At 64.9% G+C, this 114,876-nt stretch carries 100 protein-coding genes (2 of these 100 only partly in view); 57 read left to right on the top strand and 43 right to left on the bottom strand.

Annotated features, from left to right (window positions below):
• A protein-coding gene (locus FVD38_RS16160) for a TonB-dependent receptor (protein ID WP_229493715.1) crosses the window boundary here: on the bottom strand, positions 1-2,459 show its 5' portion. The gene continues 1,144 nt to the left of window position 1, outside the view; only the first 2,459 of its 3,603 coding nucleotides appear in the window; it begins with the start codon at positions 2,457-2,459; the stop codon falls past the left edge of the window.
• A 422-nt stretch (positions 2,460-2,881) separates the two neighbouring features.
• Between FVD38_RS16160 and FVD38_RS16155 the strand changes: the two genes are divergently transcribed.
• Positions 2,882-3,925, top strand: coding sequence for a retropepsin-like aspartic protease (locus tag FVD38_RS16155; protein ID WP_147935753.1), 1,044 nt, complete (start codon positions 2,882-2,884; stop codon positions 3,923-3,925).
• A gap of 18 nt (positions 3,926-3,943) precedes the next feature.
• Here FVD38_RS16155 and FVD38_RS16150 read toward each other — a convergent pair whose 3' ends face one another.
• On the bottom strand, positions 3,944-5,386 hold the full coding sequence (locus FVD38_RS16150) for a DHA2 family efflux MFS transporter permease subunit (protein WP_147935752.1): 1,443 nt from the start codon (positions 5,384-5,386) through the stop codon (positions 3,944-3,946).
• A 117-nt stretch (positions 5,387-5,503) separates the two neighbouring features.
• Positions 5,504-6,067: an acyloxyacyl hydrolase gene (locus FVD38_RS16145; protein WP_123069894.1), complete on the bottom strand. Its 564-nt coding sequence runs from the start codon at positions 6,065-6,067 to the stop codon at positions 5,504-5,506.
• Positions 6,068-6,258: 191 nt separating this feature from the next.
• Between FVD38_RS16145 and FVD38_RS16140 the strand changes: the two genes are divergently transcribed.
• Positions 6,259-6,915, top strand: a complete 657-nt coding sequence (locus FVD38_RS16140; protein WP_147935751.1) for a suppressor of fused domain protein — start codon at positions 6,259-6,261, stop codon at positions 6,913-6,915.
• On the opposite strand, the gene FVD38_RS16135 is transcribed toward FVD38_RS16140, so the two are convergent.
• Positions 6,912-8,102, bottom strand: a complete 1,191-nt coding sequence (locus tag FVD38_RS16135) for a M20 aminoacylase family protein (RefSeq protein ID WP_147935750.1) — start codon at positions 8,100-8,102, stop codon at positions 6,912-6,914. The two genes, FVD38_RS16140 and FVD38_RS16135, sit on opposite strands and share 4 nt — an antisense overlap.
• 174 nt (positions 8,103-8,276) lie before the next feature.
• On the opposite strand from FVD38_RS16135, the gene FVD38_RS16130 reads away from it, so the two are divergent.
• The 4 genes from FVD38_RS16130 to FVD38_RS16115 all read left to right on the top strand — a co-directional run bounded on the left by FVD38_RS16130 (position 8,277) and on the right by FVD38_RS16115 (position 15,102).
• On the top strand, positions 8,277-10,379 hold the full coding sequence (locus tag FVD38_RS16130) for a molybdopterin-containing oxidoreductase family protein (RefSeq protein ID WP_147935749.1): 2,103 nt from the start codon (positions 8,277-8,279) through the stop codon (positions 10,377-10,379).
• A 25-nt stretch (positions 10,380-10,404) separates the two neighbouring features.
• Positions 10,405-11,481 (top strand): aminopeptidase, encoded by a 1,077-nt coding sequence (locus tag FVD38_RS16125; RefSeq protein ID WP_147935765.1) that lies wholly within the window; start codon positions 10,405-10,407, stop codon positions 11,479-11,481.
• 161 nt (positions 11,482-11,642) lie between these two features.
• Positions 11,643-13,334 (top strand): long-chain-fatty-acid--CoA ligase, encoded by a 1,692-nt coding sequence (locus FVD38_RS16120; RefSeq protein WP_147935748.1) that lies wholly within the window; start codon positions 11,643-11,645, stop codon positions 13,332-13,334.
• Positions 13,335-13,419: 85 nt separating this feature from the next.
• Positions 13,420-15,102: a long-chain-fatty-acid--CoA ligase gene (locus FVD38_RS16115; RefSeq protein WP_147935747.1), complete on the top strand. Its 1,683-nt coding sequence runs from the start codon at positions 13,420-13,422 to the stop codon at positions 15,100-15,102.
• A gap of 155 nt (positions 15,103-15,257) precedes the next feature.
• Here the strand turns inward: FVD38_RS16115 and FVD38_RS16110 are convergent, their stop codons facing one another.
• A complete protein-coding gene (locus FVD38_RS16110; protein WP_147935746.1) occupies positions 15,258-15,713 on the bottom strand; it encodes an acyl-CoA thioesterase in 456 nt (151 codons plus the stop codon).
• Between the two features lie 62 nt (positions 15,714-15,775).
• Between FVD38_RS16110 and FVD38_RS16105 the strand changes: the two genes are divergently transcribed.
• Positions 15,776-17,653: an ABCB family ABC transporter ATP-binding protein/permease gene (locus FVD38_RS16105; RefSeq protein ID WP_147935745.1), complete on the top strand. Its 1,878-nt coding sequence runs from the start codon at positions 15,776-15,778 to the stop codon at positions 17,651-17,653.
• Here FVD38_RS16105 and FVD38_RS16100 read toward each other — a convergent pair.
• The 3 genes from FVD38_RS16100 to FVD38_RS16090 all read right to left on the bottom strand — a co-directional run bounded on the left by FVD38_RS16100 (position 17,647) and on the right by FVD38_RS16090 (position 21,419).
• Complete coding sequence (locus FVD38_RS16100; protein ID WP_147935744.1) at positions 17,647-18,732, bottom strand: type II asparaginase; 1,086 nt, start codon at positions 18,730-18,732, stop codon at positions 17,647-17,649. The genes FVD38_RS16105 and FVD38_RS16100 overlap by 7 nt on opposite strands.
• A 41-nt stretch (positions 18,733-18,773) precedes the next feature.
• Entirely contained in the window at positions 18,774-20,057 is a 1,284-nt protein-coding gene (locus FVD38_RS16095; RefSeq protein WP_147935743.1) for a metal-dependent hydrolase family protein, read from the bottom strand.
• 93 nt (positions 20,058-20,150) lie between these two features.
• Complete coding sequence (locus FVD38_RS16090; RefSeq protein WP_147935742.1) at positions 20,151-21,419, bottom strand: dicarboxylate/amino acid:cation symporter; 1,269 nt, start codon at positions 21,417-21,419, stop codon at positions 20,151-20,153.
• 275 nt (positions 21,420-21,694) lie between these two features.
• On the opposite strand from FVD38_RS16090, the gene pyrC reads away from it, so the two are divergent.
• Genes pyrC through FVD38_RS16070 form a run of 4 tightly spaced genes read left to right on the top strand, consistent with a single transcriptional unit; the run spans position 21,695 to position 24,915 of the window.
• The gene (gene pyrC, locus FVD38_RS16085; protein WP_147935741.1) at positions 21,695-22,744 is read left to right on the top strand and encodes a dihydroorotase; all 1,050 of its coding nucleotides are present in this window, start codon (positions 21,695-21,697) and stop codon (positions 22,742-22,744) included.
• An 8-nt stretch (positions 22,745-22,752) separates the two neighbouring features.
• A complete protein-coding gene (locus FVD38_RS16080) occupies positions 22,753-23,544 on the top strand; it encodes a DUF3025 domain-containing protein (RefSeq protein ID WP_147935740.1) in 792 nt (263 codons plus the stop codon).
• 14 nt (positions 23,545-23,558) lie between these two features.
• A complete protein-coding gene (locus FVD38_RS16075; RefSeq protein ID WP_147935739.1) occupies positions 23,559-24,548 on the top strand; it encodes a Gfo/Idh/MocA family protein in 990 nt (329 codons plus the stop codon).
• Between the two features lie 10 nt (positions 24,549-24,558).
• Positions 24,559-24,915 (top strand): glyoxalase superfamily protein, encoded by a 357-nt coding sequence (locus FVD38_RS16070; RefSeq protein WP_147935738.1) that lies wholly within the window; start codon positions 24,559-24,561, stop codon positions 24,913-24,915.
• A 12-nt stretch (positions 24,916-24,927) separates the two neighbouring features.
• Here FVD38_RS16070 and FVD38_RS16065 read toward each other — a convergent pair whose 3' ends face one another.
• Entirely contained in the window at positions 24,928-25,674 is a 747-nt protein-coding gene (locus FVD38_RS16065) for a hypothetical protein (protein ID WP_147935737.1), read from the bottom strand.
• Positions 25,675-25,854: 180 nt separating this feature from the next.
• Here FVD38_RS16065 and FVD38_RS16060 point away from each other — a divergent pair, with 180 nt between their 5' ends.
• Positions 25,855-26,598 carry an NYN domain-containing protein gene (locus tag FVD38_RS16060; protein ID WP_147935736.1) on the top strand — a complete coding sequence of 248 codons (744 nt, stop codon included), beginning with the start codon at positions 25,855-25,857 and terminating at the stop codon, positions 26,596-26,598.
• A 16-nt stretch (positions 26,599-26,614) separates the two neighbouring features.
• On the opposite strand, the gene FVD38_RS16055 is transcribed toward FVD38_RS16060, so the two are convergent.
• Together FVD38_RS16055 and recG are read right to left on the bottom strand one after the other, a co-directional pair.
• Positions 26,615-27,016, bottom strand: a complete 402-nt coding sequence (locus FVD38_RS16055) for a hypothetical protein (RefSeq protein ID WP_147935735.1) — start codon at positions 27,014-27,016, stop codon at positions 26,615-26,617.
• Between the two features lie 14 nt (positions 27,017-27,030).
• The gene (recG, locus tag FVD38_RS16050; protein WP_147935734.1) at positions 27,031-29,091 is read right to left on the bottom strand and encodes an ATP-dependent DNA helicase RecG; all 2,061 of its coding nucleotides are present in this window, start codon (positions 29,089-29,091) and stop codon (positions 27,031-27,033) included.
• Positions 29,092-29,196: 105 nt separating this feature from the next.
• Between recG and queA the strand changes: the two genes are divergently transcribed.
• The 5 genes from queA to secF all read left to right on the top strand — a co-directional run bounded on the left by queA (position 29,197) and on the right by secF (position 34,844).
• Complete coding sequence (gene queA / locus FVD38_RS16045) at positions 29,197-30,219, top strand: tRNA preQ1(34) S-adenosylmethionine ribosyltransferase-isomerase QueA (RefSeq protein ID WP_147935733.1); 1,023 nt, start codon at positions 29,197-29,199, stop codon at positions 30,217-30,219.
• A 9-nt stretch (positions 30,220-30,228) separates the two neighbouring features.
• Positions 30,229-31,368, top strand: a complete 1,140-nt coding sequence (tgt, locus tag FVD38_RS16040) for a tRNA guanosine(34) transglycosylase Tgt (RefSeq protein WP_147935732.1) — start codon at positions 30,229-30,231, stop codon at positions 31,366-31,368.
• A gap of 131 nt (positions 31,369-31,499) precedes the next feature.
• Positions 31,500-31,877, top strand: a complete 378-nt coding sequence (gene yajC, locus FVD38_RS16035; protein ID WP_183407461.1) for a preprotein translocase subunit YajC — start codon at positions 31,500-31,502, stop codon at positions 31,875-31,877.
• Between the two features lie 54 nt (positions 31,878-31,931).
• On the top strand, positions 31,932-33,806 hold the full coding sequence (gene secD, locus FVD38_RS16030; RefSeq protein ID WP_147935731.1) for a protein translocase subunit SecD: 1,875 nt from the start codon (positions 31,932-31,934) through the stop codon (positions 33,804-33,806).
• A 15-nt stretch (positions 33,807-33,821) separates the two neighbouring features.
• On the top strand, positions 33,822-34,844 hold the full coding sequence (secF, locus tag FVD38_RS16025) for a protein translocase subunit SecF (RefSeq protein WP_123070223.1): 1,023 nt from the start codon (positions 33,822-33,824) through the stop codon (positions 34,842-34,844).
• A gap of 231 nt (positions 34,845-35,075) precedes the next feature.
• Here secF and FVD38_RS16020 read toward each other — a convergent pair whose 3' ends face one another.
• Entirely contained in the window at positions 35,076-37,142 is a 2,067-nt protein-coding gene (locus FVD38_RS16020; protein ID WP_147935730.1) for a 2Fe-2S iron-sulfur cluster-binding protein, read from the bottom strand.
• Positions 37,143-37,171: 29 nt separating this feature from the next.
• Complete coding sequence (locus FVD38_RS16015) at positions 37,172-37,789, bottom strand: glutathione S-transferase family protein (RefSeq protein WP_147935729.1); 618 nt, start codon at positions 37,787-37,789, stop codon at positions 37,172-37,174.
• 362 nt (positions 37,790-38,151) lie between these two features.
• Here FVD38_RS16015 and FVD38_RS16010 point away from each other — a divergent pair, with 362 nt between their 5' ends.
• Positions 38,152-39,120 (top strand): IS1595 family transposase, encoded by a 969-nt coding sequence (locus FVD38_RS16010; protein ID WP_147935728.1) that lies wholly within the window; start codon positions 38,152-38,154, stop codon positions 39,118-39,120.
• 29 nt (positions 39,121-39,149) lie between these two features.
• Here FVD38_RS16010 and FVD38_RS16005 read toward each other — a convergent pair whose 3' ends face one another.
• The 5 genes from FVD38_RS16005 to FVD38_RS15985 all read right to left on the bottom strand — a co-directional run bounded on the left by FVD38_RS16005 (position 39,150) and on the right by FVD38_RS15985 (position 43,735).
• Positions 39,150-40,970, bottom strand: coding sequence for a glycoside hydrolase family 15 protein (locus FVD38_RS16005; RefSeq protein WP_147935727.1), 1,821 nt, complete (start codon positions 40,968-40,970; stop codon positions 39,150-39,152).
• Positions 40,963-41,760, bottom strand: a complete 798-nt coding sequence (locus FVD38_RS16000; protein ID WP_147935726.1) for an SDR family oxidoreductase — start codon at positions 41,758-41,760, stop codon at positions 40,963-40,965. The genes FVD38_RS16005 and FVD38_RS16000 overlap by 8 nt, the downstream gene beginning before the upstream one ends.
• A 268-nt stretch (positions 41,761-42,028) precedes the next feature.
• A complete protein-coding gene (locus FVD38_RS15995; RefSeq protein ID WP_147935725.1) occupies positions 42,029-42,862 on the bottom strand; it encodes an HDOD domain-containing protein in 834 nt (277 codons plus the stop codon).
• An 88-nt stretch (positions 42,863-42,950) separates the two neighbouring features.
• Entirely contained in the window at positions 42,951-43,232 is a 282-nt protein-coding gene (locus FVD38_RS15990) for a hypothetical protein (RefSeq protein WP_147935724.1), read from the bottom strand.
• Positions 43,229-43,735: a MarR family winged helix-turn-helix transcriptional regulator gene (locus tag FVD38_RS15985; protein ID WP_123067774.1), complete on the bottom strand. Its 507-nt coding sequence runs from the start codon at positions 43,733-43,735 to the stop codon at positions 43,229-43,231. Before FVD38_RS15985 ends, FVD38_RS15990 begins: the two co-directional genes overlap by 4 nt.
• A gap of 176 nt (positions 43,736-43,911) precedes the next feature.
• Between FVD38_RS15985 and FVD38_RS15980 the strand changes: the two genes are divergently transcribed.
• From FVD38_RS15980 to FVD38_RS15935, 10 genes are all read left to right on the top strand, one after another.
• Positions 43,912-44,850: a GlxA family transcriptional regulator gene (locus FVD38_RS15980; protein WP_147935723.1), complete on the top strand. Its 939-nt coding sequence runs from the start codon at positions 43,912-43,914 to the stop codon at positions 44,848-44,850.
• 287 nt (positions 44,851-45,137) lie between these two features.
• Positions 45,138-46,379, top strand: a complete 1,242-nt coding sequence (locus tag FVD38_RS15975) for an acetylornithine/succinyldiaminopimelate transaminase (RefSeq protein ID WP_147935722.1) — start codon at positions 45,138-45,140, stop codon at positions 46,377-46,379.
• Positions 46,380-46,469: 90 nt separating this feature from the next.
• A complete protein-coding gene (locus FVD38_RS15970; RefSeq protein ID WP_147935721.1) occupies positions 46,470-47,531 on the top strand; it encodes an arginine N-succinyltransferase in 1,062 nt (353 codons plus the stop codon).
• The gene (gene astA / locus FVD38_RS15965; protein WP_147935720.1) at positions 47,522-48,568 is read left to right on the top strand and encodes an arginine N-succinyltransferase; all 1,047 of its coding nucleotides are present in this window, start codon (positions 47,522-47,524) and stop codon (positions 48,566-48,568) included. The genes FVD38_RS15970 and astA overlap by 10 nt, the downstream gene beginning before the upstream one ends.
• Positions 48,561-50,045 carry a succinylglutamate-semialdehyde dehydrogenase gene (astD, locus tag FVD38_RS15960; RefSeq protein ID WP_147935719.1) on the top strand — a complete coding sequence of 495 codons (1,485 nt, stop codon included), beginning with the start codon at positions 48,561-48,563 and terminating at the stop codon, positions 50,043-50,045. The genes astA and astD overlap by 8 nt, the downstream gene beginning before the upstream one ends.
• Positions 50,046-50,047: 2 nt before the next feature.
• Complete coding sequence (gene astB, locus FVD38_RS15955) at positions 50,048-51,388, top strand: N-succinylarginine dihydrolase (protein ID WP_147935718.1); 1,341 nt, start codon at positions 50,048-50,050, stop codon at positions 51,386-51,388.
• Positions 51,389-51,489: 101 nt separating this feature from the next.
• Positions 51,490-56,181: an NAD-glutamate dehydrogenase domain-containing protein gene (locus FVD38_RS15950; RefSeq protein WP_147935717.1), complete on the top strand. Its 4,692-nt coding sequence runs from the start codon at positions 51,490-51,492 to the stop codon at positions 56,179-56,181.
• A gap of 3 nt (positions 56,182-56,184) precedes the next feature.
• Positions 56,185-57,171, top strand: coding sequence for a succinylglutamate desuccinylase (locus tag FVD38_RS15945; protein ID WP_147935716.1), 987 nt, complete (start codon positions 56,185-56,187; stop codon positions 57,169-57,171).
• Positions 57,172-57,261: 90 nt separating this feature from the next.
• Positions 57,262-58,353 carry an NADH:flavin oxidoreductase/NADH oxidase gene (locus tag FVD38_RS15940; RefSeq protein WP_147935715.1) on the top strand — a complete coding sequence of 364 codons (1,092 nt, stop codon included), beginning with the start codon at positions 57,262-57,264 and terminating at the stop codon, positions 58,351-58,353.
• A 123-nt stretch (positions 58,354-58,476) separates the two neighbouring features.
• Positions 58,477-59,337: a head GIN domain-containing protein gene (locus FVD38_RS15935; RefSeq protein ID WP_147935714.1), complete on the top strand. Its 861-nt coding sequence runs from the start codon at positions 58,477-58,479 to the stop codon at positions 59,335-59,337.
• On the opposite strand, the gene FVD38_RS15930 is transcribed toward FVD38_RS15935, so the two are convergent.
• Positions 59,334-60,524, bottom strand: coding sequence for a globin domain-containing protein (locus FVD38_RS15930; RefSeq protein WP_147935713.1), 1,191 nt, complete (start codon positions 60,522-60,524; stop codon positions 59,334-59,336). The two genes, FVD38_RS15935 and FVD38_RS15930, sit on opposite strands and share 4 nt — an antisense overlap.
• Positions 60,525-60,770: 246 nt before the next feature.
• Here FVD38_RS15930 and FVD38_RS15925 point away from each other — a divergent pair, with 246 nt between their 5' ends.
• Together FVD38_RS15925 and FVD38_RS15920 are read left to right on the top strand one after the other, a co-directional pair.
• A complete protein-coding gene (locus FVD38_RS15925; RefSeq protein ID WP_147935712.1) occupies positions 60,771-62,252 on the top strand; it encodes an APC family permease in 1,482 nt (493 codons plus the stop codon).
• A 1-nt stretch (position 62,253) separates the two neighbouring features.
• Entirely contained in the window at positions 62,254-62,892 is a 639-nt protein-coding gene (locus tag FVD38_RS15920) for a CatA-like O-acetyltransferase (protein ID WP_147935711.1), read from the top strand.
• 7 nt (positions 62,893-62,899) lie between these two features.
• Here the strand turns inward: FVD38_RS15920 and FVD38_RS15915 are convergent, their stop codons facing one another.
• The 6 genes from FVD38_RS15915 to FVD38_RS15890 all read right to left on the bottom strand — a co-directional run bounded on the left by FVD38_RS15915 (position 62,900) and on the right by FVD38_RS15890 (position 70,326).
• Entirely contained in the window at positions 62,900-64,201 is a 1,302-nt protein-coding gene (locus FVD38_RS15915; protein WP_147935710.1) for a tetratricopeptide repeat protein, read from the bottom strand.
• Between the two features lie 145 nt (positions 64,202-64,346).
• Positions 64,347-65,099 carry a LuxR family transcriptional regulator gene (locus FVD38_RS26675; protein WP_147935709.1) on the bottom strand — a complete coding sequence of 251 codons (753 nt, stop codon included), beginning with the start codon at positions 65,097-65,099 and terminating at the stop codon, positions 64,347-64,349.
• A gap of 58 nt (positions 65,100-65,157) precedes the next feature.
• Positions 65,158-66,252, bottom strand: coding sequence for an alpha/beta fold hydrolase (locus FVD38_RS15905; protein WP_147935708.1), 1,095 nt, complete (start codon positions 66,250-66,252; stop codon positions 65,158-65,160).
• 161 nt (positions 66,253-66,413) lie between these two features.
• On the bottom strand, positions 66,414-68,573 hold the full coding sequence (locus FVD38_RS15900) for a S46 family peptidase (protein WP_147935707.1): 2,160 nt from the start codon (positions 68,571-68,573) through the stop codon (positions 66,414-66,416).
• A 135-nt stretch (positions 68,574-68,708) separates the two neighbouring features.
• Positions 68,709-69,974, bottom strand: coding sequence for a cardiolipin synthase (gene cls / locus FVD38_RS15895; RefSeq protein ID WP_187271611.1), 1,266 nt, complete (start codon positions 69,972-69,974; stop codon positions 68,709-68,711).
• An 82-nt stretch (positions 69,975-70,056) separates the two neighbouring features.
• A complete protein-coding gene (locus tag FVD38_RS15890; protein ID WP_123067791.1) occupies positions 70,057-70,326 on the bottom strand; it encodes a GlsB/YeaQ/YmgE family stress response membrane protein in 270 nt (89 codons plus the stop codon).
• Between the two features lie 302 nt (positions 70,327-70,628).
• Here FVD38_RS15890 and FVD38_RS15885 point away from each other — a divergent pair, with 302 nt between their 5' ends.
• The gene (locus FVD38_RS15885) at positions 70,629-71,951 is read left to right on the top strand and encodes a hypothetical protein (RefSeq protein WP_123067792.1); all 1,323 of its coding nucleotides are present in this window, start codon (positions 70,629-70,631) and stop codon (positions 71,949-71,951) included.
• 75 nt (positions 71,952-72,026) lie between these two features.
• Here FVD38_RS15885 and FVD38_RS15880 read toward each other — a convergent pair whose 3' ends face one another.
• From FVD38_RS15880 to FVD38_RS15870, 3 genes are read right to left on the bottom strand one after another with little or no spacing between them, the layout of a single operon-like run.
• Complete coding sequence (locus tag FVD38_RS15880; RefSeq protein ID WP_147935706.1) at positions 72,027-72,596, bottom strand: YceI family protein; 570 nt, start codon at positions 72,594-72,596, stop codon at positions 72,027-72,029.
• A 35-nt stretch (positions 72,597-72,631) separates the two neighbouring features.
• On the bottom strand, positions 72,632-73,186 hold the full coding sequence (locus FVD38_RS15875; RefSeq protein ID WP_147935705.1) for a YceI family protein: 555 nt from the start codon (positions 73,184-73,186) through the stop codon (positions 72,632-72,634).
• Complete coding sequence (locus tag FVD38_RS15870; RefSeq protein ID WP_147935704.1) at positions 73,183-73,731, bottom strand: cytochrome b; 549 nt, start codon at positions 73,729-73,731, stop codon at positions 73,183-73,185. Before FVD38_RS15870 ends, FVD38_RS15875 begins: the two co-directional genes overlap by 4 nt.
• Before the next feature lie 186 nt (positions 73,732-73,917).
• Here FVD38_RS15870 and FVD38_RS15865 point away from each other — a divergent pair, with 186 nt between their 5' ends.
• Positions 73,918-75,837 (top strand): TOL_0244 family TonB-dependent receptor, encoded by a 1,920-nt coding sequence (locus FVD38_RS15865; protein WP_370660643.1) that lies wholly within the window; start codon positions 73,918-73,920, stop codon positions 75,835-75,837.
• A gap of 40 nt (positions 75,838-75,877) precedes the next feature.
• Here the strand turns inward: FVD38_RS15865 and purB are convergent, their stop codons facing one another.
• Positions 75,878-77,257 carry an adenylosuccinate lyase gene (gene purB, locus FVD38_RS15860; protein ID WP_147935702.1) on the bottom strand — a complete coding sequence of 460 codons (1,380 nt, stop codon included), beginning with the start codon at positions 77,255-77,257 and terminating at the stop codon, positions 75,878-75,880.
• A gap of 157 nt (positions 77,258-77,414) precedes the next feature.
• Between purB and FVD38_RS15855 the strand changes: the two genes are divergently transcribed.
• Positions 77,415-78,029: a glutathione S-transferase C-terminal domain-containing protein gene (locus FVD38_RS15855; RefSeq protein WP_147935701.1), complete on the top strand. Its 615-nt coding sequence runs from the start codon at positions 77,415-77,417 to the stop codon at positions 78,027-78,029.
• A 14-nt stretch (positions 78,030-78,043) separates the two neighbouring features.
• On the top strand, positions 78,044-78,970 hold the full coding sequence (locus FVD38_RS15850) for a PfkB family carbohydrate kinase (protein WP_229493713.1): 927 nt from the start codon (positions 78,044-78,046) through the stop codon (positions 78,968-78,970).
• Positions 78,971-79,068: 98 nt separating this feature from the next.
• Here FVD38_RS15850 and bfr read toward each other — a convergent pair whose 3' ends face one another.
• Positions 79,069-79,539 carry a bacterioferritin gene (gene bfr / locus FVD38_RS15845; protein ID WP_109346016.1) on the bottom strand — a complete coding sequence of 157 codons (471 nt, stop codon included), beginning with the start codon at positions 79,537-79,539 and terminating at the stop codon, positions 79,069-79,071.
• Between the two features lie 388 nt (positions 79,540-79,927).
• Between bfr and FVD38_RS15840 the strand changes: the two genes are divergently transcribed.
• Positions 79,928-80,725 (top strand): MipA/OmpV family protein, encoded by a 798-nt coding sequence (locus tag FVD38_RS15840; protein WP_147935699.1) that lies wholly within the window; start codon positions 79,928-79,930, stop codon positions 80,723-80,725.
• On the opposite strand, the gene FVD38_RS15835 is transcribed toward FVD38_RS15840, so the two are convergent.
• From FVD38_RS15835 to FVD38_RS15825, 3 genes are all read right to left on the bottom strand, one after another.
• On the bottom strand, positions 80,697-82,055 hold the full coding sequence (locus FVD38_RS15835) for an ATP-binding protein (RefSeq protein WP_147935698.1): 1,359 nt from the start codon (positions 82,053-82,055) through the stop codon (positions 80,697-80,699). The two genes, FVD38_RS15840 and FVD38_RS15835, sit on opposite strands and share 29 nt — an antisense overlap.
• Positions 82,052-82,717 (bottom strand): response regulator, encoded by a 666-nt coding sequence (locus FVD38_RS15830; protein ID WP_147935697.1) that lies wholly within the window; start codon positions 82,715-82,717, stop codon positions 82,052-82,054. Before FVD38_RS15830 ends, FVD38_RS15835 begins: the two co-directional genes overlap by 4 nt.
• Before the next feature lie 121 nt (positions 82,718-82,838).
• Complete coding sequence (locus FVD38_RS15825) at positions 82,839-83,048, bottom strand: (2Fe-2S)-binding protein (protein ID WP_123071745.1); 210 nt, start codon at positions 83,046-83,048, stop codon at positions 82,839-82,841.
• Positions 83,049-83,283: 235 nt separating this feature from the next.
• On the opposite strand from FVD38_RS15825, the gene FVD38_RS15820 reads away from it, so the two are divergent.
• From FVD38_RS15820 to FVD38_RS15795, 6 genes are all read left to right on the top strand, one after another.
• On the top strand, positions 83,284-83,538 hold the full coding sequence (locus FVD38_RS15820; protein WP_123071746.1) for a FeoA family protein: 255 nt from the start codon (positions 83,284-83,286) through the stop codon (positions 83,536-83,538).
• 4 nt (positions 83,539-83,542) lie between these two features.
• On the top strand, positions 83,543-85,423 hold the full coding sequence (gene feoB / locus FVD38_RS15815) for a ferrous iron transporter B (protein ID WP_147935696.1): 1,881 nt from the start codon (positions 83,543-83,545) through the stop codon (positions 85,421-85,423).
• Between the two features lie 3 nt (positions 85,424-85,426).
• Positions 85,427-85,678, top strand: a complete 252-nt coding sequence (locus tag FVD38_RS15810) for a hypothetical protein (protein WP_147935695.1) — start codon at positions 85,427-85,429, stop codon at positions 85,676-85,678.
• Between the two features lie 92 nt (positions 85,679-85,770).
• On the top strand, positions 85,771-86,445 hold the full coding sequence (locus tag FVD38_RS15805; RefSeq protein WP_147935694.1) for a glutathione S-transferase: 675 nt from the start codon (positions 85,771-85,773) through the stop codon (positions 86,443-86,445).
• A gap of 15 nt (positions 86,446-86,460) precedes the next feature.
• Positions 86,461-87,237, top strand: a complete 777-nt coding sequence (locus FVD38_RS15800; protein WP_147935693.1) for a 5'-3' exonuclease — start codon at positions 86,461-86,463, stop codon at positions 87,235-87,237.
• 15 nt (positions 87,238-87,252) lie between these two features.
• Positions 87,253-87,648, top strand: a complete 396-nt coding sequence (locus FVD38_RS15795; RefSeq protein WP_123071740.1) for a response regulator — start codon at positions 87,253-87,255, stop codon at positions 87,646-87,648.
• 6 nt (positions 87,649-87,654) lie between these two features.
• On the opposite strand, the gene FVD38_RS15790 is transcribed toward FVD38_RS15795, so the two are convergent.
• The gene (locus FVD38_RS15790; protein ID WP_308616910.1) at positions 87,655-88,383 is read right to left on the bottom strand and encodes a GAF domain-containing protein; all 729 of its coding nucleotides are present in this window, start codon (positions 88,381-88,383) and stop codon (positions 87,655-87,657) included.
• Between the two features lie 172 nt (positions 88,384-88,555).
• On the opposite strand from FVD38_RS15790, the gene FVD38_RS15785 reads away from it, so the two are divergent.
• Positions 88,556-90,334 carry a sensor domain-containing phosphodiesterase gene (locus FVD38_RS15785; RefSeq protein WP_147935692.1) on the top strand — a complete coding sequence of 593 codons (1,779 nt, stop codon included), beginning with the start codon at positions 88,556-88,558 and terminating at the stop codon, positions 90,332-90,334.
• 7 nt (positions 90,335-90,341) lie between these two features.
• On the opposite strand, the gene mnmA is transcribed toward FVD38_RS15785, so the two are convergent.
• Positions 90,342-91,454 (bottom strand): tRNA 2-thiouridine(34) synthase MnmA, encoded by a 1,113-nt coding sequence (gene mnmA, locus FVD38_RS15780; protein WP_147935691.1) that lies wholly within the window; start codon positions 91,452-91,454, stop codon positions 90,342-90,344.
• 18 nt (positions 91,455-91,472) lie between these two features.
• Positions 91,473-91,955: an NUDIX hydrolase gene (locus FVD38_RS15775; protein WP_147935690.1), complete on the bottom strand. Its 483-nt coding sequence runs from the start codon at positions 91,953-91,955 to the stop codon at positions 91,473-91,475.
• A gap of 241 nt (positions 91,956-92,196) precedes the next feature.
• Here FVD38_RS15775 and FVD38_RS15770 point away from each other — a divergent pair, with 241 nt between their 5' ends.
• The 5 genes from FVD38_RS15770 to FVD38_RS15750 all read left to right on the top strand — a co-directional run bounded on the left by FVD38_RS15770 (position 92,197) and on the right by FVD38_RS15750 (position 96,717).
• Positions 92,197-93,309 carry a Re/Si-specific NAD(P)(+) transhydrogenase subunit alpha gene (locus FVD38_RS15770; RefSeq protein WP_147935689.1) on the top strand — a complete coding sequence of 371 codons (1,113 nt, stop codon included), beginning with the start codon at positions 92,197-92,199 and terminating at the stop codon, positions 93,307-93,309.
• A 40-nt stretch (positions 93,310-93,349) separates the two neighbouring features.
• Complete coding sequence (locus FVD38_RS15765; RefSeq protein ID WP_147935688.1) at positions 93,350-93,688, top strand: NAD(P) transhydrogenase subunit alpha part 2; 339 nt, start codon at positions 93,350-93,352, stop codon at positions 93,686-93,688.
• On the top strand, positions 93,685-95,142 hold the full coding sequence (locus tag FVD38_RS15760) for an NAD(P)(+) transhydrogenase (Re/Si-specific) subunit beta (RefSeq protein ID WP_147935687.1): 1,458 nt from the start codon (positions 93,685-93,687) through the stop codon (positions 95,140-95,142). Before FVD38_RS15765 ends, FVD38_RS15760 begins: the two co-directional genes overlap by 4 nt.
• Positions 95,143-95,347: 205 nt before the next feature.
• Positions 95,348-95,953 carry a TetR/AcrR family transcriptional regulator gene (locus FVD38_RS15755; protein ID WP_147935686.1) on the top strand — a complete coding sequence of 202 codons (606 nt, stop codon included), beginning with the start codon at positions 95,348-95,350 and terminating at the stop codon, positions 95,951-95,953.
• A gap of 89 nt (positions 95,954-96,042) precedes the next feature.
• Positions 96,043-96,717: a type 1 glutamine amidotransferase domain-containing protein gene (locus FVD38_RS15750; protein ID WP_147935685.1), complete on the top strand. Its 675-nt coding sequence runs from the start codon at positions 96,043-96,045 to the stop codon at positions 96,715-96,717.
• A 96-nt stretch (positions 96,718-96,813) separates the two neighbouring features.
• On the opposite strand, the gene FVD38_RS15745 is transcribed toward FVD38_RS15750, so the two are convergent.
• Genes FVD38_RS15745 through FVD38_RS15730 form a run of 4 tightly spaced genes read right to left on the bottom strand, consistent with a single transcriptional unit; the run spans position 96,814 to position 101,105 of the window.
• Positions 96,814-97,962, bottom strand: coding sequence for an FAD-dependent monooxygenase (locus tag FVD38_RS15745; RefSeq protein WP_147935684.1), 1,149 nt, complete (start codon positions 97,960-97,962; stop codon positions 96,814-96,816).
• Positions 97,963-97,975: 13 nt separating this feature from the next.
• Positions 97,976-99,319, bottom strand: a complete 1,344-nt coding sequence (gene pepP, locus FVD38_RS15740) for a Xaa-Pro aminopeptidase (protein WP_147935683.1) — start codon at positions 99,317-99,319, stop codon at positions 97,976-97,978.
• Positions 99,316-100,038, bottom strand: coding sequence for an N-acetylmuramate alpha-1-phosphate uridylyltransferase MurU (gene murU / locus FVD38_RS15735; protein WP_147935682.1), 723 nt, complete (start codon positions 100,036-100,038; stop codon positions 99,316-99,318). The genes pepP and murU overlap by 4 nt, the downstream gene beginning before the upstream one ends.
• Positions 100,039-100,046: 8 nt before the next feature.
• On the bottom strand, positions 100,047-101,105 hold the full coding sequence (locus FVD38_RS15730) for an aminoglycoside phosphotransferase family protein (RefSeq protein ID WP_147935681.1): 1,059 nt from the start codon (positions 101,103-101,105) through the stop codon (positions 100,047-100,049).
• A gap of 114 nt (positions 101,106-101,219) precedes the next feature.
• On the opposite strand from FVD38_RS15730, the gene FVD38_RS15725 reads away from it, so the two are divergent.
• From FVD38_RS15725 to FVD38_RS26515, 5 genes are all read left to right on the top strand, one after another.
• A complete protein-coding gene (locus tag FVD38_RS15725) occupies positions 101,220-103,478 on the top strand; it encodes an LPS-assembly protein LptD (RefSeq protein ID WP_147935680.1) in 2,259 nt (752 codons plus the stop codon).
• Between the two features lie 71 nt (positions 103,479-103,549).
• Complete coding sequence (locus FVD38_RS15720) at positions 103,550-104,932, top strand: peptidylprolyl isomerase (RefSeq protein ID WP_147935679.1); 1,383 nt, start codon at positions 103,550-103,552, stop codon at positions 104,930-104,932.
• 4 nt (positions 104,933-104,936) lie between these two features.
• On the top strand, positions 104,937-106,052 hold the full coding sequence (gene pdxA, locus FVD38_RS15715) for a 4-hydroxythreonine-4-phosphate dehydrogenase PdxA (protein WP_147935678.1): 1,116 nt from the start codon (positions 104,937-104,939) through the stop codon (positions 106,050-106,052).
• Between the two features lie 14 nt (positions 106,053-106,066).
• Positions 106,067-106,840, top strand: coding sequence for a 16S rRNA (adenine(1518)-N(6)/adenine(1519)-N(6))-dimethyltransferase RsmA (gene rsmA, locus FVD38_RS15710; protein ID WP_147935677.1), 774 nt, complete (start codon positions 106,067-106,069; stop codon positions 106,838-106,840).
• A 247-nt stretch (positions 106,841-107,087) separates the two neighbouring features.
• Positions 107,088-107,255, top strand: coding sequence for a hypothetical protein (locus FVD38_RS26515; protein WP_187271610.1), 168 nt, complete (start codon positions 107,088-107,090; stop codon positions 107,253-107,255).
• Positions 107,256-107,433: 178 nt separating this feature from the next.
• Here FVD38_RS26515 and FVD38_RS15705 read toward each other — a convergent pair whose 3' ends face one another.
• Positions 107,434-108,075: a hypothetical protein gene (locus FVD38_RS15705; RefSeq protein WP_147935676.1), complete on the bottom strand. Its 642-nt coding sequence runs from the start codon at positions 108,073-108,075 to the stop codon at positions 107,434-107,436.
• A 20-nt stretch (positions 108,076-108,095) separates the two neighbouring features.
• Positions 108,096-108,776: a hypothetical protein gene (locus tag FVD38_RS15700; RefSeq protein WP_147935675.1), complete on the bottom strand. Its 681-nt coding sequence runs from the start codon at positions 108,774-108,776 to the stop codon at positions 108,096-108,098.
• A 144-nt stretch (positions 108,777-108,920) separates the two neighbouring features.
• On the opposite strand from FVD38_RS15700, the gene FVD38_RS15695 reads away from it, so the two are divergent.
• The 3 genes from FVD38_RS15695 (at position 108,921) to FVD38_RS15685 (ending at position 113,126) form a co-directional block, all read left to right on the top strand.
• Complete coding sequence (locus tag FVD38_RS15695; protein ID WP_147935674.1) at positions 108,921-109,622, top strand: HAD family hydrolase; 702 nt, start codon at positions 108,921-108,923, stop codon at positions 109,620-109,622.
• 116 nt (positions 109,623-109,738) lie between these two features.
• Positions 109,739-110,767 (top strand): heat-inducible transcriptional repressor HrcA, encoded by a 1,029-nt coding sequence (hrcA, locus tag FVD38_RS15690; protein WP_147935673.1) that lies wholly within the window; start codon positions 109,739-109,741, stop codon positions 110,765-110,767.
• 151 nt (positions 110,768-110,918) lie between these two features.
• The gene (locus FVD38_RS15685; protein ID WP_147935672.1) at positions 110,919-113,126 is read left to right on the top strand and encodes a TonB-dependent siderophore receptor; all 2,208 of its coding nucleotides are present in this window, start codon (positions 110,919-110,921) and stop codon (positions 113,124-113,126) included.
• 115 nt (positions 113,127-113,241) lie between these two features.
• On the opposite strand, the gene fur is transcribed toward FVD38_RS15685, so the two are convergent.
• Positions 113,242-113,673: a ferric iron uptake transcriptional regulator gene (fur, locus tag FVD38_RS15680; RefSeq protein WP_147935671.1), complete on the bottom strand. Its 432-nt coding sequence runs from the start codon at positions 113,671-113,673 to the stop codon at positions 113,242-113,244.
• A gap of 79 nt (positions 113,674-113,752) precedes the next feature.
• On the opposite strand from fur, the gene FVD38_RS15675 reads away from it, so the two are divergent.
• Positions 113,753-114,358 (top strand): outer membrane protein assembly factor BamE, encoded by a 606-nt coding sequence (locus tag FVD38_RS15675; RefSeq protein ID WP_183407546.1) that lies wholly within the window; start codon positions 113,753-113,755, stop codon positions 114,356-114,358.
• A 10-nt stretch (positions 114,359-114,368) separates the two neighbouring features.
• Positions 114,369-114,876, top strand: partial view of a 4-hydroxy-tetrahydrodipicolinate reductase gene (dapB, locus tag FVD38_RS15670; protein WP_123071717.1) — the 5' portion only. Its footprint extends 302 nt past the window's final position; the window shows 508 of its 810 coding nt (coding positions 1-508); its start codon is at positions 114,369-114,371; its stop codon lies off the right edge, out of view.

Below are 114,876 nucleotides of genomic sequence, written 5' to 3'. Positions count from 1 at the left end.
ACCCCGGTACGCACGATGCGCACGCCGACGTTGCCATCGAAGGCGATGCCGAACGGCAGCGGCCGTTCGCTGAACGGGATGCGGTCCAGGCTGAAGTCTGTCATCAGGTAGCCCGCATCGACGGTTTCCACCAGCTTGTTCATCGGCTGGGCATACATCTGGCCGTCGCTGCCGGCGCAGGATTTCACGCAATCGAGGTTGTAGTTCGGTACGCCGAGCAGCTCATAGAGTTTGCCGATGTCGATCTCGGTCCAGCCGCCAATCAGCCCCGCCGGACGATCGGGATCGCCGCCGTAGAACTGGGATGTCGGCTGCTTCGTATAGACCTGCGCGAACATGTCCCGGAACTGGTCGGCGGTGATCTGGATCGTTCCGCCGAGGTTGGCGCGCGGGTCGGCATTGGGGGTATAGCCGTACTTGCATGGCCGCCCGCCTGCCCCCAGCGAGCCGGGAGTGTCTTCGCAAATCTGATAGGTGGTGCGCAGGTTTTTATTGGGGACGTAAATGCCTGGAATATAGCCTGGCGTTCCCCAGGTGCCCTGGGCTTCCTGGACGGTCATGCCGCCGGTGCCCCAGGCCGAATAATCGCTCTTGCGGCGGTTGTATCCGACCTTGAAGCGCGGCAGATAGCCGTTGGTGAAATCGCTGGTATTGAAGGCCACATCGAGTTTCACGGTGCGCTCGGTCTGTTCGTTGATGCGCGCATTCTGCAGCGAGAGCGTGCGCGCCGGATCGATCAGCGGTAGCTGGCCCGCGGTATAGGCGGGCGTCGCCGGGCCGAATGCATTGCCGGCGAAAGCGGCGAGCGCCGGCTGCGGCCGCAGCGCGAAATAATTGTTGGGGTTGTTGGGATCGAAGCTCCCGGTCGGTTTGTAATCCCAGATACCGTTCGATAACAGGGTTGCCTGGACGGGCCCGGTGTAGCCGCTTAGGCCGGCGCGCCGCTCGTAGCGCGAGAAGTCGCTGCGCGCATCGCCCAGCAACAGCTCGGCGAACACATAGCGATTCTTGTAGGTGCCGCCAGCCTGGGTGTAACGCGATTTTTCCTTAATATTGAGCATGGTGTTCTCAACACCGAAACCGCCATCGGCAATCGTGTAGCCGGTCAAATGGTGGTTCGCGTCGACCGTGACCGAGTTCGGATCGATGTTCGACGTCGACCCGTTGGCGGCGCCCGCGCCACGCCAGCTCAGGTCCGGATACAGGAAGTAGCCGGATGCGGGCACCACATTGCGCGTCGCCCATGCGCCGTTCGGCAACTGGGTCGGCGACACCGTGTCGGTGAAGGATGGGCCGATATAGCCATTCGGACCGGTGACTGCCGTGCCGTTGAAGGCTGGGCCGCCGTAGCCCGCGCTGCTCGCTTCCGAGACGATATTGCGTGACGAGCGGCTGTGCTTGACGTAGACCTGCAGGCCGTCGCTGACCTTGAAATCCAGGCGGATGTCGCCTGAATTGCGATCTTCGTCCTGTCGATTCACGAAGTAGCGGGTACTGCTCGGCACGTAATCATTCCATTGCCCCAGGCAGGACAGCAGTTCCGTCTGGCGTTGGTTGATCGCACTGGTACGGGTGGCGCCAGCCACGATGGCGTTCGCCTGGGCCTCGGACAGCAGTGGAAATGCCTGGTAACACGCTGCTTTGGTTTGCGCAGCGGCCGATTTGGCCACGATTTCCTGGGGTGTGGCTGCGTTGAACGTGCCGCCACCGATGAGATTCGATGTCAGCAGCGGTGTCGTCGACAGCGGATCGTCCAGTTTGACGGTATTCGGTTGGAACGAGAACGTTTTTTCCGGCGAGTTGTCGAAGTCGAGCGGACGATAGGCGCCGACGGCACTGCTGCTGCCGCCCTGGTTGATCGAATGCGACTCGTGGGCAACCTTGCTGCTGGAAAGATTGACCAGCACGCCCAGCCGGTCGTTCATCAGTTTTTTTACGCCGACGAGGTTCAGGTTGGGGTTGAGTTTCTCGTTGAGCGTGTTTTGCATTCCCGCGACACGCATCGACAGGTAATCCTTCTTGAAGTCCAGGCCATTCCGGGTGGTGATGCGCACCGAGCCGCCAAGCGCCCCTTCTACCATGTCGGCCGTGGAACCTTTCACCACGTCCACGCTCTTGATCAGATCGGACGATAGCTGGCGCATCTCCACGGCGCGTCCACCGGCCTGGTCCGAGCCGGCGTTCATCCCGCCCAGCAGATCGGCGCCGCCAGCGGACTGAACGCCCTGGCCATCGAGTTCCACGCGGGTCAGTTCCGGGCCGTTGCCGCGGATCGAGACCGAGATGCCTTCGCCATAGTCGCCACGGTCCACGGCCACCCCGGCGATCCGGGAAATCGCATCCGCCACGTTCCGGTCCGGGAAGGCGCCCACGTCTTCCGCCACGATGGAATCCTGGGCGGTGTCGGCTTGTTTCTTCCTGCCGATCGCGCTTTCCTGGGCCTGCCGCGTACCTACCACGCGTACGGTGGTTGGGGCACTGGCGGGGCTATTTGTCGTCGCGTCCTGTTCCGTTTGGCCGGCCTGTTGCGCGTGCACCGGTAAGCCGGTCGCAAGCGAAGCCAGGGCCATCGCAACCGCACCGGACAGACGCCGTGTACGGCAATGCATTGCTGTATGCCTGTTCATTCTCGTCTCCGTAATCTTTTTTATGGACCGCCAGATTACGACCCGCTAATGTACTAGTGCATGTCTAACGGAAAAGAATCACGGAGTTGATCGTGCCGAAAAGTCGATGAATTGCCATCGCCAGAAGTTGATTTCACCTCCAATTACCTGACTCGCATAACATCAACCCGAAGCGGGTAAATCTCGCGTCGCCGATCATTTACATGCATTGAAGTATCTATACTGGGTCTTCCCTGGACTCATGATCGACGGCGATGACTAAACGATTCTCGACGCTGTACGCCCACCTGGCCGGCCCGTTTTTACTCGCGGCCCTGATGAATTCCAGCCCTGCGGTTGCGCAATCGGTCCCTGCCGGCTGCGAGATGGGTGAACTGGCCACGGTGCCCCTCACGTTTACCGACGATCTGCGCCCCGTCATGAAAGCCAGTCTCAACGGCTCCCCCATATCCGCCGTGGTGAACATCGGCTCGCCACAAACCATCGTCCTCAACAAAAAGACCCTGGATCGTCTCGACATCAAGGTACGTCATGTCACCAGTACCCAGTTCCAGGAAAGCAGGAACGTCACAACGACTTTCATCCCGCAAGGCGATTTCGTGCCGTCTGGTCAATTCATCGTCAAGGAAGGCGTGACGACATTCGTCGACGACGCTTCTTTCGGCCGGACCAAGCTGACAGACGGCTGGTATGTGGTCGAGGATTTTATGGACGACACGTTCGGCGCAAGAGTCGGCGCCGGCAATCTCTTGCTCACGGATCTAGAAGTCGCCCTGGATGAGGGCTATCTGAAACACTTCAACCCGCAAGGCTGCTTCAGGGAGCATCTCGCCTACTGGGACCCGGACGCCGTCGCCGTCCCCGTCCGGGTCGACCTGTGGAAACGCGATCCACGTCCGGTGTTCAGCGTGCTCATCAACGGCAAGGAGGTCTGGGCGCTATTGTCGACGGCGACGCCGCATTCCTACCTTCCGGCAAGCGCTGCGGAGCGGCTGGGATTGACGCCCGCCGTAGCCGGCGCGACCCGCGAGGAACCACTTCCCGGCCACGACCAGGACAAGCCGGTATGGAGTGTCCCCGTGGGACAGATGTCGATCGGCGGACTCGAGGTCAAGGATTTCAATGTGCGCCTGATGGACTTGCCGTATTCAGGCGCGATCCTGGTATTGGGTACCGACTTCCTGCATCGCCACCGGACCTATATCGCGATGAGCCAGCGACAGGTGTACTTCTCCGCCGTCAAGAATCCGATCCTGAAACGCGGCTCGGTCGAAGTGATCTCGCAACCGGTGAAATAAGGCGCCGTCACTGAGGCGTCACTGAGCCGTCACCGTCACCGGCTCGGCCGTCGGGGCCACGCTCTGCCCACGGCTGATGCTGTCGCCATCATTGCGGCGCAGGCGCCAGAACACGGCCGAGGAGAGCAGGGTCAGCACCGCCAGGACGGCGAAGCCATGGTGCAGGGCCTGCGTCACCTGGCCCTGGTTGGTCTGCGACACGCCGCCCAGGAACCAGGCGGTGACGATCGATCCGGCCGCCAGGCCAAAGCTCATCGACAATTGCTGGAACGAGCTGGAAATGGTGCTGGCCATGCTGGTATCGGCCGGCTCGACGTCGGCATAGGCCAGCGTATTCATGCTCGAGAACTGCAGCGAGTTGAAGAAGCCCTGCATCAGGCCGATGCCGACGATCACCGCCAGCGGCGTGGCGGCATCCACCAGCGTGAACATCGCAATAGTCACGCCGATCATGATCGTGTTCACCAGCAGCACCCGGCGATAGCCGAAGCGCGCCAGCAAGCCGGGCGCGAACACCTTCATGCCCATCGCCGCCAGCGCCGCCGGCATCATCAGCAAGCCGGACTGCCAGGCCGGCAGCCCCAGCCCCAGCTGGTACAGCAGCGGCAGCAAAAAGGGCAGGCCGCCGACGCCGAGCCGGGTGACGAAGCCGCCCAGCACCGCGATGCGGAAGGTGCGCACCTTGAGCAGGGTCAGGCGCAGGAGCGGGAACTTGGTGCGGCAGGCATGCCAGGCATACGCGCCCAGCAGGCCGAGCGCCAGCAGGAATAGCAGGCCGGCCGTCATGCCGTCGAGCGTATGCTCGCCGAACACTTCCAGTACCCAGGACAGCAGGGCGGTGCCGCTGCTGAACAGGATCAGGCCGGGTACGTCGAGCGGACGCCGCTGCTCCGCGCGGTAGTCAGGCATATAGCGCCAGACAAAATACAGCGCAGCCAGTCCGACCGGGATATTGACGAAGAAGATCACGCGCCACGAGGTCCAGTGCACGATCAGGCCGCCCACCGTCGGCCCCAGCAGCGGTCCGATCAGGGCCGGGATGATGACGAAGTTCATCGCCCCCAGCAGCTCGTTCTTGGGGAAGGTGCGCACGATCGACAGGCGGCCGATCGGGATCATCATGGCCCCGCCCAATCCCTGCAGCAGCCGGGCGCCGGTCATCATGTGGGCGCTCACTGACAGCCCGCACAGCACCGATGCGAAGGTGAACACGGCAATGGCCGTGAAGAACACGCGCCGGGTGCCGAAGCGGTCGGCCATCCAGCCGCTCAAGGGAATGCCGACCGCGAGGCCGAGGATGTAGCTGGTGACGACCGATTTCAGGCTCAGCGGGGTGACGCCGAGGCTGGCGGCAATGCTGGGGATGGCGGTATTGACGATGGTCGCATCGAGCTGCTCCATGAACAGGGCAGTCGCGACGAGCCAGGGAAGGTAGCGCTTGAGGGTGGGCGAAGGGGTCAATCGGGCCTCGGAAAAACGGCAGGCGGCAGTGGCCGCCAGAGGCCCGATTGTGTCACAAACTGCAAGATGGCCGCGCCATGGACCGGCCGTTGCCGGCCCATGTGCGCATCATGGACATCAGAAGCGGTAAGCCGCCTTGGCGATGAACCAGTTGGCGCCCGCGTTCGGGCTCTTGATGCTGGCGTTCGAGTAGTGCTGGTACTTCAGGCCGAAATCCCACTTCTGGGTGGTATAGCCGATGCCGATGTGGTCGCCGAACTGGAAGGCGGTCGACAGTTCCTTGTCCTCGTTTTTGTACAGGGTCGAGAACAGGTTAACGCCGATGCCGATCTCGCCGTACAGGCCGAGCTTGTTGTCATTCTGGTAGCGGAACACCGGGGTGAAGCCGATCGCCGCCATATTCTTGTTCTGGCCGCGCACGTTCTCATAGGAATTCAGGCGCCACAGGGCCAGGTTGCCTTCCCAGTAGCCCGACAGGTGACGGCCGTTGCCGGCGAACCAGCGCTTGTCCCAGTCGGACTGGACCGCGATGCGGTACATGCGTTGCTGCGGGTTGGTGCCGACTTCGAACGAAGCCGAATCGATGTAGCCGTTGCCGACGGTGGACTGGGCCGAGGCGAACGGAGCGAACAGCGCGGCGCAGCAAGCCGCCAGCGCGCCGATTTTCTTGGTAGTGAGCATGGTTATCCTTGGAAGGAGAGCGTAATTCTTATTTGATGCGCTATTGTACTAGCGAGAACAATAGCGTGCTGGCGGCCACGTAACCATGTGGCGAAGGTATCATAGACGCCTGCCGAACCCGAACCATCTCAATAATAATGGCCGAACCAATCGAACCAAGCGTCGCTCCTTTATACCCACTAGCCGCGCCCATGGCGCGCCAGCCCGAACCCGCAGTGCTGCCGCACGACCCGGTGGGCGAGCACATCGCCGCCCATCTCGGCAAGCCCGCCCTGTACTTCCACGAAACGAAGACGGACGGCGTCCAGGTCGACATTCACGTGATCGGGCCGACCGACTCCTATCCCTATGTGCGCCTGGTGACGTCGGGCTTGAGCAAGCAGCCGATGAACGTGCCGGAAGGCGCGCCGGCTTATGCCGAGCTCATGATGGCCCTGCCGGCGAACTGGCAACTGGACGAGGCTGCGATGAAGGACGAGCGCTGGTACTGGCCGGTCGCCCTGCTGCGCCACCTGGCCCACTATCCGCATACAGAGCGTACCTGGATCGGCCTCGGCCACTCCCTGCCGAACGGTAACCCGGCCAAGCCGTATATCGCCAGCATCGGCTTCTGCGGCGCCATCTTGCTGCCGCCGGCATCGAGCCCGGAACCGTTCCACTCGGTCACGGTCGACGGCAAGGACGTCTATTTCCATTGCGTCGTGCCGCTGTACAAGGAAGAGCTGAACCTGGCGCGCCGCCGCGGCTTCGCGGCGCTGATCGACAAGTTCAACCAGTTCAACGTCACCGACGTGGTCGACCCTGCGCGCAAGAACACGGCCCGGAAGAAATTCCTTGGCTTGTTCTAAGCCTTGAGGCTCATCTCCGCCAGCCGCACCCAGTAGCTGGCGCCGATCGGCAGCAGGTTGTCGTTGAAGTCGTAGCTGGCATTGTGCAGCTGGCAAGGGCCGAGCCCATGGCCGCCGGCGCGGTGATCGCCGTCGCCATTGCCGAGGAAGACATAGCAGCCCGGCTTGGCCTGCAGCATGAAGGCGAAGTCCTCGGCGCCCATGGTCGGTTCGACATTGGCGTCGACCTGGGCCGGGCCCACCACCGCGCGCATCGCCTCGATCGCGAACGCGGTCTGTTCCGGATGGTTCACCAGCGGCGGGTAATTGCGCTTGAAACCGAAGTCGATGCTGGCGCCAAACCCGGCCGCGATGCCATTCGCCATCTCTTGCATGCGGCGCTCGATCAGGTCGAGCACTTCGGTGGTGAAGGTGCGCACCGTGCCGACCAGTTCGGCTTCATCGGGGATGATATTGGTGGCGCTGCCGGCATGGATTTGCGTGATCGACAGCACCGCGGTGTGCAGCGGGTTCTTCTCGCGCGAGACGATGGTCTGCCAGGCTTGCGCGATCTGCACCGCCACCATGATCGGATCGATGCCGCGATGCGGCTGCGCCGCGTGGGCGCCCTTGCCGCGCACGGTCACGCGGAACTCATTACTCGAGGCCATCATCGGGCCTGAGACGACGCCGAAATGCCCTTCAGGGATGCCTGGCCAATTGTGCATCCCATACACGGCGTCCATCGGGAAGCGCTCGAACAGGCCGTCCTCGATCATGCGCTTCGCGCCCCCGCCGCCTTCCTCGGCCGGCTGGAAGATCAGGTACACGGTGCCGTCGAAGTTGCGGTGCTGCGCCAGGTAGTGGGCGGCGCCGAGCAGCATCGCGGTGTGGCCGTCATGGCCGCAGGCGTGCATCTTGCCCGCATGGGTCGAGGCGTGCGCGAAGCCGTTCAATTCCTGCATCGGCAGCGCGTCCATGTCGGCGCGCAGGCCGATCGCGCGTTCCGACGTGCCGTTCTTGATGATGCCGACCACGCCGGTCACGCCAAGGCCGCGCACCACGGGGATGCCCCACGCGTTGAGGCGTTCGGCGACGATTTCGGCGGTGCGGTGTTCTTCGTAGCACAGCTCCGGGTGGACATGCAGGTCACGTCGGATGGCCTGGATCTCTGCTTGAGACGCCAGGATAGGTTCCACTAGTTTCATCGTGTTCTCCTCGCTGTTTGCGAATGTGTCACCACGCCGTCCAGCCTTTGCATGGCATCGTTTTAACTATTGTAGCGTGCCTCAAACAGACTTGACAGAGGAGGGCGCGAAGCCCGCCGGAATCGTATAAAGTATTGGATTCACGCAGTTTTTTCACCATAGCCTCATAAGAAAATGACCATTACCCACGTCCGTGCGACCTGCCCCCACGATTGTCCCGACACCTGCGCCATCCTCGTCAAAGTCGAAGACGGCGTCGCGACGGAAGTGAAGGGCGATCCGGAGCATCCGACCACGGCCGGGGTGTTGTGCACCAAGGTGTCGCGCTATGTCGACCGCACCTATCACCCGGACCGCGTGCTGTATCCGATGCGTCGCGTGGGCCGCAAGGGAGAAGGAAAATTCGAACGCATCAGCTGGGACGAGGCGCTCGACACCATTGCAGCACGCTTGAAGCCAATTGCTGCGCGCGACCCGCAAGCCATCCTGCCCTATAGCTATTGCGGCACCATGGGCCTGGTGCAGGGCGAATCGATGTCGCTGCGTTTCTTCAATAAACTGGGCGCCTCGCTGCTCGATCGCACCATCTGCGCCACCGCCGGCGCCACCGGTTATCGCTATACCATCGGCAGTTCGATCGGCACCGACCTGGAGGAGTTCCAGGACGCCAAGCTGATCCTGATCTGGGGCGGCAACCCGATCGCATCCAACCTGCATTTCTGGATGCGCGCGCAAGAGGCCAAGCGCCGCGGCGCGACCCTGATCGCGATCGATCCCTATCGTTCGCTGACGGCCGAGAAGTGCCATCAGCACATCGCCCTGTTGCCAGGCACCGACGCCGCGCTGGCGCTGGGCATGATGCACGTATTGATCAAGGAAGACCTGCTCGACCACGACTATATCGCGCAATACACGCTCGGCTTCGAACCCCTGAAGGCGCGCTCCCTGGAATGGACGCCCGAGCGTACCGCGGAAACCTGCGGCATCACGGTCGACGAAGTGGTCAAGCTGGCGCGCCTGTACGGACAGACCGCGAAGCGTGGCGAAGCGGCCGCGATCCGTGTCAACTATGGCATCCAGCGCGTGCGCGGCGGCGGCATGGCGGTGCGCAACATCACCTGCCTGCCGGCGCTGGTGGGCGCCTGGCGCTTGCCGGCCGGCGGCATCCAGCTGTCGACCTCGGCGTCGTTCCCGGTCAACCGCCCGGCCTTGCAGCGCCCGGATCTGCTGGCCGGCCGCACGCCGCGCACGATCAATATGACCACCATCGGCGACGACCTGCTCAGGCAAGCGTCGCCCGAATTCGGCCCGAAGATCGAGGCCGTCATCGTCTATAACGCCAATCCGCTGGCGATCGCGCCCGATTCGCGCAAGGTGCAGCAGGGCTTCGAGCGCGAAGACCTGTTCACCGTGGTGCTCGAGCACTTTCACACCGACAGCGCCGACTATGCCGACATCCTGCTGCCGGCCACTACCCAGCTCGAGCACGTCGATGCGCACCTGGCCTATGGCCACTTGTACATGATGGCGAATAATGCCGCCATCGCCCCCGTCGGCGAATCGAAGCCGAACACCGAATTTTTCCGCCTGCTGGCAGCGCGCATGGGTTACGACGACCCGTGCTTCCAGGAGAGCGACGACGAGATCGCGGCCCAGGCCTTCAACAAGAGCGATGCGCGCGCCATCCACTTCGACTGGGATTCGCTCAAGCGCAGCGGCTGGAAAAAGCTGAACATGCCGGCCGCGCCGTTCGCCGAGGGCGGTTTCACGACCCCGTCCGGCAAGTGCGAGTTCTTTTCCGAGAGCATGCTGGCCGATGGGCTCGATCCGGTGCCCACCTATATTCCGCCTTACGAGTCTGTTGCTTCCAACCCTGTATTGGCTGAAAAATACCCACTCGCGATGATTTCTCCGCCGGCGCGGAACTTCCTCAACTCCACGTTTGTCAATGTAAAGAGCCTACGCGCAACTGAGGGCGAACCGCACCTCGACATCCACCCGAACGATGCTGCCGCACGCGGCATCGCCCACGGTGAGATGGCGCGTATTTTTAACGACCGCGGTTCGTTCATCGCCCGCGCACGCGTGACCGATAAGGCGCGTGCTGGATTGGTGGTGGGCTTGTCCGTCTGGTGGAAGAAACTTGCCAGCGACGGCAAGAACGCCAATGAAGTCACCAGCCAGCGTTTGACCGACATGGGCCGGGCGCCCACTTTCTACGACACCCTTGTGCAGGTCGAAAGAGCTGCACCCTTGACGCGAGATGAAACCATCTAGATTTTCCCAGGCCTTCAAGCCAGTCATGGTCGCAGCAGCTGCGGCCCTCATGTTGTCAAGCTGCTCATCCCTCTCCTACTACACCCAGGCCGCGCAAGGCCAGCTGCAATTGCTGACCAATGCGCGCCCGATCGACGACTGGATCGCCGATAGCAACACCAACGTCAAGCTGCGCCATCGCCTCGAATCGGCGCGCCAGATCCGCCGCTTCGCCATCCAGGAAATGAAGCTGCCCGACAACGGCAGCTATACCAACTACACCAATCTCGGCCGGCCCTACGTGTTGTGGAACGTGGTTGCCACGCCCGAGCTGTCGCTCAAGCCCATCCAGTGGTGCTTCCCGGTGGCCGGCTGCGTGAGCTATCGCGGCTACTACAGCAAGGCCGAGGCCCAGGCGTATGCCAGGCAACTGCGCGCGCAGGGCAACGACGTCGAGGTCGGCGGCGTGAGCGCCTATTCGACCCTGGGCTGGTTCAGCGATCCCCTGATGTCGACCTTCATCAATTATCCGGACGCCGAGCTGGCGCGCCTGATCTTCCACGAACTGGCGCACCAGGTGGTCTACGTGGCGGGCGATTCGCAGTTCAACGAATCGTTTGCCAGCGCGGTGGAGCAGGCCGGCGTGGAGGCGTGGCTCGAGCGCTTCGGCAATCCCCAGATGAGCGAAGCCTACGAGCGCTATAAAACCCGCAAGAGCGACTTCCTGGCGCTGCTGCTGCGCTATCGCGGCGAGCTCGAGCGTACGTACAAGAGCATGGAGCCCGACGGCGTCAAGCGCGCCGCCAAGGCGCGGCTGTTCCTGGCGCTGCAGGACGACTACCAGGTGCTCAAGGCGAACTGGGGCGGCTACGCGGGTTACGACCGCTTCTTCGCCGAGCCGCTGTCGAATGCCCATCTGGCATCGGTGGCGACCTATAACGATTTCGTGCCGGCGTTTCGCGTTTTGCTGCGCCGCGAGAAGACGTGGCGCGGCTTCTACAAGGCCGTCAATCAGCTGGCCAAGCTCGACAAGGAAGAGCGTCATCGCGTGCTCAAGCGCCTGGGCGGAACGACCACGCCGGGCACGCTGGTGGTGCAGCGCACCATGGGAGCGTCGCCGTAGAGGACCGGTTCCAATCGCGGTAAAACCGCTTGCGCACAGGGGCGCTGCCCGATAGCATCACCATCAGCGATGGCAAACCTATAAGCCACGTGCGCAGGCGCGCCCGGCAAACACCTCCGGCCGCCCGAACAGAACGATAAAAATCGAGACAGAGGTGAGCGATGGACAAAATTTGGCTGCAGTCGTATCCCCCGGGCGTGCCTGCGGAGATTGATCCGGATCAATACCGCTCCTTGGTGCATTTGCTCGAAGAATCCTTCAGCAAGTTCGCGGACCGCAAAGCCTATGTGTGCATGGACAAATTCCTCACCTACGGCGAACTCGATGCGTATTCGAAGCGGCTGGCCGCCTGGCTGCAGAGCCGCGGCCTGGCCCCCGGCGCACGCGTGGCGATCATGATGCCGAACGTGCTGCAGTATCCGGTCGCACTGGCCGCCGTGCTGCGCGCCGGCTACACCGTCGTCAACGTCAATCCGCTGTACACCGCGCGCGAACTCGAACACCAGCTCACCGACTCGGGAAGCGAAGCGATCATCGTGCTGGAAAATTTCGCCCACACCGTGCAAAAGGTGATGGGCAAGACGCCCGTGCGCCACGTGGTGGTGGCCAGCATGGGCGAGATGCTGGGCGGCGTGAAGGGCATGCTGGTCAACTTCGTGGTCCGCAACGTCAAGAAGATGGTGCCCGAGTTCTCGCTGCCGAATATGGTCACCTTCAAGGAAGCACTGGCCCAGGGCGAGCGCATGCCGTTCAAGCCGCCCGAGCTCAAGATCGACGACGTCGCCTTCCTGCAGTACACCGGCGGCACCACCGGCGTGTCGAAGGGCGCCACGCTCAGCCATCGCAATGTGATCGCCAACGTGCTGCAGAGCGAGTCCTGGTCGCAGCCGGCGCTGGGCGAGGCCGGCGGCGAGCAGGTGACGATCGTGTGCGCGCTGCCGCTGTACCACATCTTCGCACTCACCGCGTGCGCGATGTGGGGCATGCGCATGGGCGCCCTGAACGTCCTGATCGTCAATCCGCGCGACATTCCGGCCTTCGTCAAGGAGCTGGCAAAATACCGCTTCAACATGCTGCCGGCGGTGAACACGCTGTATAACGCGCTGGCCAACAATCCCGAATTCGCCCACCTCGATTTCTCGGCGCTGCGGGTGTGCAACGGCGGCGGCATGGCGGTGCAAAAGCCCGTGGCCGACAAGTGGCGCCAGATCACCGGCGTGGCCATCATCGAGGGCTACGGCCTGTCCGAGACCTCGCCGGTGGCTACCTGCAACCGCGCCGACGGCACCGAATTCACCGGCACCATCGGCCTGCCGGTGCCGTCGACCGACATCGCGATCATCGACGACGAAGGCCGCCACCTGGCGCCCGGCGAGATCGGCGAGATCGCCATCCGCGGCCCACAGGTGATGACCGGCTACTGGAACCGCCCGGACGAAACCGCGAAGGTGATGACCGCCGATGGCTTCTTCCGCTCGGGCGACGTCGGCATCATGGACGCTACCGGCTTCGTGAAGATCGTCGATCGCAAGAAGGACATGATCCTGGTCTCGGGCTTCAACGTCTATCCGAACGAGCTCGAAGGCGTGATCGCCGGTCATGCGGGGGTGCTCGAATGCGCCGTGGTCGGGGTGCCGGACGAGCATTCGGGCGAGGCGGTCAAGGTATTCGTGGTAAAGAAAGACCCTGGCCTCACGGCCGAACAGCTGATGGGCTACTGCAAGGAGCAGTTCACCGGCTACAAGCGACCGAAGTACATCGAATTCCGCGACGAGCTGCCGAAGACCAACGTCGGCAAGATCCTGAGGCGGGCGCTGAGGGACGAGAACAAGCAGCCGGAGACGGTGGCATAAGCATTGTGACGGGACTTACCCGGCGAAAGCCGCCCCGTCGGGCGGCTTTCGCGTTTTATTGGAACCAACAAGGAAGGCAGGACAGATGGACAAATTTTGGCTCTCGTCGTACGAGAACGGCGTGGCGACGGAAATCGATCCGACCCAGTACCGCTCGCTGACGCATTTGCTGGAGGAGGCGTTCCGCAAGTACGCCGACCGCAAGGCCTATGCCTGCATGGGCAAGTCCATCACGTTCGCCGAACTCGATGCGATGTCGCAGCGGATGGCGGCCTGGCTGCAGGCGCGCGGCCTTCAAGCCGGCGCGCGCGTGGCGATCATGCTGCCCAACGTGCTGCAGTATCCGGTGGCGCTGGCCGCCGTGCTGCGCGCCGGCTACGTGGTCGTCAACGTCAACCCGCTGTACACGCCGCGCGAACTGCAGCACCAGCTGGTCGACTCGGGCGCCGAGGCGATCGTGGTGCTCGAGAACTTCGCCCACACGGTCGAGCAGGTGGTGCGCCAGACGAAGGTCAAGCACATCGTGTTGGCGACCATGGGCGACCTGCTGGGCGGCCTGAAGGGCACGCTGGTCAACCTGGTGGTGCGCAAGGTCAAGAAGATGGTGCCGGCCTATTCGCTGCCGGACGCGATCGGCTTCAACAAGGTGCTGGCCGACGGCGCGCGTGAAACCCTCAAGCCGGTGACCATCGGCCACGACGACATCGCCTTCCTGCAGTACACGGGCGGCACCACCGGCGTGTCGAAGGGCGCGGTGCTGCTGCACCGCCACGTGATCGCCAACGTGCTGCAGAACGAAGCCTGGTTCGCCCCGACCCTCGGCAAGCTGAAGGCCGGCGAGCAGCCGCAGTTCGCCTGCGCGCTGCCGCTGTACCACATCTATGCGCTCACGGTCTGCGCGTTGCTGGGCCTGCGCATCGGCGGCATGAACCTGCTGATCCCGAACCCGCGCGACATCAAGGGCTTCATCAAGGAGCTGGGCGGATACCGCATCAACATCTTCCCGGCCGTGAACACGCTCTATAACGGCCTGCTCAACAACGACGATTTCGCCAAACTCGATTTCTCGGGCCTGATGGTGTGCCCGGGCGGCGGCATGGCGGTGCAGAAGGCCGTGGCCGACAAATGGCTCAAGACCACCGGCATCCCGATCGTCGAGGGTTACGGCCTGTCGGAGACCTCGCCGGTGGTGAGCGCCAACCGCTGCGACATCACCGAATTCACCGGCACCATCGGCCTGCCGCTGCCATCGACCGAGTTGCGCATCCTGGACGACGCGGGCAATGAAGTCCCGTTCGGCACCGCCGGCGAGATCGCCGTGCGCGGCCCGCAGGTGATGGCCGGCTACTGGCAGCGTGACGACGAGACGGCCAAGGTCATGACCGCGGACGGTTTCTTCAAGACCGGCGACATCGGCATCATGGACGACAAGGGCTATACCCGCATCGTCGACCGCAAGAAGGACATGATCCTGGTCTCGGGCTTCAACGTCTATCCGAACGAAGTCGAGGGCGTGGTGGCCGCGCACCCGGGCGTGCTGGAAGTGGCGTGCGTGGGCGTGCCGGACCAGAACTCGGGCGAGGCTGTGAAGCTGTACGTGGTCAAGAAGGACGCCGATCTGACCACTGAACAGATCAAGGAATTCTGCAAGGAACAGCTGACCGGCTACAAGCGGCCCAAGTTCATCGAATTCCGCGAGACCCTGCCGAAGACAAACGTCGGCAAGATCCTGCGGCGCGAACTGCGCGACGAGAAGAAGACCGCTTGACCGGCTTGCGCGTCAATTTGATCGTTTAACTCAGTACAGCCACGTCGTTCCCGCGCAGGCGGGAACCTAAGTTTGCCAGCGTTATCGATACGCACGCAGTACTTGGGTTCCCGCCTTCGCGGGAACGACGTTTTGGGGCTAACGATTCAACCGATCTAGCGGTGCGCCACCAGCGATTCGAGCGGCGGCAGCTGGCGTGGCTTGCGGTCAGGGCCGGTGGCGACATAGGTCAGCGTCGCCTCGGTCACCTTGACCACCTCGGCCGCCAGGCGGTTGCGCTCGGCGTACACCTCGACGAAGACGGTGACCGAGGTGTTGCCGACCTTGGTGATGTCGGCGTAGAACGATAGCAGGTCGCCAACGAACACCGGGTTCTTGAACAGGAAGGAGTTGACGGCGATGGTCGCCACGCGGCCATTGGCGCGGCGGGTGGCCGGCAGCGAGCCGGCCAGGTCGACCTGGGCCATGATCCAGCCGCCGAACACGTCGCCATACACATTGGCGTCGGACGGGGCGGGCATGACGCGCAATTCGGGCATTTTTCCTGCCGGCAGACGTACCGTGGTCGGGACGGTGGCAGGAGCGGTCGGGGTGTTTTCGGGCGTGGTCATCGTGAATTCTCGGTAAAAGCTACAATCGACCCGAATTGAACCATAAATCCAGAAGCCCCGTCATGCGCCGCAACTCCGCTCCACTTCCTCCCGACACCACCGGTGTGCCCCGCAACGACTGGGGCACCCTCAAAACCCTGTTTCCCTACCTGTGGGTCTACAAGTGGCGGGTGATGGCCGCCATGGCCGCGCTGGTCGGCGCCAAGATGGCCAACGTCGGCGTGCCGCTGGTGCTCAAGAAGATCATCGACGGCCTGGCGATCGACCCGGCGCACCCGCATGCGCTGCTGGTGCTGCCGCTCGGACTGCTGGCCGGCTATGGCCTGCTGCGCCTGTCGATGACGGTCTTCACCGAGCTGCGCGAGTTCCTGTTCGCGCGCGTGACCCAGCGCGCGGTGCGCACCATCGCGCTCAAGGTGTTCCGCCACCTTCACGCGCTGTCGTTGCGCTTCCACCTGAACCGCCAGACCGGCGGCATGACGCGCGACATCGAGCGCGGCACGCGCGGCGTCAATTCGCTGATCTCGTATTCGCTGTTTAACATCTTGCCGACCCTGGTCGAGATCACGCTGGTGCTGGTCTACCTGGTGTTCAACTACGATATCTGGTTCACCATCATCACGGCGGTGGCGCTGGCGTCCTACATCACCTTCACGGTGATCGTGACCGAGTGGCGCACGCACTTCCGGCGCACGATGAACGAGCTGGAGTCAAAAGCGTCGACCAAGGCAATCGACTCGCTGCTCAACTACGAGACGGTCAAGTACTTCGGCAACGAAGACTACGAGGCGCGGCGCTACGACGAAGGCCTTAAGAACTACGAGAACGCCGGGGTGCGTTCGCAGACCTCGCTGTCCTTCCTCAACACCGGACAGTCGCTGATCATCGCGACCGCCGTCACGCTGATCCTCTGGCGCGCGACCGAGGGCGTCATCGCCGGCACCATGAGCCTGGGCGACCTGGTGCTGGTCAATACCTTCATGATCCAGCTTTACCTGCCGCTCAACTTCCTGGGCGTGATCTACCGCGAGATCAAGCAAAGCCTGGCCGATATGGAACGCCTGTTCGGCCTCCTGGACCAGAACCGCGAAGTGGCCGACAGTCCCAAGGCGCAGCCGCTGGCGACCAAAGGCGCCGAGGTCGCGTTCTCGCACGTCGAGTTCAGCTACGAGACCAAGCGGCAGATCCTGTTCGACGTCGACTTCACGATTCCCGCCGGGACCACCACCGCCGTGGTGGGGCATAGCGGCTCGGGCAAGTCGACCCTGTCGCGGCTGCTGTTCCGCTTCTACGACGTCAACGGCGGCGCGATCCGCATCGACGGCCAGGACCTGCGCGACATCACCCAGGAATCGCTGCGCGCCGCGATCGGCATCGTGCCGCAGGATACGGTGCTGTTCAACGACACGATCGAATACAACATCGCCTACGGCCGGCCCGGCGCCAGCCGCGAGGACATCGTCGCGGCCGCGCGCGCGGCCTCGATCCACGACTTCATCGAGAGCCTGCCGGATGGCTACGGGAGCATGGTGGGCGAGCGCGGCCTGAAACTGTCGGGCGGCGAAAAGCAGCGGGTGGCGATCGCGCGCACCTTGTTGAAAGATCCGGCGATCCTGATCTTCGACGAGGCCACGTCGGCGCTCGATTCGCGCGCGGAGCAGGCGATCCAGGCCGAACTGAAGGAAATCGCCAAGAACCGCACGACGCTGGTGATCGCGCACCGCCTGTCGACGATCGCCGATGCGCAGCAGATCATCGTGCTCGACCACGGCAGGATCGTCGAGCGCGGCACGCATTACTCGCTGCTGGCGGCGCAGGGCCTGTATGCGCAGATGTGGGAACGGCAGCTGGCGCGGCCGGATGAGGATGTGGCGTCGCCGCCGTTGGAGGCAATGGTGGACGTGGACGGCGAGCCGTCCACGTCGCGGGTGCATCAGTAGGTGTAGAACATCCGCTGGATGTTCTTGGTATCGGTCGTCTTGGTCAACGCCAGCATCAGGAGAATGCGCGCCTTCTGCGGGCTCAGGGTGTCTGCCACCACGAAGTCCAGCTCGTCGTCATTGGCTTCGCCATTGCGCGCCACGATGCCCTGGCCGACACGGCTCGCGCGCACGATCACGACGCCGTCCTTGCGCGCCTTGACCAGCGCCGGCTTCGTCTTTGCCGGCAGGCTGCCGTTGCCCACGCCCGCATGCACCAGCCCCCTGGCGCCGGCCGCGACCAGCGCATTGACGGCGACGTCGCCCACGTTCGCATACGCATAGGCGACGTCGACCTGCGGCAGCGCATCGAGTTTGCTCACATCGAACTCGGTGTCCAGCGTGTGATTGCGCACCACGTTACGGTAGAAGAACGGCTTGCCGCCCTGGATATAGCCGATCACGCCCAGTTCCGACGTACGGAAGGTGTCGGTCGTGGTGGTGTTGGCCTTGGTGACGTCGCGTGCCGAATGGATCTGGTCGTTCATCGCCACCAGCACGCCGCGGCCCGCCGCCTCCGGCGTGCCGGCCAGGCGCACCGCGTTGTACAGGTTGATCGGGCCGTCGGCCGACAGCGCGGTCGACGGCCGCATCGAACCGACCAGCACCACCGGCTTCCTGCTCTTGACCGTCAGGTGCAGGAAATACGCCGTCTCTTCCAGCGTGTCGGTGCCGTGGGTGATCACGATGCCGTCCACGTTCGGCTGCGCCAGCAGCACGTTGACGCGCTTGGCCAGTTGCAGCCATTGCGCGTCGCTGATGTTCTCGCTGGCGATCTGGAACACCTGCTCGCCGGTGACGTTCGCCACCTTGGCGATCTCGGGCACCGCCGCGATCAGCGATTGCACCCCCACGGTGGCGGCGGTGTAGCCGACCGTGGTGGTGCTGGTGGCGCCGGTGCCGGCGATGGTGCCGCCGGTGGCGAGGATGGTCACGTTCGGCAGCTTTGCCGTGGTCTGGGCCTGCACCGCGGCAGCGGCGAACATGAACAAAAAGCCGCACAGCATGGTGCGTACGGCTTGGGGGAACTGCTTGGACATCGTGTTACTACCTTTCTAAAACTGGCGGGACGCCCTGGAAATCAGGGCTTTTTGTACACCACGCCATCCTTCATCACAAACTTGACCTGCTCGAGCACTTTCACGTCCTTCAAAGGATCGCCCTCGACCGCGATGATGTCGGCCGCGAAGCCCGCATCGATCGCACCCAGGCGTTTCGGCTGGTCGAGCAGGATGGCGGCGTTGACCGTGGCCGAGCGGATCGCATCAAGCGGCGTCATGCCCGCTTCGACCATATAGCCGAATTCCTTGGCATTGTCGCCATGCGGGAACACACCGGCATCGGTGCCGAATGCGATCTTCACGCCGGCTTTATAGGCGCGGCCGAAGGTGGCTTGCAGCTGAGGACCGATCGCGGCCGCTTTCGGACGCACCAGGGCGGAATAATAATTCGGTTCCTTCGCCTTGTCCGCCACGTAGCGGCCGGCCGAGATGGTCGGCACGTACCAGCCGCCGCCCTTCTTGAACAGTGCGATGACCTCGTCGTCCATCAGCGTGCCGTGCTCGATCGAGTCGACGCCGACGCGCAGCGCGCGCTTCATGCCTTCGGCGCCGTGGGCGTGGGCCGCGACGCGGAAGCCGTAGTCCTTCGCGGTGCTCACCACGGCGCGCAGCTCATCCTCGGTGTACTGCGAGTTGTGGCCGCTGGCGGCCTGGCTCAGGACGCCGCCGGTGGCGGTAACCTTGATCAGGTCGGCGCCATCCTTGTAGCGGGTGCGCACCGCCTGGCGCGCTTCCTCGGGGCTGTTGAGCACACCCTCGGTCGGGCCGGGCGTGCCGATCTTCTCGGACAGGAAGTGCGACAGGTTGTTGGTCGGGTCGGCGTGGCCGCCGGTGGTGGCCAGCGATTTACCGGCGGTGAACATGCGCGGGCCCGGCACTTCGCCGGCGGCGATGGCGCGCTTGAGCGAGATGTTCAGGTTATCGTTGGCGCCCAGGTCGCGCACCGTGGTGAAGCCGGCCATCAGCGTGCGCTCGGCGTACTTCACCGAACGATAGGCCATGTCGGCCGGATTGGCGGCCAGGCGGTCGCGGTAGGCGTCGACCGCCGGCTGGGTTTCGCTGGTCAGGTGCACGTGCATGTCGATCAGGCCAGGCAGGCAGCTGTGGCGCGAGAGGTCGATGTTGCCGGCAGCCTGCGTCATCGGTCCCACCGAGACGATGCTGCCGTTCTCGATCACGATGCTGACGCGCTCGCGCCATGCGCCTTTCTGGACGTCCAGCAGCCGGCCGCAGTCGACCGTCTGGGTGGCGGCGTGCGCGCTGTTCAGGGCCAGCAGCATGCCGGCGGCAACCATCTGTTTCATCTCTCTCTCCTTGTTGTGATTATCGATGTTGAAAAAACAAAGGCCCTCCATTGCTGGAAGGCCTTGGGTGCTACGGGCAGCCGGTTGCCATCGTCATTTCAACGGTGAGATGGCGGGCTCCTTGTTCGGTTCTCCCAGGTCGCCCTCCCACTTGGCGACGACGGCGGTGGCGATGCCGTTGCCGATCACGTTGGTGGCCGAGCGCGCCATGTCCAGGAAGTGGTCGATCGCCAGCAGCAGCAAGAGGCCCGCTTCCGGAATGTCGAACTGGTTCAGGGTGGCGGCGATCACGACCAGCGAGGCGCGCGGCACGCCGGCCATGCCTTTCGAGGTCAGCATCAGCACCAGCATCATGGTGATCTGGGTACCGACCGACAGGTCGATGCCGTAGGCCTGGGCGATGAAGACGGCTGCGAAGGTGCAGTACATCATCGAGCCGTCCAGGTTGAACGAGTAGCCGATCGGCAGCACGAACGAGGCCAGACGGTTCTTGACGCCGAAGCGCTCCAGGCTTTCCAGGGTTTTCGGGAAGGCGGCTTCAGACGAGGCGGTCGAGAAGGCCAGCACGGTCGGGCCGCGCAGTTCGGAGACCAGGCGCAGGATGCGCGGGCCGATCACGGCCATGCCGATGCCGATCAGGACGATCCACAGCAGCGCGATGCCAAAGTAGAACTGGGCCATGAAGATGCCGTAGGTCGACAGCACGCCCAGGCCGCTCTTGGCGATGATGCCGGCCACTGCCGCGAACACCGCGATCGGCGCGAAGTTCATCACGTAGCCGGTCAGCTTGAGCATGACGTGGGCGACGCCGTCGATGGCGTCGATCATCGGCGTGGCGCGTGCGCCAACCGCTGCGGCGGCGGTGCCGAAGAACAGCGAGAACACCACGATCTGCAGGATCTCGTTCCTGGCCATGCCGTCGACGATCGAGGTCGGGATCAGGTGGGTGATGAAGTCCTTCATCGTCAGGCTGCCGCTGGTGATGCCCGAGCTCGCGTCGACCGGCGGCATCATGCCTGCCGCGAACAGCGCGTCGCCTGGACGGAAGATGTTCACCAGGACCAGGCCGAGCGACAGCGAGATGACCGAGGCGATCATGAACCAGCCCAGCGCCTTGATGCCGATGCGGCCGACTTCCTTGGCGTCGCCCATCTTGGCGATGCCGACCACCAGGGTCGCGAACACCAGCGGCGCGATGATCATCTTGATCAGGCGGAGGAACATCGTGGTAATCAGCGACATCGTGTCGGAGAAGCTCGTCGCGCCGGTCGCATCGGTATTGGTGTTGACCAGGTAGCCGACCACGATGCCGACCACCAGGGCGATCATGATGAAGGTAGTCAGGCGATTTCGATTGTTCATAAAGCTTCCTGTCGTGTGGACCTGTGCAGGGCCGGCGGCGGCGGATCTCGCTGTCGCTGGCAGGTTGTTCGGGCAATGACCGGTTTTCGAGGACCGAAGGCCGGTTGGTACTGAAGATTATGGCAAGTTCCGCAGTATCCTAGGCACAGTTAGTGCTGTCAAGCACGCTTACACCGTTGGCGTTACGGTAATCCGACACGCCATTCCAGTCCCCCGAACGCACCTCGCGGGCCGCCGCGCAGGTAAAATACGCCATTCGTTTTTCGAGAGCCGCCATGTCCACCATCGAGACCCCAGACACCATCACCATCACCCGTCCAGACGACTGGCACCTGCACCTGCGCGACGGCGCGGCGATGGCCAGCGTGCTGCCGCACACCGCCCGCCAGTTCGGCCGCGCGATCGTGATGCCGAACCTGCGCCCGCCCGTGACCACGGCCGCCGCCGCTCTTGAATACCGCGCCCGCATCCTGGCCGCGCTGCCGGAGGGGATGCGCTTTGAACCGCTGATGACGCTGTACCTGACCGACAACACCGATCCGGACGAGATCCGCCGCGCCCAGGACACCGGTTTCATCCACGCGGTCAAGCTGTACCCGGCCGGCGCCACCACCAACTCGGACGCCGGCGTCACCGACCTCAAAAAGTGCTACAAGACGCTGGAAGTGATGCAGGAAGTCGGCATGCCGCTGCTGGTGCATGGCGAAGTGACCGACAACGAGATCGACCTGTTCGACCGCGAAGCCGTGTTCATCGAGCGCGTGATGCGCCCGCTGCGTAAAGACATGCCGGCGCTGAACGTGGTGTTCGAGCACATCACCACCAAGGACGCGGCCCAGTACGTGGCCGAGGCCGAAGGCCCGATCGCGGCCACCATCACCGCCCACCACCTGCTGTACAACCGCAACGAGATCTTCCGCGGCGGCATTCGCCCGCACTTCTACTGCCTGCCGGTGCTCAAGCGCGAAGAACACCGCCTGGCGCTGGTCACCGCCGCCACCAGCGGCGACGAACGCTTCTTCCTGGGCACCGACTCGGCGCCGCACGCGGTGCACACCAAGTACGCCGCCTGCGGCTGCGCCGGTTGCTACACCGCGCTGCACGCGATGGAGATGTATACCGAAGCCTTCGCCCAGGCCGGCGCGCTCGACAAACTGGAAGCCTTCGCCAGCTTCAACGGCCCGGCCTTCTACAACCTGCCGAGGAACGTTGGCACGATCACGCTCAAGCGCGAATCGTGGACCCTGCCTGAATCGGTGCCGATGGGCGAACACCAGCTGGTGCCGCTGAACGCGGGCGAGAGCATCAACTGGAAGATGGTATAAGCAGCACCGTGCTGCCGCCGATCGACTGGGCGCAGCCGTGGTACGACACGGTGCGCCCAAGCTTTGAACGGGCCTCGCCGCCGCTTGACGGCTTCATCGATGCCTTCAACGTGGCGGCGCGCGCGCTCGACCTCCGTAATGGCGGCGGCATGCCGCTGTCCTTCGTGCCGCAAGCCGCGCTGCCGGAAGGGACGGCCTATGAAGAATTCATCGGCGCCACCGGCCAGGTGCCGACCCGCGACAACCTGCACGATTTCTTCAATGCGCTGGTGTGGCAGACCTTCCCGGGTATCAAGCGCGCGCTGAACGCGCTGCAGGCGGCGCAGATCGCGCAGGCCGGCGTCGGCAAGTCGCGCGGGCCGGCGCGCGACGCCGCCACCATCTTCGACGAGAACGCGGCCTTGCTGGTCGTGCGCGACAATGAAGCAGGGCGGGCGCTGGTCGAGGACTTGCGTGCGCACCGCTGGTTAGAGGCCCTGTACGATAAGCGTGACTTGTTCGGCAAGGACGTCGAGGTCTGGCTGTTCGGCCACGCGCTGATGGAAAAGCTGGTGGCGCCGCGCAAGGCGATCACCGCACATACGCGGGTGGTGTTCGCCGGCGACGATTACTTTGCGCTGGCAGCCGATGCGCGCCGCGCATGGCTCGACCGCGAGGTGGCGGCCAGCCTGGCGAATGAAGAGCTTACGCCGGGTGGCTTCACGCCCCTTCAGGTGCTGGGCATTCCAGGCTGGTGGCCTGGGCAAGACCCTGATTTTTATCTGGATACGACTGTGTTCCGTCCCAAGCGGACGGCGTGAAAAGGGAGAAGCCGATGGCTGAAACGGTACGCTGGGGAATTCTCGGCACGGGCAAGATTTCGCGTGCCTTTGCCAATGCATTGAAGGATGTGCCGGGCGCCGTGCTGGCCGCCGTGGGTTCGCGCAGCCAGGACAAGGCAGCTGCCTTCGCCGAGGAATTCGGCGCGCTCGCCAGTTATGGCTCGGCCGAGCTGCTGGCCCAGGCCGAGGGCATCGACCTGATCTACATCGGCACGCCGCATCCGGAACATGCCGGCAACGCCCTGATGGCGCTGCGTGCCGGCAAGGGCGTGCTGTGCGAGAAGCCGTTCACGATGAACCTGCGCGAAGCCGAGCAGGTGGTGACCCTGGCCCGCTCGAAGCGCCTGTTCCTGATGGAGGCGATGTGGACGCGCTACCTGCCGGCCTACCTGGAAGTGAAACGCATCCTGGCCTCGGGTGAGATCGGCACCCCGCGCCAGATCGTCGCCGACTTCGGCTTCGCGGCCGCCTTCGGTCCCGAGCACCGCGTGTTCAATCCCGAGCTGGGCGGCGGCGCGCTGCTCGACCTGGGCATCTATCCGCTGTCGGTCGCGGCCGGCTTGCTGGGGCCAGTGATCGAAGTCCGTGCGCAAGCCGAGATGGGCCCGACCGGCGTCGACGTGCAGACCGGTTTCACGCTCAAGCATGAAGGCGGCGGTATGTCGGTCTGCAGCTGCTCCTTCCTGGCGCGCACGCCGGCCGAGCTGACCGTGTCGGGCGAGCGAGGCCAGGTGCGGATGAACACCATGTTCCACCGCGCGACGTCGGTCACCGTCAAGCTGGACGACGGCAGCGAGCGCACGATCGAGACGCCGTATCTTGGCAATGGCTATGTGCACGAAGCGATCGAGGCCCAGCGCTGCTGGCAGCAGGGGCTGCTGGAAAGCTCGTCGATGACGCAGGGCGAGACGCTGGCGCTGATGGGCGTGATGGACGAGATCCGGCGCCAGATCGGCCTGCGTTACGCGGCCGACCGCGCGTAGGGCATATGCCATGAAGCTCGGGAGCATCACGCCGATCCTGCGCATCTTCGACGAGGCCAAGGCCAGGGAATTCTATGTCGATTACCTCGGCTTCACGGTCGACTGGGACCACCGCTTCGGCCCCGGCATGCCGCTCTACCTGCAGGTCTCGCGCGGCGACTGCGTGCTGCACCTGAGCGAGCATCACGGCGATTGCTGTCCGGGCGCCGCGCTACGCATCGAGGTCGACGACGTCGATGGCCTGCATGCCGAACTCACCGCCAAACAATATGGTTATGCGCGGCCCGGGATCGAAGACACGCCGTGGGAGACGCGCGAGTTGAGCGTCAAGGATCCGTTCGGGAACAGGCTGACGTTCGCCGGCTAGCGGGCTGGCCTTTTACTTCGGCGCGGTGGCGGCATCCAGCCGCTTGAACAGATCACGATGCAGTTCCCGCGTGTGCTTCTCCATATGCGTGCGCGCATGCCCGATCTCCCTCAATTCGCGCTGCGCCACTGCCTCCTTGCCGTTGGCGAGCGCCCACAGCGCCAGTTCGACGCGCGCCTCGATGCTGGCGAAGCGTTCGACGACGGCCTCGAATTCGGTGCCCGCTTCGTCTTGCCGGCCGACGGCGGCATAGGCGCGGCCCAGTTCCAGCCCGACTTCATCGGCGCGAAAATTCGGATGTTTCGACTGCAGCGGCGCCAGCAGCGCAATCGCCGCCGCTGGTTGTCCATGCGCCGCATTGGCGCGCGCGGCGCCCAGGATGACCTCGGGATCGCCAGCGAATGGCCCGTTCAGGCAGGCATCGTAATGGCGCACCGCTTCTTCCGATTCGCCGGCCTCGAGCAGGGCGGCGGCCAGGCGCATCAGGTTGTAGGCGGTCGGCGTCAGGTCGAACGCGCTCCGGGCTTCGCGCACGTCGCGGCCAGGATCGAGACTTTTCTGGAGCGCCCGCCCTGCCATGCGGCTGCGTCGCTCGAGACGCGAGGCAGGCAGGTATTCGGCCACGAAGTAGGCGAGGCTGCCAAGCAGTGGAAAGGAGAACAGGATCAGCAGCCAGTACATCTGACGGCGGTTGCGTACGGCGTGGATCGCGAAGAAGATGGCGATGAGGAAGTGCAGTCCGAGTCCGAGGAGGGGCATTGCAGGTTCCGTGTTCAATGTTCGTCGGGAAGACAGCAAAGATAGCCGACATCGCAGCCTGGATGTCTCACCGATTCTCACAGTGCGTTCTCACAACATCGCTACCGGATCGTGAGGCAGGGCGTATTTATCCGGACAAGATCCTGCTAGAGTAAATGTAATTTCCCAAAAGGAACACACATGACCTCGGACCAAAATGTCGCCGTCCTCGTGGACTGCGAGAATGCGCAGCCGACCGTGATCGACGAGGCGATGCGGCTTGCATCGACCCTTGGACGGGTGACCTTGCGACGCGGTTACGGTAATCACACCGCCCTGGCGAGCAAGTGGCAGGATGCGCTGGTGCGCCATGGATTCGCCCCCTGCATGCAATTCCAGTATGTGGCCGGCAAGAACACAGCGGACATCGCGCTGGCGCTGGATGCGCTGGAGATGCTGCTCGACCGGCGCGCCGACCGTTTCGTCATCATCACCAGCGATTCCGATTTCGTCGGCCTGTGCCGCAAGCTGCAGGAACGTGGCGCCAGCGTCCATGTCTTCGGTGAGGCGAAAACACCGGCGGCCCTGCGTCATGCCTGCGACAGGTTTCACGAGTCGGCCCCTCCGGCGCCACCGGAGGCCGCGCCGGCGCATGCAGCGGCAGCGGCTGCGGAGATCGTCAAGCGCAGGCCGAGGTTCGTGGTCGAGGCGGTACGTTTGCTGGCGCTGTCATCGCCCGATGGCAGGGTCGATCTCGGCGCACTGGGCAACCACCTGAGGGCGGCTCACGCCGGATTTTCCCACGCAGCCTATGGCTACAAGAACCTGCGCACGATGATCGAGGCGTACGATCTGCTGCGGATGCACCAGACCGAAGGAGGCCACTGCCGTGTAGGCCTGGCGTCAGGCGGTGCGCCGCAGCCGGCCATCCTGCGCGCGGTGTAGTCCCGGCGCGGAACGCTTAATCCGGGACAGGCGCATCCACTATGTGCCGCCCATCGAGCGCGCGAATGCGCGGCTCGACGTAGTAGCCGCCCGCTTCGACATAGCTGAGGCAGTAGCGCAGGCATACGCCGCACTGCTGGACCGCGCAGCGGTTGTAGGGAAAATAGTGGATGGCGATCGGCGCGTCCGGCGACCAGTAATTGGTCCCGTGCGGATGGTATTCGGCGAAGGTTGGATCAAAGTAGGGATCGCCGGCCAGCGTACCGGCCGGGCGCATCTGCGCCTGCGGGAACGACACCGGCGTACGCGTCCACCCGGGGTAACTCGCGATCTCGCATGCGCAGCTGTCCGTCACCGAGGCAGAGGCCAGGGCCAGGGCACGCAGTTCATCGATACTCAATGGTTGTTCCAGATTCATCGTTCGTCTTCCCATCAGACCTTCAGGAATTCCTCGCGCCCGCCCAGCCAGCGCGCCAGGTGCGCATCGACCACCGCGATCTTCTCGGGCTTTTCGCCATCGAGCAGATACTGCGCCACGTCGCGCGCGCGGTCGACCAGCCAGCCATCGAGCTCCAGGTCGGCAAAGCGCAGCATCGCCTGACCCGACTGGCGCGCCCCCAGGAATTCACCGGGCCCACGAATCTCCAGGTCGCGCCGTGCGATCTCGAAGCCGTCGGTGGTCTCGCGCATCGTCATCAAACGCTGTTTTGCCACCTGGCCCAGCGGCGATTGGTACAGCAGCAGACACACCGATGCCGCCGATCCGCGCCCCACGCGCCCGCGCAACTGGTGAAGCTGCGACAGGCCGAAACGCTCTGCATGTTCGATCACCATCAGGGACGCATTCGGCACGTCGACCCCGACCTCGATCACGGTCGTCGCCACCAGCACGTGCACCTCGCCGGCCGTGAAGGCATCCATCACTTCCTGCTTTTCGGCCGGCTTCATGCGGCCATGCACCATCCCCACCTGCAGCTCGGGCAGCGATTCGGCCAGCGTCTCGTAGGTCTCGGTCGCGGTTTGCAATTGCAGGGCCTCGGATTCCTCGATCAGCGGGCAGACCCAGTACGCTTGCCGGCCTTCGAGCGCCGCCGCGTAGACACGCTCGATCACTTCGTCGCGCCGCATCTGGTCGATCGCGCGCGTGACGATCGGGCTGCGGCCCGGCGGCAGTTCGTCGATCACCGACACTTCGAGGTCGGCGTAATACGTCATCGCCAGCGTGCGCGGGATCGGCGTGGCCGACATCATTAATTGGTGCGGCACCAGGCCGTCGCTGCCCTTGTTGCGCAGGGTGAGGCGCTGGCCGACGCCGAAGCGGTGCTGTTCGTCGACGATCACCAGGCCCAGTTTCGCGAACTGCACCGTGTCCTGGATCAGCGCATGGGTGCCGATCACCAGATTCGCCTCGCCCGACTCGATCAACTCGTTCGACGCGGCCTTTTCCTTTTTCTTGAGGCTGCCCGTCAGCCAGGCGACCTTCACGCCGAGCGGCTCCATCCAGGCCGCGATCTTCCTGAAATGCTGTTCGGCCAGGATCTCGGTCGGCGCCATCAGCGCCGCCTGATAGCCGCTGTCGATCGCCTGCGCTGCGGCCAGCGCCGAGACCACAGTCTTGCCGCTGCCGACGTCGCCCTGCAGCAGGCGCTGCATCGGATAGCCCTCGCGCAGGTCGGCACGGATCTCTTCGACCACGCGCTGCTGGGCGCCGGTGAGCGCAAACGGCAACCCTTTCAGGAAGGCTTCCGACAGCTTGCCCACCGCGCGCAAGTGCGGCGCGCCTTTTTCGCGCCGTGCACGCTGCGCCCGTTTGAGCGACAGCTGCTGCGCCAGCAGCTCGTCGAACTTCATGCGCTCCCAGGCCGGATGCGATTTTTCTCCCAGCGCGTGTTCGTCGACGTCGGCCGGCGGATAGTGCAGCAGCTTCACGGCCGGCTCGAAGTCGATCAAGCCCATCTTGGCGCGGATGCCCGCGGGGACGGTATCGCTCCAGTCGATCCGCTTCATCGCATCGGCGATCGCGCGCCGCAGCACCGTCTGCGACAGGCCTTCGCCGGACGGATAGACGGGCGTGAGCGAGGAAGGCAACGGTGCGCCTTCATTGACGACCTTATATTGCGGATGCACCATCTCGGCCCCGAAGAAGCCGTGTTTCAGTTCGCCGCGGGCACGGATGCGCACGCCTTCGGCCATCTGCTTGACCTGGCTGCCATAGAAATTCATGAAGCGCAGCAGCAAATCGCCCGATTCGTCGGCGATGGTCACCAGCAGCTGGCGCCGCGGCTTGAACGAAATCTCGTTCTTGGTCACCACGCCCTCGACCTGCGAAACGTGGCCGCCGCGCAGGCAGGCCTCGCGGATGGACACGATCTGGGTCTCGTCCTCGTAGCGCATCGGCAGGTGCAATACCAGGTCCATGTCGCTGCGCAGTCCAAGGCGGGCGAGCTTGCTTTCGAGGGTTTTGGGAGGATTTGTGGTCTTGGAGGCGGGCATATCGCGGCAAAATGGCGCTCGCTGGCGTAAAATAGAAGGTTCGCCATCAGCGCTGGAGCCTGTATTGTAAAGCTGGCAGCGCTTATTTTCCCAGAATTGAGAATAATGTACTCGCTTTCCGATTTCGACTTCGAGCTGCCCCCCGAGCGCATCGCGCAGCTGCCGCTGCCCGATCGTAGCGCTTCGCGCCTGCTGCAGCTCGACGGTGACCAGATCACCGACCGCCACTTCGCCGACATCGTCGACCAGCTCCAGCCGGGCGACCTGCTGGTGATGAACAATACCCGCGTGCTCAAGGCGCGCTTCTTCGGCGTCAAGGAAACCGGCGGCCAGGTCGAGGTGCTGGTCGAGCGTGTGCTCGACAACCGCACCGTGCTGGCCCAGGTGCGCGCCTCCAAGTCGCCCAAGCCCGGCAACCGCATCCGCCTGGCCGATGCTTTCGATGTGACCACCGGCGAACGCGCCGGCGAATTCTTCACCCTGCATTTCGAGGGCGACGTGTTCGAGCTGATCGAAGCCCACGGCCGCCTGCCGCTGCCCCCGTATATCGAGCACACCGCCGACGAATTCGACGAACAGCGCTACCAGACCGTGTATTCGAAAGAACCGGGCGCGGTCGCCGCGCCGACGGCCGGCCTTCATTTCGACCAGCCCCTGCTCGACAAGTTGGCGCAAAAAGGCGTCAAGTTCGCCTACGTCACCCTGCACGTCGGCGCCGGCACCTTCCAGCCGGTGCGGGTCGAGGATTTGAGCGAGCACAAGATGCACACCGAGTGGTACACCATTGCGCAAGAGACGGTGGACGCGGTGCGCGCCGCGAAGGCGGCGGGCCGCGATGTGGTCGCCGTCGGCACCACCAGCCTGCGCGCGCTGGAATCGGCTTCGCAAAGCGGCGAATTGGTCGCCGGCAGCGCCGACACCGCGCTGTTCATCACGCCCGGCTACACCTTCAAGACGGTTTCGCGCCTGGTCACCAACTTCCACCTGCCCAAGTCGACCCTGCTGATGCTGGTGTCGGCCTTCGCCGGCTATGCCCCGATCCGCAAGGCCTATGCCCACGCGATCGCCAATGAATACCGCTTCTTCAGCTATGGCGACGCCATGCTGCTGACGACTACTTCACGTTAAAGACACACGATGCTCGAATTTACCCTGCTCAAAAAAGACACCAGCGGCCTGTCGCACGCCCGCCGCGGCCGCCTGAAACTGAACCACGGCACCATCGAAACCCCGATCTTCATGCCGGTCGGCACCTATGGTTCGGTCAAGGCGATGGACCCGGTCGAACTCAAGGAAGTCGGCTCGCAAATCATCCTCGGCAATACCTTCCACCTGTGGCTGCGTCCCGGCGTGGACGTGATGAACAAGTTCGGCGGCTTGCACCAATTCATGGGCTGGGACAAGCCGATCCTGACCGACTCCGGCGGTTTCCAGGTGTTTTCGCTGGGCGCCATGCGCAAGATCACGGAAGAGGGCGTCAAGTTCGCCTCGCCGATCGACGGCTCGAAACTGTTCCTGTCGCCCGAGATCTCGATGCAGATCCAGCGCGCGCTGAACTCGGACATCGTGATGCAGTTCGACGAATGCACGCCCTATGAAATCGACGGCCGTCCGGCCACTTCCGAAGAAGCCGCCAAGTCGATGCGCATGTCGCTGCGCTGGGCCCAGCGCTCGATGAACGAGTTCACCGGCGGCGAAAACCCGAATGCGCTGTTCGGCATCGTCCAGGGCGGCATGTACGAGCACCTGCGCGACGAGTCGCTGGCCGGCCTGGAAGACATCAATTTCCCGGGCCTGGCGATCGGCGGCCTGTCGGTCGGCGAGCCGAAGGAAGACATGAAGCGCATCCTGGCCCACGTCGGCCCGCGCCTGCCCGAGAACAAGCCGCACTACCTGATGGGTGTCGGCACGCCGGAAGATCTGGTCGACGGCGTGGCCAATGGCGTCGATATGTTCGACTGCGTGATGCCGACCCGGAACGCGCGCAATGGCTGGCTGTTCACCCGCTTCGGCGACGTCAAGATCAAGAATGCGCGTTACAAGGATGACACGGCGCCGCTGGACGAGAGCTGCGATTGCTATTGCTGCAAGAATTTCTCGCGCGCTTACTTGCATCACCTGCACCGCTCGAACGAGATCCTGGGCGCCCGCCTGAACACCATCCACAACCTGCATTACTACCTCAAGCTGATGCAGGAAATGCGCGACGCCATCGATGCCGACCGTTTCAACGAGTTCCGCATCGACTTCAATGCGGGCCGCGCGCGCGGCGTGTAAGCGCTTGCTTACTCGCTGAGCGGGGCAGCATCGTATTGACGCTGCTGCCCCGGGCTAAATTTCTAGCTGGCTCTTGCAATACTGAAAAGCAAGATTACCTATTGCCAGATTTGGTTTTCGGTGTCTAGCCGATGCTAGAATACACCGCTTATTTTTTTAACTTCACAATCGGAGTTCTTGTGTTCATTTCCAACGCTTACGCGCAAACCGCCGCCGCTGACCCAGGCATCATGGGCAGCCTGACGACCTTCCTGCCGCTGATCCTGATGTTCGTGGTCATGTATTTCCTGATGATCCGTCCTCAGCAGAAACGCCAGCGCGAGCTGAAAGCGATGATGGATGCACTGACCAAGGGCGACGAAGTCGTGACCGCCGGCGGCATCGTCGGCCGCGTCTCGAAAGTGATCGACGGCTACGTCACTCTGGAAATCGCTCCAGGCACCGAAATCACCGTGCAGAAAAACGCAGTGACCACCCTGCTGCCGAAGGGCACCCTGAAGGCCCTGTAATAGCAAGTCCTGTGCGGCCTCGTGCCGCACTGCCAACCTGAATGCCGGAACACTATGAACCGCTATCCCGTCTGGAAATACCTAATGATCGTCATCGCGCTGTTGCTAGGCGCGTTGTACACGGCGCCTAACTACTTCGGCGAAACGCCGGCGTTGCAGGTGACATCGGGCCGTTCGACCCTGAACATCACCAGCGCCTCCACCACCCTGGTCGAGGATGCGCTCAAGCGTGCCGGCATTCCTTCCACCGGCGTCAGCCTCGAAGGCACGGGCCACAGCACCTCGGTGCGCGCGCGCTTCGCCGGCACTGAAGAGCAGTTCAAGGCCAAGCTGGCCCTGGAACGCGAATTGAACCGCGACCCGGCCAACCCCGATTACATCGTCACCGTCAACCTGGTCACCAATACCCCGGCCTGGATGGAAAAAATCGGCGCCGGTCCGATGAGCCTCGGCCTGGACTTGCGCGGCGGCGTGCACTTCCTGCTGCAGGTCGACACCAAGGCGGTCGTCGAGAACAAGGTCAAGGCGCTGCAGGCCAGCGTGCGCAGCAACCTGCGCGACGAGAACGTGCGCCATGCCGGCATCGAACGCGTGGGCGACACCATCGAAGTGCGCTTCCGCGACGCAGCGACCCGCGCCGCCGCACGCAAAGTGCTGACCACCCGCTCGAACGAACTGAATTTCGCCGAAGCCGCCGACGGCGCCGACCAGAAGCTGGTCGTCAGCCTCAAGCCCGACGCGATCAAGCAAAGTGTCGAAGACGGCGTCAAGCAGAACATCGTGACCCTGTCCAAGCGTATCAATGAGCTGGGCACCACCGAGCCGATCATCCAGCAGCAGGGCGCCGATCGCATCGTGGTCCAGCTGCCGGGCGTGCAGGACGTGGCGCGCGCCAAGGACATCATCGGCCGCACCGCGACCCTCGAGTTGCGCATGGTCGATTCGACCGTGACCCCGGGCACCGAGCTGTCGGCCGCCATCCCGCTCAATTCCGAACTGTTCACCGAAGGCCGCGGCGCCCCGGTCGTGCTGTCGCGCGACATCATCCTGACCGGCGAATACATCGCCAGCGCCACCGCCAGCTTCGACCAGAACCAGCAGCCGGCCGTCTCGCTCGACCTGAACGGCGACGGCGGCCGCCGCATCCGCCAGGCCACCCGCGACAACGTCGGCAAGCGCATGGCGATCCTGCTGAAAGAAAAGGGCGTGTACAACGTCCTGTCGGCGCCGACCATCCAGAGCGAGCTCGGTTCGACCTTCCAGATCACCAATATGGGCACCTCGCAGGACGCCAACGAGCTGGCCCTGCTGCTGCGCTCGGGCGCGCTGTCGGCGCCGATGGAATTCGTCGAGGAACGCGTGATCGGCCCGCAGCTGGGCGCCGAGAACATCGAACGCGGACTGCACTCGACCATCTGGGGCTTCGTGGCGATCGCGGTCTTCATGATCGTCTACTACCATCTGTTCGGCGTGTTCTCGGCGCTGGCGCTGGCGGCCAACGTGCTGTTCCTGCTGGCCCTGCTGTCGATCCTGGGCATTACCCTGACCCTGCCGGGCATCGCCGCAATCGCGCTGGCGCTGGGCGTCGCGATCGACTCCAACGTGCTGGTCAACGAGCGCATCCGCGAAGAGCTGCGTGGCGGCGCGCCGCCGCAAGCGGCGATCGCGGCCGGTTCCAAGCACGCCTGGGACACCATCGTCGACTCCAACGTGACCACCCTGATCGTCGGCCTGGCGCTCTTGATCTTCGGTTCCGGTCCGGTGCGCGGCTTTGCCGTGGTGCACTGCCTGGGCATCCTGACCTCGATGTTCTCGGCCGTCGTCGTGGCCCGTGGTTTCGCCAACCTGTGGTACGGCCGCCAGAAGAAACTGACCAAGATTTCGATCGGCACGGTCTGGCAGCCGGGCATGTCGCCCACCAAGAAGTAAGGACTCGAGACTGACATGGAATTTTTCAAGATCAAACGGGACATCCCGTTCATGCGCCACGCCCTGATCCTCAATGCGATCTCGGTGATTACGTTCTTGCTGGCGGTGTTCTTCCTGTTCAGCAAAGGCCTGAACTTCTCGGTGGAGTTCACCGGCGGCACCGTGATGGAGTTGCGCTATCCACATGCGGCCAACCAGGAAAAAATCCGCGACACGCTGCGCGGCATGGGCTATTCGCACCCTGAGGTGGCCAGCTTCGGCACTGCCCAGGACATCATGCTGCGCCTGCCGATCCTGGAAGGCGCGGAAGCGGCCGGCACCTCGGCCCGCGTCTTCAACGCCATCTGCGCCGCCGACGGCGGTGCGCCGAAGCAGAGCCAGGTCACGACCGAAAAAGGCGAGGTGATCAACCACACCAGCTGCGCCAAGGCGTCCGGCGAAGAGCTGATCAGCCTGCAGCGGGTCGAGTTCGTCGGCCCGTCGGTCGGCGACGAGCTGGCCCAGAACGGCATGAACGCGCTGATCATGACCATCCTCGGCATCATGATCTACCTGGCGATCCGCTTCGAATGGAAATTCGCTGTCGCCGCCGTGGTCGCCAACCTGCACGACGTGGTCATCATCCTGGGCTTCTTCGCCTTCTTCCAGTGGGAATTCTCGCTGACGGTGCTGGCGGCAACGCTGGCGGTGCTGGGCTACTCGGTCAACGAATCGGTCGTCATCTTCGACCGGATCCGCGAGATGTTCCGCAAGCAGCGCAAGATGTCGACGTCGGAAGTCATCGACCACGCGATCACCAGTACTATCTCGCGTACCATCATTACCCACGGCTCGACGCTGATGATGGTGATGTCGATGCTGTTCTTCGGCGGCTACGCGCTGCACTACTTCGCGATCGCGCTGGCCATCGGCATCCTGTTCGGCGTGTACTCGTCGGTGTTCGTGGCGGCGGCCGTGGCCATGTGGCTGGGCGTCAAGCGCGAAGACCTGATCAAGCCGATCAAGGAAAAAGACGAGACCGACGGCGCGGTGGTCTAAGCTACCGGCTCCGCATGAAAAATGCCGCCCCGGCCTTGCCGCGGCGGCATTTTGTTTGATGTGACGCGGTTGCGCGACGAATTTCACAGTGTTGTGTGTGGCAGCGCACGGAGTACCCAGGCTGGCCCACCTATAGTGGACCTGTCTCTTTCAGGACATCCCTAGTTTTGGACTTCACCCGCTTCCGCAACGAAGCGGGTTTTTTTTGTCTCGCCATCCCGCGGCCGCTCTTTACAGGGCCAGCTGCAACCCACCGTCGCCATCCGGCTGCGCCGCCGGCACGGCGCAGCAGACCAGCACCTCGTCGTCCGCCACGCTCGCGCCCGGCTCCTTGATATAGGTCACCGCTCCCTTGAGCAGCTTGGTGCGGCAGGTTCCGCACGTGCCTTCGCGGCAGCTGAATTCCGGTTCCAGTCCGCGCGCCTCGGCCAGCTCGAGCAGGGTGCCGCTGCCGGGAGTCCAGCGCGCTTCCTTGCGCGAATCCATGAACATGACCGGTACGGTTGTCGTCGCTGGCGGTAGCCGCGCGGGGGCCGCCACGGCGGCGCAGTCGGGCGTGCGCGCCAGGGAGGCCGGCCCGAAGGCTTCGGCATGGATCCGGCTGTCGGCGATGCCGTAGCCGCGCAGCCCGTCATAGATCGCCTGGCTGAAGGCCGGCGGGCCGCACAGGTAGAACGCGTAGTCGCCAAAGGAGAGATATTGGCCGAGCAGCGCCATGTCGATGCGGCCGGCGGCCTCGTAGTCCTGGCCCTCGCCGGCCTCGTCCGGTTCGCTCAGCACGCGCACCAGCTTGACGGCGCCCTTGGCGGCGGCGACCAGTTCGGCCAGCTCGCCGTCGAAGGCGCGCTCGGCCTTCGAGCGGGCGGCATAGAACAGGGTCGTGGGGCGAACCTTTTGTTTGCGCAACCCCTCGTAGACGATATGGCGCAGCATCGCCAGCATCGGCGTAATGCCGACGCCGCCGGCCAGCAGCACCACCGGCCGGCTGGTCGCCATGTCGAGCGTGAAGTCGCCGGCCGGTGCGCGGGTTTCGAGCACGTCGCCTTCGCGCAGCTGCTCATGCAGGTAGCGCGACACCAGGCTCTCGCGCTTGACGCTGATCCGATAGCCGCCATCGGAAGGTGCGTGCGACAGGGTATAGGTACGGATGAGCGGCTTGTCGGCACCGGGCAGGGTGACCCGGATCGGCAGGTGCTGCCCCGGCAGGTGCGGCAGCAGCCCGGCGCCGTCGTCCGGTTCCAGGTAGAAGGAGCGGATCGCCGTGCTTTCCTCGACGATGCGCGCCACCTTCAGGCTGCGCCAGCGGTTGGCGAAGTCAAGCGCGCGCAGGCGCTCGCCGGCCTGCTGCCAGTCGCCGGTCATCAGCGAGTTGGGCGACCAGCCACCGTCCTGGAAGGTCCAGCGCAGGGCCAGGCCGGCGCGCCGGCGCACGATGCGGCGCGGCTTGAACGTCCACAGCCGCTCGGCGCCCTGGAAGGCGGCGATCTCGGGCGAGTCGAACACGACTTCGGCATCGCCGCTCATCTGCAGCATATCGCCGCTGGCAAAGTCGACGAACAGCAGCCCGGCCTTGCCGTTGACGACGATATTGCCCAGCGTATTGAAGAACAGATTGCCGTCGAAATCGGGAATCGTGAGCGTGCCGTCGTCGGCGATGCGCACGAAGCCGGCTTTCCCGCCGCGGTGCGAGACGTCGACCTGGCGCCTTTCGGCGCGGTCGGCATAGGAGGCGACGAAGAAGGCGTCGGCGCCTGCGATCAGCGCGCGCGCCTCCGGGTCGAGCGCGGCCAGGTGCTCGGCCTGGCCGGTGAACGGGGTGCCTGGCTCGCGCTCGAAAGCGAACTCGCGCACCTGGATGTAGCGCGGACAGTTGCCGAAGCTCTGGTCGACGTCGATATGCAATCCGGCATCCGTATGCGCCAGGACGCCGTTCATGCGGTTGCGGCGCCGCGTGTGCATCTCCATGCCCAAGAGGCCCACCGGCGCGCCATCGCGCATGCCTTCGGCGGCCGGGTCGGCTGGGTGCACACGGGTGGCGAGGTCGAGCGAGGTGCGCGTCGGCGACGACATGAAACCAGGCCGGCCTTCAAGAAAAGTTGCCCATGCATCGCCCCCGGCATCCACGCTGCCCAGCACGATGAAGGGCAGCTGGGCATAGAAGTCGCGGTGCTGGTCGGGCATGAAATCCCGCACCACGCGCCGGCCGACGATGTCCATGCGCTCGACCACCCCCAATTTCGCCTGGATGAATTTTTCGCCTTCGTGCCAGGTGGGCAGCTTTTCCAGTTGTTCGGCCATGTCGTCTCCTCTAATTGCGTGGGCCGTCGTTACGCGGCGGCAGCCAGGCCGACCGGCGTCTGGACGAATGGAACGAAGCCCGGCAAGGCCTCGATGCGGCGCAGGAAGGCCTGCACGGCGGGATAGCCGGACAGGTCGACATTGCCTTCTGGCGCGCGCGCAAGATAGCTATAGAGCGCGACGTCGGCGATGGTCGGATGGTCGGCGGCCAGCCAGTCGCCGCCGGCCAGGTGGCTTTCGAGCCGGGCGAGCAGGGCGTGGGCGCGGGCGATGACTTCGTCGGCACGGTACTTGGCGCCGAACACGGTGATCAGGCGCGCCGCCGCCGGACCGTTGGCGACTTCGCCGGCAGCCACCGACAGCCAGCGCTGGACAGCCGCGGCGCCGGCCGCGTCCACGGGGAGCCAGTCGTGACGGCCGGCCTTGGTAGCGAGATAGACCAGGATGGCGTTCGAATCGGCAATCACCGTGCCATCGTCTTCCAGCACCGGCACCTGGCCAAACGGGTTCAGCGCGAGAAAGGCGGGCTTCTTGTGGGCGCCGGCCTTGAGATCGACTTCGACCAGCTCATGCTGCACGCCGAGGAGCGAAGCGAACAGGACGACGCGGTGGGAATGGCCGGACAGCGGGTGGTGATGGATTTTCATGTTCTTGATCCCTGGTTGGTTGATGGAGCGCGTCAATCGCGACCCATGGAAGCAGTGTGGGATCAAATGGATTTGATGGGAATGACTCTGTTGGCACATGATTATTTCGCTAGTCGAAATAATTGCCGATGATAGACATGTTAAAAAATCATGTCAAAGTGTGAATCAGCGCACCGAGCGTCTGCCCGGCCAAAAGTAAGATGGACTCGTCTCTTTCAGGACATCCCTAGTTTTGGACTTCAGCCCGCCCCGGCAACGGAGCGGGTTTTTTTTAGGCGCTGTCATCGTTAGATATGGATGAGCATTGAACTGCTGAGCTGACCCGCGGTCCAATCCTGGTCGTCATCGATCGGGAGCGCACGATGAAAGCGCCGAAGTTTGAGAAGCTGTTCGCCCAGCTGCCTCAACTGAACCAGCCGCAGCGTCAGCAGGTGCTCGCCGCCCTGCATCCAGCTGCCGGGCTCGACCGGGTGGTTGCTCTCATCGGCGAGATCCGGTCAAAGGGGCGGTGCTGCCCGGATTGCGGCTGCGAGCGTTGCCACCGGCATGGTCACGCTAACGACCTGCAACGCTTTCGCTGTTGCGCATGCGGCCGCACTTTCAATGACCTGACCGGTACGCCACTAGCGCGGCTCAGGCACAAGGGCAAGTGGCTCGATTATCTGGACACGGTCCTCGATTCCCGCACGGTCCGCTCTGCAGCTAAGCGGCTCGGCGTGCACTCCAACACGCCCTTTCGCTGGCGTCACCGCTTTCTCGACCGGGTGAAGGACGACCGGCCTGAACGTCTGCTAGGCATCGTCGAGGCCGATGAGATGTTCCTGCTCGAATCGCAAAAAGGTTCGCGCAAGCTCGATCGCCGGCCGCGCAAGCGTGGCGGCAGGGCCGCCCTGCGTGGTATCTCGCATCATCTCGACTGCATCCTGGTGGCGCGCGACCGCGGCGGCCAGACCATCGACGCCGTCACCGGACGCGGTCCCTTGAAAGTGACCCAGCTGGTCAAGCACTTGCTGCCAAAACTCGATCCCCAGGCACTGCTGGTCACCGACGCCAACGCCGCCTATCCCGCCTTCGCCCGTGCCCATGACATCGCCCACCAGGCCGTCAATCTTAGTGCCGGCGAACGCGTCCGCAACGGCGCCGAGGGCGCCATCCACGTTCAAAACGTCAATGCCTATCACCGCCGATTCAAGGAATGGCTGGCGCGCTTCCATGGCGTGGCGTCGCGCTGGCTCCCAAACTATCTGGGCTGGCAGTGGGCGCTCGATGGCGGCCGAGTCACTTCTGTCGAGCAATTGCTGCGTATTGCATTCGGGGTCATCAACAGGTAACGATGACAGCGCCTTTTTATCCGCGGTTTCTATAGCTGCCACGGATGCTTGATCTTGCCGTCGAGCGCAGCATCGAGATAGGTCGCGGCGCTGATCAGGGCCAGGTGCGTAAAGGCCTGCGGGAAGTTGCCGAGCAGCTCGGCCTTGCTGGTAAATTCTTCCGCATACAGGTGGACATGGTTGCCGTAGGCGAGCAGCTTTTCCATATTGTTGCGGGCCTGGTCGATGCGGCCGGCGCGCGCCAGGCATTCGACGTACCAGAAGGAGCAGGCCGCGAACGCGCCTTCCTGGCCCTCGAGGCCGTCGTCGCGGTCGTAGCGCAGCACCAGCGCATCGTCGCCGAGCTGCTCCCCGATCGCGTCCAGCGTGGCCAGCCATTGCGGATCGGTCGAGCCGACGAAGCGTACCAGCGGCATCATCAGGAGCGCGCCGTCCAGGTCGCGCGAACCCTTGCTGCGCACGAAGTGGCCGAGATCTTCGTTCCAGAACGTGTCCCAGATATAGCGGGAGATATCGTTGCGCGCCGCGATCCATCGCTCGAATGGCGCCCGCAGCGAGCGCTTGCTGGCCAGGCGCACCGCGCGGTCGACCGCCACCCAGCACATGAGCTGGGAATGCAGGTGTTCGCGCGGCTCCTCGCGGCCTTCCCAGATGCCGATGTCGGGCCGCTGCCAGTTGTCGCAGACATAGTTGACCACCTCGCACACGCCCACCCAGTCGGCATGCGAAATCGCCTCGCCATACTTGTTGCTCAGGTAGATGGCGTCGAGCAGGGCGCCGAAGATGTCGAGCTGGAGCTGGGTCGCGGCGGCATTGCCGATGCGTACCGGCCTGGAACCGGCATACCCGGCCATGTGGTCGAGTTCGATTTCCTCGCCGATCTGGCTGCCGTCGAGCGCATACATGATGCGCAGGTGGCTCTCGGTCGAGTCGTGCTTCGGCCGTTCGGCCGCCCAGCGGGTGAACGCCTTGGCCTCGTCGGTGTAGCCGAGCCGCATCAGCGCATACACGGTGAACGAGGCATCGCGGATCCAGGTCGCGCGGTAGTCCCAGTTGCGCTCACCGCCCAATACCTCGGGCAGGCCGAAGGTCGCGGCCGCGACCATCGAGCCGTGGCGGCACGAGGTCATCAGCTTGAGCACCAGCGCCGAGCGGTTGACCGCCTCGCGCCAGCGGCCCTTGTAGGTCGAGCGACTGGTCCAGTCCTGCCAGCGCCGCACGACTTCGGCCAGCAGGGCGTCGCGCGCGCCGGCATCGAGGCGCGAGTCGCCATCCTCGTCGAGCACGAAATCCATCACGTCGCCATCGTGCAGCAAGACCGAAGCGCTGGCGCCGCCGTCGGTCGCCACGAATTCCACCGGCGCCGACAGGCGCAGGCGCGGGGCGTTGGGAGCCGCGAACAGCGCGTGGTCCTGCCCCACCGTCACTTCGGGCTGCTGGCGGGCATAGTCGAAGCGCGGCTGGCAGTCGATCCGGATGCGGGCCTCGCCGCTGCTGACCCGCACCCGGCGCACCAGGCGCACCGGACCATGGCCGAGTTCCTCGGGACCGACCATGAAATCGATGATCTCGACGTTGGCCGTTTCGCCCATCCACTGCGTGAGCAGCACATTGGTGTCGGGTACATAGGTCTGCACCACGCGCATGTCCCCGTCCTCGGGTGCGATGGTGAAGTGGCCGCCCTGTTCGGGGTCGAGCAGGGCGGCGAAGATGCTGGGACTGTCGAAGTCGGGCCAGCACAAGAAGTCGATGGCGCCATCGAGCGCCACGAGGGCGATCGTGGCCATATTGCCAATGGCGCCGTGGTCGCCGATCGGGCGCGGTGGGCGGGTTGCGTTTGGTTCAGCCATTGTCTTCAAATCCTGGGTAGAGCGACATGCCGCCGTCGACATAGACCGTGGTGCCGGTCATGTAGTCGGCCAGGTCGGACGCCATGAACAGCGCTAGGTTGGCCACGTCGTCGGTCTCGCCGATGCGTTTATACGGAATCAGCTCAAGCAACTTCTTGCCCGCCTCGCCTTCGGTGGCGTCTTCGTTGATCGGGGTGCGGATGGCGCCGGGGGCGATGCCGTTGACGCGGATGCGCTCCTGCGCGACTTCCTGGGCCAGCGAGCGCATGAACATGCCGATGCCGCCCTTCGACGCGGCATAGTTGACGTGGCCGGCCCAGGGGATGGTTTCGTGGACCGAGCTCATGCATAGGATGACGCCGTTGGCGCGCATGCGGCCGCGGTTGCCCTGTTGGCGAAAGCGCTTCACTGCGGCGCGAGCGCACAGGAACTGGCCGGTCAGGTTGACGTCGAGCACGGCTTTCCAGTCATCCAGCGACATCTCGGCGATGCCGGCATCCTTTTGCATGCCGGCATTGGCGACCAGGATGTCGAGGCCGCCGAAAGCCTTGTCGGTGGCGTCGAACAGGCGCGCGACGTCGTCTTCGCTGGACACGTCACACTGGACCGCGAGCGCGTGGCCGCCGGCCTGCTCGATCGCTTGCACGACCTCGTCCGCCTTCTCTTTGCTGCTGTTGTAGTTGACCACCACCTTGGCGCCGGCCGCGGCGAAGGCGATGCTGATCGCGCGGCCGATGCCGGAGTCGCCGCCGGTCACGAGCGCCACCTGGTCGTTCAGGCTGATTTTCATGGGATGTCCTCCAGAGCGTGATTGCGCCGGACGCGCTCTGCAGTCGCGTCCTGGCAGAACGACCTTAGCAGAAAGCGAGGATGGGAAATGCACGGCTGGGCCGGCAATGGCCCGGAACAGGAGAAGCGAAAAGAGTGATGGCCAGTGTGCGTGAACGTACGGAGTGCGCTACGCCGAGAGCATAAGATGAAGCTGTCTCTTTCAGGACATCCCTAGTTTTGGACTTGGCCCGCTCCTTACCGAGCGGGCGTTTTTTTTTGTGGGATGCTTACATCAGGGCCGACGTCAGGCTCTTCACTTCCTCGCCCGATTCTTCCAGCACGCCCTTGAGCGTGCCTTCGCCGAACACGAAGTCGATGGTGGCCGCTGCGGCATGGGTAGTGGCGCCGGGCGGCGCGAACAGGGGTGATGGCAAGGGCGCCAGGTCATTGGCCAGCAGCAGGGTGTCGCCCAGGGTTTCGGGCGGCAGCGCGCGCATGCCAACCCACAGCGCCTCGATCGCGTCCATCACCGGGGCTGGGACGCCCAGCTTGTGCAGCACGCCGCGGCCGATGGCCGCTTCGCCATGGTCGAGCCAGGCATCGAGATTGTCGTCCAGCAGGCCGGGCAGGGCTTCGGCGCGCGACAGCAGGTAGAAGCCGCCGACCTCGTGCACGATGCCAGCGAACAGCGCTGTTTCGGGATCGACGAAGGACACGCGGCGCGCGATCACCTGGGCCAGCGCGGCCACGTGGGCCGAGTGGGCCCACAGCTGGTCGGCCTTGTGGCGCAGGCCCGGGTCGCGGATTTCGCTGGCCAGCTGGCGCACGATGACCGAGGTCGCCAGGGCGCCCAGGGTGCGAAAGCCCACGCGCTGGACCGCCGCGCGCACATTGGTGACGTCGTTGCCGCTGCGGTTATAGGCCACCGAGTTGGCGATCGCGACCGTGCGCGCCGCCAGCAGCGGCTCGGCCTGCACCAGGCGGGCGGCGGCGTCGATATGGCAGTCGGGTTCGCCTAGCGCCCGCTGCAGGGTCAGCGAGGCGGAGACGCTGGTGGGGAAGGCAAGTTCGCCGCGGCTGGCTTCGGCGGCGATGCTGTCGAGTGCGGAGACTTGGTCCATGAAAAAATTATACCCCTAACACAACACCCTGCTTGTAAAAATATTGCCCTGTGGTATCGATTTCAATGGCGCTGCGGCCTCCGGGCTCTTACTCTTCGCTGAAGATGGCGTCGCAGCCTTCCTTCTGTTCTTCGAGGTTTTCGAGCTCGTCGACCAGGCCGAGATCGAGCAGTTCCTCGACCGCGTTCATGTAGCTGTTAAGTTTGGCGGCGCCGATGAGGCGATAGATCTCGCCGGCTTCGTTGCGCACGCCGATCAGCATCGGTTCATCGCGCACTTCTTCCAGTGGAGCGACGTCGAGCAGGATGTTGCCGATGATGTGCTTGTCGAAATGGGGTGGCTTCTTGCCGTCGATAAGAGAGGTTTTCAAGGCGTTTCCTTCAGGTGGAATAGGGAGGGAGTGGGGCGGTCGCCATCGTCGCTGCCGTCATGCCGGGCGCAGGCGCCATTGGCGCGGATGCGCTCGCGCAGCAGGCCGAGCGCGTCTTCGAGCACGGCGAAGTCGGCATCGCTGTAGGCGGTGAATAATTCTTTTCCACGTGCAATCACTTTCGGGAACACATCGCAGAACACTTGATCGCCGGCAGGCGTCAGGCGCACGAAGAACGATCGCTTGTCGTCGCAGCTGCGCTCGCGCAGCACCAGGCCTTTTTGTTCCAGGCGTTCGATGACGCCGGTCAGGGTGCCCTTGGTGATCAGGGTACGTTCGCCCAGTTCCTTGTAGCTCATGCCGGTGGTATTGCCCAGCGTGGCGATGATATCGAACTGCGCATGCGTCAACCCGTTCTGGCGCACCGCATCGCCCGAGACGCGCTCGAAGCCCTGCATGCACTCGGCCAGCAGCCGGACGCTTTTTAGATATCGTTCCCCCATGGGCGGGGATTATAGCCGTCCGCCGCGCCTTACGTTGCCCGCCACGCAAGATTCTGCCGGAGGCATGGCTGGCGCGAAACGCGCCGATTGAACTCCGGTATGATAGACGACCATGTCCTTTCATCACGTCCGTCGCGCGTCCCCTTCTGCAGCCATGGCATCCCTCACCCGCCGCGATGCAGCCTGACCTGTCCCTGCTGGCGCAGGAGCGCCCGCTGCGCATCCTGCTGGTGAACGCCGGCGAGCCCGATGCGCTAACCTGGTCCGGGCTGTATCAGCCGCTGCGCCTGGCGGCCAAGGTGCTGGGGCCGGACCGCCTGCACGTCGACGTGCGCGGCCCCGACAAATTCATGAGCGATCCCGGGCGCCACTGGCACCTGGTGCTGCTGGTGGCCGATGAGGCCGAGGCCGCCCTGCGGCCGGCCAACCTGCGCGCGCTGATCGAGCGTTGCCGCGCCGCGCCGTACTGGGGCGGGGTGGGGGCCGGCGTGCTGTGGCTGGCCGACGCCGGCGTCCTGCATGGCGTGCGCACCGCCTTGCCCTGGGCCCTGTATCCGGACGTGAACGCCCAGGCCGAGCAGGCCCTGCTCACCCCCCATTTGTACGAGGTCGACGCCAACCGCCTCACATGCTGCGGCGGCGCGGCCAGCATCGACTTCGCCCTGCGGCTGGTCGAGCTGCTGTTTGGCGCCACGGTCCAGGCGCAAGTGAAGGAAACCCTGTGCATCGACCGCGTGCGCGGTCCGGACGAGCGCCAGCGGGTGGCGCTGCAGGCCCGCTTCGGCGCCCTGCAGCCCAAGCTGTCCGAGGCGGTGGCGCTGATGGAGGCGAATATCGAAGAGCCGCTCTCGACCGACGAGATCGCCCAGCTGGCCGGCATCTCGCGGCGCCAGCTGGAACGCCTGTTCAAGCAATACCTGGGCAGCCTGCCGTCGCGCTACTACCTCGAACTGCGCCTGCGCCGTGCGCGCCAATTGCTGCTCGACACCAATCACTCGATCGTGCAGGTGGGGTTGATGTGCGGCTTTTCCTCCGGCTCGCATTTCTCGACGGCATTTGGCGCGCTGTTTGGGAATACGCCGCGCGAGGAGCGCCAACGCAAGCTGGCGCAGTAGGCACTCACCCTCTTGCCCTGCTGCCCCAGCACGTCGTTCCCGCGGAGGCGGGAACCTAAGTTTGCATGCATCGCCGATGCTATTTAACGCAGCCATGGCGCAAGCAAACTTAGGTCCACGCCTTCGCGGGGACGACTGGGCAAGGCTGGGCCTTACCCAGTCGTCCAAAAATGAAAATGCCTGTCGCACTTCTAAAAGAAGTTGTCAGGAAGCGTTTCTATAATGGGCCGATCATGCGGTGATTCCATCCCGCACCACCCACATTGATTGGATGAGGAAAAGAAGCCATGAACGCAAAGCTTGATTCGGGTATCGCCACGCTGCCGGTTAGCCGTCAGACTTTTGACGAGGTCCTGGTCCCTACCTACGCCCCGGCCGCGATGGTACCGGTGCGCGCGTCGGGCCTCGACCTGTGGGACCAGGAAGGCAAGCATTACCTCGACTTCACCTCGGGCATCGCCGTCACCGCCCTGGGCCACGCCAATCCGGAAGTGAACGAAGCGCTGACCAAACAGCTCAACACCCTGTGGCATATCGGCAATGGCTACACCAACGAGCCGGTGCTGCGCCTGGCCTCGGCCCTGATCCAGGCCACCTTTGCCGAACGCGCATTCTTCTGCAACTCGGGCGCCGAAGCCAACGAAGCGGCCCTCAAATTGGCACGTAAGTACGCGCACGGCAAGTTCGGTCCGCACAAGTCGCGCATCGTGTCCTGCCTGTCGTCGTTCCACGGCCGCACCCTGTTCACCGTCTCGGTCGGCGGCCAGCCGAAGTACACCGAAGGCTTCGAGCCGCTGCCGCAAGACCTTTCCCACATCCCGTACAACGACATCGAAGCGGCGCGCGCCGCCATCACCGACGACGTCGCCGCCGTGATCGTCGAGCCGATCCAGGGCGAGGGCGGCGTCATCCCGGGCAATCCCGACTACCTGAAGGCGCTGCGCGAGTTCTGCGACAAGACCGGCGCGCTGCTGGTGTTCGATGAAGTGCAGTCGGGCATGGGCCGCTGCGGCACCCTGTTCGCCTACGAGCAGATGGGCGTGGTGCCGGACGTGCTGACCTCGGCCAAGGCGCTGGGCAACGGCTATCCGATCGGCGCCATGCTGACCACCACCGAGATCGCCCAGTACCTGGCGGTCGGCACCCACGGCACCACCTACGGCGGCAACCCGCTGGCCTCGAGCGTTGGCCTCAAGGTCCTCGAGCTGATCAACCAGCCAGCCTTCCTGGGCCGCGTCAAGGAAGCCAGCGCCAAGATCATGGCCAATCTGCAGCAACTGGCGGCGGATCATCCGCAGGTGTTCGGCCAGCCGCGCGGCATGGGTCTGCTCATCGGCCTGCCGATGGCCGAAGGCGTCAAGGGCCGTTCGAAGGACTACACCAAGCTGTGCGAGAAGCTGGGCCTGATGCTGCTGATCGCCGGCCCGGACGTCGTGCGCCTGGCGCCCGCCCTGGTGGTGACGGACGAACAGATCGCCGAAGCCGACCGCCTGATGCGCGCGGCGGTGGCGGAATTCACCGGCGCCTGATCGCCAAACTCCGGTCGTGGCCGGCCCGCCCGGGAGGGTGAGGCCGGCCGTCCGCATTGTCTCCACTTACGTTTCACCAGGGAGTACTCAATGTATGTTGTCCGTCCGGTAGATCGCGCGGATATCGGCGCGCTGGAAGCGATGGCGGCCATCTCGATGCCGGGCGTGCACACGCTCCCGCGCACGCGTGAAGGCATAGTCGCCGCGGTCGAGCGCTCGCTCGCCTCGTTCGCGGCCCAGATCGATATCCCGAGCGAAGAGTCGTATCTGTTCGTGCTGGAAGACCTGCGCTCGCGCGAAGTGGTCGGCACCGCCATCATCCACGCCTCGGCCGGCTCGAACGGCACCTATTTCGCGTTCCGCAACGACGTGATCCAGCAGGTCTCGCGCGACCTGAACATCAGCCACAGCGTGCACGCGCTGACCCTGTGCTCTGAGCTCACCGCCTATTCGCAGCTGTCCGGTTTCTTCTTGCGCCACCGCGACAGCGCCGGCATCGAGGCCGCGCTGCTGTCGCGCGCGCGCCTGCTGTACGCCATGCTGGCGCCGCACCGTTTCGGCGACCGCTTCTTCGTGCCGCTGGCCGGGCGCCTCGATTCCGACGGCCAGTCGCCGTTCTGGAATGCGCTGGGCCGCAAGTTCTTCAAGATGGACTTCCTCGAGGCCGAGCGCCTGATCGAGGGCGCCCGCAACCGCACCCTGATCGTCGAGCTGATGCCGCACTATCCGGTCTACGTGCCGCTGCTGCCGGGCGACGCCCAGGCCGCGCTGGGCCAGATCCATCCGGGCGGCCAGATGGCCTTCGACCTGCTGGCGCAAGAAGGTTTCGAGGCCGACGAATACATCGACATCTTCGACGGCGGCCCGATCCTGCAGGCACACAAGAACGCGCTGCGCTCGTTCTGCGCCTCGCACAAGCTGCGCGTGGGCGCAGGGCCTGCTCATGCGCCGGCTCATGCACCCGACATCGGCCCCGTCGACTACGCCGTCGCCAGCGTCGACAACGGTTTCCGCGCCGTGACCGTGCGCTGTGCACCGATCGAACATGCGCACAGCATCGACTTGCCGCGCGAGGTCCAGCAGGCGCTGGGCGTCTCGGCCGGCGACGAGGTGGTGTGCGTGCGCATCCAGGGAGAACCAGCATGCTCGTGATCCGTTCTTCCAGACTGTCCGACCTCGACGCCCTGATGGAAATGGCGCGCCAGGCCGGCAGCGGCATGACCACCCTGAAACCCGATCCGGAGATGCTGGGCCAGCGCCTGGCGACGTCGGAAGCCTCGTTCGCCGAAACCATCGTGCCGGAGAAGCGCGACTATATGTTCGTGCTGGAGCACACTGAAGACGGCAGCATCGCCGGCGTGTGCGCCATCAAGGGCGCGGTCGGCCTGACCGAGCCGTTCTACAACTACCGCATCGGCACCCTGGTGCACTGCAGCCGCGAGCTGAACGTGTTCACCCGGATGGAGACGCTGTACCTGTCGAACGACCTCACCGGCTCGACCGAACTGTGCTCGCTGTTCCTGCTGCCGCAGTACCGCGCCGGCTTCAACGGCAAGTGGCTGTCCAAGAGCCGCTTCCTGTTCATCGCCCAGTTCCAGCACCTGTTCACCGAAAAAATCATCGCCGAGATGCGCGGCTACCAGGACGAGGCCGGCGATTCGCCGTTCTACGAAGGCCTGGGCCGCCACTTCTTCAAGATGGATTTCAACCACGTCGACGGCCTGACCGCGATCGGCAAGAAATCCTTCATCGCCGAACTGATGCCGCGCCAGCCGCTGTATGTCGACTACCTGCCGCAGTCGGCGGTCGACGTGATCGGCAAGGTGCACACCTCGACCCAGCCGGCGCGCCGCCTGCTGGAGCAAGAGGGCATGTACTACGAAGGTTATGTCGACATCTTCGACGCCGGTCCGGTGCTGCAAGGCCGCGTGTCCGAGCTGCGCGCGGTGCGCGACAGCGTGCTGGCGGTGGCGGCCGAAGGCCTGGCGGACGAGGAAGCGGCGCCGGACACCGAGCACATGCTGGTATCGAACACGCGCCTCGACGACTTCAGGATGATCCTGACCCGCGCCGTGCCGGGCGCCACCAGCGTGGTCCTGAACCCCGCCGAGCTGGCGCAGCTGCGCTGTCAGGCGGGCGACAACGTGCGTACCCTGACACTCAATACCAGGAAGACTTCCCATGGCTAATCTTTCGAACTACATCAACGGCGAGTGGCTCGCCGGCAGCGGTCGCGAACTGGCGACCATCGATCCGTCGACCGGCAGCCAGACCTGGACCAGCAATGAATCGACGGCCCAGGACGTGACGCGCGCCGCTTCCGCTGCGCATGCCGGCTTTGAAGCCTGGGCACTGACCTCGCTCGACGAACGCATCGCCATCGCAACGCGCTTTCGCGACCTGCTGAAAGAAAATGCCGAGGAACTGGCGGCGACCATCGCCGAGGAAGTCGGCAAACCGCTGTGGGAAGCGCGCACCGAAGTGGCCACCATGGCCAACAAGATCGACATTTCTGTCCTTTCTTACGGCGCGCGCACCGGGGAAAGCCAGGCCAAGGTCGCCGACGGCAATGCCGTGCTGCGTCACCGTCCGCACGGCGTGTTCGCCGTCTACGGCCCGTATAACTTCCCCGGCCACCTGCCGAACGGTCACATCGTGCCGGCCCTGATCGCCGGGAATACCGTCGTGTTCAAGCCGAGCGAATACGCGCCGCGCACGGCGGTGAAAACCGTCGAGCTGTGGGAGAAGGCCGGCCTGCCGAAGGGCGTGCTCAATCTCGTCAACGGCGGCCGCGAGACCGGCATCGCGCTGGGCCAGGAAGCGCTGATCGATGGCGTGCTGTTCACCGGCAGCAGCCAGACCGGCGCGGCCCTGCACAAGCAGTTCGGCGGCCAGCCGGGCAAGATGCTGGCGCTGGAAATGGGCGGGAACAATCCGCTGGTGGTGTGGGGCGTCGAAGATATCGACGCCGCCGTTCATCACACCGTGATGTCGGCTTTCATCTCGGCCGGCCAGCGCTGCACCTGCGCGCGCCGCCTGGTCATCCAGGATAACGAGGCAGGGCAGGTCTTCCTGAAGCGCCTGGTCGAAGTGGCAGCCCAGTTGCAGGTTGGCCCGTCGAATGCCGAGCCGCAGCCGTTCATGGGACCGGTGGTCTCGAGCGCCGTTGCAGCGCGCCTGGTGCAGGCGCAGGCCGATATGGCGACGAAAGGTGGAAAGATCCTGCTGCAGATGCGCCAGCTCGATACGAACGCCGGCTTCGTCACGGCCGGCATCGTCGACACCACCGATGCGCAAGGCATCCCCGACGAAGAGTGGTTCGGCCCGCTGCTGCAGGTGATCCGCGTGAACGACTTCGACGACGCCCTGCGCGTGGCGAATGCCACCGAATTCGGCCTGGCTGCCGCGCTGCTGTCGCCGTCGGAAGAACTGTGGAAGCGGTTTGCCGTGCGCGCCCGCGCCGGCATCGTCAACTGGAACCGTCCGACCACGGGCGCGGCCAGCTCGGCGCCGTTCGGCGGCGTCGGCAAGTCGGGCAACCACCGTCCGAGCGCCTATTACGCGGCCGACTACTGCGCCTATCCGGTGGCCTCGATCGAGACCGCAGCACTGGAAATGCCGGCCAAGCTGTCGCCCGGCCTGGCCTTCCCGGGGCAAGGAGCCTGAGCATGCGCGACGCCCGTGAATTCAACTTCGACGGCCTGGTCGGCCCGTCGCACAACTATGCCGGCCTCTCGTTCGGCAACGTCGCCTCGTTCAACAACGTGCGCGCGGCCTCGAATCCGCGCCAGGCCGCGCTGCAGGGCCTGGCCAAGATGCGCGAACTGGCCGCGCGCGGTTTCGCCCAGGCGGTGATGCCGCCGCAGGGTCGTCCGAACTTCCGCCTGCTGCGCAGCCTGGGTTTTTCGGGCACCGATGCCGACGTGCTGGGGCGCGCCTGGCGCGAAGCGCCGGTGATCCTGGCCTGCGCCTGGTCGGCCGCGCCGATGTGGACCGCGAATGCCGGCACCGTGAGCCCGTCGGCCGACTCGCTCGACGGCCGCGTGCACTTTACTGCCGCGAACCTGAACAACAAGCTGCACCGCTCCGAAGAGCATCTGCAGGCAACCCGCACCCTGCGCGCGATCTTCGCCGACAGCAATCGCTTCGTGGTGCACGACACCTTGCCGTCGGTGCCGGCCTTCGCCGACGAGGGCGCCGCCAACCACACGCGCTTCGCCGCCAGCCATGGCGCGCCCGGCGTCGAATTCTTCGTCTATGGCCGCGTGGAGTTCGATCCGTCGGCCCCGGCGCCGAAGAAATACCCGGCGCGCCAGACGCTCGAGGCCTCGCAGGCCATCGCGCGCCTGCACGGCCTGGACCCGGCGCGCACCGTGTTCGCCGCCCAGAATCCTGACGTGATCGACCAGGGCGTGTTCCACAACGACGTGATCTCGGTCGGCAACGGCAACGTGCTGTTCCATCACGAGCAGGCGTTCGCCGACGAAGCGGGCACCCTGGACGCGCTGCGGCGCGCCCTGGCCGGCGTCGATACCGAGCTGCAGTCGGTGCGCGTGGCGAGCAGCCAGGTGCCGGTGGCCGACGCCGTGGCCAGCTACCTGTTCAACAGCCAGCTGCTCTCGAAGCCGGACGGTCGCATGGCGCTGGTGGTGCCGCACGAATGCCGCGAAAACGCAGCCGTGTCGAATTACCTGGCCGGCCTGGTCGCCAGCGGCGGCCCGATCAACGAGCTGGTCGAATTCGACCTCCGCCAGAGCATGCGCAACGGCGGCGGACCTGCCTGCCTGCGCCTGCGCGTGGTGCTGACCGACGAGGAAGCCGCCGCCATGCACCAGGGCGTGATCATGACCGAGGCGCTGTATGCGCGGCTGGTCGCCTGGGTCGAGCAATATTACCGCGACCGCGTCGAGCCCCAGGACCTGGCCGACCCGCAGCTGGCGCTGGAATGCGCGGCTGCACTGGAAGAACTCACCCGCATCCTCGGACTGCCGGGGCTGTACGATTGGTAACGATGTAGTATTCGGGCGGGAAGATCCCTGCCCTGTATAAGCAGGGCCGCGTCGGGCCACGAGCTGTCGACGCACCAGGCACACAACTTTGGAGAAGCAAGATGAAAGACATGCCCAACGATCTGCGCAACCAGACGCTCGCGCTGGTCAACGCCAACCAGTCCGCCGACAGCGCCCAGGTCAATGCCCTGACCGCCGCCTGGATCGGATCGCTCGACGACGAAGACCTGGCCGGCACCGCGCCGCAAAGCCTGGCGCCGGTGCTGGTGGAAGGGTTCTCGCAACTGGCCCAGCGCAGCGGCCCCGGCGCGCAGATCGCCACCATGCGCTACCTGGACGGCCGCGGCGGCACCGCCACCGCACTCTTGATTCTGAACGACGACCGTCCTTACCTGGTCGACTCCTTCGTCATGGCCCTGCGCAAAGAGCGCCTGACCGCCGCCGGCGTGATGAACGCCGTGCTGCCGGTGCGCCGCGACGCCAATGGCGCCTTCGTCGCCGTCGGCGAAGCCGGCAGCCCGCTGGAATCGATCGTCCTGTGCCTGCTGAACGATGAACTGCAGTTCGAAGAACTGGACAAGCTGACCGCGCGCCTGCGCATGGTCGCCAACGACGCCGCCACCGTGCAGCGCGACGCCGTCGCCATGGGCGACCGCATGACGGCAGTCGCCGCCGCCGCCGCTGCCGCCGGCACCCCGGAAGGCCAGGAAGTCGCGGCCTTCCTCGAGTGGGCCAAGAACGAGGGCTTCGAGCCGTTCGGCTACGCCTATTATGTCGTCAAGCCGGGCGCGCGCGAACTCGAACGCGATATTCCGAGCCGCATCGGCGTGCTGAAGGACACCGCGCACCCGGTCTACGGCACCTGCCTGGCCAGCATCCCGGGCGACTTCGAAACCCTGTCGCTGCGCGCCGAGAACCTGTCGATCGTCAAGGCCGACGTGGCCGGCACCCTGCACCGTGATGCGCCGCTGGACTTCATCGGGGTGCGCGACCTGGATGCGCAAGGAAAGATCCTGGGCGAGCACTGCTTCATCGGCCTGTTCACCCGCGCCGCCACCTCGACCCCGCTGGCGCGCCTGCCGTTCGCGCGCGGCCGCGTGGCCAAGGTGCTCTCCATCGCCGGCGTGCGCCAGGAAGGCTTCCGCGCCGAGAAATTCATCGAGATCCTCGAATCGCTGCCGCGCACCGAAGCGCTGGAAGCCGAGCCGGAATGGCTGGCCGAAGTCTGCGGCGCCGTGGTCTCGCTGTACAAGCAGCCGCGCGCCAAGGTGTTCGCGCGCCGCGACGTCTACCAGCGCCACCTGAACGTGCTGGTCTACCTGCCGCGCGAGCGTTTCAGCGCCGCCGTTGCATCCAGCCTGGCCGCCGCCCTGAAGGAAAGCTCGGGCGCGCGCGACGTCGACGTCCAGACCCTGGTGGCCGACGGCCCGCTGGCGCGCGTCTACCTGACCGCCCACGCCGCGCGCTACCCGCTCGACCTGGAAAGCGATATCCAGCGTCCGCTGCTGGGCGTGCTCGATGGCTGGCATGACCGCTTCGCCGAGTTGATCAACTCGGTCGACGAAAGCCGCCAGCGCAGCCTGATGCGCAAGATCGTGCCGACCCTGCCGGTCAACTTCGTCACCGCGACCACGCCCGAAACCGCGTTCCGCGACGTGCACGCGCTGTTGACCAAATGCCGCCCGGACCGCGTGACCGCGCGCATCGAACACGATGACGCCGCCGGCGCCTCGATCCGCCTGTATTCGAGCGAGACCGTGCCGTCGCTGTCGCGCATCTTGCCGGCTCTGCAGAACGCCGGCATCGCGGTCGACCGCGAGCAGACCTACCGCCACACCGGCCTGGATGGCGTGCGCCGCTACGTGACCGCGCTGACGGTCGATGCAGAGAGCGCGGCCAAGCTTGCCAAGCCGGGCATCCCCCAGGTGGCCGAGCAGCTGTTCAGCGCCCTGTTCAACGACGAGGCCGAAGACGGCCGCATGAACGGCCTGACCATCGAAGGCGGCCTGTCGCTGCGCGAAGTGCAGCTGGTGCGCGCCTACATCAGCTACTGGCGCCAGCTGGGCTCGAAGTTCTCGGTGCGCTACATGGCCGAGACCCTGCGCACCCAGCCGGCCCTGGTGAAGGAATTCGTCGCCGGCTTCATCGGGCGCTTCGACCCGAGCCTGAGCGAAGAGCAACGCAACGAAGGCAGCAGCAAGCTGTACACCCTCAAGACCGGCCTGCCGAGCGTGAACCACGCCGACACCGAAGAGATCATGGGCGCGCTGGTCGACCTGGCCTTGGCCACCGTGCGCACCAACTACTTCCAGAACAGCGGCGAGAAGATCATCTTCAAGGTCGACACCAGCAACCTGGCGCTGGCGCCGGAGCCGCGTCCCTTCCGCGAGATCTATGTGTTCTCGCGCCGCTTCGAAGGCGTGCACCTGCGCGGCGGCCCGGTCGCCCGCGGCGGCCTGCGCTGGTCGGACCGCATGGAAGACTACCGCACCGAGGTGCTGGGCCTGGTGAAGGCGCAGATGGTCAAGAACGCCGTCATCGTCCCTGCCGGCTCGAAGGGCGGCTTCGTGTGCAAGCAGATGCCGACCGGCGCCCCGCGCGAAGTGGTGGCGGCCGAAGGCGAAGCAGTCTATCGCCTGTTCATCGCCAGCCTGCTGGAAGTGACCGACAACCGCGTGCAGGGCGAGATCGTGGCCCCAAGCGCCACCGCGCGCCATGACGGCGATGACCCTTACCTGGTGGTGGCGGCCGACAAGGGCACCGCGACCTTCTCCGACATCGCCAACAGCATCGCCGTCGAACGCGGCTTCTGGCTGGGCGACGCCTTCGCCTCGGGCGGTTCGAACGGCTACGACCACAAGAAGATGGGCATCACCGCCAAGGGCGCGTTCGAAGCGGTCAAGCGCCACTTCTACGAACTGGGCCACGACCTGGCCAACAACCCGATCACCATGACCGGCGTCGGCGATATGTCGGGCGACGTGTTCGGCAACGGCGTGCTGCTGTCGCGCCAGCTGAAACTGGTGGCGGCCTTCGACCACCGCCACATCTTCCTGGATCCGACCCCGGATGTCGAAGTGTCGTTCAAGGAGCGCGAGCGCATGTTCGCGCTGCCACGCTCGTCGTGGGAAGACTACGACAAGAACCTGATCTCGGCTGGCGGCGGCGTGTACCCGCGCAACGCCCGCTCGATCGAGCTGTCGCCGCAGATCCGCGAAGTGCTGGGCATTGAGGAAACCTCGCTGCCACCGCAGGAACTGATGCACCGCATCGTCAAGGCGCCGGTCGACCTGTTCTATAACGGCGGCATCGGCACCTATATCAAGGCCTCGACCGAGACCCACGCCCAGGTGAAGGACCGCGCCAACGACGCAATCCGCGTCAACGGCAACGAACTGCGCTGCAAGGTGGTTGCCGAGGGCGGCAACCTGGGCGCGACCCAAGCCGGCCGTATCGAGTTCGCGCTCGCCGGTGGCCGCATCTTCACCGATGCGATCGACAACTCGGCCGGCGTGGATTGCTCCGACCACGAAGTCAACGTCAAGATCTGGCTCGACACCGAAGTCAATGCCGGCAAGCTGCCTGAAGCCGACCGTAACCGCATCCTGAACGAGATGACGGGCGAGATCGAGCGCCTGGTCCTGCGCGACAATACGCTGCAAACCCACCTGCTGACGCGCGAAGTGCAGGCGCAGGCCAATAGCGCGGTGGTCGACGGCTACATCACCCTGATCGGCAACCTGGAAGCCGAAGGCGCCGTTTCGCGCGAGCTGGAACAGCTGCCGACGGACGTCGAGCTGCAGCGCCGCAAGTCGCTGGGCCTGGGCCTGACGGCGCCGGAGCTGGCGGTGGTGATCGCCAACGTCAAGAACCGCTTCAAGCGCACCCTGGCCGCGCTCGAGCTGACGGGCGAAGCATGGGCAGACTCGCTGCTGCGTCCTTACTTCCCGGCCCAGCTGGTCGCGACCCGCGATCCACTGGATCATCCGCTGGCCAACACCATCCTGGCCACCGTGCTGGCCAACGAAGCGGTCAACCGCTGCGGCCCGTTGACACTGCGCGACCTGGCGCTGGAACACCGCATCGACGAGACCGAAGTGGTCAAGGCATGGGCGCGTGCCTGGGCGGCCCTGCACCTGGCGCCGGTATTCGATGCGCTCGACCATGACGCCCTGGTGGTGCCGCGCGACGTGTCGGTCTCGGTCGACAACCGCAGCCGCGCGATGCTGCGCGCCACCGTCGAAGGCGTGCTGTCGCTGCCGGCCAACTCGGAAGGCCTCAAGGAACTGTCGACCCTGTTCGCCGAGGCCGACGGGAGCCAGGCGCCGCAGATCCGTTCGGAAGCCGACGGCCACACCGGCCTGCCGGTGCCGTTCGCTGCGGCCTGGAAGGCGGTCGAGATCATCGAATCGCAGGCCTCGTTCCTGTTCGCTGCCGTGTCGGTGCAGCGTCCAAGCGGCATGACCCTGCTGCAGTTCCTGCAGATCGGCACCGTGCTGCGCCAGAAGGTGGGCATCGATACGCTGGAACTGGGCCTGAAGCTGCCGGCGCAGAGCAAGTCGCAGGAACAGCTGCGCAACTACGCGCTGCAGTCGCTGCGCCGCGCCCAGCAGCGCCTGCTGCTGCAGGTGATCGAGCGTGCGGGCCAGGATGGCAATGTGGAAGCGGCGGTGGAAGAAGTGATGGCCGCGCGCGGCCTGACCGGCTTCGCCCAGCCGGCCGACCTGGAACAGGCGATGCTGGACGTGTGGGCCTTGTCCGAAGGCCTGAGCCCAGAGCGTTTGGCGGCTTGAGTCGTGAGCGCATTGCCTGAAGCAGTGCGCGCGCTGGCCGAGGCGGATTTCGCCTCGGTCGCGCAGCGCTTCGAAAGCGCCGGCTTTGCGGTCGCTCAGCCGGCCTCCGGCGTGCTGACCGTCAAGGCGGCGACGCCGGATGCCGGCCGACCCAGCGTGCTGGTGTCGGTCGGCGTGCATGGCGACGAAACCGGACCGATCGAGATGCTCGCGTACTTGGTCGAGGCGCTGTCGCGCACGCCGGAAGCGCTGGCGGTGGACCTGATGCTGTGCGTCGGGAATATCGATGCGATCCGTTCGGCCAAGCGCTTCATCGATGCGGACCTGAACCGGATGTTCCGTCTGGAGCGTGGTTCGCTGGCCGGCACTTTCGAGGCTGGCCGCGCCGACGTGCTGATCGACGTCACCCGTGCCTTTTTCGAAGGCAGCGGGCCGCAGCGCTGGCACCTCGACCTGCACACGGCGATCCGGCCTTCGCACTATCCGATGTTCGCGATCGTGCCGGAGCTGATCGAGGACCGGGCCCGCGAAAGCCTGATCGCGTGGATGGGCGAGGCCGGGATCCAGGCCATCATCATGAATCCGGCCTCCGCCGGCACCTACAGCTATTTCACGTCCGAGCATCTCGGCGCGGCCGGCACCACGGTCGAGTTGGGGCGGGTCGGCACGCTGGGACAGAACGACCTGTCGCAGTTCGCCGATGCGTCGAAGGCGCTGGAGCGCTTGCTGCGCGGCCAGCCGGCCGGGGAAGCGAAGGTGGCGCCGCACGTGTTCGCGACGGCGCGCTCGATCATGAAGCTGTCCGATGCGTTCAGCATGCGCGTGGGCCGCGAGACCTGGAACTTCACGCCGATGAAGCGGGGAGAGGTGATCGCTTCCGACGGCGACACGGTCTACACGGTCGAGCACGACGAGGAACTGGTCGTGTTCCCCAACCCCGACGTGCGGGTGGGCTTGCGCGCCGGGATCATGGTGGTGCGCATCGATTGACCATAACGGGCTGCGGCCCGTTTTTTTTCGCGCCCTGCACGAATCGGTGGACAGGACTAGACTTGTCCTTCTCGACACGCAGGAGTCACCATGAGCAAGCTGTTTTCCCCTTATTCCTTCGGTTCGCTGGAGCTGTCCAACCGCATCGTGATCGCCCCGATGTGCCAGTACTCCGCCGTCGATGGCCTGGCCACCGACTGGCACATGATCCACCTCGGGAACCTGGCGTTGTCCGGTGCCGCCCTCCTGATCCTGGAAGCCACCGCCGTCGTGCCCGAAGGCCGCATCTCGCCGGATGACCTGGGCCTGTGGTCGGACGAGCACGCGAATGCCCTGGCGCCGATCGTCGCCGCGATCCGCCGTCATTCCCCGATCAAGCTGGGCGTCCAGCTGGCCCACGCCGGCCGCAAGGCCTCGACCAAGGTACCGTGGGAGGGCGGAGCCGCGATCCAGCCCGATGAGCCGCGCGGCTGGCAGACCGAGGCCCCGTCCGCCGTGCCGCATGCCGAAGGTGACCCGGCGCCGCTGGCGCTGGACGCCGCGGGCCTGGCGCGCGTGAAGGACGCCTTCGTCGCCGCTGCCCAACGCGCCCATGCGCTGGGCCTGGACGCGATCGAGTTGCACGGCGCCCACGGCTACCTGCTGCACCAGTTCCTGTCGCCGCTGGCGAATCGCCGCGACGATGAATACGGCGGTTCGCTCGAAAATCGCATGCGCTACCCGCTGGAGGTCTTCGCCGCGGTACGGGCGGCCGTGCCGTCGATGACGGCCGGGATGCGCATCTCGGCAACCGACTGGGTCGAAGGCGGCTGGGATCTGGAGGCGAGCGTGCGCCTGGCACAGGAGCTGAAACGCCTCGGCTGCGACTTCATCCACGTCTCGAGCGGCGGCGTTTCGCCCCATCAGCAGATCGCGCTGGGCGCGGGCTACCAGATCGGCTTCGCCGAACGCATCAAGGAAGAAACCGGCTTGCCGACCATCGGCGTCGGCCTGATCACCGAAGCGCAGCACGCGGAAACCATCCTGCAGAAAGACCAGGCCGACCTGATCGGCCTGGCGCGCGCCATGCTGTTCGACCCGCGCTGGCCATGGCATGCGGCCGCCGAACTGGGGGACCAGGTATTCGCGCCGCCGCAGTACCTGCGTTCGCAGCCGCGCGAGCACAAGACGCTATTTGGCTAATCCATTCGCGCCGTCCATGCGCCGTCCAACACGCCTTTTTTGCAGTTTGTCGCATGCAGATGGCGACCGGGGAGGGCGCTTGCTAGAGTGGCATCACTCGAACAACAACCTGATTGGACTGCCATGCGTACCCTCATCGCCCTCGCTTCCCTTGCCGTTCTTTCCGGCTGCGCCATCATCGTCGCCCCAGGCGACGGAGACACCCGCGTGCACACCGCGTGGAGCAGCGATGCGAAGGAGGGCGATGGCGTGGCCGCGCGCGACCAGCGCGAGGTCAAGGCGCTGGCGGCGCTGGACGTGAGCGGTTCGCTGCCGGTCGAGGTGCGCGTCGGTCCGGCGCCGTCGCTGGCGGTGGAGGCGGACAGCAACCTGCTGTCGCTGATCCGCACCGAGACCCAGGGTGACACCCTGCGCATCTATTCCGAGAAGAGCCTGCGCAGCAAGACGCCGCTGCGTATCGTCTACACCACGCCGCGCCTGAGTGAAGTGCGCGCTTCCGGCGCCACCCGCGTCGAGGTGAGCGACTTGAATGGCGCGCCGCTCGACGTGCGCCGGAGCGGTTCGTCCGAGGTGCGCCTCGCGGGCAAGGTGGGCAACCTGAATGCGCGTTCCAGCGGCTCGGGCCTGCTGGACGCTAGCCGCCTGCAGGCTGACGGCATCGACGCGACCCTGTCGGGATCGAGCCGCATGCGCCTGGGGCAGGTGAAAGGGGATCATGCGCGCCTGGAGCTGAGCGGATCGAGCTCGCTTGACGCCAGCGGCGCGGTACGCTCGCTGAGCGCCCGCGTGAGCGGCTCGGCCAACGTCGACCTGGCCGACCTGAAAACCCAAGACGCCGACCTCGGCGCCAGCGGCGCCGCCGGCATCCGCGCCACCGTCAAGCAATCGCTGTTCGCCCGCACCTCGGGCTCGGGCGGCATCCGCGTGTACGGCCACCCGGCCCAGCGCAGCATCACTGGCGACCGGGTGCACCTGCTCGATTAGAGCAGGTTGTCCAGCAGGTCCGGGCCGAACACCTCGCGGTGCAGGCGGCTCGCCGGGGCGCCGTCTTCCAGCAGCGCATTCCATTGCGCCTGCATGAACGGCAGCGGGCCGCACATATAGACGTTGGTCTCGCTGCGCGGCCACTTCGGCAGGCGCGCCAGGTCCATGAAGCCGGGCAGGGTGCCGGGAGCGTTGCCCTGTTCAAGGAAGATCACCACTTCCAGGTTCGGCATGCGCGCCTTGGCGGCGGCGATGTCGCGCTGGTGCGGGTGATGCTCGGGGCAGCGCGCGGCGTGCGCGAAGATCACGCGGCGCTGCGGATTGACCAGGGCGATGCGGTTCAGTGCGCCGATCATCGGCGTGATGCCCACGCCGGCCGACAGCAGCACCACCGGCTCGTCGGACTCGGTATCCGGCAGGAAGTCGCCGAACGGGTAGCTGACCTGCAGGATGTCGCCCGCTTCCACGTTACGGTGCAGCCAGTTCGACACGGCGCCGGCCGGGATGTTGTCGTTGCCCTCCTCGCGCTTGACCGAGATGCGCATCGAATCGACGCCGTGCGCATCCGACAGGCTGTACTGGCGCAGCTGACGGAACCCGTCGTCGAAGATCGCTTCCACGCTCACGTACTGGCCGGCCTTGAACGGCGGCAGCGGCTCGCCATCCTGCGGCACGAAGCGGATCGACAGCACGTTCTCGCTTTCCTGCACGACGTCAAGCACGCGCATCGGACGCAGATAGCCCGCTTCGATGCCGGCATCCGCATACATCTTCGTTTCGGCATCGATGAAGACCTTGGCCAGCGAGCCATAGGCTTCTTCCCATGCCTTCATCAGCGGGTCGACGGCGGCATCGCCCAGGGTCGACTTGATCGCGCCCAGCAGGTGGAAGCCGACGATCGGATAGTGGGCGGCGGTCAGGCCGACCGAGACGTGCTTGTGCACGATGCGGCTGACCACCGGGCCGAGGGCGGCGGCGTTGTCGATGTTGGCGGCGTAGGCGAACAGCGCCGAGGCGAGCGACTGCTGCTGCACGCCGCTGGCCTGGTTACCCATATTGAACAGGTTCCGCAGCTCCGGGTGGGCCCTGAACATATTGGCGTAGAAGGTGGTCGTGATGGCCGGACCGTGCTGGCGCAGGACGGGAACCGAAGCGTCGATATAGGGGCGGGAAGCGGCAGAAATCATGGGAAGTCCTTATAGATGCAGTTTAAAAGCATGTTTAAAGCTAAAAAAATACCCGCCTGATGGTCTTCGTTTGCGGGCGACGGTAAGTCAACGGAAGAAATTCTATCAAAGATGCTCTGAGAATGCACCTTATTTAAACTATTTATTGCGAGGGGGGCGTAGTCCCCTATAATCGCTCCTTCATTTTGAGACTGTCGAGCTGCGGCTGGCGTGCCGCGATCGCAACCGTGCACCGAAGGACTTGCCGTGAACCAGACCCTGGGCCAGAAGCTGTTACGTACCAAATCGGCAGCACCCCACCATGAGGATACCGCCAGCGTCGGCGTCGCCGGCGCCTTGCCCGGCCTGCATCGCTCGCTCGGCCTGTTCCCGCTGATCATGATCGGCGTCGGCGCCACCATCGGCACCGGCATCTTCTTCACGATGGTCGAAGCGGTGCCGAAAGCCGGTCCGGCGGTCATCCTGTCCTTCCTGCTGGCCGCGCTGACCGCCGGCCTGACGGCATTGTGCTACGCCGAACTGGCCGGCCGCGTGCCGGCCTCGGGTTCCTCGTATTCCTTCGCCTACGCCACCGTGGGCGAATTCGCGGCCTTCATCGTCGCCGCCTGCCTGCTGCTCGAATACGGGCTGGCGGCCAGCGCGACTTCGATCGGCTGGTCCGACTACCTGAACAACTTCCTGCTCAACGCCTTCAACTGGCAGATACCGGAGCAGCTTCGCTCTCCGATGTTCGTCTCGGACCACCATGCCGTGACCTTCCATCCGGGGAATATCAACCTGCCGCCGATCATCCTGGTGATCCTGTGCGGCTTCCTGCTGGTGCGCGGCGCCAAGGAGTCGGCCACCACCAATGCCATCATGGTGATCATCAAGCTGGCGATCCTGGTGTTCTTCGCGGCGATCGCCTTCACCGGTTTCGACGCCAACAACTTCCAGCCATTCTTCAATACCAACGAGGCATCGGGCTATGCCGGCATGGCCGGCGTGACCGCCGCCGCCGGCACCGTGTTCTTCTCCTTCATCGGCCTGGACACCATCGCCACCGCCGGCGAAGAGGTCAAGGACCCGCGCCGCAACGTGCCGATCGGGATCCTGGCCGCCCTGATCATCGTGACCGTGTTCTACATGCTGGTCGCGGTAGCGGCCATGGGCGCCCAGCCGGCCCACCTGTTCGAAGGCCAGCAGGCCGGCCTGTCGGTGATCCTGCAGAACGTGACCGGCCAGGCCTGGCCGGCGCTGGTGCTGTCGGCCGGCGCGGTGGTCTCGGTGTTCTCGGTGACCCTGGTGACGATCTACGGTCAGACCCGCATCCTGTATGCGATCAGCCGCGACGGCCTGATCCCGCAGGTATTCCAGAAGGTCAGCGCACGCACCAAGGCGCCGGTGAAGAACACCATGATCGTGTGCGTGGTAGTGGGCATGGTGGCCGGCAGCGTCGACTCCACCTTCCTGTGGGATATGGTGAGCATGGGCACGCTGACCGCCTTCATGGTGGTCTCGATCGCGGTGCCGGTGATCCGCAAGCGCCAGGGCGCGGATGCGCCACCGGGCTTCCGCGTGCCGTTCGGCCCCTACGTGATCCCGGGCCTGTCGGTGCTGGCCTGCCTGTACATCATGAAAGACCTGTCGCCGGCCACCTTCCGCGTGTTCTTCATCTGGATGGCGGTGGCGGTCGTGGCCTACTTCGGCTACGGCATGCGCAACAGCCGCCTGAACAAGGCGAAGTAAGATGGACAAGTTCGAACAGCGGCGCGACCGTTTCGCGCTGTTCGACGGCATGGACAGCCCGTCGGTCAACCTGTGCTTCCCGCTCGAGCTGCCGGATTTCCGGCCCTGGTGCAAGGAGCAGGACCTGGCGCCCTTCCACGTGCTTCTGTGCGCGGTGCTGCGCTCGGTCCTGAAGATCGAGAACTTCCGCTATCGCATCCACGACGAGGAAGTGATCCGCATCGAGCGCCTGATTCCGTCGTTCACCGTCAAGAACCTCAACGACGACCTCAATTTCGCGACCTTCGACTGGTCCGACGACCTGCGCGAATTCGTCGCGCGCGGCCGCGCGGCCGGTGTCGCGGCGATGGGCATGACGGGGCTGAACCAGCGTTATGCGACCCTGTCGCCGCGCGACGCCAAGGACCAGGTGTTCGTTACCTGCATTCCCTGGCTCGAGTTCACCTCGATCCAGCATCCGACCACGCGCGTCGGCCGCTCGGACATTCCTTCGCTGGCCTGGGGGCGCTTCCGTGACGGTCCGGACGGCAAGCTCGTGCTGCCATTCTCGGTACAGGCCCACCACGGCTTCGTCGACGGCTTCCACATCTATTCGCTGGGCCAGCAGATTGCGGCCGAACTTACGGCGCTGATGCGCTGAGCGCGCCTCACATCATTTTGTCGCGGTGCGTCTCGAAGAAGGCGCGTGCATCGGCCAGTCCCTTTTTATAACCTGTCAGTGGCCACATCAGCAACTTCAACGCGACGGTCGCCGACACCAGCCAGAGCAGGAAGCTGCCGAAGGTAAAGTGGTCCATGACCATGATGACAAACCAGAGGGACAAGACCAGCCACATGACGACGCCTGCCGCCGAGAACAATACTTGGAAAGTCCCACCCTTGTATGTTTCCAGGGGATGTCCCAAGGTCTTGATGACGTCACCGCTCTCCAAATTGTAGACCATGGCGTGAACCCCTTCATCGCTATCGTGCGGACCGACGTAAACGACGGCATACCGCCGACCGGTCGTCACTGTTCCCTTGCGATGCGCGGTGACGGTAAATTCCTGACCGGAGGCCGTGACCAGGGTAAGCACGCGCACGCGAGAATTTGTCACGCCGACGCGGCCATCGCTGTTGTTGTACAAAGATGATCTGTTCTGCGTAACTGCTCCGGTCAGTACGCCGACTTTCAGGGACATCTTCCATTTCTTGGCCATCGCATGGAATTGGCTGATGGCGTCCCACTCCGCTTTCAGTTTGCGGTCCAGCCTATCCGTCTGCAGTTTCCCGCGCGCGATGACCGCCGATTCGTTGCCGAGATCGGCCGCCTGGAAAATCAGCTGTTCGTAGCTCTCCCCAGGTCCCGGGGCCGCGCCCAGCCGGATCGATTCCGCCTTGAAGGCCAGGTAGTCGGCGCGCAGGGCCGGCGCCGAGCGCTCGAACACGTGAGCCAGTCGCTGGAGAATGTCATAAGCTCCTTGCGCATTGCGCAGAACGACCTTTTCTTCCATATAGACTTGTGCGATCAGGAGCGCGGCATCGGTATTCTCGTCCTTGTCGACGCTGTCCGACAGGATTTGCAGGGCGTCGAGCGGCTTGGCCGGCTGGCCCTCGCCGGCCAGCATCATCTTGCCCAACAAGGTCGCCGCGTAGGGTATGCCCATGGCATGGGCCCTGGTGGCGTTCTCGATCGCGCCAGCATAATCCTTCGACCCATGCTGCAGCTTGGCCAGCCAGTAACGACAGAAATCCGAGCCGAGATCGGCCGCCATCTTCGTGTATTTGAACTCCTTGATCCGGTCCGGACGGATCAGCGGCGCGCCTTCCGCATAGGCGCTGATGAGCAGGTCGGCCGCTTCGAGATTGCCCTGTTCCAGCAGCGCGATGGCCTCCTTCTCCGCTTCCAGGACTTCGCTGGCTACGGTGCTGTTGAGTTGTTTCTTGAGGTCGTCGATATCGATGAGCATGGTGGGGTGCGGACCGGGTCCGCCGGGTGCATTGAGGGTGATGACAGGCGCCTGCCTGCCGCAGCGCCCCGGCCTGGCAGGGCGTTCACGCATTGTAGGAACGGTGCTGCGCGCAAACGAGCTGTAAGGAGTTACAGGGTGGCGCTCAGGGCGCGATCAGGCCCAGCGCCAGGGCCTTGGCGACGGCCTGGGTACGGGTGCGGGTATCGAGCTTGCGCATCGCGTTATCGACGTGGAAGATGACCGTCCTCTCGGCCACCGCCAGGATGCAGGCGATCTCCCAGGAGGTCTTGCCGGCGCTGATCCAGGTGAGGATTTCCTTTTCGCGCGCGGTCAGGCGGATCGGTGGGACTGCCTGTGCGGCCTGCCGGTCCAGGCGGCGCAGGCCTTCGTGCAGGTAGCTCATCAGCATATGGCCCTGGCTGACTTGCCGTTCGACGGTGCGGCGATCGGCCTGGCGGTCGTTCTCCATGGTCAGGCTGAGCAGCGCCAGCTCGCCGGGGCCGCCGATGATGGAGCAGGTCATGCCGGTCGCCAGGCCATGCTGGCGGGCTTCGTCGAACAGCCGGTCCTTGCCCTTGTCCGGCACCGAAGGATGCCGGTGCCAGATAATGGGAATCATCGACCGGCTGCATTCCTGGACCATTGGATCGATGCTGGCGTAGCCCGCTTCTCCGTAGCGCTGTCCCCATTGCGGCGAATAGTCGGTCAGGATCCGTGGCGAACTCAGGTCGGCGACGTCGAGCGCCAAGCCGCTGCGGGCCTGTGCGCCATAGTAGAAGGATTCGAAACCGATCGCATGGACCGCCCGACGCAGGCTGGCGGCAAGCCGGTCGCGGTCTGGTGCAAGGAGAAGGCTTTCGAACTGGCGCAGCATGCGGGCCCTGTGGGTGAGCAAGCACGGATGGACTTGCTGTCACCCCGGAGCGTAACGATAAGTATGCCGGAGTGTCAACTCATTGCGTCAGCGGCCGCACATACTCCAGCAGGCTGACCAGGGTCTTGCCCGGCTCTTCCCACGGCGCCATGTGGGCCGAACGCTCGAACCACACCACCCGCTTCGACGGCGCCTTCACCTGCGCCAGCCAGGCCTCGGTCGGTGCAGTCGGCGTCGTGTAGTCGTGGCGGCCCAGGAACATCACGACCGGGATCGGGAATTCCTTCACCTTCGAATAGTCGACCTCGACGAATTCCGGCAGCAGCCGGCCCAGCGTGAGCAGGCTGCCGGCATCGATGGCCTTGACCTGGTCGATCGTGTAGTCGGGCGAGAGCAGCGGCCCCTTGAAGAAGTAAGTGGACTCGCTGCGGTAGGCCGACAGGCCGCCGTAGTGCTGCGGCCACTTGCGCGCGGCCACGATGCGCTCGCGCGTGATCGGCTGGCTGCCGGGATAGGGCGCGATCGCCTGCAGCTCCTTCAGCGCCTCCTTGTCGTCGTGGATGCGCGCCTGTTCCAGCGCATACTCGAAGCCGATGCGTTCATTTTCGCGCACGCTGATCACCTGGCCGATGCCGACGTAGGCGTGGAACAGGTCGGGACGCTTCAACGATGCCGCCATCGAGATCACGGTGCCCCAGCTGTGCGCCATCAGCACCAGCTTCTGCTGGCCGTAGCGCCCGCGCAGGTGTTCGGCCACCTCGATCAGGTCGTCGACGTAGCGTTCGATGCGGATCGTCTCGCCCACGATGGCGGGATCGGTCTCGCCATAGCTCTTGCCGGCGCCGCGCTGGTCGTAGTTGGCGACCGTGAAGAATTCCTCGATCGGGCGCTGGAACTGCCACATGGTCGGTGTGATCGGCGAGGCCGGACCGCCGTGCACGAACAGGATCATCGGATTGGCGCGGTCCTGGCCGCGCACATTGATCCATTGGTCGATGCCGCCGATGCGGGTTTTATAGGAATCCTGCACGCCATGCGGCGCCACGATGCGCTGCAGGTCTTCGACCGCGGCGCGGGCGCCGGCCAGCCGCTTTGCGTCGACACTGTCCTGTGCCGAGGCGTTCGCGCACAGCATGCCCAGCGCGGCCAGGCAGCAGATCAGGGTGTTTTTCATTTCGCTCTCCCGACATTATTTGAATCGAGTGTAGCGAGCGACCCCCGACGCGTCACGGCGTACGCGACAGGCGGGCGAAACGACGGAATAAACTGTGCAAAAGCCCATGAAAAAAGCCGCGCCCCTTGCGGTGACGCGGCCTTTGGAAGAAGAAAGAACGATTACAGCGCGTTCATCTCTTTCAGCAGATTATCCGCCTTGTCGACTTCCTTCATATTCCACAGCATGTAGCGGGTGTCGACCTGGATCGAGCGGGTCATCTTGTTATTGAAGTCCCAGTCCGAAATAATCGAATCCAGGGTGCCGTCGAAGGCCAGGCCGATCAGCTCGCCCTTGGCGTTCAGCGCGGCCGAACCCGAGTTGCCGCCGGTGATGTCCAGCGTCGCCAGGAAGTTGACCGGCAGGGTCTTCTGCTTCGGATCGGCGTACTTGCCGAAGTTCTTCGCCTGGATTGCGGCCAGCTGATTGTCCGGCGCATCGAACTCGCCTTCGCCGGTGTGCTTGGCGGTCACGCCCGACACGGTGGTGAAGGCGGTCCAGCCGGTGGTGCCGTCGGCGCCCACGTCGCGGCCGGCGATCTTGCCGAAGGTGACGCGCAGGGTGCTGTTGGCGTCCGGGTAGACGGCCTGGCCCTTGCTGTTCATGTAGGCGATCTTGGCCTTCATGTAGTTGCCATAGGCTTGCTGGATCTTGCCGGCCGACTCTTCGCCTTTTTCCTCGTCCTTGATGTCGGCATCGTACATCGCGACCGCGGCCTTGATGAAGCTGTCGTTCGAGGCCTTGAAGTCGGCTGGCGACTTCTTGAGCCAGGCGGTGCGCTCTTCCTTGCTGGCCAGCTTGGAACCGGCATAGATGCGGTCCAGCGCCGACTTCAGTTCGGCTTCGCTCATGCCCGGCTTGATGCCCAGGGCGGCGTCGAACGATGCGTCATGCTCGGCGGCCGGCTGCGCGTTGTACTGCTTCAGGAAGTTCAGCACCAGCGCCTTGTCGACTTTCTCGTCGTAGGTGCGGTCCTGGCCTTCGATGACCGAGGTCAGGCGCGGCAGGTCGCGGTCCTGGTAGCCGGTCTTGCGCTCGGTGTCAGGCTTGGCGCGTTCGTTGGCCAGGCGCACCAGGGTGCGTGCCGAGGTCAGGAACTTCGGCTGGGCATAGGTCAGGAAGAAGCCTTTTTTGGTGCCGGCGTCGCGTTCGGCGATCAGCTTCTCGGCCGCGTCGATGTCGGCGCCGTACTGCGCCTTGCGCGATGCATCGGCATTCACCCAGGCCTTGAGCGCATTGTGCTCGGCGGTCTTGCGTTGCAAGAAGTCGCTGCTCTGGTACGAGACCAGCATGCCCTTGCGGTTCTTGTAGTAGTTGTTCACGCCGGCGATCTGGCCGGCGTACTTGAGGCGCGCGGCCGGGTCGTTCTTGGTCTCGCGGTCGATGATGGCCAGCGTTTCGCCCGAGGCTTGCACGAAGGCCGGGTAGTTCCAGTCGAAGGTGAAGGCCACTTCGGACGGCAGGCGGTGGCGGTTGGTGCGGCCAGGGTAGCCCAGCACCATCACGAAGTCGCCTTCCTTGGCGTGGTCTTGCGCCAGCTTGATGATGTGCTTCGGCTTGTACGGCACGTTGTCCTTCGAGAACTCGGCCGATTTGCCGTCCTTGCTCACATAGGCGCGGTAGAAGCCGTAGTCGCCGGTGTGGCGCGGCCACATCCAGTTGTCGGTGTCGCCGCCGAACTTGCCGATGCCGTCGGCCGGCGCGTGCACCAGGCGCACGTCGCGGATCTCGAGCTGCTTCAGGCGGTAGAACTCCAGGCCGCCGTAGTAGCTGGCCACGGTGCAGCGGTAGCCGGCATCCTGTTCGCAGGCCGCCACCAGGGTCTTCTGGTTCTTTTCGATGGCGTCGATGCGGGCCTTGCCGGTCAGCTTGGCCACTTCTGGCGTGATGACCTGGTTGCTGACGTTGGTCACCTCGTCGGTGACGAAGATACGGCTGCCTGGCGAAGCCGGCAGTTCGTCAGCCATGGTCTTGGCCAGGAAGCCGTTCTTGAGCAGGTCGCGCTCCGGGGTCGAGTTGACGGCGATGCTGTTGTAGACGCAGTGGTGGTTGGTGACCACCAGGCCCTGCGGCGACACGAAGGAAGCCGAGCAACCGCCCAGGCTGACGATGGCGCCCATCGGGAACTCGGTCAGCTTGGTGAGGTTGGCCGGATCCAGCTTGAGGCCGGCGGCTTTCAGTTGCTTGGCCACTTGTGGCAGCTGTTGCGGCATCCACATGCCTTCGTCCGCGTGGGCGGCGAAGCTGCTCAGGATGGCGAGCGAGAGAAGGGTTTTTTTCATGCGCGTAATCTTGGTTGGGAAGGGATACTCATGGACCTCGGAGCGTCCATGAGTATGGTAATCCCATGCTGGATCGTCAACCGCTATTTCGAGCGCGCAAGCAAATTCCGTTTTTCCTTCGTTTCGCCGTGTTTACTACAGCTGCTTGTCGACCAGCGACACCGCCCAGGTACTGAAGCGCTGCCACCACGGGCGTTGCGCGAACTTGTGCTCGGTCACCGGCGTGGCGCGTGCCCAGTCCTGTTCGTAGATCTCGCTCATCTGCGCCGCGAAGTCTTCATCCAGCACGTTCAGGTTGGCCTCGTCGTTGATGCTGAACGAGCGGTTGTCGAAGTTGGTCGAACCGACCGATACCAGGAGTTTGTCGACGATCAGCGTCTTGACGTGGTACATGGTCGGCTTGTATTCCGAGATCTGCACACCTGCATCGAGCAGCTCGGGCCAGCGGTCGCGCGAGGCGGCCTTGACCAGGTCGGAATCGATGATCGGGCCAGGCGTGATCAGGCGCACCCGCACGCCGCGTTTCGCGGCCGCGATCAGGGTGCGGACGGTCAGGTCATCCGGCACGAAATAGGCGGCCGACAGGTCGATCGTCTCGCGCGCGGCGGTGATCGACATCAGGTACATCAGGTGCATGCTCTCGCTGCCGCCGGTCGGCGAGCTCGAGAACATCTGGGCGGGCATCGTGCCTTTTGGTTCCAGCGCCGGGAAGTAGTCGGGACCGTCCAGCACTGCGCCGGTGGCCTTGGTCCAGTTGTCGTTGAACACTGCCTGGATCTGGCCGACCACCGGGCCTTCGATCCTGAAATGGCTGTCGCGCCAGTGATTCTCGTCTTCGGCATTGCCGCGCCACTGGTCGGCGATGCCGACCCCGCCAGTGAAACCGATCTTGCCGTCGATGACCAAGAGCTTGCGGTGGGTGCGGTTGTTCATGCGCGCCAGCTTCCACCATACCGGCTTGTGATAGCGCTGCACGCGCACGCCGGCTTTCTTCATTTCGTCCACCAGCGCATTGTCCATCTTCATGCTGCCCATGAAGTCGAGCATGACGTGGACCTTCACGCCGGCGCGGGCGCGCTCGGACAACGCTTCTGAAAATTCCTTGCCGATCGATTCCGACCAGTAGATATAGGTTTCCAGGTTGATCGACTTTTCCGCCTGGCGAATCGCGGCCAGCATGGCGGGGAAGATCTGGTCGCCATTGATCAAGGCGTCGACCTTGTTTCCTTCAAGAATAGGGGGGCCGAGCAGCACACCCATCGAGCGGCGGAATTGCGGGTCGTGGGTGTCGTACTGCCGTGTCAGTTGCCGTTCGATCTGCTTTTCGCTCGGCATGAAATTCAGCGCCAGCACGCCAAGCACCAGCGTCGCGGCGACCGTGATCAACACTGTCCAGAACATTTTTGGGCTCATCAATAAAACCACAGAGGAAAAAAAACCAACGCACGTGGCGTTGGTTTTTACAGATTGCGTGTCGTACTCATTAACGAACGCGACCGCGGCGCAGCAGATTCACGATGGCCAGCAGGATGACCGCGCCCAGGAACGAGACCAGGAGCGAAGCGACACTGAAGTCGTCCGAGTTGATGGTGCCGGTGCCGAACAGCGGCGACAGCAGCCAGCCGCCCAGGAAGGCGCCGATGATACCTACGACGACGTTAAGAATGATGCCTTGCTCTGCGTCGGTTTTCATGACCATGCTGGCAAGCCAGCCCAGGATGCCGCCGACGACGATCCAGATGATGAATAACATGGTTGCTTCCTCCTCAAGTAAAAAGACATACCCCCAGGCCCAACAATTGCCGTGACCATGGGAAAAAGTCTAGAGATGCGTCCCCGTCAGGTCGGTGCGGCAACTCACGTTAGATAGCGTTTTTGCATCGCTGTTCATGCACCGGTCCGATCGATCGTGGCCGCGTTGGCCGCATTTCGGCGGGTCTGTGTCAACCGTGCGTCATCGAACAGAGCCATGCAGCTCATGGGCATAAGGTGGACCTCCCTGGCAGTGCCGCTTCGACAGCGCCTGGCCACCCCAACTACCAGAAAGGATTTGACATGAGCAGCTACGACACCAATCGTCAGGACCAGAACCAGCGCATGGTCACCGGCCTGTTCCCCGACCGCGCCAGCGCCGAGCGCGCCTATGGCACCGTGTCCGATCGCGGCTATACCCGCGACGACGTCAACCTGATGATGTCCGACACCACCCGCACGACCCACTTCGCCGATAAGGATACGGAACTGGGCAGCAAGGCGGCCGAAGGCGCGGGCATCGGCGCCGGCATCGGCGGCACCATCGGCGCCGTGCTGGCCGGTATCGCGGCGGTCGGCACCACGCTGGTGCTGCCGGGCCTGGGCGTGGTCGTCGCCGGCCCGTTGGCGGCGGCCCTGGCCGGCGCCGGCGCGGGCGGCATCACGGGTGGCCTGATCGGCGCGCTGATCGGCGCCGGCATCCCCGAAGAACGCGCCAAGCACTATGAAGAAGGCATCAAGAACGGCGGCATCGTGATGGGCGTGCATACCCGCTCCGACGAAGACGCGGCCCACATCCAGGAATCCTGGACCAAGCAGGGCGGCTCGCACGTGATCGGCGCCGGCCTGGGCATCGCAGGCGGCGCGGCGCTGGGCGCCACGGTCGGCACCGTTGCCGGTCCGATCGGCACCGTGACCGGCGCCGTGGTCGGCGGCGTGGCGGGCGGCATCGCCGGCAAGGGCGTGGGTGAAGTGGTCAATCCGAAGGCCGGCGACGACCTGGCCGAACACCACCTGGCCAAGGGCGTGGGCGCCGGCACCGGCGCAGCCGCCGGTGCGGCGATCGGCGCCGTCGGCGGTCCGATCGGGATGGCGGCGGGCGCCGTGGTCGGCGGCCTGGCCGGGGGTGCGGCAGGCCGTGGCGCGGGCGAGGTCGTCAATCCGAAGGTCGGCGACGAACTGCATGACCATAACCTGGCGCAGGGCGTGGGCGCCGGCGGCGGCGCGACCGCGGGTGCGATCATCGGCGCTGCGGCCGGCCCACTGGGCGTGGCGGCGGGCGCGGCGATCGGCGGCCTGGCGGGCGGCGCGGCCGGCAAGGGCGTCGGCCACATGGTCAATCCGCACGAGGAAAACGAGTACTGGCGCACCCAGTACCAGACCCAGCCGTACTACACGCCGGGCTACACCTATGACGACTACGCGCCGGCCTATGCGCTGGGCTACAACAGCTATGGCAAATACGATGGCGGCTATGACGCCAACGAAAGCCACCTGGCAGGCGAATGGGACCGCTCGAAGGGCAATTCGCGCCTGAAGTGGGACCAGGCCAAGTCGGCCACCCGCGCCGGCTGGCACCGCGTCGAGCGCGCGATCCCGGGTGATTTCGATCGCGACGGGCGTTGATCGCACCGCGTTGAAACGGTCGTAAAAAAGCCCCGCCGGTGCGAACCGGCGGGGCTTTTCACATGGTTCGATCGATCAGCGCTTGACGGCTTCGACCTGGATCGCCAGCTTCACTTCCGGCGAGAAGTTCGGCAGGCCGAAGCTGATGCCGAAGTCGTCGCGCTTGAAGGTGCCCACCACGTCGGCGCCGCAGGCTTCTTTCTTGAGCATCGGGTGCATGATGCACTTGAACTTGTCGATCTGCAGCGTCAGCGGCTTGGTCACGCCGTGCAGGGTCAGCTCGCCGTCGACCGAGGTCGGCACATCGCCGGTGTACTTGATCGACTTCGACTTGAAGGTCGCGGTCGGGTACTTGGCGGCGTCGAAGATGTCCGGCTTCTTGGCGTGCTCGTTCATCTTTTCGTGGCCGAAGTCGATGCTGTTGATGTCGACGGTGATGTCCAGCGAGCCGGTCTTGGCTTCGCGGTCCAGGGTCACGCTGCCGCTCGACTTGTTGAACTTACCGCGCCATACCGACAGGCCCATGTGGTCGGCCTCGAAGCTTGGGTAGGTGTGGTTCGGCTCGATGTCATAGGTGACCGGCGCGGCGAAGGCGGTGCTGGCGGCGAGGGCGGCGGCGGCCGCGATCAGGTGCTTGATCTTCATGTAGTGATGTCCCTTGTGAGTGTGGTGGTGGTGAATTATGGTGCTGCGGTGACGCGGAACTTGATGACGACTTCATCGGCGACCATGCTCGTGTCCTTCCACTCGCCTTCGCCGATGTTGAAGGCCAGCCGCTTGATCGGCAGCTGCCCCTCGAATACCTGTTTGCCGCCTTCGGCCTTGACCGCGAGCGGGAAGGTGACGTCAGCGGTCTTGCCCTTCAGGGTCAGCTTGCCCGACACGTTCAGCTTGCCGGCGCCGCTTGGTGCGATGCTGGTGGACACGAAGCTGGCTTTCGGGAATTGCGCCGAATTGAACCATTCCTTCTTGGCGACTTCCTTGTTGTACATCGGGTCGCCGATGTCGAAGCTGGCGGTATTGATCTCGACGTTCGCCTTCGAGGCGGCCGGCTTGGCCGCGTCATAGTCGATGGCGGCGCTGAAGCTGCGGAACGGCGCTTCCACCGGCACGTTCATCTGCTTGAACACGGCCGAGACGCTGCTCTTGGCCGAATCGGTCTTGAGCGGGACGGCGATGGCGATGGCGCTGGCGCCGACCAGGGTCGCAACCAGCAAGGCCTTGAATGGTTTCATCGTTTTTCCTTCGGAGTAGGGATGGGGAGCATGCGCTGCATCACGCCGTCGCGGTCGACCAGCAGGTGCTTGAAAGCGGCCAGCACGTGCAGGGCCACCAGGGCGGCCAGCAGCATATTGAGCCAGTAGTGCACGCCGCGCAGCAGGACGCGCAGCTCGGGATCGGGGCCGATCAGCACCGGCAGCGGGATCTCGCCGAAATACACGACCGGGAAGCCGGCCGCCAGGCTGAAGAAATACCCCGACAGCGGCACCGCGAACATCAGCACGTACAGCAGCACGTGCAGGCCATGCGCGGCGCCGCGCTGCCAGGCCGGCATCGCGTCGGCATACTGCGGCGGGTCATTGAACAGGCGCCACAAGAGGCGCAGCGCGGCCAGGCCGAGCACGGTGACGCCGGCCCATTTGTGCCAGTTCGTGTAGCGGAGCTTGGCCATGGTGATGCCCTGGATATCGGTCATGACCAGGCCGAGCGTGAACGTGCCGATGATGGCGATGGCGATCAGCCAGTGCAGCACGATAGCGGGCAGCGTATAGCGGCGCATGTTTGTATTCAAGTAACTAGTACGAGTTAGAACTAACCAACTATAGCAAAAAAGCGGTCACCGTGCTGCAGAGTGTGATTTCTGTTGCAGACACTAGCACGGACTTGTAAAACATGCACCATTTGGCCCGGCTGAATGTAAAATCGGCTCATGAACGTGTTTATCACTTATTGCTGCCGGAACCTTGTGTTGGCCACGGGCGTTGCCGCCTGGCTGGCGCTGCCCGCCATTGCCGCCCCCGCCGGGCAGGCCGACCTGGCCGACCTGTCGATCGAGGAGCTGGCCAATATCCAGGTGACCTCGGTGTCGAAGCGCCCCGAGCGCCTGCAGGATGCGCCGGCGGCCGTGTTCGTGATCACGGCCGACGACATCCGCCGCTCCGGCGCCGATTCGCTGCCCGAGGCGCTGCGCCTGGCGCCCAACCTGCACGTGGCGCGCGTCAACGGCTATGCCTATTCGATCAGCGCGCGCGGCCAGAACAGCGGCGGCAGCGTGCTGTCGAACAAGCTGCTGGTATTGATCGATGGCCGTTCGGTGTACACGCCGCTGTTTGCCGGCGTGTTCTGGGACGCCCAGGAGGTGCTGCTCGAAGACGTCGAGCGCATCGAAGTGGTGAGCGGGCCGGGCGGCGTCATGTGGGGCCTGAACGCGGTCAACGGCGTCATCAACATCACGACCCGCTCGGCGCGCGACACCCAGGGCGGCATGCTGGCGCTGCAGGGCGCGAATGACGGCAGCGGCGGCGCCGCCTTCCGCCAGGGCGGCACGAGCGCGGGCGGCGTGGCCTGGCGCGCCTATGGCAAGTTCATGCGCCGCAGCGACAGCGACCGGGTCGGCGGCGGACGCATCGACGACGCCTACCGGCGCAGCCATGCCGGCGTGCGCGCCGACTGGGAGCAGGGCGGCGACCGTTACTCGGTGGTCGGCAACGTCTACCAGGGGCGGCTCGACCAGCCGCAGCCGGGAGAAATCGCGGTGCCGGGCGGCCCCACCGATCTCGATCGCGTGCGCTCCGACGGCGCCAACCTGACCGCGCGCTGGCAGCGTCAGCTCGCGGACGGCGGCGAGGTCGCCGTCCAGGCCTACCTGGATCACACGGTGCGCGAATCGCCGCCCTTGTTCAGCGAGCGCCTGACCACGGCCGACCTGCAGTTCCAGCACACGCTGCCGGTCGCCGGCCGCCATGGGCTGATGTGGGGCGCCAACTACCGCCAGACGCGCGACCGCGTCGGCAACACCCAATACGTGGCCTTCCTGCCGGCCGATACCAACCAGCGCTGGGGCAGCCTGTTCGTGCAAGACGAGATCGCACTGGATGACGCCTGGCGCCTGACGCTGGGTGGACGCGCCGAGTACAACCATTACACCGGTGTCGAATGGTTGCCGAGCGCACGCCTGTCGTGGCGCATGTCGCCGCAGCACGCCTTCTGGGCCTCGGCGGCGCGCACCGTGCGCGCGCCGGCGCGGCTGGACGCCGACGCCTGGGTGCCGGGGCAGCCGCCGTTCATCCTGCGTGGCGGGCCCGAGGTGCGCAGCGAAGTGGCGCGCGTGATCGAGCTGGGCTACCGCGGCCAACCGACGGCGGCGCTGTCGTATTCGGTCACCCTGTTCCATACCGACTACGACCACCTGCGCACGCAAGAACTCGATCCCAGCGGCAGCTACCTGCAGTTCGACAACCTGATGGAAGGCCGCGCCAGCGGCATCGAAGCCTGGGGCAGCTGGCAACCGATGCCGCGCTGGCGCCTGTCTGCCGGCTGGACCGCGCTGCACCAGCGCCTGCAGCTCAAACCCGGCGGCAACGACGTGGCGGGCCTGCGGGCGGCGCGGCGCGACCCCTCGCATACCGCGCAACTACGATCGAGCTACAACATCGACGACGCGCGCGAGATCGACGTCACCGTGCGCCGGGTGGGCGAGATGCCGGCGTCACGGGTGGCGTCGTACACGGCGCTCGATGCGCGCTTCGGCTGGCGTGTGCGGCCGGGACTGGCCCTGTCGGTATTTGGCGAGAACCTGAACGGCGGGCATGCGGAGTTTGGCTCCAGCACGTATTGGGCCCAGTTCGAGCGCCGGGTGGGCGTCAGGTTGCGGTGGGATTATTGAAGAAGCGATGCCGCCGGACGGCGGCATCGCTTGATATCGCTTAGATATCGGCTGCCAGCTTGGCTGCCAGGCCCGTGTAGTTCGCCGGCGTCATCGCCAGCATCAGGTCCTTGGCTTCCTGCGGCACGGCCAGCGTCTCGATGAACTCGCGCAGCGCTTCGCGGGTGATGCCCTTGCCGCGGGTGAGTTCCTTGAGCTGCTCGTACGGGTTGGCGATGCCGTAGCGGCGCATCACGGTCTGCACCGGCTCGGCCAGCACTTCCCAGTTCGCGTCCAGGTCCTGCTCGAGGCGGGCGGCGTTTACTTCCAGCTTGTTCAGGCCGCGCAGGCAGCTGTCATAGGCCAGCAGGGCGTAGCCGAAGCCGACGCCGATATTGCGCAGCACCGTCGAATCGGTCAGGTCGCGCTGCATGCGCGAGACCGGCAGCTTGTCGGCCATGTGGCGCAGCACCGAATTGGCCAGGCCCAGGTTGCCTTCCGAGTTCTCGAAGTCGATCGGGTTGACCTTGTGCGGCATGGTCGACGAACCGATTTCGCCGGCCTTGAGCTTCTGCTTGAAGTAGCCCAGCGAGACATAGGTCCAGATGTCGCGGTTCAGGTCGAGCAGGATGGTGTTGGTGCGCGCGATGGCGTCGAACATCTCGGCCATGTAGTCGTGCGGCTCGATCTGGATCGTATAGGGATTGAAGGTCAGGCCCAGGCGCTGCTCGATCACGTTCTTCGAGAAGGTCGGCCAGTCGAATTCCGGATAGGCCGACAGGTGGGCGTTGTAGTTGCCGACCGCGCCATTCATCTTGCCCAGGATCTCGACGTCGGCGATGCGGCGGGCGGCGCGCTGCAGGCGCGCGACCACGTTGGCCATTTCCTTGCCGAGCGTCGTCGGGCTGGCGGTCTGGCCGTGGGTACGCGACAGCATCGGCAGCGCCGCGTTGGTGTGGGCGATCTCGGTCAGCTTGGCGATGATGGCTTGCAGCGCCGGCAGCATCACGCCGTCGCGCGCCGCCTTGAGCATCATGCCGTGCGAGGTGTTGTTGATGTCTTCCGAGGTGCAGGCGAAGTGGATGAATTCGCTGGCCGCGACTAGTTCGGGCACGTCCTTGACCTGCTCCTTGAGCCAGTATTCGACCGCCTTGACGTCATGGTTGGTGACCGCCTCGATTTCCTTGATGCGGGCGGCATCCTTTTCGCCGAATTCGGCGGCCATCTTGTCGAGGTGAGCGATCGCTTGCGCGGAGAATGGCTTGATCTCGGCAAAGCCGGCCTGCGACAGCGCCTGCAGCCACGCGATCTCGACCTTCACGCGGTGGTGCATGAAACCCGTTTCCGACAGGATCGGGCGCAGCTTGTCGGTTTTCGAAGCGTAACGGCCGTCGAGCGGGGACAGGGCCGACAAGGTAGGGGACAGGGCGGTAGAGGTCATGGCAGCAGTGGCGGTCAAAAACGCGGATTTTACCACCGGACGGGCGGCGAACCCTTGCGCATGCCGCAGTTCGGGAGTGTGTTGGGGCGGCGACAGCGCAGGTTTTACGGCAGGGGCCGATGCTATACTGGGTTTCGATTCCCAACTGCGACCTCCCATGAAACTCATCGGTTCTGTCACCAGCCCCTACGTCCGCAAGGTCCGTGTCGTGCTGGCGGATAAAAAGCTCGACTATTCCTTTATCCAGGAGAATGTCTGGGCCGCCGATACGACCATCCAGCAGACGAATCCGCTGGGCAAGGTTCCATGCCTGGTGATGGAAGACGGCAGCACCCTGTACGACTCGCGCGTGATCGCCGAATACCTCGACACGCTCACCCCGGTCTGCAAGCTGCTGCCGCCGAACGGCCGCGACCGGGCCGAGGTCAAGGTCTGGGAAGCCCTGGCCGACGGCGTGCTCGACGCCGCCGTGCTGGTGCGCCTGGAAACCACCCTGCGTCCCGAGGCCCAGCAAAGCCCCGAGTGGATAGCCCGCCAGTGGGGCAAGGTGCACGCCGGCCTGCGCGTGATGTCCGAGCGCCTCGGCGAGTCAAGCTTCTGCGCCGGCAACCACTATTCGCTGGCCGACGTCGCCGTCGGCTGCGCCCTGGGCTGGATCGCCTTCCGCTTCCCCGACATCGACTGGCGCGGCGACTACCCGAACCTGGCGCGCCTGTTCGACAAGCTGTCCGAACGCCAGTCGTTCAAGGACACCGTCCCCTTCCTCGCATGAACGGCGCGCCGGGCATGTCCACCGCCGTGGTGTTCGGCGAAGCGCTGGTCGACGATTTTCAGCCCGAGCAGGTCGTCGGCGGGGCGCCGTTCAACGTGGCGCGCCACCTGGCCGCCTTCATGGCGCCGGTCCTGGCCATCACCCGCATCGGCGACGACAAGAGCGGCCAGCTGGTGCACGCCGAGTTCGAGCGCTTCGCCATGAGCGAGGCCGGGTTGCAGCGCGACCCGCTGGAAGAGACCGGCCGCGTGCTGGTCGAGCGCGGCGCGCGCGGCCACCGTTTCACGATCTTGCCGAACCAGGCCTATGACTTCATCGACCGCGCCGCGGCGGTGGCGAGCGTGGACGGTGTCACGCCGGGCATCGTCTATTTCGGCATGCTGGCCCAGCGCCACGAGGCGTCGCGCGGCGCGCTCAAGGCGGTGCTGGACAGCGCCGCCGGCACGGCAGTGCGCTTCCTCGACCTGAACCTGCGCGACGGCCAGTACGACGAGCGCGGCGTCACCCGTTCGCTGCAGGCGGCGAACATCGTCAAGGTCAACGAAGAAGAATTGCAGGCGCTGTTCGGCTGGCACTTCCAGATCAAGCCCGACGATCCGCCGCTGGCGGCCGACGAGGTGCACGCCTCGTGCCAGGCACTGCTCAAGATGTTCTCGCTCGACGCCCTGATCGTCACCCTGGGCCACCGCGGCTCGGTGTACTTCGACAGCGAGGGCCGGGTGCTGACCCAGCGCGATCATCCGGCCCCGCCGTTCGTGATCGATACGGTGGGGGCGGGCGACGCCTTTGCGGCGATCTTCCTGCTGGGACGGATGCGCGGCTGGCCGCTGGAAACAAGCCTGGCGCGCGCGAACGAATTCGCCGGCGCGATCTGCGCGATTCCCGGCGCGGTGCCGAGGGATATGGGGTTCTACGACAAGTGGATGACGCGCTGGCGCTGACAACTTCCAGCCGCGTTGATGGGTCGTTCCCGCGAAGGCGGGAACCTAAGTAAAACGATCAGCCGACAACGCCAAACGACGTCGCCGGCCACATCAAATCACGAAGCGATCTGGCTCTGCAGGTAATTCTGGATGCCGACCTTGACGATCAGGTCGAGCTGGGTTTCCAGCCACTCGATGTGCTCTTCGGTGTCTTCCAGGATCATCAGGAACAGGTCGCGCGACACGTAGTCGGCGGCCGCTTCGCAGGCGGCGATGCCTTCCTTGACGGTCACTTGCGCGCCGCGTTCGAGTTTCAGGTCGCATTCCAGCATTTCCTGGGTCGATTCGCCAATCATCAGCTTGTGCAGCGCCTGCAGGTTCGGCAGGCCGTCGAGCATCAGGATGCGGTCGATCAGCTTGTCGGCGTGCTTCATTTCGCCGATCGATTCTTCGTATTCCTTTTTACCCAGTTTTTCCAGGCCCCAATGGCGGTACATGCGTGCATGCAGGAAATACTGGTTGATCGCGGTGAGTTCGTTGGTCAGCTGTGCGTTCAGCAGACGGAGAACGTTTTGATCGCCTTTCATTTGGAGCCCCTGATGATTTTGAATGGGCTCAATGATAGCAAACAAGCCGACGAAATATGCCCTCAAAAGGGAGAAAATTAGCGAAAAAAGCGCATTAAATCGAAGAAAAAGCCACAAAATGCGGCGTAATAAAAACCGTTCTCACTCCACGTTGATAACGCTTCTCGCTACCGCAAAAATGAAATGAGACCGCGTCTCGTTTCACTGCATTCAGCCATTATCTCCAGCTTCTTTCCCGCATTAAAAACCGCATTAAAAACCGCGTTAAAAACCGCATTAAAAACCTATTAATCACAGCTTGGCATTGTTCGCCCTGCCGTGGCGCGCCATGGTACGCCCGCCGCCAGGATAGGCGACAGGCGATTCGCCCCACCGTTAGAGGACATCGATGAACCAAGCACTTCACCCCTTTCGCATCCTGGCCCCGGCACTGGCCTGTGTCGTTCCTGCCTGCCTCGTGCCGGCATCCGCCCAGGTCGTGGCGCCCGAGCAGCTCGCCGCCGAAGCGTTGCCCAAGACCTCCCAGTGGGGCCTCGGCTTCGGCGCCGGCTTCGATAAAAGCCCGCTGCGCGACTTCGACGACGAGGTCGACCCGCTGCCGCTGGTGCTGTACGAGAGCAAGCACCTGAGTGTGTTCGGCGCGCGTATCGACTACAAGCTGCCATCGTATGGCCCGCTGCAGTTCCGTCTGCGCGCGCGCTACGCCAACGACGGCTACGAAGCCAAGGACTCGCCCTATCTGGCCGGCATGGAAGAACGCAAGGGCGGCCTGTGGCTGGGCGGCGCCGCGATCTGGCGCAGCGGCGCCACGAGCGTGGCGGGCGAATTCACCGCCGCCACCGGAGACGCCGAGGGCAAGCGCATCAAGCTGGAACTGAACCGCGAATTCCGCACTGGCGCCGTCACCATCACCCCGCGCATCGGGGCCGAGTGGTACGACAAGGACTACGTCGACTACTACTATGGCGTGCGCGCCAACGAGGTACGCGCGGGCCGCAGCGCCTACAGCGGCGACTCGTCGCAGGCGATCGAGGCCGGCGTGCGCTTCGGCTACGCCTTCCAGCGCCGCCACAACTTCTTCGTCGACGTCAGCGCCAAGTCGCTGGGCAGCGAGATCAAGGACAGTCCGCTGGTGGAACGCTCCACCGAGAGCAGCATCAAGCTGGGCTATCTGTACGCGTTCTGAAGGCGACCCGCACCGCGAAGCCGCGGCCGGCCAGCCCGCTGCCGGTCTCGATGCGCGCATCGTGCAGGCGAACGATGGCGGCCACCAGCGACAGGCCGATGCCGCTGCCGCGGCCCTGGTTGCCGGGCAGGCGGTAGAAGCGCTGGAAGATGGCGCCGTGCTCGGCCTCCGGCACGCCGGGGCCGTCGTCGGCCACGCTCAGCCACGGTCCATCGGGTCCCACGCCGCAGGCCACCTCCACCCGTCCGCCGTCGCGCGCGAAGCGCACCGCATTGTCCAGCAGGTTGCGCAGCAGGGTCCCGAGCTCGTCGAGATTGCCCTCGACCCAGGCCGGCGTCTTCACTGAGACGAGCGTGCAGCCGAGGCGCTGCGCGTGATAGGTATATTCATGCACCACATGCTCGACCACCACAGCCAGGTCGAGCGCTTCGGTGCTGATCGAACACGACATCGCATCGAGCCGCGCCACGTCGAGCAACTGCTCGGCCATGCGCGCGCTGCGCCGCACACCCTGCTGCAGCATCTGCAGCGCTTCCGCGCGTTCGGCGTCGCTGCGCGCATGCAGGGCGACGTCGACGTGGGCCTGCAGCACCGACAGCGGCGTGCGCAGCTCGTGGGCGGCGTCGCCCAGGAAGCGGCGCTCGTTCGCCACCGCCTTGTCGAGCTGCACCAGCAGGTGGTTGAACGAGGTGACCAGGGGCCGCAGCTCGACCGGCAGCGCCGCCACCGGCAGCGGCGTCAGGTCGAAGTCCTTGCGCCGCAACAGCGCGCGCTCGATCACGGACAGGGGACGCAGCGAACGATCCAGCGCATGCAGCAGCAGCAGCGCCACCAGCACCAGCACCGCCGTCATCGCCGCCAGCGCCGTCAGCGTCTCGCCATACATCTCGCGGTCGATCACGTTTTGCAGGTTGGCGACCTGCACCGACACCAGGCCGTCGCGGTCCGAGATCGTGTACACGCGCCAGGTCTTCCCGCTTGCCTCCACGCTGGCAAAGCCATTGCGAAAGCTCGGCTGGAACGGCTTCGCGGGCGCGGCCGGCGAGCGGATCATCAGCCTGCGGTCATGGCTCCAGACCTGGATCGCGAAGTTCTCCGGGTCGCGCTGCATCTCGGGCGGCAATTCGAGGTTGGGGCCGAACGGGCCCTCGTTGATTTCCTCGGCCGGCAGCGACAGCAGCAGGCGGGTGCCGAAGGATTGCAGCTTGCCGTCCCACAGGCTGTGCTCGTTGCTGGCCGTATAGATGGCGACCACGCCGCCGCCGCAGATCCAGCAAAAGGCCAGCGCCAGGCTGAACACGCAGCGCACGCGGGCGCGGATCGAGTTCACGCCACGTCCTTGCCCAGGCGGTAGCCCTGGCCGTGCACGGTCTCGATGATGTCTTCGCCGAGCTTGCGCCGCAACTGATGGATGAAGACGGCGATCGTATTGCTCTCGACGTCGCCGTCCGCGCCATAGATCAGCGTTTGCAGGTGACTGCGCGCGATGATGTGGCCGGGGCGCTCCATGAAGACGAGCAGGGTGCGGTACTCGTAGGCGCTCAGGGGCACCGGCTGGCCGTCGCAGGTGACGGCCTGGCGCGCCACGTCCAGCACCACGTTGCGGCAGGTGAGCGTCGGCACCGTCTTGCCTTCGCTGCGCCGGGTCACGGCGCGCATGCGCGCCCACAGCTCGCTGAATTCGAAAGGTTTGACGAGATAGTCGTCGGCGCCGGCATCCAGGCCGGCGATGCGCTCGGACATCTGGGCGCGCGCGGTCAGGATGATGACCGGCGTCGCGTTGTACGCCGCGCGCAGGCCACGCAGCAGGGACAGGCCCGACTCTCCCGGCAGGCCGAGGTCGAGCAGGATCACCGAATAGACGTTGTCGAGCAAAGCCAGGCGCGCGCTTTCGGCGTCGGCCGCATGGTCGAGGACAAGGCCTTCTTGCCGCGCGCGCTCGCGGATGGCGGCAGCGAGCATGGCATCGTCCTCGACGAGCAGGATGTTCATGGGGAGCGGTGGAGAATCCGGGAGCGGGAAGTATAACGCCGCCGGATTAATGACCTTTTAAGACGCCCCGGACAAAAAAAAGCCTCGCAGCTTTGCGAGGCGGGGGAGGCAGGATCTGGTGTCAGGCCGCTTGCGGGAGGCGGCGCACTTCGGTAATCGTGGTCTTGCTGTCGAGATGGGTATGCAGGACTTCACGCGCATAGCTGACGCAGGTGCCGCACATGGTGCCGACGCCGAGTTCCTTGCGCAGTTCAGCAATCGACGAGATGCCCAGATCGACGGCCTGGCGGATTTCACGGTCGGAGATGTTGTTGCAGACGCAGACGATCATCAGAGCTACCCTTGCTAATTACACTATAAAAATGCGAATCATTCTCATTTGCGTTGCTATTTTCTGTAAACTCGGCGGCAAACGCAAGCGGATTTTGCGTATCGTGTGCACTTTTTTTGTGCTTTTCGTCCAGGCAATGACAAGCTGCAAATAGTAATAGTTCGCATTTAGGTTTATGATGTCGGCATCATTCCTGTCGCTGTCTCATAAGCGCAACAACCATTTGGAAGCTGCCATGACCCTAGCCCCCTCCCTGTCCACACTCGACTCGCTGAAAGCGGGCCAGAGTGCCACCGTAGTCCAGCTGGCGCCGCATGCGCAGGGCGGCGTCGATGTGCAACGCCGCCTGATGGAGCTGGGCTTCGTGCCGGGCGAGCGCATCCGCGTGCTCAAGCGCGTGATGAAAGGCCCGCTGGCGGTCAAGGTCGGCGAGTCGACGTTCGCCCTGCGCCCGTTCGAAGCGGCGCTGGTCTCGATCAAGGCGGATTGAACGAATGGGAGTCATGGATCAACAAGTCGCGGCCCGTACGCCGCTGGTGGCACTGCTGGGCAACCCGAACTGCGGCAAGACCGCACTCTTCAACCGTCTCACCGGCTCGCGCCAGAAGGTCGCGAACTATGCCGGCGTCACCATCGAGCGCAAGGAAGGCAGCTTCAAGTCGCCGGCCGGCCGCGCTTTCCGCGTGCTCGACCTGCCGGGCGCCTACAGCCTGAATGCGCAAACGCCGGACGAAGGCATCACGCGTGACGTGGTGGCCGGCCTGCGCCCGGGCGAAGCCGCGCCGGACGCCATCCTGTGCGTGGTCAACGCGACCAATCTGCGCCTGAACCTGCGCCTGGTACTTGAGCTCAAGCGTTTGGGCCTGCCGATGGTGCTGACCCTGAACATGGTCGATGTCGCCAAGAAGCGCGGCATCGAGATCGACACCGCCAGGCTGTCGCAGGAACTGGGCATGCCGGTGGTGGAAACCGTCGCCATCCAGTCGGGCGGCGAACAGGCGCTGCTGGCCGAACTCGATCGCATGACGTTCGACGCGCCGGTCAAGGCCAACCCGCTGTCGGCGATCGACGCGGTGCCGGTCGAAGAGACCCAGCGCGAGGTGCGCCGGATCCTCGCCGCCGCCGTCTCCACCGCGAAGGACACCGGCAACCTGACCGAAAAGGTCGACAACGTGGTGCTGCATCCGGTCGCGGGCCCGATCATCCTGGCCGCGCTGATGTTCCTGATCTTCCAGGCCGTGTTCAGCTGGGCCGGCACGCCGATGGACCTGATCGAAGCCGGTGTCGGCGCGCTGGGCGAATTCGTCGGCGACCTGCTCGGAGAAGGCCTGCTGCACAGCCTGATCGTGGACGGCATCATCGCCGGCGTCGGCAGCGTGCTGGTGTTCCTGCCGCAGATCCTGATCCTGTTCTTCTTCATCCTGCTGCTCGAAGACGTGGGCTACCTGCCGCGCGCGGCCTTCCTGCTGGACCGCATCATGGGTAGCGTCGGCCTGTCGGGCCGCGCCTTCCTGCCGCTGCTGTCCTCGTTCGCCTGCGCGATTCCCGGCGTGATGGCGGCGCGCACGATCCAGAACCCGCGCGACCGCCTGGTGACGATCATGATCGCGCCCTTGATGACCTGTTCCGCGCGCCTGCCGGTGTATGCGCTGCTGATCGCGGCCTTCATCCCCGACCAGACCGTGGCCGGCTTCCTCAACCTCAAGGGCGTGGTGCTGTTCATCCTGTACATGGCCGGCATCCTGTCGGCGATGGCGGTGGCCTGGTTCATGCGGCGCCGCAGCGAATTCAAGCAGCAGGCGCTGATGCTCGAACTGCCGGCCTATCACTGGCCGCAAGCGGGCGCACTGGTCTCGGGCCTGTGGGAACGCGCCAAGATCTTCCTGATGCGGGTCGGTACCCTGATCCTGACCATGATGATCCTGCTCTGGCTGCTGTCGAGCTTCCCGGGCGCGCCGGAAGGCGCCACCGAACCGCCGATCTACTACAGCGTGGCCGGCATGATCGGCCGTGCGCTGGAAGTGATCCTGGCGCCGATCGGCTTCAACTGGCAGATCGCGATCGCCCTGGTGCCGGGCATGGCCGCACGCGAAGTCGCGGTCGGCGCGCTGGGCACCGTGTACGCGCTGTCGGGCGGCGACGAAGTCGGCGACCTGCTGGCGCCGATGATCGCCGAATCGTGGTCGCTGGCCACCGGCCTGGCGCTGCTGGCCTGGTATGTCTACGCGCCGCACTGCCTGCCGACGCTGGCCACCGTGGCCCGCGAAACCGGCAGCCGCAAGTACGCCTGGATCATGGCCGGCTATATGTTCGGCCTGGCCTACGTGGCGGCCTTCATCGTCTACCGCGTCACCCTCGCCATCACAGGAGCGTAAATCATGCAGGAACTGGCCGTCGTCATCATCGTCTCGTTGGCCGCGCTGTACCTCGGCGCGAAGTACATGTCGGCCAGCCTGCGTGCGCGCATCGTGCTGCGCCTGACCCGGGGCGGGCGCAGCTCGGCCATCGCGCGCTGGCTCGACAAGACCGGCGGCGGCGGTTGCGGCGGCGGCAGCTGCGGCAGCGGCTGCGCACCCCAGCAACCGGATCCGCCGGGCAAGCACCGCGTGATCAAGCTGCACCAGCGCTGATCCGTCTCCACGGCCCGCGCTGTCGGCGCGGGCTTGTTGGCGCATGCGCAACAGTGCTAAGCTGGCGCCCATCGCCACTTCCCGTATCCGCCATGATCGTCGTCCACCACCTGAACAACTCGCGCTCGCAGCGCATCCTGTGGCTGCTGGAAGAGCTGGGCCTGGACTACGAGATCAAGCGCTACCAGCGCGACCCCAAGACCATGCTGGCGCCGCCCGAGCTCAAGGCCGTGCACCCGCTGGGCAAGTCGCCCGTCATCAGCGACGGCGAGCTGGTGGTGGCCGAATCCGGCGCCATCGTCGACTACCTGGTCGAGCAGTACGGCCAGGGACGCCTGAAGCCGGCGGCCGGCACCCCGGCGCGCCTGCGCTATACCCACTTCCTGCACTACGCCGAAGGCTCGGCGATGCCGCCGCTGCTGCTCAAGCTGGTGTTCGACAAGGTCGAGAACAGCCCGATGCCGTTCTTCGTCAAGCCGATCGCGCGCGGCATCGCGCAAAAGGTCAAGGGCAGCTTCGTGCTGCCGCAGATCGCGCTGCACCTGGCCTACCTGGAAGGAGAGCTGGGCAAGCACCCCTGGTTCACCGGCGAAGAATTCACGGCGGCCGACATCCAGCTGAGCTTCCCGCTGGAGGCGGCGGCCTCGCGCGGCGGGCTCGATGGCAAGTACCCGAACCTGCTTGATTTCCTCAGGCGCATCCATGCGCGCCCGGCTTACGGGCGCGCGCTCGAGCGTGGCGGCAAATACGAGATCGGCAAGGCGTAAGAGGATCCATCAAGCATGGCCAAGCTGCTCGCCATCGACGGCCTGAACATCGTACGCCGGGTGTACGAGGCCAGTCCCGAACCGGACTCGGACCTGAAGGCCAGTATCGCCTTGCGCCACGCCTTCTCGTCGTTTCGCAAGGTGCTCGATACGCATGCGCCGACCCACGTGCTGGCGGCCTTCGACCACGGCGGCGATAACTGGCGCCACGCCCTGTATCCGCGCTATCGCGAAGGCAGGGCGGCGATGCCCCATGAACTGCGCGCGGCGCTGCCCGAGTTCCACGAGCGCCTGCGCGCGGCGGGCCTGCACGTGGTGTCGATTCCCGAGGTCGAGGCCGACGACGTGATCGCCACCGGCGTGATGCGCTGGCTGTCGGAAGGACGCGGGGAGGCCATCGTCGCCACCACCGACAAGGACTTGCATCCGCTGATCGCGCACGGCGCGCTGGTATGGGACCATTTCAAGAACGAATGGCATGACGACGCCTGGGTGCGCCAGCGCTTCGGCGTGGCGCCCGAGCGGCTGCACGACCTGCTGGCGCTGATGGGCGACCCGACCGACGGCGTGCCGGGCGTGTCCAAGGTCGGCATGAAGACGGCCGCGCGCCTGCTCAATGCCTACGGCAGCCTCGACGCCGTGGTCCAGGGCGCCGGCATCCTCAAGACGCCGCTGGGCGAAAGGCTCCGTGCCGAGCGTGAGATACTCGAGATCTCGCGTTGCCTGGTGTCGCTCAAGCTCGACGTGCGCCTGGGCGTGACCTGGAATATGCTGGCCTATGACTCTCACTAAACAGAAAGCGACGCGATGCTCAAGGCGGTAATCGTGGATGGAAACGCGGTCTCGCGGTCGATGCTGGGCACCGTGCTGGCCGACGGCAGTTACGAGGTGGTGGGGGCGACCCACACCAGCGCGCTCGGCTACGGCCTGGCGATCAAGCACCGCCCACACGTGCTCTGCATCGCGCGCGAGCAGGTCGAGGACGGCAACAACGTGGTCGAACAGCTGCGCGCCGAGCTGCCCAAGACCCTGATCTTCCTGGTCTCGGGCACGCTCGATGCGCAGGCGGTGCAGTCGGCGGCGGCGCGCGGCGTGCACGGCTTCATCGTCAAGCCGTTCAAGGCCGACACCGTGCTCAAGACCATCCGCAATACCGTGATCGCCTTCGTCAAGAAGCAGCAGGCGGCACCGAAGGCCGAGTGAGCGCCGTTAGCCGCGGCGCCTGACTTCGTCGGACGCGATGGCGGCCAGTTCGCGCAGCGCGCGCAATTCGCGCTCGCGCAGGCGGCGCGGCTCGCGGTCCAGCACGCACAGCGAACCGAGCGCCAGCCCGTTGGCGTCGAGTACCGGATAGCCCGCATAGAAGCGGATATGCGGCGCGCCCGTCACCAGGGGATTGGCGGCGAAGCGCGGGTCGGCGCCAGCATCTTCCACCACGAATGCGCCGTCCTGCATGATCGTATGGCTGCAGAAGGCCACCTCGCGCGGGGTCTCGCGCCGCTCGATACCGATGCGCGACTTGAACCACTGGCGCTGGCCGGACAATAAGGTCAGCAGGGCCATGGGGCATTCGGTCACGTGGCTGGCCAGCCACGTCAGGCGGTCGAACATTTCTTCCTCGGCCGAGTCCATCAGCTTCGTCGCGGCCAGCGCCGTCAGGCGCTGCGCTTCGTTGGACGCCACCGGATACCCTGGAGACTGCGTCGGGAGGAACTCGCCGGAGAGCCGCTCGGCCTGCGCCATGGGCAGGCTGGCCTCGCGTTGCCGCATCAGCTGGGTCACCGCGCTCAGGCGCACCCGGCGATGGCCGCCAGGCGTCTTCCAGGTCGGCAGCGCGCCGCCTTCCATCCAGACCTGGGCGGTGCTCACCGCCACCCCCAGCAGCCGCGCCGCTTCGCGCGTGGTCAGGATCGGATCGTCGTCGGTTCTCGTCATCATCGTGTGCTGTATTGCTGCAATACGTGAATTTTACACTAAGCAACAAAAAAATGACGAATGTGACGATAGAATTGGTGATAATTGTTGACTGCGGGAATTTTTATTGCAACAATGAATCATAACTCGTCAATTCCGTCATTTCTGGTGCATGTGCGCCAGCCAGGGGCCAACCATGAACTCACCGATCGAACCAGCACTATTGGCCCCGTCCCTCCATGAAGCGGCGCGTCTCGAAGCCCTGCATCGCCTCGAATTGCTGGACACCCCGCCGAGCGAGGCCTTCGACCGCATCACGCGAATGGCTGCCCAGTTGTTCAATCTGCCGATCGCGGCGGTGTCGCTGACCGACAGCGACCGCCAATGGTTCAAGTCGAAGGTCGGCGTCGGGCATGACTCGATTCCGCGCCTGCGCGCGCCATGCGCAGAGGTGGCCGATACGGCCCACGTGCTGGTCGTGCCTGACCTGCTTGAAAATTCCTATTTTCGCGACAGCAAGCTGGCCGCGGACGGCATCCGTTTCTACGCCGGTGCACCGCTCGTGACCAGCGACGGTTTTGCGCTGGGAGCGATGTGCGTGCTGGGCACCGAACCGCGCCAGGTGACGGAAGCCGAGCGCCAGGCGCTGCAGGACCTGGCGACGATGGTGATGACGCAGATCGAGCTGCAGCATGCGCTGGGGCGGATCGACCCGGTCAGCGGCCTGCCCAACCGCAACCAGTTCATCGTCGACTTCAACGACATGGAACTGGCCGAGCCGGCCGGCGACATGCGCCTGGCGGCCCTGGTCAGCCTGGCCAGCCCGCAAGAGCTGAGCGACGCCCAGCGCGTGATGGGAGCCGGCTACCTGGACGAGATGGTGCGCGACGTGGTGCCGCAGCTGCGCCTGGCCGGCTCCGGCAAGATCTATCATGTCGGCAGCACCCAGTTCGCCTTCTTCGCGCCGCGCGGCGTCACGCTCGAGACCTTCCGCACCCACATGCAGTCGTGGCTCGACGCGCGCGCCAGCCACGGCCAGGCGCGCTTCATCACCACCGTCACGGTCGGCATCGCGCCGTTCACGGTCGGCCAGACCGAGGGGCTGGACCTGCTGCGCAATATGCACAGCGCGGCCCACGACGGCCTGGCCGCCGAGCGCTGCGTGCGGGTGTTCTCGTCCGAGCACGACGCCATCCTGCAGCGCCGCTTCTGGCTGGTGAACGCCTTCGGCGCCGCGCTCGAGAGCCGCAACCAGCTGCACCTGGTGTACCAGCCCAAGGTCGGCCTGCACGACGGCGCCTGCGCCAGCGTCGAGGCGCTGCTGCGCTGGAGCCATCCCGAGGCGGGCGTCATCTCGCCGGGTGAATTCATCCCGGTGATCGAAGGCACCTCGCTGGCGCGCGCCACCACCGAATGGGTGCTGGCCGCCGCGATGCGCCAGATGGCCGCATGGCGCCAGGAAGGCGTCACCTTGCAGGTGGCGGTGAACGTGTCGGCGGTGAACCTGGAAGAGCCGGACTTCTGCGATCGCGTATTGAAGCTCCTGGTGCGCCACGGCCTGCCGCCATCGAGCCTGGCGATCGAGCTCACCGAGAGCGCGCTGATGCGCAACCCGAAGGTGGCGCAGGCCACGCTGGAACGCCTGGCGCAGGCCGGCGTGCAGTTGGCGATCGACGATTTCGGCACCGGCTACAGCAGCCTGTCGTACCTGCAAAGCCTGCCGGCCAACGTGGTCAAGATCGACCAGAGCTTCATGCGCAACCTGGCGCATGACGAACGCCGGCGCGCGCTGGTGGGGACGATGATCAAGCTGTCGCACGACCTGGGCCACAAGGTGGTGGCCGAAGGCGTGGAGACGGTGGAAGTGGAGGATTTCCTGCGCGCGGCGGGCTGCGACGAGGTGCAGGGCTACCTGCACGCGCGCCCGCTGGCCCCGAACGCGCTGGCCGAATGGCTGGCCGGGCGCGCTCGCTAAGGACTGCTCAGGCGGGGCCCGAGCGGGCGTCGATGATGCCGCCGCCCAGGCAGACGTCGCCGTCGTACAGCACGGCCGACTGGCCGGGCGTGACCGCCCATTGCGGGTCGGTGAAGTCGAGGGCAAATCTGCTGTCGCCTTCGGCCAGCACCTTGCAGGCCACGTCGGCCTGGCGATAGCGGGTCTTGGCCGCCAGCTCGCGCGGATCGGGGGCCTCGCCCGCGATCCAGCTGGCCTGGCCGGCCTCCAGGCGGTTCGACAGCAGCCATGGGTGGTCATGGCCCTGCACGATGTACAGGGTGTTGGCCTCGATGTCCTTGCGCGCCACGAACCACGGCTCGCTGATGCCGTCGGCGGTCTTGCGCGATTTGAGGCCGCCGATGCCGATGCCCTTGCGCTGGCCCAGCGTGTAGAACGACAGGCCGACGTGTTCGCCGACCTTGCTGCCGTCGTCGAGCCTGATCGGGCCCGGTTTATAGGACAGGTAGCGGTTAAGGAAGTCGCGGAACGGGCGCTCGCCGATGAAGCAGATGCCGGTCGAATCCTTCTTGGCCGCGTTCGGGAGCTTGAGCTTCTCAGCGATCTTGCGCACCTCGGTCTTCGGGATCTCGCCCAGCGGGAACAGCGACTTCGAGAGCTGCGCCTGGTTCAGGCGGTGCAGGAAGTAACTCTGGTCCTTGGTGGCGTCGAAAGCCTTCAGCAGTTCGAACTTGCCGCTGCCCGTGTTCTCGCGCACGCGCGCGTAGTGGCCGGTGGCGATCAGGTCGGCGCCCAGCTTCATCGCATGGTCGAGGAAGGCCTTGAACTTGATCTCGGCGTTGCACAGCACGTCCGGGTTGGGCGTGCGGCCGGCCTGGTATTCGCGCAGGAACTCGGCGAACACGCGGTCCTTGTATTCGGACGCGAAATTGACCGCCTCGATGTCGACCCCGACCACGTCGGCCACACTGGCCGCGTCGATCCAGTCCTGGCGCGTCGAACAGTATTCGGAGTCGTCGTCGTCTTCCCAGTTCTTCATGAACAGGCCGACCACGTCGTAGCCTTGTTCTTTCAGCATCCACGCCGCGACCGAGGAGTCGACTCCGCCCGACATCCCGATCACGACTTTTTTCTTGCTCATGTTACGTCCGTATTGAATTCAGATCCCGCCCTCGAACACCGAGGGATGGGTGTGCAGCAGGGACAGGGGCGTGCTCTGGCCAGACAGGTAGTCGTCCACGCACCGGAGCACGATCGGGCTGCGGTGGCGGTCGGCGGTGGCGGCGATCTCGTCGCGCGTCATCCACAGGGTGCGCAGGATGCCTTCGTCGAGCGGCTGGTCGAACTTGCGGCCGACGGCCCCGGCGAAGGTGAAGCGCAGGTAGGTGACGTCGGCATTGCGCGACTTCGAGTGGTAGCGCGACATATACATTCCCACCAGCGTGCGCGGTATGAACTCGTGGGCGGTTTCCTCGAGCGCTTCGCGCACGACCGCTTGTTCCAGCGATTCGTGCGGGTCGAGATGACCGGCGGGCTGGTTCAGCTTGACGCCCTCGCTCGTCTCTTCTTCGATCAGCAGGAAACGGCCCTCGTGCTCGATGATCGCAGCCACGGTAACCGATGGTTTGAAGATGTCGCTCATGCCTGTCCTTGAAAATGAGCCGGTATTCTACCTCGGGCGGGGGCTGCTCTGCTCAGCCTTGCCCTTCCTGTGGCGCTTGCCTGTCGTTAATTCGGCTTGATCTGTCGCAAAAATGCCGGCAAATCGCCCGAGCGGCATGAGTTTTGTCATAAGCATTGCAAATTCATTAAAAGACGGTATATTGGAACACTTGCCGTAAAGACAGGTAGTGCACTCGAGTATTCCAACGTACGGAGGTGTCATGAGGATAGGCATACCGGCCGAGACAAGGCCGGGCGAGACGCGTGTTGCAGCAACACCCGAAACCGTCAAAAAACTGGCCGCCAAACACCAGGTCCTGGTGCAGTCCGGCGCCGGCCTGCATGCCGCGGTGCCCGACAGCGCCTATGAAGCGGCGGGCGCCAGCATCGTCGATGCCGCCGCCGCTTTCGGCGCCGACATGGTCCTCAAGGTGCGCAGCCCGGACGCCGCCGAGCGCGGCCTGATGCGGCGCGAAGCGGTGCTGGTCGGGATGCTCGATCCCTTCGACGCCGATAATCTGTCCGCGCTGGCCGCGAGCGGCGTCACCGCCTTCGCACTGGAAGCGGCGCCGCGCATCACGCGCGCGCAGTCGCTCGACGTACTCTCTTCGCAGGCCAATATCGCCGGCTACAAGGCCATCCTCCTGGCCGCCAATACCTATGGACGCTTCATGCCGATGCTGATGACGGCGGCCGGCACGGTCAAGGCGGCGCGCGTGCTGATCATGGGCGTGGGCGTGGCCGGGCTGCAGGCGATCGCCACCGCCAAGCGCCTGGGCGCCGTGATCGAGGCGTCCGACGTGCGCCCACCCGTCAAGGAACAGGTGGAGTCGCTCGGCGCCAAATTCATCGACGTGCCGTATGTGACCGACGAGGAGCGCGAGATCGCCCAGGGCAGCGGCGGCTATGCGCGGCCGATGCCGGCCGACTGGATGCGGCGCCAGGGAGAACTGGTGCACGAGCGCGCGAAACTGGCCGACATCATCGTCACCACCGCCCTGATCCCGGGCCGCAAGGCGCCTATCCTGATCGGCGAAGAGACGGTGCGCGCCATGAAGCCGGGCTCCGTGATCGTCGACATGGCCATTGCCCAGGGCGGCAACTGTCCGCTGACGGAGCTGGACAAGACAGTGATCAGGCACGGGGTGCACATCATCGGCGAGCCGAACCTGGCGGCGCTGGTGCCGGCCGATGCGTCGGCCCTGTATGCGCGCAACGTGCTGGACTTCCTCAAGCTCGTGATCGACAAGGACGACCGCTTCTTCATCGACCGCGAGGACGAGATCGTGACCGCGACGCTGGTGTGCGCCGGTGGGGAAGTGCTGCGCAAGTAGATCGATTCAGGCAGGACCAGAACTAGACAGGAGACTAGGCATGGACATCAGCCACACCATCATCAACCTGATCATCTTCGTGCTGGCGATCTACGTCGGCTACCACGTGGTCTGGACCGTCACCCCCGCGCTGCACACGCCCCTGATGGCGGTCACCAATGCCATCTCGGCGATCGTGATCGTCGGCGCCATGCTGGCCGCCGGCCTGACCGAGGGCCTGACCGGGCGCGTGGCCGGCACGGTGGCGGTGGCGCTGGCGGCGGTGAACGTGTTCGGCGGCTTCCTGGTCACCCAGCGCATGCTGGAGATGTTCAAGAAGAAGGAGCCGAAAGCCGTGAAGGAAAAGGTCGAGGCGACGATTGAGGAGAAGCAGGCATGAACGCCATCAGCATGAACCTCGTCACCCTGTTCTACCTGGTCGCCTCGGTATGCTTTATCCAGGCGCTCAAGGGCTTGTCCTCGCCCTCGACCGCGCGCATCGGCAACGCCTTCGGCATGGCCGGGATGGGAATCGCCGTGGTGACCACGGTGGCGCTGATGCTCAAGCTGCAGGGCAATCTGGGGCAGGGCGGCGGCTCGGGCTTCGGCCTGGTGGTGCTGGGCGTCGTGGTCGGCGGCGCGATCGGCGCCTACGCCGCGAAGAAGGTCGAGATGACCAAGATGCCCGAGCTGGTGGCGGCCATGCACTCGCTGATCGGCCTGGCGGCGGTGTGCATCGCGATCGCCGCCGTGTCCGAACCCTGGGCCTTCAATATCGCCACCCGCGATGGCGCACTCCCGTTCGGCAACCGGCTGGAGCTGTTCATCGGCACCTTCGTCGGCGCGGTGACCTTCTCGGGTTCGGTGATCGCCTTCGGCAAGCTGTCGGGCAAATACAAATTCCGCCTGTTCCAGGGCGCGCCGGTGCGCTTCGGCGGGCAGCACATCCTGAACCTGGTGCTGGCGATCGCGATCGTCGTGCTGGGCCTGATGTTCTGCTTCGCCGACGGCGTGGCGCCGGCCTGGACGCCCTTCGTCGTGATGGCGGCGCTGGCCTTCGTGCTGGGCGTGTTGATCATCATCCCGATCGGCGGTGCCGACATGCCGGTGGTAGTGTCGATGCTGAACTCCTATTCCGGCTGGGCGGCGGCCGGCATCGGCTTCTCGCTGAACAACTCGATGCTGATCATCGCCGGCTCGCTGGTCGGCTCGAGCGGCGCGATCCTCTCGTACATCATGTGCAAGGCGATGAACCGCTCGTTCTTCAACGTGATCCTGGGCGGCTTCGGCGGCGAGGCCGTCGCCGACGACGGCGGCGCCAAGGAGCAGCGCCCGGTGAAATCGGGCTCCGCCGAAGACGCCGCCTTCATCCTGCAGAACGCCGAGTCGGTCATCATCGTCCCCGGCTACGGCCTGGCGGTGGCGCGCGCCCAGCACACGGTGAAGGAGCTGGTCGACAAGCTGACGGAGCACGGCGTGACGGTGCGCTATGCGATCCACCCGGTGGCCGGCCGCATGCCGGGCCACATGAACGTGCTGCTGGCCGAGGCCGAAGTCCCCTACGACCAGGTGGCCGAGATGGAAGACATCAACGGCGATTTCGGCCAGACCGACGTGGTCCTGATCCTGGGCGCCAACGACGTGGTGAACCCGGCCGCGAAGGACCCCAAATCCCCGATCGCCGGCATGCCGATCCTGGAGGCCTACCGCGCGAAGAGCATCATCGTCAACAAACGCTCGATGGCCTCCGGCTACGCCGGCCTGGACAACGACCTGTTCTACCAGCCCAACACGATGATGGTCTTCGGCGACGCCAAGAAAGTCATCGAATCGATGGTCAAAGCCGTCGAATAATCAATAGCCCAACAATTAGGGTCAGAGTAGATTTATTGGCCAATTGCCACCCAGATAATTAGGGTCAGAGTCGAATTAAGTGACAACATCGAGCTGAGAAATTGCTCAATAATTCGACTCTGACCCTGATTAGAGAGCTTCAGAGGCGGGGAAAGTTTTTTAGAAAGTTCTAGACGACCGGTCTAATTATGGCTAGAGTGTCGTCATGGCGAGAACAAGCACACACGAGTCTTCAGACGTCCGTGACAATATTGTCGCGGTGGGGCAGCGCATCATGGCCGGCAAGGGCTTTTCGGCCGTAGGACTGAACGAAATCCTGGTCGCGGCGGGTGTCCCGAAGGGATCGTTCTACCATTACTTCGGGTCGAAGGACGCATTCGGCGAAGCGCTGCTGGCCAAGTATTTCGAGGATTACCTGGCCGATATGGACCGCCTGTTCCAGGAGCAGGACATGACGATGGCGCAGCGGCTGGTGAACTACTTCGCGTCGTGGCGCGCCAACCAGTCGTTTGACGATTGTCAGGGTAAGTGTCTTGCGGTCAAGCTGGGAGCGGAAGTGGCGGATCTGTCGGAGCCGATGCGCTTGACCTTGAAGCAGGGCACGTCCGACATCGTGGCCCGCCTGGCGTATGCGATCGAGCATGGCGCAGCGGATGGATCGCTTGCGGTGCAGGCAAGTTCCGCGCAGTTGGCCGAAAGCTTGTACCAGCTCTGGCTCGGCGCCAGCCTCATGGCGAAGATCGTGCGCGATGCATCGCCGTTCGATGCAGCAATGAATACAACGCAAAACCTGCTGAACCTGCCCCGCTGATCGCGGGTCGCACGGGACGCTTTCAATCGAGCGTCTTTTTTTGAACCGCCATGTAGACGACTGGTCTACTATAATGAAGGAGCGATACCATGAATATCCTGATCGTACTCACCTCGCACGACACCCTCGGCAGCACCGGCCGCAAGACCGGCTTCTGGCTGGAAGAGCTGGCCGCGCCTTATTACGCGCTCAAGGAGGCTGGCGCCCGCCTGGTGCTGGCCTCGCCGCAAGGTGGCCAGCCACCGCTCGACCCGAAGAGCAATGAGCCGGCCTTCCAGACCGCGCAGACCCGCCGCTTCGAAGCCGATCCCGCTGCGACTGCCGAACTCGCCAATACCGTGCGCCTCGACAGCGTTTCGCACGACGATTTCGACGCCGTGTTCTACCCCGGTGGACATGGCCCCCTGTGGGACCTGGCGGAAGACCCGCGCTCGATCGCGCTGATCGAATCCTTCGTCGCGGCAGGCAAGCCAGTGGCGCTGGTGTGCCACGCGCCAGGCGTCCTGCGCCATGTGAAGAATGCGGACGGCACGCCGCTGGTCCAGGGCCGGAAGGTCACAGGATTCGCCAACTCAGAGGAAGCCGCGGTCGAACTGACCGATGTCGTGCCTTTCCTGGTGGAAGACGAACTTAAGGCCAAAGGCGCCATGTATTCGCGTGGCGACGACTGGGCCCCGTATGTGGTGGTCGATGGCCTCTTGATCACCGGCCAGAATCCCGCTTCATCGGAAGCGGCCGCAAAAGCCTTGCTGACGCAGGTATAGTTCCCCTCTTCTAAATGGGGGTCAGAGTCGAATTAATTTCCAATTGATTTACTGAAGTTGTCAAACAATTCGACTCTGACCCTAATTAGGGAGGGGTTAGCGGCGGCCGAACATCATCAGGTCGGCGAGCAGCGTGCGGGCGGGGCGGGCCAGGTCGAGGGCGGCGAGGCCCAGGCCCAGCAACGGCTGCAGCGGCTTGCTGGCGGTGAAGGCGCGGGCCATGGTGTCGGTCAGGTCGATCGTCAGCTTGCGGTCTTGCGCGCGTTCTTCCAGGAAGCGGCCGATCGCGGCCGACGTGGCGCCACGCGCCAGCTGGCGCGCCAGGACGGCGGCGTCGCGCAGGCCCAGGTTCAGGCCCTGGCCTGCCACCGGGTGCAGGGTTTGTGCGGCATTGCCGATGGCGACCGTGCGCGCGGTGGCGCGCGCTTCGGCGTTCAGGCCGAGGGGGAAGGCGACGCGGGAGGAGACTTTCGTGAAGGTGCCGAGGCGGGTGCCGAAGGCGTCGCCGAGTTGGTGCAGGAATTGGGTGTCGTCCAGGTCGAGAATTCCTCCGGCGCGCTCGGGACGCACGCACCACACCAGCGCATATTGATGGCCATCGGGGCCGTCTTCCGGCAGCAGGGCCAGCGGGCCTTCGTCGGTGAAGCGCTCGAAGGCGCGGTGCGCGATCGGCGCGTCGCTCGTCACGCGCGCGATCACGGCGGTCTGTTCGTAGTCGCGGCTCCTGGCGCGACCGTCTTGCTGGCCGAAGATGCCGCCTTCGGCTTGCACTGCCACCTGAGCACGCAGCGTGCGGCCGTCGTCCAGCGCCAGCAGCGCACCTGTGGGAGTTTCGTCCAGCGACTGCACGCGCGCCGGGCGTAGCACGGCGACGCCGGCCGCTTCGCAGCGCCGCGCCAGGGCATCGACCACGGCGCCGTAGCGCGTGACGTAGCCCAGCGCGTCGACGTCGTGATCGCGGCGGTCCATCAGGCTGCGGCCCAATTGGCCGCGGCGCGAGACGTGGATCTGGTGGATCGCCGTGGCCGGCAGCGGCCAGGCACCGACTTCGTCCAGCAATTGCACGCTGCCCCAGGACAGCGCGATCGAACGCGGGTCCGAGATCGCCTGGCCCAGCGACTTGCCGTCGATCAGGGCGATGCGCTCACCCGGCATCCCGCGCCGCGCCAGGAAGGCGGCCAGCGCCAGGCCCACCGGGCCGGCGCCGCAGATCGCCACATCGAAGTCCAGCTCTTGTTCCGTCATCGTGTTTCCCGCATCAGTGCTTTCGCATCAAAGCTTCAATATCAGTCACGCTCTTCGGCACGCCGACGCTCAGGATACGGCCGCCGGCGTCGGTCACGACTACGTCGTCCTCGATCCGGATGCCGATATTCCAGAACCGCTCCGGCACGCCCTCGCCGGGCCGCACGTAGATGCCCGGCTCCACCGTCAGCGTCATCCCCGGCAGCAGGGGACGAGACGGTTTGTCGGGCGAGGCGACGTCGCGGTAGGCGCCGACGTCGTGCACGTCCATGCCCAGCCAGTGGCCGGTGCCATGCATGTAGAACTGCGCATAGGCGCGTGACGCGATCGCCTCGTCGAGCGAGCCAACCTTGCCGGCATCGAGCAGGCCGAGGTCGAGCATGCCCTCGGTGAGCACGCGCACCGCAGCATCATGGATCGCGCTATACGGCCGCCCCGGCACGATGGCCGCAATCGCCGCGCCCTGCGCGCGCAGCACCAGCTCGTACAAGGTGCGCTGGGCATCGCTGAAGCGGCCATTGGCCGGATACGTGCGCGTGATGTCGCTGGCGTAGCCGTCCAATTCGCAGCCGGCGTCGATCAGCACCAGGTCGCCGTCCTCGATGCGGCGGTTGTTGGCGTTGTAGTGCAGCACGCAGGCTTGCGGGCCGGAGGCGACGATCGAGGGATAGGCCGGGAACTGCGCCCCGTTGCGGCGGAATTCGTGCAGCAGCTCGGCCTCGATCTCGTACTCGAACATGCCGGGCCGGGTGGCGCGCATCGCGCGCGCATGGGCCTGGGCCGAGATCGCGCCGGCGCGCGCCATCAGGGCGATTTCGTGCTCGTCCTTCAAGAGCCGCATCTCGTCCAGCATGGCCAGCAGGTGGTGCGTCGTCTGCGGCGCGGTGACGCCCGTGCGGCCGCGTGCGCGCACCGCCTTGAGCCAGCCGGCCACCCGGGCGTCGAGCGCCACGCCGGAGCCGAGCGCGTAATACAGCGCCGGCGCATCGGCCAGGATGTCGGCCATGCGCGCGTCGAGTTCATCGATCGGATACGCCTCGTCGAAGCCGAACGCATCGCGCGCCGCTTCGGGGCCGAAGCGAAAACCTTCCCAGATCTCGCGCTCGACGTTCTTCTCGCGGCAGAACAGGATGGAACGCCCTGCATGCTCTCCCTGCGCCGCCACCAGCACCACGCAGCTCTCGGGTTCGGCGAACCCGGTCAAATAATAGAAATGGCTGTCGTGGCGGTAGGGATAGTCGCTGTCGCCGTTGCGCGGCACCTCGGGTGCGGTGCCCAGCACGGCCACCGCGCCCGCCTGCATCCGTCCCAGCAGCTGCGCGCGCCGGGCGGCATGCGCGGCGCAATGCGGCATCATGAAGCCGACTTGGCCGCCCGCAGCGGCGCGTTCAGTTCTTCCAGCTGGCCCACGGTGCCGACATTGACCCACTGGCCCTGGTAGATCTCGCCGCCGACGCGGCCGGCTTCGATGAACTTGCGCATCAGGGGCCCGAACTTGAGGAATTCACCGGCCTCGATCCCGTCGAACATCTCGGCGCGGTAGACGCCGATGCCGGCGAAATTCCACTTAGGTGGACCGTCGTTCTTGAGCGTGTACATGTCGAGCGCGAAGTCGCCGTGCGGGTTGTGCCAGGGGTTTGGCGTCAGCCACAGCCAGGCGATGTCGCGCTTGTCGACCGGGTAGGGAACGCCGACCGCATCGATATCCTTGAGCGCATCGAGCGCCAGCGAGAAATCGAAGTAGGGCGCATAGATGTCGCCCGACACGGCCAGGAACGGTTCATCGCCCAGCAGGTGCAGCGCATTGGCGATGCCGCCCGCGGTCTCGAGCGGCGTCGGCTCGTGCGAGTACACGATGCGCGCGCCGTAGCGGCTGCCGTCGCCCAGTTCTTCCTCGATCATGTGGCCGAGGTGGGAGTGGTTGATCACGATCTCCGTGATCCCGGCGCGCACCAGGTTCAGCACGTGCCAGGTGATCAGGGGCCGCCCGCGCACTTTCAACAAAGGCTTGGGGCAGCTGTCGGTCAGGGGCCGCATGCGCTCGCCGCGGCCGGCGGCGAAAATCATCGCTTTCATGCTGGGCCTCAGAAGGTGTAGCCGACTTGCGGCGCCTTGTCTTCGAGCGCGTCGAGGAGGCGCAGCAGCGGCTTGAGTTCGGTGTAGCGGTTCGCGGTCTTGCGCACGTAGTCGATCACCGTCGGCAGGTCGCCCATATAGTGCGACTTGTTGTCGCGGTAGTTCAGGCGGCAGAAGATGCCGAGGATCTTCAGGTGGCGCTGCATGGCCATGAACTCGAAGTCGCGGTAGAAGGCGTCGATGTCCGGGTTGACCGGCAGGCCGGCCTGCTTGGCGCTCTGCCAGTAGCGCACCACCCAGTCCAGCACGATCTCTTCGTCCCACTGGACATAGGCGTCGCGCAGCAGCGACGCCAGGTCGTAGGTGACGGGGCCGTACACGGCGTCCTGGAAATCGAGCACGCCGGGGTTGCCGTGGTCGAGGAACATCAGGTTACGCGAATGGAAATCGCGGTGCATGAACACCTGCTGCTGCGCCAGCACGTTCGAGGCGATCGCCTCGAATACCTTGTCGAGTTGCGCCTGCTGCTTGTCGTCGAGCGTCACACCCAGGTGGCGGTTCAGGTACCACTCCGGGAAGATGTTCAGCTCGCGCAGGATGAAGGCGCGGTCGAACTCGGGCAGCACGCCCGGCTGGCTGGCCATCTGGAACTTGAGCAGGGCATCGACCGCGTCTGAATACATGAAGGCGGCATTGTCGCTATCCAGGCGCGCCAGGTAGGTGGTGGTGCCCAGGTCGCCCAGCAGCAGGAAGCCCTGTTCAACATTGCGCGCGGCGATCGCCGGCACGGTCACGCCGGCCTCGAACAGCAGGCCCTGCACGTGGATGAAGGCCGGCACGTTCTCGCGTTCCGGCGGCGCATCCATGGCGACCAGGGTCGCGCCCAGCTTGTCCTGCATGGCGGGAACGACGTCGTAGCGGAAGTAGCGGCGAAAGCTCGCATCGACGGAGGCAGGGCGGCCGGTTCCGACTTCCACCAGGCCGGTCGAGGCCAGCCAATCGTTCAGCTGCGCCAAACGCGCGTCGGCGCTGACAGAAGTGGAAGAGTTTTGATACAAAGATGACATGAAGCAGCCTGACGAATCCGGTTGGTTGAGCTAATTCCCATATAATAAGGGATTCATTCTAAAAAAACCGCCCTTTATGGTGCATGTCCGATTTTCCATGAGCTGCGATTTTCCATGAGCTGGTCGTCACGCCAACCTTTCCCTCCGCGGCAGGTCCTCGCGCTCTATGCACTGGTTACCGCAACCGCGGTCCCGGCATTCGCCCAGACTGCCCCCCCTGCGCCACAAGCTGAAGATCAACTTCCCGTCGTAATCCAGGCCGAGGAGATCGGCGGCCGTCCCGACCGGCGGCTGGACCTCGACCGCAACGTCGAGATCACGCGCGGCCAGAGCGGCATCACCGCCGACACCGCCTGCTACCTGCGGGTCGAGGACGAAGTCACGGCCACCGGCAACGTGAACATGTGGCGCTTCGGCGACCGCTACAAGGGCGACGAACTGCAGCTGAACCTCGAGACCGGCAAGGGCTATCTGCTCAATCCGACCTACTTCCTGGCCAGCACCAATGGCCAGGGCGAGGCCGACCGCATCGACTTTTTGGGCGAACAGCAGGCCATCGTGCGCAACGGCACGTACAGCACCTGCGAAGGCCCCGATCCCGACTGGTACATCAAGTCGAGCACCCTGCGCCTGGACAGCGGCCGCGACGTCGGCACGGCCGGCAAGACCATCATCTATTTCAAGGACGTGCCGATCCTGGGCACCCCGGCGATGTCGTTCTCGCTGTCGGGGCAGCGCCGCTCCGGCTGGCTGCCGCCCACGGTGGGCTTCGGCTCGCAGGGCAAGGCCGAGGTGATGGTGCCGTACTACGTCAACATCGCCCCCAACCGCGACCTGACGCTGTATCCGCGCATGATGTTCGACCGCGGCTTCCAGATGGGCGCCACCGGCCGCTACCTGGGCAGCACCTACCAGGGCGAGACCCATGTCGAGGTCTTGCCGGACGACCGCAAGACGGAGACCACGCGCTGGCGCGTCGACTCGCTGCACAGCCAGTCGATCAGGCCGAACTGGTCGTACGGCTGGAACCTGCATGGCGCCTCGGATGACGAATACCCGTCCGACTTCTCGCGCAACGTCTCGGCCAGCGCCGAGCGCCAGCTGCTGCGCGAAGTGCGCACCGATCTGCATGGCCAGTTCTGGAGCCTCTCCGCGCGCGCCCAGAACTACCAGGTGCTGCAGGATCCTGCCGCCGACACCGACCCGAACCTGAGGGTGCCGCGCCCCTACGACCGCCTGCCGCAGATTAACTTCCGCGCCGCGCGCTACGACGTGGCCGGTTTCGACTGGGCGATCGACGCCGAGGCGACCCGCTTCGACCACCCTACCGACATCGGCGGCAACCGCGCCGTGGTGCAGGGCCAGGTCAGCTATCCGATCGTGCGTCCGGGCTGGTTCGTCACGCCCAAGCTGATGTACAACGCGGCCAAGTACGATCTCGAAAAGCACGAGAGCCGGCCCGGCAAGCCCACCGATATCACGCGCACGATCCCGACCTTCTCGCTCGACAGCGGGCTGGTGTTCGAGCGCAAGGCCTCGCTGTTCGGGGGCGGCTCCACCCAGACCCTCGAGCCGCGCCTGTTCTACGTCTACACGCCGTACGAGAACCAGGACGACGTGCCGCTGTTCGACACCGGCCGCTCCGGTTTCAACTACGCCCAGCTGTTCTCCGAAAACCGCTACGTCGGCCTGGACCGGGTGTCCGACGCCAACCAGGTGACGGCCGCCCTGGTGTCGCGCTTCATCCAGGAAGATGGCTCCGAGCGCCTGCGGCTGGCCTTTGGCCAGCGCCAGTACCTCAAGCAGCCGCGCGTGGGCCTCTACCAGGGCGAACCGCCACACCAGAGCCGTTCCGACATGCTGCTGGCCGCCTCCGGCACCATTTCCGAGTCCTGGAGCTTCGATAGCGGCGTACAATACGATGCCAGCGGAAGCAGTTTGTACAGCTCGAATGTGGGTGTACAGTGGCGTCCGGGGCAGATGAAGGTGCTGAACGCCGAATACCGTTATCAACGTGACAGCTTCCGCAACATCGACCTGTCGGCGCAGTGGCCGATCGGCCGCCGCTGGTATGGCGTGGGCCGGGTCAGCTATGCGCTGCGGTCGTACGGCGTGGGGCTGCCAGCCAATTCACCGGCTGGCGGGGGCAAGCTGATCGAAAGCCTGGTCGGTCTCGAATACAAGGCCGATTGCTGGGTGTTCCGGATGGGCGCGCAGCGCTTCGTGACCGCGGCGCGAGAAACGTCGACGCCGATCTTCTTCCAGCTCGAGCTCAATGGCTTGTCGCGCCTGGGCCTGGGTAACCCGCTCGATTCGTTCAACAAGAGCGTCCCGGGCTATACGCGACTGAATACCGGAATTGGACGTCCATAAGCAAGCGTTCAGACTAGCCGTCCATAATTCGTCAATGATGTGTGAACTATCCTGAAATGAGTGCTCTCCAGATGATGCGTACTACCCGTTTGCAGTCCCTCCAGATGGCGGCAGCACTGCTGTGCGCGCTAACCGCCGGCCAGGCGCTGGCCCAGGCCGCCACCCAGGCCGAGCCATCGGCCGCTACCGGCGGCGGCTTCCTGCCGCCCGCCTCGGCCAATGCCAAGGTGGTCGATTCGATCCAGGTCGTCGTCAATGACGAAGTGATCACCCGCAACGAAGTCGCTGGCCGCGTGGTGCAGGTCGCCCAGAACATGAAGGCGCGTAACGCCCAGATGCCCGACCCGGCCACCATGGAGCGCCAGGTGCTCGAGGCGATGATCGTCGAACGCGCCCAGCTGCAGCTGGCGAAAGAGATGGGCGTCAAGGTCGACGACCGTACCCTCGACGCCACCATCGGCCGCATCGCCGAAAATCAAAAGTTGTCGGTGCAGGACATGCGCAACCAGATGGAAAAAGAGGGCATGCCGTTCGCCCAGTTCCGCGAAGACATCCGCAACGAGATCATGATGCAGCGCCTGCGCGAGCACGAGGTCGACAGCAAGATCCAGGTCTCGGAAGCCGAGATTGACACTTATATGGCGGCCGCCAAGGCGGCCGAGGCCGACCGCATCGAGGTCGACATCTCCCAGATCCTGGTGCGCGTGCCAGAGAACGCCTCGCCCGAGCAGATCGCCGCGCGCGCCGCGCGCGCCGAGGAAGTGATGCGCCAGCTGCGCACCGGCGCCGACTTCGCGCGCATGGCCTCGACCTATTCCGACGCCCCCGACGCGCTCAAGGGCGGCGAGATCGGCTGGCGCGACGCCGACCGCCTGCCGCCGATGTTCTCGACCGAGCTGCGCAAGCTCCAAGCGGGCCAGGTCACGCCGGTCCTCAAGACCAACGTCGGCTTCCACATCCTCAAACTGGCCGGCAAGCGCCCGCTGGGCGGCGAGACCGAGAAGTCGGTGGTCGAGCAGACCCACGCGCGCCACATCCTGATCAAGGTCACCCCGACCATGACCGAAGGCGAGGTCAAGCGCAAGCTGCTCGAGCTGAAGGAAAAGATGGACAACAACGCCGGCACCTTCGAGGACCTGGCGCGCCTGCACTCGCAGGACGGTTCGGCCTCGAAAGGCGGCGACCTGGGCTGGCTGTATCCGGGCGACACCGTGCCGGAATTCGAGACCGCGATGAACGACCTGAAGCCGGGCCAGGTGTCGGACGTCATCCAGTCGCCGTTCGGCTTCCACCTGATCCAGGTCATCGGACGCAAGAGCGAAGACGTGACCCAGCAGAAAGAGCGCAATGTGGCGCGCCAGGTCCTGCGCGACCGCAAGATGCAGGAAGCGATGGAAGACTGGATGCGCCAGGTGCGCGACCGCGCCTACGTCGAGTTCCGCGAGGAGCAGTAACACCATGGCTGCGCCACAGGCGCCTCAGCGCCCGTTGGCGCCGCAGTCGGCAGCATCGCGGCCCGCATCTCGTCCAACCCTGGCAATCACCGTCGGCGAGCCCGCCGGCATCGGTCCCGAGATCGCGATCCGCGCCGCCTGGGCCCTGCGCGAGCAGGCCAATTGCGTGCTGGTCGGCGACGCCGCCTTCCTGGCGCTCACCGCCAGCCTGATCGATCCCACTATCCGCCTGTCGGCACTGTCGACCCAGGCCCTGCGCAATGGCGGCCTGCCGCATTTCGGCGTCGAACGCCTGGCGGTGGTCGACGTGCCGCTGGCCGCGCACGTGGTGCCGGGCCAGCTCGATCCCGACAATGGTCTTGCCGTGCTGGCCACGCTGGACCTGGCGATCGAAGGCTGTCGGGGTGGCAACGATCGCGCCTGGTTCGACGCCATCGTCACCGCGCCGCTGCAAAAAAGCACGATCAACGACGCCGGGATCGCGTTTTCCGGACACACCGAATACCTGGCCGAAAAGACCGGCACGCCGAAGGTGGTCATGATGCTGGCCGGCGCGCCGGGCCATGACCAGCCCTATCTGCGCGTCGCCCTGGCCACCACCCACCTGCCGCTGAAGGACGTGCCGGGCGCGCTCACGCGCGACAACCTCACCCAGGTGCTGGACATCCTGCACGCCGACCTGCGCGATAAATTCGGCATCGCGGCGCCCGTGATCCTGGTCACCGGCCTGAATCCACACGCCGGCGAGAACGGCTACCTCGGCCGCGAAGAGATCGACGTCATCACGCCGGTGCTCATTGATGCGAAAAGCCGCGGCATCGATGCGCGCGGCCCGTATCCGGCCGACACCCTGTTCCAGCCCAAATACCTGAAGGATGCCGACTGCGTGCTGGCGATGTACCACGACCAGGGCTTGCCGGTGCTCAAGCACGCGACCTTCGGACGCGGCATCAACGTCACCCTGGGCCTGCCCCTGATCCGTACCTCGGTCGACCACGGCACCGCCCTCGACCTGGCCGCCCAGGGCCTGGGCCTGGCCGATTGCGGCAGCATGGAAGAGGCGATTCGCGCCGCCATGCACATGGTGGCCGCGCGCCGCGCAGCCGCCACTCTCGAATAATCAAGAAAGCAAGCATGAAACACGTCGCACGCAAGCGCTTCGGCCAGAACTTCCTGACCGACAAGCAGGTCCTTACCGATATTATCGACGCCATCGGGCCGCAACGCGGCCAGGCAATGGTCGAGATCGGCCCGGGCCTGGCGGCGATGACGGCACTGCTGCTCAAGTCGCTCGACCACATGCACGTTGTCGAGCTGGACCGCGACCTGGTGGCGCGCCTCGAAAAAGCCTATCCGCGCGAGCGCCTCACCGTGCATTCGGGCGATGCGCTGAAGTTCGACTTCGGGTCGATTCCAGTGCCGGAAGGGCAGAAGCTGCGCGTGGTCGGCAACCTGCCGTACAACATTTCCAGTCCGCTGCTATTCCACCTGGCCGAATTCACCGAGCTGGTCGAAGACCAGCATTTCATGTTGCAGAAGGAGGTGGTCGAGCGCATGGTGGCCGAGCCGGGCACCAAGGCCTACAGCCGCCTGTCGGTGATGTTGCAATGGCGCTACGACATGGCCATGCTGTTCATCGTCCCGCCAACCGCCTTCGATCCGCCGCCGCAAGTCGAGTCCGCCATCGTGCGCATGGTGCCTACCCGGCGCCGGCTGCCGTGCGACGGCAAGCGCCTGGAAGCGGTGGTGGCCAAGGCCTTCTCGCAGCGGCGCAAGGTGATCCGCAACTGCGTGGCCGGCATGTTCACCGAGGCGCAATTGGTCGAGGCCGGCATCGACCCGGGCGTGCGTCCGGAAGCGGTCAGCCTCGAACAGTACGTGGCATTGGCAAATTTACCCGTGTCTTGACCGTAGGGTGTACGGCTTCGCCGTACACGCGTTCAACACCATCTGCCATTAGCGCCGCCCGCCGGCGCTTTTTTGCGTCTGAGCACATCCTGCTGCGCCGCAGCATACGGGTTATCACGTATGTCGGGTCGCTCGGTCGCCGATTTTCGCTGTCTGTCGCATGCCGCTGGAGGGCTGAGGACCAATTTCTTATAGTGCTTACATGGACAGCCGATCCGGCGCCTCAACCGACCAACAGGAGCACATCATGAACGTCCTCAAGCACATGGAAGCCATCTTCATCGCCGCCGCCATCCTCGCCGGCTTCAGCAGCTACGCCGTCGCCGCCAATGCGCGCTCGGTGGAGGCGTACCAGTCACAGGTGTCGGTCGGCATGGAAAAGATCGCGGTGGTGAAGGTGAGCGCCGCCCGCTGATTGCCCTGGCGCCTCCTCGATGAATCCTGCGGGCAAAAAAAAGCCCGCTCAAAGAGCGGGCTGAAATCCAATTCTTTTCTGAGGAGAGTTGGAGGAGACAGGAGTTATTATGCTGCGCGACAGCATATAAATCCAATTTTCCTTTCAAATACTCGACATAAGAATTGTGTATATCTGATCAGCTCGGTGCGGCCACGCAAGTGACGTTGATGTTGCTGACGTTCGCCGCGCCCATGGTGCCGGTGGCGTTCGCGATGGTGCACACCTGGCCGGTTGGCTGGGTCAGAACGGTCACGCCGTAGGTCGTACCGAAGAGCACTGGTCCAGCGAAGGTGTACGTGATCGGCGTCGTGACACCCGCGGCCGGCTTACCGACCGTGATGGTGCCACCGGTACTGCCGTTGGCCAGCACCAGGCCGTCCGCGGTCAGGCCGCTGATCGTACCGCCGATCGAATAGGGATCGACCGCGCATGCGAAGGTAATGGCGATTTCCGCCAGGCGACCTGCGGTATCGTTGAAGTTCGGGATGGTGTTCTGCGGAGTGAAGCAGCTCTGGTTGTTCGGCTCGCTCTTGAACACGACGTTGTATACATCGCCGTACTCGAGCCTGTTCGGGAATTCGAAGGTGACCGGGGCGCCGGGCGTGGCCGGCGGGGCGATGGCGAGTTCCATGCCATTCGTCATCAGGACAGCGCCCGGGTAGACGATGCCGGTAATGGTGCCTTTGACAACGAACTCGGCTTTGTCGCTGCCGCCACAGCCGGCCAGGCCGGCGGCCAGCGCCAGCGCGAGCGCCGGACGGATCAGGGAAGACTTCATGCGTAACGCTCCAGGGAAAATTAAGGGGTGCAGGTGACGCTTACGTCGCTAATGTCGTTCTGGCGGGCGGTACCGCTGCCATTGCTGACGGTGCAGGTCTGGTCGGCAGGCTGGCGCAGGACCGACACGCCGTAAGGCGAGTCTTCAGCCACGTTGGCCAACTTGAACGATGTGGCGCCCGCCTGGAGCGTCACATTATCCGAGCCATTGACCAAAACCAACTCGCCCTTCAGGTTGGCGACGCTGCCCGACAATCCACGGAAGTTGGGCGTACATGTGACGTAGACACTATAGACGTGGTATCCCGCACGGCCGCTGGCGTTTTCGATCTTGCAATCGCTGACGTTCGACGGTTTGGACTTGAATTCGACGTTGTAGCGGTCGTCGGTCGAGATCAGGTTGTCGAAGGCCCAATTACCTGCGCCTGAACCATCGGCCGGCGGATTGATCGCCTTTTCCTGGCCGCCATTGGTCAACACGAGGCCGGCCTTGGTCACGCCGGCGTAACTGCCGCCCAGGACTAACTGACCATCGCTGCCGCCGCAGGCAGACAAGGCGACCGCGCAGGCCAGCGCCGCGCTGGCACGCAGGTAGGAACTCTTCATAACATCTCCAAAAAATCTAGCGGGAAAGCGCAGCTGCGCGGTGAGAATGGAAAAATCGCTCAACATTTTAGTCCATTTGGCAAGCAGCTGGTCCATTTCGGCCGCAATTGGTTTTGTATCTTGGTGTAACCATAATTCAACAAAGGCAACATTCCAGGGCGCAGGCGGTGTGCGCATTGCATTCGGCGTAGCGCATCGCTATGCTTGGGGCGCACCTTTCCCCCCTTAGTCTGGAAGCCGATGACCCGCCAACCCTGGCCGAAAGCCGTCCTGTTCGACCTCGACGATACCCTGTGGCCGATCGCGCCCGTGATTCTGGAAGCCGAAAAACTGTTGTATGCCTGGCTCGGCGAGCATGCGCCGCGGGTGGCCGAACGCTTCACGATCGACAGCCTGCGCGCGGCGCGCCTGGAACTGCTGGCCGCGCGCCCCGAATTCGGGATCGACCTGGGCGCGCTGCGCCATGCCGGCCTGGTCGCAGCCTTCGAACAGGTGGGCGAAGATCCCGGCAAGGCCGAGCTGGCGATGACGGTGTTCTTTGCCGCCCGCAATGCCGTGACGCCCTACGAGGATGTCGTGCCCGGACTCCATCGCTTGAAGCAATATGTGCTGGTCGGCTCGGTCACCAATGGCGTGGCCGACCTGCAGACCATCGGCCTGGCCCACCATTTCCAGGCCTCGGTGGCGGCGCGCGAGTTCGGCCGCGCCAAGCCCGACCCCGGCATCTTCCTGGCCGGCTGTACCGCCCTTGGCGTCGATCCCGGCGAGGCCCTGTACGTGGGCGACGACCTGTTGCTGGACGTGCAGGGTGCCCAGCGCGCCGGCCTGCGCGCGGCCTGGATGAACCGCACCGGCAAGGTCAACGAACTCGGCCATGAAGTCCGGCCCGACGTCGAAGTGGCCAGCCTCGACGCGCTGCTCGATTGGCTTGAATCGCTGTAAAGACGCGGACAAGAGCGTTGGACATGCGTCACAGCAAGCCTTGCGCTGCCCGTGCCACGTCCCAACCTGCCTATAATGCACACACTAAATACGAGCATCGAACGTTTCCTGGAATCATGCAACTCGACCAACGCGCCCACACCCTGCTCAAAGCCCTCGTCGAACGGTATATCGCCGACGGCCAACCGGTAGGCTCGCGCGCGCTGTCCAAGCTGCCCGGCCTGGAGTTGTCGCCAGCCACCATCCGCAACGTCATGGCCGATCTCGAGGAGATGGGCTTCGTTGCCAGCCCGCATACCTCGGCCGGCCGCATCCCGACCCCGCGCGGTTACCGCGTGTTCGTCGACACCCTGCTGACGGTGGGCCCCATCGACGACAAGACGGTCGATGCCGAGCGCATGCGTTTGCCGCAGCCCTTGTCCAACCTGCAACCGCAGAAACTGATCGCCAACGCGGCGCAGATGCTGTCCTCGCTGTCGCAATTCGCCGGCGTGGTGCAGAGCCCGCGCCGCGAGTCGGTATTCCAGCAGATCGAATTCCTGCGCCTGGGCGAAAAGCGCATCCTGCTCGTGATCGTCGATCCGCGCGGCGACGTCCAGAACCGGCTGCTGCTGCTCGATCAGGATTATTCTCCGTCGCAACTGACCCAGTCGGCCAACTACCTGAACCAGAACTTCGCCGGCCTGTCCTTCGACGCGGTACGCAAGCGCCTGAGCGGCGAGCTGCAGCAATTGCGCGACGATATGGGCCGCCTGATGCAGGCGGCGGTCGAGGCCGGCAGCGAAGCGATGGCCGAGGGCGACGATATGGTCATTTCCGGCGAGCGCAACCTGCTGTCGGTGTCCGACCTGTCGTCCAACATGAGCTCGTTGCGCCAGATGTTCGAGATGTTCGAGCAAAAAACGGGCTTGATGCAATTGCTCGACGTCTCGAGCAAGGCCGGCGGCGTGCAGATCTTCATCGGCGGCGAATCGAAGCTGGTGCCGATGGACGAGATGAGCGTGGTGACGGCGCCGTATGCGGTCGACGGCCGCATCGTCGGCACCCTGGGCGTGATCGGCCCGACGCGGATGGCCTATGAAAGAGTGATCCCGATCGTCGACATCACGGCCAAGCTGCTGTCGAACGCCCTCAGCCACTCCTGAATCACGAAAACTTAATCCAGTGCAAGGCTGGCAACCCTCTCGCCACAATTTGACATAGTTTTGGAAATGCAAATGAGTATGATTCTCAATTGCATTGAGTCGGAGCATTCCGGCTTGTCCACAGAACAGTCAAAGAACAGGAACACGAGGGATGAAACTGACCGCAATACGCAGGACGCCGCTGGCCGCGGCAATCGGACTGGCGCTCGTCGGACTGCCGGCGATGGCCCAGCAGTCTCCCGGCGATGCGCCGATGCACCAGGTGCACATCGTCGGCACCGCCGAACAGGAACTGAAGCAGGCCATCGGCGTCTCGGTCATCACCTCGGAAGACATCGAAGCGCGTCCGCCAGCCAATGACCTGGCCGAGCTGATCCGCACCATGCCGGGCGTCAACCTCACCGGCAACAGCGCCAGCGGCCAATACGGCAACAACCGCCAGATCGACCTGCGCGGCATGGGCCCGGAAAACACCCTGATCCTGGTCGACGGCAAGCCGGTCAGTTCGCGTAATTCGGTGCGCATGGGCCGCAGCGGCGAGCGCAACACGCGCGGCGACACCAACTGGGTGCCGGCCGAAGCGGTCGAGCGTATCGAGGTGCTGCGCGGCCCGGCGGCGGCGCGCTACGGTTCCGGCGCCGCCGGCGGCGTGATCAACATCATCACCAAGGCGCCGGGCGACTATCTGACCGGTTCGGTCACCGCCTATGCGCTGGCGCCCGAGCACAGCGAGGAGGGCGACAGCAAGCGGCTCGGCTTCAACCTGTCCGGCCCGCTGGCCGGCAAGCTCTCGTTCCGCGTGTTCGGCAACGTCAACAAGACCGATGCCGACGCGCTGGCGCTGAACGCCACGCCGGAGAACACCGCCGACGGCGCGATCCCGCCGGCCGGCCGCGAAGGCGTGCGCAACCGCGACATCGGCGGTCTGCTGCGCTGGGACTTCATGCCCGACCAGGTGCTCGAGTTCGAGTCCAACTTCAGCCGCCAGGGCAATATCTACGCCGGCGACCGGGCCGTGAATGCGGCCGGCTTCCCGATCCTGGGCGAGCTGGCCAATGCGGCCGCCGAGACCAACGTCATGCTGCGCCGCAGCGCCGCGCTGACCCACCGCGGCACGTGGGGCGCCACCACCTCGCGCCTGTGGCTGACCTATGAAGGCACCGACAATACCCGCATGAACGAAGGCCTGGCGGGCGGACCGGAAGGCAGCATCAGCGATCCGACCAGGCGCTCGACGTCGGAGCTGGAAACCTATGGCGCCAATGGCGAGATCCATACGCCGCTCAACTTCGGCGGGGTGGCGCAGATGCTCACCGCCGGCTTCGAGGCGCGCAAGGAAAAGCTCAACGATCCGTATTCGATGACGCAGGCCGCCACCGCGATTCCCGGCATGCCGGCCGGCAGCCGCGATGGCCGTTCGAGCGCCGAAACCTATGCCGTCTACGTCGAAGACAATATCGGCGTGAATACCGCATTCACCCTGACCCCGGGCCTGCGCTTCGACAAGCACAGCCAGTTCGGCACCAACTGGAGCCCGAGCCTGAACGCCTCGTATGCCTTGAGTTCCACCTTGACCTTGCGCGGCGGCGTGGCGCGTGCCTTCGAGGCGCCGAACCTGTACCAGTCGAATCCGAACTACCTGTATTACACGCGCGGCAACGGCTGCCCGGTCAACAACCCGAACCTGGGCGGCGGCTGCTATGTGCGCGGCAACGACCAGCTGGCGCCGGAGACCTCGGTCAACAAGGAAATCGGCATCGCCTGGAAGGACCGCGGCCATGAGGCCAGCCTGGCCTACTTCCACAACAACTACAAGAACAAGATCACCGGCGGCATGGATCATCTGCTCGGCAACACCTCGGCCAATGGCCGCCTGTTCCAGTGGGAGAATTCGCCGAAGGCGGTGGTGCAGGGCGTCGAGGGCAACCTGACGATCCCGTTCGGTCCGCGCCTGAAGCTGACCAACAACCTGACCTATATGATCGAGAACGAGAACAAGACCAATGGCGAGCCGCTGTCGGTGATTCCCGAATACACGCTGAACTCGACCCTGGACTGGAAGGTCAATGCCAGGCTGACGACGCTGCTGACGGTGTCGTATTACGGCAAGCAGGAGCCGCGGCGCCTGACCGGCACCGGCGGCCAGGCCAGCGGCGAGGCGCTCAACACGCTGGCGCCGTATGCCGTGGTGGGCGCCAACGTCGGCTATGCCTTTACGCCGAAGCTGTACCTGCGCACCGGCATCAACAACCTGTTCGACGAACGCCTGTTCCGGCGCAGCACCAATGGCAGCACGGGCGCCGAGTCGTACAACGAACCGGGGCGCGCGCTGTTCGTGAACCTGACCGCCTCGTTCTGACGACGCTTAGATAGAGAAAGGGCGCATGGGATGGTTCCCATGCGCCCTTTACTTGTTTTTACGCCGGCCGTGCCGGCCACCGGAATGCCGGCCACCGGAATGCCGGCCACCGGAATTACTCCGGCTTGGCGACGCCCCGGCACTGCGGGCAGCTGCCATAGATCGCCAGCGCATGCTCGACGATCGTGAAGCCGTGTTGTTCGGCAATCATCTGCTGGCGCTTCTCGATCTCGTCGTCATAGAACTCTTCGACGCGGCCGCAGGTGACGCACACCAGGTGGTCGTGGTGGGAACCGGCGTTGAGCTCATAGATGGCCTTGCCGGTCTCGAAATGGTTACGGTTGAGCAAGCCAGCCTGCTCGAACTGGGTCAATACGCGGTAGACGGTCGCGAGGCCCACGTCCATGTTGTCAGCAAGAAGGATCTTGTAAACATCTTCCGCCGTCAGATGCCGTACGGAGCTGTTCTGGAAGATTTCCAGGATTTTCAGTCGTGGCAGCGTGGCCTTGAGGCCGCTCGCCTTCAGGTCAGTCGGGTTGTTACTCATGTTTGTCACTCGAATATTGGCGGAGTGCTTTATGATATAGCGTTTTGGACGCTCCCGCTCGAACGTATTGAGGTTAACTATGCCTGTCAAACAAGCCGTATTCCATCGATTCTCCGCCAAAGCGGCTCTGGCGGCGGGTCTCGCCTGCACCTTGACGCTGTCCGGCTGCGCATCCTGGCGCAACCAGACGCGTCCGGCGCCGCCGGTGGCAACGGATGCGGCCGCCAGTGCGTCCGACGCGGAAAAGTCGGCCGCCATCGCCAATGCCGGCGCCCAGACCGTCCAGGCCTCGCGCCTGCAGCGTTTCCTGTGGATCTTCTCGCCTTACCGTCCAGACATCCAGCAGGGCAACTTCGTCTCGCAAGAGATGCTCAACCAGCTCAAGGCCGGCCAGACCCGCGACCAGGTGCGCTTCCTGCTCGGTTCGCCGCTGCTGATGGATGCCTTCCATGCCGACCGCTGGGATTACCCGTTCTACCTGGCGCGCGGCAATGGCGAGCTGACCACCAGCCGCGTGACCGTGTTCTTCAAGGACGACGTGGTCGAGCGTTTCGAGGGCGGCAATCTGCCGAGCGAGCGCGAGTACATCGACCGCATCGCCGGACCGTCGAAGGGCAGCAAGGACCATCCTGACCGACGCCCGGTGGAGCCGGCCAAGGTCAATGCGCCTGCAACGCAGCAATAAGGAGGCGAGCATGACGATGTTGAATATCGCCGTCGCTGGCGCCAGCGGCCGCATGGGCCGCATGCTGATCGAAGCCATCCAGTACGCACCCGATGCGCGCCTGGCCGGTGCGCTCGACTTGCCGGGTTCGCCTTTCATCGGCCAGGACGCGGGCGCCTTCGCCGGCTTCCTGACCGGCGTGATGATCGAGGATAGCCTCAAGCACGGCTTGCACAATGCCGACGTGCTGATTGACTTCACCCGCCCCGAAGGCACCCTGCAGCACCTGGAATACTGCGCTGCCAACGGCAAGCAGATGGTGATCGGCACCACCGGCTTCGACGAGGCCGGCAAGGCCGCGATCCGCGCCGCCGGTGAAAAAATCGGCGTCGTGTTCGCCCCGAACATGAGCGTGGGCGTGAACGTGACGCTCAAGCTGCTCGAAATGGCCGCCAAGAGTTTTTCGGAAGGCTATGACATCGAGATCGTCGAGGCGCACCACCGCCACAAGGTCGATGCGCCGTCCGGCACCGCACTGA

The organism is Massilia arenae (assembly GCF_008014745.1).
Lineage (GTDB): Bacteria > Pseudomonadota > Gammaproteobacteria > Burkholderiales > Burkholderiaceae_D > Telluria > Telluria arenae.
The sequence above is the reverse complement of the archived record's forward strand: the minus strand, read 5'-3'. Positions and strand labels throughout refer to the sequence as shown.

Coding starts and splice junctions, on each gene's coding strand:
- FVD38_RS16155 (WP_147935753.1), top strand. CDS start 2,882: ATGACTAAACGATTCTCGACGCTGTACGCCCACCTGGCCGGCCCGTTT.
- FVD38_RS16145 (WP_123069894.1), bottom strand. CDS start 6,067: ATGCTCACTACCAAGAAAATCGGCGCGCTGGCGGCTTGCTGCGCCGCG.
- FVD38_RS16140 (WP_147935751.1), top strand. CDS start 6,259: ATGGCGCGCCAGCCCGAACCCGCAGTGCTGCCGCACGACCCGGTGGGC.
- FVD38_RS16135 (WP_147935750.1), bottom strand. CDS start 8,102: ATGAAACTAGTGGAACCTATCCTGGCGTCTCAAGCAGAGATCCAGGCC.
- FVD38_RS16130 (WP_147935749.1), top strand. CDS start 8,277: ATGACCATTACCCACGTCCGTGCGACCTGCCCCCACGATTGTCCCGAC.
- FVD38_RS16125 (WP_147935765.1), top strand. CDS start 10,405: ATGGTCGCAGCAGCTGCGGCCCTCATGTTGTCAAGCTGCTCATCCCTC.
- FVD38_RS16120 (WP_147935748.1), top strand. CDS start 11,643: ATGGACAAAATTTGGCTGCAGTCGTATCCCCCGGGCGTGCCTGCGGAG.
- FVD38_RS16115 (WP_147935747.1), top strand. CDS start 13,420: ATGGACAAATTTTGGCTCTCGTCGTACGAGAACGGCGTGGCGACGGAA.
- FVD38_RS16110 (WP_147935746.1), bottom strand. CDS start 15,713: ATGACCACGCCCGAAAACACCCCGACCGCTCCTGCCACCGTCCCGACC.
- FVD38_RS16105 (WP_147935745.1), top strand. CDS start 15,776: ATGCGCCGCAACTCCGCTCCACTTCCTCCCGACACCACCGGTGTGCCC.
- FVD38_RS16100 (WP_147935744.1), bottom strand. CDS start 18,732: ATGTCCAAGCAGTTCCCCCAAGCCGTACGCACCATGCTGTGCGGCTTT.
- FVD38_RS16095 (WP_147935743.1), bottom strand. CDS start 20,057: ATGAAACAGATGGTTGCCGCCGGCATGCTGCTGGCCCTGAACAGCGCG.
- FVD38_RS16090 (WP_147935742.1), bottom strand. CDS start 21,419: ATGAACAATCGAAATCGCCTGACTACCTTCATCATGATCGCCCTGGTG.
- pyrC (WP_147935741.1), top strand. CDS start 21,695: ATGTCCACCATCGAGACCCCAGACACCATCACCATCACCCGTCCAGAC.
- FVD38_RS16075 (WP_147935739.1), top strand. CDS start 23,559: ATGGCTGAAACGGTACGCTGGGGAATTCTCGGCACGGGCAAGATTTCG.
- FVD38_RS16070 (WP_147935738.1), top strand. CDS start 24,559: ATGAAGCTCGGGAGCATCACGCCGATCCTGCGCATCTTCGACGAGGCC.
- FVD38_RS16065 (WP_147935737.1), bottom strand. CDS start 25,674: ATGCCCCTCCTCGGACTCGGACTGCACTTCCTCATCGCCATCTTCTTC.
- FVD38_RS16060 (WP_147935736.1), top strand. CDS start 25,855: ATGACCTCGGACCAAAATGTCGCCGTCCTCGTGGACTGCGAGAATGCG.
- FVD38_RS16055 (WP_147935735.1), bottom strand. CDS start 27,016: ATGAATCTGGAACAACCATTGAGTATCGATGAACTGCGTGCCCTGGCC.
- recG (WP_147935734.1), bottom strand. CDS start 29,091: ATGCCCGCCTCCAAGACCACAAATCCTCCCAAAACCCTCGAAAGCAAG.
- queA (WP_147935733.1), top strand. CDS start 29,197: ATGTACTCGCTTTCCGATTTCGACTTCGAGCTGCCCCCCGAGCGCATC.
- tgt (WP_147935732.1), top strand. CDS start 30,229: ATGCTCGAATTTACCCTGCTCAAAAAAGACACCAGCGGCCTGTCGCAC.
- yajC (WP_183407461.1), top strand. CDS start 31,500: ATGCTAGAATACACCGCTTATTTTTTTAACTTCACAATCGGAGTTCTT.
- secD (WP_147935731.1), top strand. CDS start 31,932: ATGAACCGCTATCCCGTCTGGAAATACCTAATGATCGTCATCGCGCTG.
- secF (WP_123070223.1), top strand. CDS start 33,822: ATGGAATTTTTCAAGATCAAACGGGACATCCCGTTCATGCGCCACGCC.
- FVD38_RS16020 (WP_147935730.1), bottom strand. CDS start 37,142: ATGGCCGAACAACTGGAAAAGCTGCCCACCTGGCACGAAGGCGAAAAA.
- FVD38_RS16015 (WP_147935729.1), bottom strand. CDS start 37,789: ATGAAAATCCATCACCACCCGCTGTCCGGCCATTCCCACCGCGTCGTC.
- FVD38_RS16010 (WP_147935728.1), top strand. CDS start 38,152: ATGAAAGCGCCGAAGTTTGAGAAGCTGTTCGCCCAGCTGCCTCAACTG.
- FVD38_RS16005 (WP_147935727.1), bottom strand. CDS start 40,970: ATGGCTGAACCAAACGCAACCCGCCCACCGCGCCCGATCGGCGACCAC.
- FVD38_RS16000 (WP_147935726.1), bottom strand. CDS start 41,760: ATGAAAATCAGCCTGAACGACCAGGTGGCGCTCGTGACCGGCGGCGAC.
- FVD38_RS15995 (WP_147935725.1), bottom strand. CDS start 42,862: ATGGACCAAGTCTCCGCACTCGACAGCATCGCCGCCGAAGCCAGCCGC.
- FVD38_RS15985 (WP_123067774.1), bottom strand. CDS start 43,735: ATGGGGGAACGATATCTAAAAAGCGTCCGGCTGCTGGCCGAGTGCATG.
- FVD38_RS15980 (WP_147935723.1), top strand. CDS start 43,912: ATGCAGCCTGACCTGTCCCTGCTGGCGCAGGAGCGCCCGCTGCGCATC.
- FVD38_RS15975 (WP_147935722.1), top strand. CDS start 45,138: ATGAACGCAAAGCTTGATTCGGGTATCGCCACGCTGCCGGTTAGCCGT.
- FVD38_RS15970 (WP_147935721.1), top strand. CDS start 46,470: ATGTATGTTGTCCGTCCGGTAGATCGCGCGGATATCGGCGCGCTGGAA.
- astA (WP_147935720.1), top strand. CDS start 47,522: ATGCTCGTGATCCGTTCTTCCAGACTGTCCGACCTCGACGCCCTGATG.
- astD (WP_147935719.1), top strand. CDS start 48,561: ATGGCTAATCTTTCGAACTACATCAACGGCGAGTGGCTCGCCGGCAGC.
- astB (WP_147935718.1), top strand. CDS start 50,048: ATGCGCGACGCCCGTGAATTCAACTTCGACGGCCTGGTCGGCCCGTCG.
- FVD38_RS15950 (WP_147935717.1), top strand. CDS start 51,490: ATGAAAGACATGCCCAACGATCTGCGCAACCAGACGCTCGCGCTGGTC.
- FVD38_RS15940 (WP_147935715.1), top strand. CDS start 57,262: ATGAGCAAGCTGTTTTCCCCTTATTCCTTCGGTTCGCTGGAGCTGTCC.
- FVD38_RS15935 (WP_147935714.1), top strand. CDS start 58,477: ATGCGTACCCTCATCGCCCTCGCTTCCCTTGCCGTTCTTTCCGGCTGC.
- FVD38_RS15930 (WP_147935713.1), bottom strand. CDS start 60,524: ATGATTTCTGCCGCTTCCCGCCCCTATATCGACGCTTCGGTTCCCGTC.
- FVD38_RS15920 (WP_147935711.1), top strand. CDS start 62,254: ATGGACAAGTTCGAACAGCGGCGCGACCGTTTCGCGCTGTTCGACGGC.
- FVD38_RS15915 (WP_147935710.1), bottom strand. CDS start 64,201: ATGCTCATCGATATCGACGACCTCAAGAAACAACTCAACAGCACCGTA.
- FVD38_RS15905 (WP_147935708.1), bottom strand. CDS start 66,252: ATGAAAAACACCCTGATCTGCTGCCTGGCCGCGCTGGGCATGCTGTGC.
- FVD38_RS15900 (WP_147935707.1), bottom strand. CDS start 68,573: ATGAAAAAAACCCTTCTCTCGCTCGCCATCCTGAGCAGCTTCGCCGCC.
- cls (WP_187271611.1), bottom strand. CDS start 69,974: ATGTTCTGGACAGTGTTGATCACGGTCGCCGCGACGCTGGTGCTTGGC.
- FVD38_RS15890 (WP_123067791.1), bottom strand. CDS start 70,326: ATGTTATTCATCATCTGGATCGTCGTCGGCGGCATCCTGGGCTGGCTT.
- FVD38_RS15885 (WP_123067792.1), top strand. CDS start 70,629: ATGAGCAGCTACGACACCAATCGTCAGGACCAGAACCAGCGCATGGTC.
- FVD38_RS15880 (WP_147935706.1), bottom strand. CDS start 72,596: ATGAAGATCAAGCACCTGATCGCGGCCGCCGCCGCCCTCGCCGCCAGC.
- FVD38_RS15875 (WP_147935705.1), bottom strand. CDS start 73,186: ATGAAACCATTCAAGGCCTTGCTGGTTGCGACCCTGGTCGGCGCCAGC.
- FVD38_RS15870 (WP_147935704.1), bottom strand. CDS start 73,731: ATGCGCCGCTATACGCTGCCCGCTATCGTGCTGCACTGGCTGATCGCC.
- purB (WP_147935702.1), bottom strand. CDS start 77,257: ATGACCTCTACCGCCCTGTCCCCTACCTTGTCGGCCCTGTCCCCGCTC.
- FVD38_RS15855 (WP_147935701.1), top strand. CDS start 77,415: ATGAAACTCATCGGTTCTGTCACCAGCCCCTACGTCCGCAAGGTCCGT.
- FVD38_RS15850 (WP_229493713.1), top strand. CDS start 78,044: ATGTCCACCGCCGTGGTGTTCGGCGAAGCGCTGGTCGACGATTTTCAG.
- bfr (WP_109346016.1), bottom strand. CDS start 79,539: ATGAAAGGCGATCAAAACGTTCTCCGTCTGCTGAACGCACAGCTGACC.
- FVD38_RS15840 (WP_147935699.1), top strand. CDS start 79,928: ATGAACCAAGCACTTCACCCCTTTCGCATCCTGGCCCCGGCACTGGCC.
- FVD38_RS15830 (WP_147935697.1), bottom strand. CDS start 82,717: ATGAACATCCTGCTCGTCGAGGACGATGCCATGCTCGCTGCCGCCATC.
- FVD38_RS15825 (WP_123071745.1), bottom strand. CDS start 83,048: ATGATCGTCTGCGTCTGCAACAACATCTCCGACCGTGAAATCCGCCAG.
- FVD38_RS15820 (WP_123071746.1), top strand. CDS start 83,284: ATGACCCTAGCCCCCTCCCTGTCCACACTCGACTCGCTGAAAGCGGGC.
- feoB (WP_147935696.1), top strand. CDS start 83,543: ATGGGAGTCATGGATCAACAAGTCGCGGCCCGTACGCCGCTGGTGGCA.
- FVD38_RS15810 (WP_147935695.1), top strand. CDS start 85,427: ATGCAGGAACTGGCCGTCGTCATCATCGTCTCGTTGGCCGCGCTGTAC.
- FVD38_RS15805 (WP_147935694.1), top strand. CDS start 85,771: ATGATCGTCGTCCACCACCTGAACAACTCGCGCTCGCAGCGCATCCTG.
- FVD38_RS15800 (WP_147935693.1), top strand. CDS start 86,461: ATGGCCAAGCTGCTCGCCATCGACGGCCTGAACATCGTACGCCGGGTG.
- FVD38_RS15795 (WP_123071740.1), top strand. CDS start 87,253: ATGCTCAAGGCGGTAATCGTGGATGGAAACGCGGTCTCGCGGTCGATG.
- FVD38_RS15790 (WP_308616910.1), bottom strand. CDS start 88,383: ATGATGACGAGAACCGACGACGATCCGATCCTGACCACGCGCGAAGCG.
- FVD38_RS15785 (WP_147935692.1), top strand. CDS start 88,556: ATGAACTCACCGATCGAACCAGCACTATTGGCCCCGTCCCTCCATGAA.
- mnmA (WP_147935691.1), bottom strand. CDS start 91,454: ATGAGCAAGAAAAAAGTCGTGATCGGGATGTCGGGCGGAGTCGACTCC.
- FVD38_RS15775 (WP_147935690.1), bottom strand. CDS start 91,955: ATGAGCGACATCTTCAAACCATCGGTTACCGTGGCTGCGATCATCGAG.
- FVD38_RS15770 (WP_147935689.1), top strand. CDS start 92,197: ATGAGGATAGGCATACCGGCCGAGACAAGGCCGGGCGAGACGCGTGTT.
- FVD38_RS15765 (WP_147935688.1), top strand. CDS start 93,350: ATGGACATCAGCCACACCATCATCAACCTGATCATCTTCGTGCTGGCG.
- FVD38_RS15760 (WP_147935687.1), top strand. CDS start 93,685: ATGAACGCCATCAGCATGAACCTCGTCACCCTGTTCTACCTGGTCGCC.
- FVD38_RS15755 (WP_147935686.1), top strand. CDS start 95,348: ATGGCGAGAACAAGCACACACGAGTCTTCAGACGTCCGTGACAATATT.
- FVD38_RS15750 (WP_147935685.1), top strand. CDS start 96,043: ATGAATATCCTGATCGTACTCACCTCGCACGACACCCTCGGCAGCACC.
- FVD38_RS15745 (WP_147935684.1), bottom strand. CDS start 97,962: ATGACGGAACAAGAGCTGGACTTCGATGTGGCGATCTGCGGCGCCGGC.
- pepP (WP_147935683.1), bottom strand. CDS start 99,319: ATGATGCCGCATTGCGCCGCGCATGCCGCCCGGCGCGCGCAGCTGCTG.
- murU (WP_147935682.1), bottom strand. CDS start 100,038: ATGAAAGCGATGATTTTCGCCGCCGGCCGCGGCGAGCGCATGCGGCCC.
- FVD38_RS15730 (WP_147935681.1), bottom strand. CDS start 101,105: ATGTCATCTTTGTATCAAAACTCTTCCACTTCTGTCAGCGCCGACGCG.
- FVD38_RS15725 (WP_147935680.1), top strand. CDS start 101,220: ATGAGCTGGTCGTCACGCCAACCTTTCCCTCCGCGGCAGGTCCTCGCG.
- FVD38_RS15720 (WP_147935679.1), top strand. CDS start 103,550: ATGATGCGTACTACCCGTTTGCAGTCCCTCCAGATGGCGGCAGCACTG.
- pdxA (WP_147935678.1), top strand. CDS start 104,937: ATGGCTGCGCCACAGGCGCCTCAGCGCCCGTTGGCGCCGCAGTCGGCA.
- rsmA (WP_147935677.1), top strand. CDS start 106,067: ATGAAACACGTCGCACGCAAGCGCTTCGGCCAGAACTTCCTGACCGAC.
- FVD38_RS26515 (WP_187271610.1), top strand. CDS start 107,088: ATGAACGTCCTCAAGCACATGGAAGCCATCTTCATCGCCGCCGCCATC.
- FVD38_RS15705 (WP_147935676.1), bottom strand. CDS start 108,075: ATGAAGTCTTCCCTGATCCGTCCGGCGCTCGCGCTGGCGCTGGCCGCC.
- FVD38_RS15700 (WP_147935675.1), bottom strand. CDS start 108,776: ATGGACCAGCTGCTTGCCAAATGGACTAAAATGTTGAGCGATTTTTCC.
- FVD38_RS15695 (WP_147935674.1), top strand. CDS start 108,921: ATGACCCGCCAACCCTGGCCGAAAGCCGTCCTGTTCGACCTCGACGAT.
- hrcA (WP_147935673.1), top strand. CDS start 109,739: ATGCAACTCGACCAACGCGCCCACACCCTGCTCAAAGCCCTCGTCGAA.
- FVD38_RS15685 (WP_147935672.1), top strand. CDS start 110,919: ATGAAACTGACCGCAATACGCAGGACGCCGCTGGCCGCGGCAATCGGA.
- fur (WP_147935671.1), bottom strand. CDS start 113,673: ATGAGTAACAACCCGACTGACCTGAAGGCGAGCGGCCTCAAGGCCACG.
- FVD38_RS15675 (WP_183407546.1), top strand. CDS start 113,753: ATGCCTGTCAAACAAGCCGTATTCCATCGATTCTCCGCCAAAGCGGCT.